This is a genomic window from Citrobacter sp. Cf132, from assembly GCF_030333885.1.
Taxonomy (GTDB): domain Bacteria; phylum Pseudomonadota; class Gammaproteobacteria; order Enterobacterales; family Enterobacteriaceae; genus Citrobacter; species Citrobacter freundii.
In genome coordinates this window covers 115,343-230,685 of the sequence record NZ_JAOWFA010000071.1, presented here as the reverse complement: position 1 = coordinate 230,685, position 115,343 = coordinate 115,343, and the positions used below count along the sequence as shown (strand labels likewise).

At 51.9% G+C, this 115,343-nt stretch carries 99 protein-coding genes, 1 tRNA gene and 1 pseudogene (2 of these 101 running past the window's edge); 53 read left to right on the top strand and 48 right to left on the bottom strand.

Going from position 1 to position 115,343, the window contains the following annotated elements; genetic code table 11:
- The 3 genes in view from OGV85_RS21670 to cecR are tightly spaced (each overlapping or abutting the next) and all read right to left on the bottom strand, a layout consistent with a single transcriptional unit that may run on beyond the window.
- Positions 1 to 1,719, bottom strand: partial view of an ATP-binding cassette domain-containing protein gene (locus tag OGV85_RS21670; RefSeq protein WP_003845404.1) — the 5' portion only. Its footprint begins 18 nt before the window's first position; the window shows 1,719 of its 1,737 coding nt (coding positions 1-1,719); it begins with the start codon at positions 1,717 to 1,719; its stop codon lies off the left edge, out of view.
- Positions 1,712 to 2,707: a secretion protein HlyD gene (gene hlyD / locus OGV85_RS21665; RefSeq protein ID WP_003837029.1), complete on the bottom strand. Its 996-nt coding sequence runs from the start codon at positions 2,705 to 2,707 to the stop codon at positions 1,712 to 1,714. The genes OGV85_RS21670 and hlyD overlap by 8 nt, the downstream gene beginning before the upstream one ends.
- Positions 2,704 to 3,381 carry a transcriptional regulator CecR gene (gene cecR, locus OGV85_RS21660; protein WP_003035216.1) on the bottom strand — a complete coding sequence of 226 codons (678 nt, stop codon included), beginning with the start codon at positions 3,379 to 3,381 and terminating at the stop codon, positions 2,704 to 2,706. Before cecR ends, hlyD begins: the two co-directional genes overlap by 4 nt.
- 221 nt (positions 3,382 to 3,602) lie before the next feature.
- On the opposite strand from cecR, the gene rhlE reads away from it, so the two are divergent.
- The 4 genes from rhlE (at position 3,603) to OGV85_RS21640 (ending at position 9,442) form a co-directional block, all read left to right on the top strand.
- The gene (rhlE, locus tag OGV85_RS21655) at positions 3,603 to 4,949 is read left to right on the top strand and encodes an ATP-dependent RNA helicase RhlE (protein ID WP_048233307.1); all 1,347 of its coding nucleotides are present in this window, start codon (positions 3,603 to 3,605) and stop codon (positions 4,947 to 4,949) included.
- Between the two features lie 96 nt (positions 4,950 to 5,045).
- Positions 5,046 to 7,196 carry an ATP-dependent DNA helicase DinG gene (dinG, locus tag OGV85_RS21650; protein WP_003035224.1) on the top strand — a complete coding sequence of 717 codons (2,151 nt, stop codon included), beginning with the start codon at positions 5,046 to 5,048 and terminating at the stop codon, positions 7,194 to 7,196.
- Between the two features lie 29 nt (positions 7,197 to 7,225).
- The gene (gene ybiB / locus OGV85_RS21645) at positions 7,226 to 8,194 is read left to right on the top strand and encodes a DNA-binding protein YbiB (RefSeq protein ID WP_003035227.1); all 969 of its coding nucleotides are present in this window, start codon (positions 7,226 to 7,228) and stop codon (positions 8,192 to 8,194) included.
- Positions 8,195 to 8,356: 162 nt separating this feature from the next.
- Complete coding sequence (locus OGV85_RS21640) at positions 8,357 to 9,442, top strand: malate/lactate/ureidoglycolate dehydrogenase (RefSeq protein ID WP_061548093.1); 1,086 nt, start codon at positions 8,357 to 8,359, stop codon at positions 9,440 to 9,442.
- Between the two features lie 97 nt (positions 9,443 to 9,539).
- Here OGV85_RS21640 and ybiJ read toward each other — a convergent pair whose 3' ends face one another.
- The 5 genes from ybiJ to mcbA form a co-directional block, all read right to left on the bottom strand.
- On the bottom strand, positions 9,540 to 9,800 hold the full coding sequence (gene ybiJ / locus OGV85_RS21635; RefSeq protein ID WP_061548094.1) for a DUF1471 family protein YbiJ: 261 nt from the start codon (positions 9,798 to 9,800) through the stop codon (positions 9,540 to 9,542).
- A 303-nt stretch (positions 9,801 to 10,103) separates the two neighbouring features.
- Positions 10,104 to 10,370: a DksA/TraR family C4-type zinc finger protein gene (locus OGV85_RS21630; RefSeq protein ID WP_003035233.1), complete on the bottom strand. Its 267-nt coding sequence runs from the start codon at positions 10,368 to 10,370 to the stop codon at positions 10,104 to 10,106.
- A gap of 78 nt (positions 10,371 to 10,448) precedes the next feature.
- Positions 10,449 to 11,126, bottom strand: a complete 678-nt coding sequence (gene ybiX / locus OGV85_RS21625) for a PKHD-type hydroxylase YbiX (protein ID WP_061548095.1) — start codon at positions 11,124 to 11,126, stop codon at positions 10,449 to 10,451.
- Positions 11,127 to 11,169: 43 nt separating this feature from the next.
- Positions 11,170 to 13,455: a catecholate siderophore receptor Fiu gene (locus tag OGV85_RS21620; protein WP_286554004.1), complete on the bottom strand. Its 2,286-nt coding sequence runs from the start codon at positions 13,453 to 13,455 to the stop codon at positions 11,170 to 11,172.
- A gap of 291 nt (positions 13,456 to 13,746) precedes the next feature.
- Complete coding sequence (gene mcbA, locus OGV85_RS21615) at positions 13,747 to 14,007, bottom strand: DUF1471 family periplasmic protein McbA (RefSeq protein WP_003035239.1); 261 nt, start codon at positions 14,005 to 14,007, stop codon at positions 13,747 to 13,749.
- Between the two features lie 210 nt (positions 14,008 to 14,217).
- On the opposite strand from mcbA, the gene rlmF reads away from it, so the two are divergent.
- Entirely contained in the window at positions 14,218 to 15,144 is a 927-nt protein-coding gene (gene rlmF / locus OGV85_RS21610) for a 23S rRNA (adenine(1618)-N(6))-methyltransferase RlmF (protein ID WP_003035241.1), read from the top strand.
- Here rlmF and ybiO read toward each other — a convergent pair.
- The 6 genes from ybiO to rhtA all read right to left on the bottom strand — a co-directional run bounded on the left by ybiO (position 15,141) and on the right by rhtA (position 21,816).
- A complete protein-coding gene (gene ybiO / locus OGV85_RS21605; protein WP_032948900.1) occupies positions 15,141 to 17,378 on the bottom strand; it encodes a mechanosensitive channel protein in 2,238 nt (745 codons plus the stop codon). The genes rlmF and ybiO overlap by 4 nt on opposite strands.
- Before the next feature lie 118 nt (positions 17,379 to 17,496).
- Positions 17,497 to 18,219, bottom strand: coding sequence for a glutamine ABC transporter ATP-binding protein GlnQ (gene glnQ, locus OGV85_RS21600; RefSeq protein WP_003035246.1), 723 nt, complete (start codon positions 18,217 to 18,219; stop codon positions 17,497 to 17,499).
- A complete protein-coding gene (gene glnP, locus OGV85_RS21595) occupies positions 18,216 to 18,875 on the bottom strand; it encodes a glutamine ABC transporter permease GlnP (protein ID WP_003035248.1) in 660 nt (219 codons plus the stop codon). Before glnP ends, glnQ begins: the two co-directional genes overlap by 4 nt.
- A gap of 137 nt (positions 18,876 to 19,012) precedes the next feature.
- Entirely contained in the window at positions 19,013 to 19,759 is a 747-nt protein-coding gene (gene glnH, locus OGV85_RS21590) for a glutamine ABC transporter substrate-binding protein GlnH (protein ID WP_003035251.1), read from the bottom strand.
- A 365-nt stretch (positions 19,760 to 20,124) separates the two neighbouring features.
- A complete protein-coding gene (dps, locus tag OGV85_RS21585) occupies positions 20,125 to 20,628 on the bottom strand; it encodes a DNA starvation/stationary phase protection protein Dps (protein WP_032936399.1) in 504 nt (167 codons plus the stop codon).
- 300 nt (positions 20,629 to 20,928) lie between these two features.
- Positions 20,929 to 21,816: a threonine/homoserine exporter RhtA gene (gene rhtA / locus OGV85_RS21580; protein WP_003035255.1), complete on the bottom strand. Its 888-nt coding sequence runs from the start codon at positions 21,814 to 21,816 to the stop codon at positions 20,929 to 20,931.
- Positions 21,817 to 22,169: 353 nt separating this feature from the next.
- On the opposite strand from rhtA, the gene ompX reads away from it, so the two are divergent.
- Positions 22,170 to 22,685, top strand: coding sequence for an outer membrane protein OmpX (ompX, locus tag OGV85_RS21575; RefSeq protein WP_003035257.1), 516 nt, complete (start codon positions 22,170 to 22,172; stop codon positions 22,683 to 22,685).
- 64 nt (positions 22,686 to 22,749) lie between these two features.
- Here the strand turns inward: ompX and OGV85_RS21570 are convergent, their stop codons facing one another.
- Both OGV85_RS21570 and mntS read right to left on the bottom strand, forming a co-directional pair.
- Complete coding sequence (locus OGV85_RS21570) at positions 22,750 to 24,336, bottom strand: phosphoethanolamine transferase (RefSeq protein WP_061548096.1); 1,587 nt, start codon at positions 24,334 to 24,336, stop codon at positions 22,750 to 22,752.
- Between the two features lie 276 nt (positions 24,337 to 24,612).
- Entirely contained in the window at positions 24,613 to 24,741 is a 129-nt protein-coding gene (gene mntS, locus OGV85_RS21565) for a manganase accumulation protein MntS (protein WP_003836996.1), read from the bottom strand.
- A 186-nt stretch (positions 24,742 to 24,927) separates the two neighbouring features.
- On the opposite strand from mntS, the gene mntR reads away from it, so the two are divergent.
- Both mntR and OGV85_RS21555 read left to right on the top strand, forming a co-directional pair.
- Entirely contained in the window at positions 24,928 to 25,401 is a 474-nt protein-coding gene (mntR, locus tag OGV85_RS21560) for a manganese-binding transcriptional regulator MntR (protein WP_003035264.1), read from the top strand.
- Positions 25,398 to 26,507: an anion transporter gene (locus OGV85_RS21555; RefSeq protein WP_061548097.1), complete on the top strand. Its 1,110-nt coding sequence runs from the start codon at positions 25,398 to 25,400 to the stop codon at positions 26,505 to 26,507. The genes mntR and OGV85_RS21555 overlap by 4 nt, the downstream gene beginning before the upstream one ends.
- 94 nt (positions 26,508 to 26,601) lie before the next feature.
- Here OGV85_RS21555 and ldtB read toward each other — a convergent pair whose 3' ends face one another.
- The gene (gene ldtB / locus OGV85_RS21550) at positions 26,602 to 27,522 is read right to left on the bottom strand and encodes a L,D-transpeptidase (RefSeq protein WP_008784213.1); all 921 of its coding nucleotides are present in this window, start codon (positions 27,520 to 27,522) and stop codon (positions 26,602 to 26,604) included.
- Between the two features lie 232 nt (positions 27,523 to 27,754).
- Between ldtB and OGV85_RS21545 the strand changes: the two genes are divergently transcribed.
- Positions 27,755 to 29,350, top strand: coding sequence for an ABC-F family ATPase (locus OGV85_RS21545; RefSeq protein WP_003035269.1), 1,596 nt, complete (start codon positions 27,755 to 27,757; stop codon positions 29,348 to 29,350).
- A 143-nt stretch (positions 29,351 to 29,493) separates the two neighbouring features.
- On the opposite strand, the gene OGV85_RS21540 is transcribed toward OGV85_RS21545, so the two are convergent.
- The 4 genes from OGV85_RS21540 to OGV85_RS21525 all read right to left on the bottom strand — a co-directional run bounded on the left by OGV85_RS21540 (position 29,494) and on the right by OGV85_RS21525 (position 35,229).
- Positions 29,494 to 30,756: a DUF1479 domain-containing protein gene (locus tag OGV85_RS21540; RefSeq protein ID WP_048219222.1), complete on the bottom strand. Its 1,263-nt coding sequence runs from the start codon at positions 30,754 to 30,756 to the stop codon at positions 29,494 to 29,496.
- A 153-nt stretch (positions 30,757 to 30,909) separates the two neighbouring features.
- Entirely contained in the window at positions 30,910 to 31,725 is an 816-nt protein-coding gene (locus OGV85_RS21535) for a Cof-type HAD-IIB family hydrolase (protein WP_061548098.1), read from the bottom strand.
- A gap of 166 nt (positions 31,726 to 31,891) precedes the next feature.
- The gene (locus OGV85_RS21530) at positions 31,892 to 34,324 is read right to left on the bottom strand and encodes a glycyl radical protein (RefSeq protein ID WP_286554001.1); all 2,433 of its coding nucleotides are present in this window, start codon (positions 34,322 to 34,324) and stop codon (positions 31,892 to 31,894) included.
- Between the two features lie 5 nt (positions 34,325 to 34,329).
- Positions 34,330 to 35,229, bottom strand: coding sequence for a glycyl-radical enzyme activating protein (locus OGV85_RS21525; protein ID WP_061548100.1), 900 nt, complete (start codon positions 35,227 to 35,229; stop codon positions 34,330 to 34,332).
- Positions 35,230 to 35,361: 132 nt separating this feature from the next.
- Here OGV85_RS21525 and fsa point away from each other — a divergent pair, with 132 nt between their 5' ends.
- Positions 35,362 to 36,024, top strand: a complete 663-nt coding sequence (gene fsa, locus OGV85_RS21520) for a fructose-6-phosphate aldolase (RefSeq protein ID WP_061548101.1) — start codon at positions 35,362 to 35,364, stop codon at positions 36,022 to 36,024.
- 179 nt (positions 36,025 to 36,203) lie between these two features.
- Positions 36,204 to 37,133, top strand: a complete 930-nt coding sequence (locus OGV85_RS21515; RefSeq protein ID WP_032948910.1) for an Rpn family recombination-promoting nuclease/putative transposase — start codon at positions 36,204 to 36,206, stop codon at positions 37,131 to 37,133.
- 48 nt (positions 37,134 to 37,181) lie between these two features.
- Here OGV85_RS21515 and moeB read toward each other — a convergent pair whose 3' ends face one another.
- Both moeB and moeA read right to left on the bottom strand, forming a co-directional pair.
- A complete protein-coding gene (moeB, locus tag OGV85_RS21510; RefSeq protein WP_003035283.1) occupies positions 37,182 to 37,931 on the bottom strand; it encodes a molybdopterin-synthase adenylyltransferase MoeB in 750 nt (249 codons plus the stop codon).
- Positions 37,931 to 39,166 (bottom strand): molybdopterin molybdotransferase MoeA, encoded by a 1,236-nt coding sequence (gene moeA, locus OGV85_RS21505; RefSeq protein WP_061548102.1) that lies wholly within the window; start codon positions 39,164 to 39,166, stop codon positions 37,931 to 37,933. The genes moeB and moeA overlap by 1 nt, the downstream gene beginning before the upstream one ends.
- Positions 39,167 to 39,341: 175 nt before the next feature.
- On the opposite strand from moeA, the gene OGV85_RS21500 reads away from it, so the two are divergent.
- The 6 genes from OGV85_RS21500 (at position 39,342) to gsiD (ending at position 46,167) form a co-directional block, all read left to right on the top strand.
- Complete coding sequence (locus OGV85_RS21500) at positions 39,342 to 39,704, top strand: aminoglycoside adenylyltransferase domain-containing protein (protein WP_061548103.1); 363 nt, start codon at positions 39,342 to 39,344, stop codon at positions 39,702 to 39,704.
- Between the two features lie 191 nt (positions 39,705 to 39,895).
- Complete coding sequence (gene iaaA, locus OGV85_RS21495; RefSeq protein WP_003836974.1) at positions 39,896 to 40,861, top strand: beta-aspartyl-peptidase; 966 nt, start codon at positions 39,896 to 39,898, stop codon at positions 40,859 to 40,861.
- Positions 40,848 to 42,719, top strand: a complete 1,872-nt coding sequence (gene gsiA, locus OGV85_RS21490; protein WP_061548104.1) for a glutathione ABC transporter ATP-binding protein GsiA — start codon at positions 40,848 to 40,850, stop codon at positions 42,717 to 42,719. Before iaaA ends, gsiA begins: the two co-directional genes overlap by 14 nt.
- Before the next feature lie 28 nt (positions 42,720 to 42,747).
- A complete protein-coding gene (gene gsiB, locus OGV85_RS21485) occupies positions 42,748 to 44,286 on the top strand; it encodes a glutathione ABC transporter substrate-binding protein GsiB (RefSeq protein WP_061548105.1) in 1,539 nt (512 codons plus the stop codon).
- Between the two features lie 46 nt (positions 44,287 to 44,332).
- Positions 44,333 to 45,253, top strand: a complete 921-nt coding sequence (gsiC, locus tag OGV85_RS21480; protein WP_003836970.1) for a glutathione ABC transporter permease GsiC — start codon at positions 44,333 to 44,335, stop codon at positions 45,251 to 45,253.
- A 2-nt stretch (positions 45,254 to 45,255) separates the two neighbouring features.
- Positions 45,256 to 46,167: a glutathione ABC transporter permease GsiD gene (gene gsiD / locus OGV85_RS21475; protein ID WP_003035302.1), complete on the top strand. Its 912-nt coding sequence runs from the start codon at positions 45,256 to 45,258 to the stop codon at positions 46,165 to 46,167.
- A gap of 57 nt (positions 46,168 to 46,224) precedes the next feature.
- Here the strand turns inward: gsiD and rimO are convergent, their stop codons facing one another.
- Positions 46,225 to 47,550: a 30S ribosomal protein S12 methylthiotransferase RimO gene (rimO, locus tag OGV85_RS21470; RefSeq protein ID WP_003035305.1), complete on the bottom strand. Its 1,326-nt coding sequence runs from the start codon at positions 47,548 to 47,550 to the stop codon at positions 46,225 to 46,227.
- 229 nt (positions 47,551 to 47,779) lie between these two features.
- On the opposite strand from rimO, the gene bssR reads away from it, so the two are divergent.
- Entirely contained in the window at positions 47,780 to 48,163 is a 384-nt protein-coding gene (bssR, locus tag OGV85_RS21465) for a biofilm formation regulator BssR (protein ID WP_048216665.1), read from the top strand.
- A 102-nt stretch (positions 48,164 to 48,265) separates the two neighbouring features.
- Entirely contained in the window at positions 48,266 to 49,363 is a 1,098-nt protein-coding gene (locus OGV85_RS21460) for a PQQ-dependent sugar dehydrogenase (RefSeq protein WP_061548106.1), read from the top strand.
- A gap of 5 nt (positions 49,364 to 49,368) precedes the next feature.
- Here the strand turns inward: OGV85_RS21460 and OGV85_RS21455 are convergent, their stop codons facing one another.
- Positions 49,369 to 49,995 carry a glutathione S-transferase family protein gene (locus tag OGV85_RS21455; protein WP_003035313.1) on the bottom strand — a complete coding sequence of 209 codons (627 nt, stop codon included), beginning with the start codon at positions 49,993 to 49,995 and terminating at the stop codon, positions 49,369 to 49,371.
- A 328-nt stretch (positions 49,996 to 50,323) separates the two neighbouring features.
- Between OGV85_RS21455 and dacC the strand changes: the two genes are divergently transcribed.
- Positions 50,324 to 51,526: a serine-type D-Ala-D-Ala carboxypeptidase gene (dacC, locus tag OGV85_RS21450; RefSeq protein ID WP_003035316.1), complete on the top strand. Its 1,203-nt coding sequence runs from the start codon at positions 50,324 to 50,326 to the stop codon at positions 51,524 to 51,526.
- A gap of 44 nt (positions 51,527 to 51,570) precedes the next feature.
- On the opposite strand, the gene deoR is transcribed toward dacC, so the two are convergent.
- On the bottom strand, positions 51,571 to 52,329 hold the full coding sequence (gene deoR, locus OGV85_RS21445) for a DNA-binding transcriptional repressor DeoR (RefSeq protein ID WP_003836960.1): 759 nt from the start codon (positions 52,327 to 52,329) through the stop codon (positions 51,571 to 51,573).
- A 64-nt stretch (positions 52,330 to 52,393) separates the two neighbouring features.
- Complete coding sequence (gene ybjG / locus OGV85_RS21440; protein ID WP_003836958.1) at positions 52,394 to 53,002, bottom strand: undecaprenyl-diphosphate phosphatase; 609 nt, start codon at positions 53,000 to 53,002, stop codon at positions 52,394 to 52,396.
- 298 nt (positions 53,003 to 53,300) lie between these two features.
- Between ybjG and OGV85_RS21435 the strand changes: the two genes are divergently transcribed.
- On the top strand, positions 53,301 to 54,533 hold the full coding sequence (locus tag OGV85_RS21435) for an MFS transporter (protein WP_061548429.1): 1,233 nt from the start codon (positions 53,301 to 53,303) through the stop codon (positions 54,531 to 54,533).
- A gap of 28 nt (positions 54,534 to 54,561) precedes the next feature.
- On the opposite strand, the gene OGV85_RS21430 is transcribed toward OGV85_RS21435, so the two are convergent.
- The 3 genes from OGV85_RS21430 to OGV85_RS21420 form a co-directional block, all read right to left on the bottom strand.
- Positions 54,562 to 54,843 (bottom strand): hypothetical protein, encoded by a 282-nt coding sequence (locus OGV85_RS21430; protein WP_003035330.1) that lies wholly within the window; start codon positions 54,841 to 54,843, stop codon positions 54,562 to 54,564.
- Between the two features lie 107 nt (positions 54,844 to 54,950).
- Entirely contained in the window at positions 54,951 to 55,766 is an 816-nt protein-coding gene (locus tag OGV85_RS21425; RefSeq protein ID WP_003035335.1) for a Cof-type HAD-IIB family hydrolase, read from the bottom strand.
- Positions 55,766 to 56,974: an MFS transporter gene (locus tag OGV85_RS21420; RefSeq protein WP_003035338.1), complete on the bottom strand. Its 1,209-nt coding sequence runs from the start codon at positions 56,972 to 56,974 to the stop codon at positions 55,766 to 55,768. The genes OGV85_RS21425 and OGV85_RS21420 overlap by 1 nt, the downstream gene beginning before the upstream one ends.
- Before the next feature lie 85 nt (positions 56,975 to 57,059).
- Between OGV85_RS21420 and OGV85_RS21415 the strand changes: the two genes are divergently transcribed.
- Positions 57,060 to 57,608, top strand: coding sequence for a TetR/AcrR family transcriptional regulator (locus OGV85_RS21415; RefSeq protein WP_003035341.1), 549 nt, complete (start codon positions 57,060 to 57,062; stop codon positions 57,606 to 57,608).
- 5 nt (positions 57,609 to 57,613) lie between these two features.
- On the opposite strand, the gene OGV85_RS21410 is transcribed toward OGV85_RS21415, so the two are convergent.
- The gene (locus tag OGV85_RS21410) at positions 57,614 to 58,528 is read right to left on the bottom strand and encodes a LysR family transcriptional regulator (RefSeq protein WP_061548430.1); all 915 of its coding nucleotides are present in this window, start codon (positions 58,526 to 58,528) and stop codon (positions 57,614 to 57,616) included.
- Between the two features lie 102 nt (positions 58,529 to 58,630).
- On the opposite strand from OGV85_RS21410, the gene OGV85_RS21405 reads away from it, so the two are divergent.
- Entirely contained in the window at positions 58,631 to 59,545 is a 915-nt protein-coding gene (locus OGV85_RS21405) for a DMT family transporter (protein WP_054528223.1), read from the top strand.
- 12 nt (positions 59,546 to 59,557) lie between these two features.
- Here the strand turns inward: OGV85_RS21405 and OGV85_RS21400 are convergent, their stop codons facing one another.
- From OGV85_RS21400 to OGV85_RS21390, 3 genes are all read right to left on the bottom strand, one after another.
- Positions 59,558 to 60,355, bottom strand: a complete 798-nt coding sequence (locus OGV85_RS21400; RefSeq protein WP_061548550.1) for an SDR family NAD(P)-dependent oxidoreductase — start codon at positions 60,353 to 60,355, stop codon at positions 59,558 to 59,560.
- Positions 60,356 to 60,519: 164 nt separating this feature from the next.
- A complete protein-coding gene (locus OGV85_RS21395; protein WP_110249269.1) occupies positions 60,520 to 61,731 on the bottom strand; it encodes a multidrug effflux MFS transporter in 1,212 nt (403 codons plus the stop codon).
- Positions 61,732 to 62,251: 520 nt separating this feature from the next.
- Positions 62,252 to 63,937, bottom strand: coding sequence for an aspartate:alanine antiporter (locus tag OGV85_RS21390; RefSeq protein ID WP_003035354.1), 1,686 nt, complete (start codon positions 63,935 to 63,937; stop codon positions 62,252 to 62,254).
- Positions 63,938 to 64,206: 269 nt separating this feature from the next.
- Here OGV85_RS21390 and OGV85_RS21385 point away from each other — a divergent pair, with 269 nt between their 5' ends.
- Positions 64,207 to 64,587 (top strand): inner membrane protein YbjM, encoded by a 381-nt coding sequence (locus OGV85_RS21385; protein WP_003035356.1) that lies wholly within the window; start codon positions 64,207 to 64,209, stop codon positions 64,585 to 64,587.
- Between the two features lie 34 nt (positions 64,588 to 64,621).
- On the opposite strand, the gene OGV85_RS21380 is transcribed toward OGV85_RS21385, so the two are convergent.
- Positions 64,622 to 64,885 (bottom strand): GrxA family glutaredoxin, encoded by a 264-nt coding sequence (locus OGV85_RS21380; protein WP_003035358.1) that lies wholly within the window; start codon positions 64,883 to 64,885, stop codon positions 64,622 to 64,624.
- A gap of 172 nt (positions 64,886 to 65,057) precedes the next feature.
- On the opposite strand from OGV85_RS21380, the gene OGV85_RS21375 reads away from it, so the two are divergent.
- The 10 genes from OGV85_RS21375 (at position 65,058) to rlmC (ending at position 73,923) form a co-directional block, all read left to right on the top strand.
- Positions 65,058 to 65,348, top strand: coding sequence for a YbjC family protein (locus OGV85_RS21375; RefSeq protein ID WP_003035362.1), 291 nt, complete (start codon positions 65,058 to 65,060; stop codon positions 65,346 to 65,348).
- Positions 65,332 to 66,054, top strand: coding sequence for a nitroreductase NfsA (gene nfsA, locus OGV85_RS21370; RefSeq protein WP_003836934.1), 723 nt, complete (start codon positions 65,332 to 65,334; stop codon positions 66,052 to 66,054). The genes OGV85_RS21375 and nfsA overlap by 17 nt, the downstream gene beginning before the upstream one ends.
- A gap of 59 nt (positions 66,055 to 66,113) precedes the next feature.
- Positions 66,114 to 67,016 carry a 30S ribosomal protein S6--L-glutamate ligase gene (gene rimK, locus OGV85_RS21365; protein ID WP_003836932.1) on the top strand — a complete coding sequence of 301 codons (903 nt, stop codon included), beginning with the start codon at positions 66,114 to 66,116 and terminating at the stop codon, positions 67,014 to 67,016.
- 90 nt (positions 67,017 to 67,106) lie between these two features.
- Positions 67,107 to 67,583: a type III secretion system chaperone family protein gene (locus tag OGV85_RS21360; RefSeq protein ID WP_003035368.1), complete on the top strand. Its 477-nt coding sequence runs from the start codon at positions 67,107 to 67,109 to the stop codon at positions 67,581 to 67,583.
- 433 nt (positions 67,584 to 68,016) lie between these two features.
- Positions 68,017 to 69,129, top strand: a complete 1,113-nt coding sequence (gene potF / locus OGV85_RS21355) for a spermidine/putrescine ABC transporter substrate-binding protein PotF (protein ID WP_003035370.1) — start codon at positions 68,017 to 68,019, stop codon at positions 69,127 to 69,129.
- Positions 69,130 to 69,267: 138 nt separating this feature from the next.
- Complete coding sequence (gene potG / locus OGV85_RS21350) at positions 69,268 to 70,401, top strand: putrescine ABC transporter ATP-binding subunit PotG (RefSeq protein ID WP_003035373.1); 1,134 nt, start codon at positions 69,268 to 69,270, stop codon at positions 70,399 to 70,401.
- 9 nt (positions 70,402 to 70,410) lie between these two features.
- On the top strand, positions 70,411 to 71,364 hold the full coding sequence (gene potH / locus OGV85_RS21345) for a putrescine ABC transporter permease PotH (RefSeq protein WP_003035374.1): 954 nt from the start codon (positions 70,411 to 70,413) through the stop codon (positions 71,362 to 71,364).
- A complete protein-coding gene (potI, locus tag OGV85_RS21340; protein ID WP_003035376.1) occupies positions 71,361 to 72,206 on the top strand; it encodes a putrescine ABC transporter permease PotI in 846 nt (281 codons plus the stop codon). The genes potH and potI overlap by 4 nt, the downstream gene beginning before the upstream one ends.
- 59 nt (positions 72,207 to 72,265) lie before the next feature.
- On the top strand, positions 72,266 to 72,754 hold the full coding sequence (locus OGV85_RS21335; RefSeq protein ID WP_003035378.1) for a YbjO family protein: 489 nt from the start codon (positions 72,266 to 72,268) through the stop codon (positions 72,752 to 72,754).
- Between the two features lie 41 nt (positions 72,755 to 72,795).
- Positions 72,796 to 73,923: a 23S rRNA (uracil(747)-C(5))-methyltransferase RlmC gene (gene rlmC / locus OGV85_RS21330; protein WP_061547815.1), complete on the top strand. Its 1,128-nt coding sequence runs from the start codon at positions 72,796 to 72,798 to the stop codon at positions 73,921 to 73,923.
- A 323-nt stretch (positions 73,924 to 74,246) separates the two neighbouring features.
- Here rlmC and OGV85_RS21325 read toward each other — a convergent pair.
- The 3 genes from OGV85_RS21325 to OGV85_RS21315 all read right to left on the bottom strand — a co-directional run bounded on the left by OGV85_RS21325 (position 74,247) and on the right by OGV85_RS21315 (position 76,038).
- A tRNA-Ser gene (locus tag OGV85_RS21325) sits at positions 74,247 to 74,334 on the bottom strand.
- A gap of 149 nt (positions 74,335 to 74,483) precedes the next feature.
- Entirely contained in the window at positions 74,484 to 75,161 is a 678-nt protein-coding gene (locus OGV85_RS21320; RefSeq protein ID WP_003035382.1) for an isochorismatase family protein, read from the bottom strand.
- Between the two features lie 16 nt (positions 75,162 to 75,177).
- Positions 75,178 to 76,038 carry a pirin family protein gene (locus OGV85_RS21315; protein WP_061547816.1) on the bottom strand — a complete coding sequence of 287 codons (861 nt, stop codon included), beginning with the start codon at positions 76,036 to 76,038 and terminating at the stop codon, positions 75,178 to 75,180.
- A 108-nt stretch (positions 76,039 to 76,146) separates the two neighbouring features.
- On the opposite strand from OGV85_RS21315, the gene OGV85_RS21310 reads away from it, so the two are divergent.
- Complete coding sequence (locus OGV85_RS21310) at positions 76,147 to 77,058, top strand: LysR family transcriptional regulator (protein WP_286553983.1); 912 nt, start codon at positions 76,147 to 76,149, stop codon at positions 77,056 to 77,058.
- 79 nt (positions 77,059 to 77,137) lie between these two features.
- Here OGV85_RS21310 and infA read toward each other — a convergent pair whose 3' ends face one another.
- The 5 genes from infA to trxB form a co-directional block, all read right to left on the bottom strand.
- Entirely contained in the window at positions 77,138 to 77,356 is a 219-nt protein-coding gene (gene infA / locus OGV85_RS21305) for a translation initiation factor IF-1 (protein ID WP_002211347.1), read from the bottom strand.
- Positions 77,357 to 77,641: 285 nt separating this feature from the next.
- Positions 77,642 to 78,346, bottom strand: a complete 705-nt coding sequence (aat, locus tag OGV85_RS21295) for a leucyl/phenylalanyl-tRNA--protein transferase (RefSeq protein WP_286553980.1) — start codon at positions 78,344 to 78,346, stop codon at positions 77,642 to 77,644.
- Between the two features lie 44 nt (positions 78,347 to 78,390).
- Positions 78,391 to 80,112 (bottom strand): heme ABC transporter ATP-binding protein/permease CydC, encoded by a 1,722-nt coding sequence (cydC, locus tag OGV85_RS21290; RefSeq protein WP_003035722.1) that lies wholly within the window; start codon positions 80,110 to 80,112, stop codon positions 78,391 to 78,393.
- Complete coding sequence (gene cydD, locus OGV85_RS21285; protein ID WP_061547817.1) at positions 80,113 to 81,879, bottom strand: heme ABC transporter permease/ATP-binding protein CydD; 1,767 nt, start codon at positions 81,877 to 81,879, stop codon at positions 80,113 to 80,115.
- 114 nt (positions 81,880 to 81,993) lie between these two features.
- The gene (gene trxB, locus OGV85_RS21280) at positions 81,994 to 82,962 is read right to left on the bottom strand and encodes a thioredoxin-disulfide reductase (protein WP_061547818.1); all 969 of its coding nucleotides are present in this window, start codon (positions 82,960 to 82,962) and stop codon (positions 81,994 to 81,996) included.
- Between the two features lie 547 nt (positions 82,963 to 83,509).
- On the opposite strand from trxB, the gene lrp reads away from it, so the two are divergent.
- The 8 genes and pseudogenes from lrp to OGV85_RS21240 all read left to right on the top strand — a co-directional run bounded on the left by lrp (position 83,510) and on the right by OGV85_RS21240 (position 95,760).
- Positions 83,510 to 84,004, top strand: a complete 495-nt coding sequence (lrp, locus tag OGV85_RS21275) for a leucine-responsive transcriptional regulator Lrp (RefSeq protein WP_002439523.1) — start codon at positions 83,510 to 83,512, stop codon at positions 84,002 to 84,004.
- Positions 84,005 to 84,138: 134 nt separating this feature from the next.
- Positions 84,139 to 88,125 carry a DNA translocase FtsK gene (gene ftsK, locus OGV85_RS21270; protein ID WP_061547819.1) on the top strand — a complete coding sequence of 1,329 codons (3,987 nt, stop codon included), beginning with the start codon at positions 84,139 to 84,141 and terminating at the stop codon, positions 88,123 to 88,125.
- A gap of 111 nt (positions 88,126 to 88,236) precedes the next feature.
- Positions 88,237 to 88,848: an outer membrane lipoprotein periplasmic chaperone LolA gene (gene lolA / locus OGV85_RS21265; RefSeq protein WP_003831898.1), complete on the top strand. Its 612-nt coding sequence runs from the start codon at positions 88,237 to 88,239 to the stop codon at positions 88,846 to 88,848.
- 10 nt (positions 88,849 to 88,858) lie between these two features.
- Positions 88,859 to 90,202, top strand: a complete 1,344-nt coding sequence (gene rarA / locus OGV85_RS21260; RefSeq protein WP_003836910.1) for a replication-associated recombination protein RarA — start codon at positions 88,859 to 88,861, stop codon at positions 90,200 to 90,202.
- Between the two features lie 92 nt (positions 90,203 to 90,294).
- Positions 90,295 to 91,587: a serine--tRNA ligase gene (serS, locus tag OGV85_RS21255; RefSeq protein WP_003836908.1), complete on the top strand. Its 1,293-nt coding sequence runs from the start codon at positions 90,295 to 90,297 to the stop codon at positions 91,585 to 91,587.
- Positions 91,588 to 91,823: 236 nt separating this feature from the next.
- Positions 91,824 to 94,267: pseudogene (dmsA, locus tag OGV85_RS21250) on the top strand (dimethylsulfoxide reductase subunit A).
- Between the two features lie 10 nt (positions 94,268 to 94,277).
- Positions 94,278 to 94,895: a DMSO/selenate family reductase complex B subunit gene (locus tag OGV85_RS21245; RefSeq protein ID WP_003035741.1), complete on the top strand. Its 618-nt coding sequence runs from the start codon at positions 94,278 to 94,280 to the stop codon at positions 94,893 to 94,895.
- A 1-nt stretch (position 94,896) separates the two neighbouring features.
- On the top strand, positions 94,897 to 95,760 hold the full coding sequence (locus tag OGV85_RS21240; RefSeq protein WP_003035744.1) for a dimethyl sulfoxide reductase anchor subunit family protein: 864 nt from the start codon (positions 94,897 to 94,899) through the stop codon (positions 95,758 to 95,760).
- A gap of 109 nt (positions 95,761 to 95,869) precedes the next feature.
- Here the strand turns inward: OGV85_RS21240 and ycaC are convergent, their stop codons facing one another.
- Positions 95,870 to 96,496, bottom strand: a complete 627-nt coding sequence (gene ycaC / locus OGV85_RS21235; protein ID WP_003035746.1) for an isochorismate family cysteine hydrolase YcaC — start codon at positions 96,494 to 96,496, stop codon at positions 95,870 to 95,872.
- A 385-nt stretch (positions 96,497 to 96,881) separates the two neighbouring features.
- Between ycaC and OGV85_RS21230 the strand changes: the two genes are divergently transcribed.
- Both OGV85_RS21230 and OGV85_RS21225 read left to right on the top strand, forming a co-directional pair.
- The gene (locus tag OGV85_RS21230; RefSeq protein WP_003035748.1) at positions 96,882 to 98,030 is read left to right on the top strand and encodes an MFS transporter; all 1,149 of its coding nucleotides are present in this window, start codon (positions 96,882 to 96,884) and stop codon (positions 98,028 to 98,030) included.
- Positions 98,031 to 98,243: 213 nt separating this feature from the next.
- A complete protein-coding gene (locus OGV85_RS21225; protein WP_003035749.1) occupies positions 98,244 to 99,665 on the top strand; it encodes an amino acid permease in 1,422 nt (473 codons plus the stop codon).
- 43 nt (positions 99,666 to 99,708) lie between these two features.
- Here OGV85_RS21225 and pflA read toward each other — a convergent pair whose 3' ends face one another.
- From pflA to ycaO, 4 genes are all read right to left on the bottom strand, one after another.
- Entirely contained in the window at positions 99,709 to 100,449 is a 741-nt protein-coding gene (gene pflA, locus OGV85_RS21220; protein ID WP_003035751.1) for a pyruvate formate lyase 1-activating protein, read from the bottom strand.
- A 185-nt stretch (positions 100,450 to 100,634) separates the two neighbouring features.
- The gene (pflB, locus tag OGV85_RS21215; RefSeq protein ID WP_061547821.1) at positions 100,635 to 102,917 is read right to left on the bottom strand and encodes a formate C-acetyltransferase; all 2,283 of its coding nucleotides are present in this window, start codon (positions 102,915 to 102,917) and stop codon (positions 100,635 to 100,637) included.
- A 59-nt stretch (positions 102,918 to 102,976) separates the two neighbouring features.
- Positions 102,977 to 103,834: a formate transporter FocA gene (gene focA, locus OGV85_RS21210; protein WP_003035756.1), complete on the bottom strand. Its 858-nt coding sequence runs from the start codon at positions 103,832 to 103,834 to the stop codon at positions 102,977 to 102,979.
- A 404-nt stretch (positions 103,835 to 104,238) separates the two neighbouring features.
- Positions 104,239 to 105,999 carry a 30S ribosomal protein S12 methylthiotransferase accessory factor YcaO gene (ycaO, locus tag OGV85_RS21205; protein WP_003035758.1) on the bottom strand — a complete coding sequence of 587 codons (1,761 nt, stop codon included), beginning with the start codon at positions 105,997 to 105,999 and terminating at the stop codon, positions 104,239 to 104,241.
- Positions 106,000 to 106,135: 136 nt separating this feature from the next.
- On the opposite strand from ycaO, the gene OGV85_RS21200 reads away from it, so the two are divergent.
- From OGV85_RS21200 to msbA, 8 genes are all read left to right on the top strand, one after another.
- Positions 106,136 to 106,828 (top strand): DUF421 domain-containing protein, encoded by a 693-nt coding sequence (locus tag OGV85_RS21200; protein ID WP_003847009.1) that lies wholly within the window; start codon positions 106,136 to 106,138, stop codon positions 106,826 to 106,828.
- 212 nt (positions 106,829 to 107,040) lie between these two features.
- Positions 107,041 to 108,129, top strand: a complete 1,089-nt coding sequence (serC, locus tag OGV85_RS21195) for a 3-phosphoserine/phosphohydroxythreonine transaminase (RefSeq protein WP_003847007.1) — start codon at positions 107,041 to 107,043, stop codon at positions 108,127 to 108,129.
- Positions 108,130 to 108,198: 69 nt separating this feature from the next.
- Positions 108,199 to 109,482: a 3-phosphoshikimate 1-carboxyvinyltransferase gene (gene aroA, locus OGV85_RS21190; RefSeq protein ID WP_061547822.1), complete on the top strand. Its 1,284-nt coding sequence runs from the start codon at positions 108,199 to 108,201 to the stop codon at positions 109,480 to 109,482.
- Positions 109,483 to 109,653: 171 nt separating this feature from the next.
- Positions 109,654 to 110,337 (top strand): (d)CMP kinase, encoded by a 684-nt coding sequence (gene cmk, locus OGV85_RS21185; RefSeq protein ID WP_003035772.1) that lies wholly within the window; start codon positions 109,654 to 109,656, stop codon positions 110,335 to 110,337.
- A gap of 113 nt (positions 110,338 to 110,450) precedes the next feature.
- On the top strand, positions 110,451 to 112,124 hold the full coding sequence (gene rpsA, locus OGV85_RS21180) for a 30S ribosomal protein S1 (RefSeq protein ID WP_003035776.1): 1,674 nt from the start codon (positions 110,451 to 110,453) through the stop codon (positions 112,122 to 112,124).
- Between the two features lie 159 nt (positions 112,125 to 112,283).
- Complete coding sequence (ihfB, locus tag OGV85_RS21175; protein WP_003035780.1) at positions 112,284 to 112,568, top strand: integration host factor subunit beta; 285 nt, start codon at positions 112,284 to 112,286, stop codon at positions 112,566 to 112,568.
- Positions 112,569 to 112,774: 206 nt separating this feature from the next.
- Positions 112,775 to 115,039 (top strand): ComEC family protein, encoded by a 2,265-nt coding sequence (locus OGV85_RS21170; RefSeq protein ID WP_048233388.1) that lies wholly within the window; start codon positions 112,775 to 112,777, stop codon positions 115,037 to 115,039.
- Positions 115,040 to 115,075: 36 nt separating this feature from the next.
- Positions 115,076 to 115,343 carry the 5' portion of a lipid A ABC transporter ATP-binding protein/permease MsbA gene (msbA, locus tag OGV85_RS21165; RefSeq protein ID WP_003035784.1) on the top strand. The gene runs 1,481 nt beyond the window's last position, so the window shows 268 of its 1,749 coding nt (coding positions 1-268); its start codon is at positions 115,076 to 115,078; the stop codon falls past the right edge of the window.

Genomic DNA, 115,343 nt, shown 5'->3' with positions numbered 1-115,343 from the left:
CTTATCCCAGTCATTGATTAGCGTAATGAACGCCTGCTCCATGGTCGGGTCCGGAGTGTCGCTGTCGGCAGCCTGAGCTTTCAGGTCGTCCGGTGTTCCGCTGGCAATCAGTTTGCCGCGATACACCAACCCGATGCGATCGCAGTATTCCGCCTCGTCCATAAAGTGGGTGGTCACCATCACCGTGACGCCTTTTTCCACCATGCTGTTGATATGCAACCAGAACTCACGACGGGTGAGGGGATCGACCCCGGAAGTGGGTTCATCAAGGAACAGAATGTCGGGTTCATGCATCAGCGAGCAGGCCAGCGCCAGACGCTGCTTAAACCCCAGCGGCAGTTCGTCGGTGGCGTGGGAAGCGATACTCTTCAGGCCAAATGCCTCGCTCATACGATCGATTTTCTCCTTCTGTGCCCGACCACGCAGGCCGTAGACGCCGGAGAAAAAGCGCAGATTTTGTTCAACCGTCAGGTTACCGTACAGGGAGAATTTCTGCGCCATATAGCCCAGATGCTGACGCGCTTTGCCGGAGCTGACTTTCAGGTCCATATCCAGCACCAGCGCTTTGCCGGAAGTGGGGACCAGCAGGCCGCACATCATTTTAAAGGTGGTGGATTTGCCGGCACCGTTGGGTCCTAACAAACCAAAAATCTCGCCGCGCTGTACGGAAAAGTCTACGTGGTCGGTCGCGGCAAAATCGCCAAACTTCTTGGTCAGCGCTTTGGCTTCGATCACCGTTTCGCCAGGCGTGCCTTCTACGGTATGCAGGATAGCGCCCAGTGGGGATTCCGATGTTCCGGCTCCGCCGAGTAAATCGATAAAGGCATCTTCGAAGCGGGGTGCAGTTTCATTGATGGTTATCTGCGGCATGCCGTCAGCGTTTTGGATCTGCTGAGCTGTCGCCTCTTTTTTCAGGATTAAACGGACGGATTTCCCCTGAATCATTCCGTCGCTGACCAGTGGTAGTTTTAACGCGCGTTGCAGCAGTCGGCGGTTATTTTCCTGCGGACTGCTCATCAGGAAGCTGCGACCAGCCATGGTTTGCGTAAGCTGAGTAGGATCGCCCTGGTATAACAATTCGCCTTCGTTCATCAGCAGCACATCACGGCATTGCTCTGCTTCATCCAGATACGACGTACTCCAGAGGATCAGCATGCCGTCTCCTGCCAGTTCGTGGACCATTTGCCACAGTTCGCGACGGGAAATTGGGTCGACACCCACACCTGGCTCATCCAGCAGCAACACTTTGGGTTCGCCGACCAGCGTACAGGCTAGCCCGAGCTTCTGCTTCATGCCGCCGGAAAGTTTGCCGGCCAGTCGTCCGGTAAATGGGCCCAGCGAAGTAAACTCCAGTAGTCGGGCAAAGGTTTTTTCTCGCGCCTCACCGGTGACGCTGCGCAAATCGGCATAGAGATTGAGGTTCTCCATGACGGTCAAATCTTCATACAGACCAAATTTCTGCGGCATATAGCCCAGCACCGCGTGCAGCGCGCTGTCGTCTTTGATGGGGTCAAAACCAATTACCGCAGCACTTCCGGCATCAGGTTTTAATAATCCCGCCAGCATGCGCATCAGCGTGGTTTTGCCCGCGCCGTCCGGCCCGACAAGCCCGGTCACGTAGCCCGCATGCACGATACAGTCGAGCGGGGCGACGGCCGGTTTTTCCATTCCAGCAAAGTTTTTCGTCAGCCCTTTAAGCGTAATGACGGCGTCATTCATGCCGTGCCTCATCGCCAAATTTTATCGTTACCGGCATTCCCTGACGTAGCGCATCGTCCGCGTCGGTTACGACAATTCGCAGGCGATACACCAGATCGGTGCGCAGATCAGGAGTCTCGACCGTTTTCGGCGTAAATTCGGCGGTTGGTGACACAAAGCCGATTTTGCCGTGATACGGTTTGTCCGGGCGACCGTCGGTATAGAGCAGGATCTCACGTCCTGGCTGCGCCTGGCTCAGATTGCGTTCGTCAACGTAGGCGCGGACCCATACCGGACGCGTGAGCGACAGCGTCAGTACCGTGCTCCCTTCGTTCAGCATGCTGCCGGGTTCAACCGCGCGGGTGAGAAGCGTGCCGTCAGATGGCGAGGTCAGCGTGGTATCATGCAAATTAAGCTCTGCCTGTGCCAGTTCGGCCTGAGCTTGTTCGAGCGTGGCTTTTGCCTGCTCGATGTCCTGCACACGATTACCGCTGCGATATTGCGTGAGTTTATCCTGCGCGGATTTCAGTGAAGCTAACGCCTGATCGCGAGATGAACGCGCGTTTTCCAGATCGTTGGCAGAAATGGTACGGCTTTTCCACAATCCTACCTGCCGATTGTAAAAATTCTGCGCGTAATCATAGGCGGCCTGCGCCTGTTTGACTGCCGCCGCGGTTTGCGCGATCTCTTCTTCGCGATACCCTGCCAGCATCAGATCGTATTGCGCCTGCGCGGCGGCAACGTTGGCTTTTGCCTGCATCAATGCGTTTTCATACGGTGCGCGGTCCAGTTCGCCCAGCACCTGACCGGCTGTAATCGCATCGCCTTCATCAACCGTCAGCGAGGCCAGTCTGCCGCCGACGCGAAAACTCAGGTTGACGCTACGTATATCGACATTGCCGTATAGCGTCAGGCTGTTATCTTGCCGACTCTGATACCACCACGTTCCACCGGCAATCACGGCAACGAGGGCCGCGATAACCAGCCCGAGAACGACAGGTTTTTTCATGACTCCAGACTCCTTTGCGTTAAACCTTGCAGAATAAGATCGATGTGACAGGTGATCGTTTGGTCAATCAGCGCGGTTTTATCCTCATCAAATTGTGACCAGCCCGTACGCAACAGAATGGTTTCTTTCCCCAGACGAAAAGCCAGCACCTCGCCGAGTATGGCGTGGGTATGCAGAATCATTTGGGTATCGTTGGCATCGCCGCCGGTATAGGCGGCAATCAGGCGCGTCAGGTGTGTATGCAGCGGATTGATAACCTGGTCGTGCACCAGTTGATAAGCCGCAGTGGGGGAAAGCTGTTCACGCGAGATAAATTTGCTCAGGTTAACGGTGTCGTCCTGGGTTAACAGCATGATCATATTTTTGCAGGCGCGCAGGATCAGTTCACGCATCGCGCCACGATCCGGTTCTGGCTGAGCGAATAAACGCTCGGCCTCTTCAGCGTGCGGACGAAACTGTGAGCCGATAAAATCTGCAATCCACTGGGCGCAGGCGAGATATAAATCCTCTTTTGAGCCAAAATAGTAGGTGATAGCCGCAATGTTTTGCCCGGCCTGTGCAGCGATATCGCGCGTCGTGGCGTGCAGACCATACTCGCCGAATTGTGCCAATGCGGCGGCAATGAGCTGGTTCTTCGCCTGTTCACCTTTGGTTGTCATGGTGGGTGTATTCATGGCACGACTCTGATCTTAATCAATCGATTGATTAAGATTATGACTGATGTGCAGCCTTGTCCAGTCCGGACGGTTATTTTCCAGTGAAGGGATAATTTATGCGGCACATCACAAAAACTGCTACACTCCGCCCCTTCATGACATTGTGGTTTTTGTCATCTCTATTGTATGTATCTCCCTGAAAACGACACCGGTAACGGTCAGGGCGGTTCGGAGTTGTTATGTCTTTTGATTCCCTTGGTTTAAACCCTGAAATTTTACGTGCCGTTGCCGAGCAGGGTTACCGTGAACCTACCCCTATTCAGCAGCAGGCTATTCCTGCCGTGCTGGAAGGCCGCGATCTGATGGCCAGCGCCCAGACCGGTACGGGGAAAACGGCAGGTTTTACCCTGCCGCTGTTGCAGCACCTGATTACCAATCAGCCGCATGGTAAAAGCCGTCGTCCGGTTCGTGCGCTGATCCTCACGCCAACCCGTGAACTGGCGGCCCAGATTGGCGAAAACGTCCGTGATTACAGTAAGTATCTGAATATTCGCTCGCTGGTGGTCTTCGGCGGCGTCAGCATTAACCCGCAGATGATGAAGCTGCGTGGCGGTGTGGATGTACTGATTGCCACCCCGGGTCGTTTGCTCGATCTGGAGCATCAGAATGCGGTAAAACTGGATCAGGTGGAGATCCTGGTACTGGATGAAGCTGACCGCATGCTGGATATGGGCTTTATTCACGATATTCGTCGCGTTCTGGCAAAACTGCCGGCAAAACGTCAGAACCTGCTGTTCTCGGCAACGTTCTCTGATGACATTAAGTCGCTGGCCGAAAAACTGCTGCATAACCCGCTGGAAATCGAAGTGGCACGTCGTAATACCGCGTCCGAGCAGGTAACTCAGCACGTTCATTTCGTCGATAAAAAACGTAAACGCGAACTGTTGTCACAGATGATTGGTCAGGGCAACTGGCAGCAGGTGCTGGTGTTTACCCGTACCAAACATGGCGCGAACCATCTGGCAGAACAGCTGAATAAAGACGGCATCCGCAGTGCGGCAATCCACGGCAATAAATCTCAGGGGGCACGTACACGTGCGCTGGCTGATTTTAAATCCGGTGATATACGCGTGCTGGTAGCGACCGATATTGCCGCGCGTGGTCTGGACATTGAAGAGTTACCGCACGTGGTGAACTACGAGCTGCCAAACGTCCCAGAAGATTATGTGCACCGTATTGGTCGTACCGGGCGTGCCGCCGCTACTGGCGAAGCGTTGTCCCTGGTGTGCGTCGATGAACACAAGCTGCTGCGTGACATCGAGAAGCTGCTGAAAAAAGAGATCCCGCGTATTGCAACGCCAGGCTATGAGCCAGATCCCTCCATTAAAGCTGAGCCGATCCAGAATGGTCGCCAGCAGCGTGGCGGCGGTGGTGGTCGCGGGCAGGGCGGAGCAGGGCGTGGCCAGCAGCCGCGTCGTCAGGATGGCGGTGCACCAAAAGCGAAACCGCGTAGTGGCGAAGGCAAACCGGCAGGTGATAAACCTCGTCCACCGCGCCGTCCGCGCAAACCGTCCTCAGCGCAGTAATTGCGAGCCCGGCCGAAAGGTCGGGCTTTTCTTTTTGCGACACGGGATAGAAAGTGCCACAATAGTGGCTGTTTATACAGTATTTCAGGTTTTCTCATGGCACTTACGGCTGCGTTAAAAGCGCAAATCGCCGCCTGGTATAAGGCGCTTCAGGAACAGATCCCCGACTTTATCCCCCGTGCGCCGCAGCGGCAGATGATTGCTGACGTCGCGAAAACGCTGGCAGGTGAAGAAGGGCGGCATCTGGCGATTGAAGCGCCGACAGGAGTGGGGAAAACCCTGTCGTATCTGATTCCCGGTATTGCCATCGCGCGTGAAGAGCAAAAAACGCTGGTGGTCAGCACCGCCAACGTCGCTTTGCAGGATCAGATCTACAGCAAAGATTTACCGCTGCTGCGCAAAATTATCCCTGACCTTCGTTTTACCGCCGCGTTTGGTCGCGGACGCTATGTCTGCCCGCGTAACTTAGCGGCGCTGGCCAGTACTGAACCCAATCAGCAGGATCTGCTGGCTTTTCTCGACGATGACCTAACGCCCAACAACCAGGAAGAACAAAAGCGCTGCGCCAGGTTAAAAGGCGATCTCGACAGCTACAAGTGGGACGGGCTGCGCGATCACACCGATATCGCCATTGACGACGGACTCTGGCAGCGTCTGAGCACCGATAAAGCTAGCTGTCTGAATCGCAACTGTCACTATTATCGTGAATGCCCTTTTTTTGTCGCCCGCCGGGAGATTCAGGAAGCTGAAGTGGTGGTGGCTAATCATGCGCTGGTGATGGCGGCGATGGAAAGCGAAGCCGTTTTGCCGGAGCCGAAAAACCTGTTGCTGGTACTTGATGAAGGCCACCATTTGCCGGATGTCGCGCGCGATGCGCTGGAGATGAGCGCGGAAATCAGCGCCCCCTGGTATCGGCTCCAGTTGGATCTGTTTTGCAAATTAGTGGCGACCTGTCTGGAACAGTTTCGCCCGAAAACCACGCCGCCGCTGGCGAATGCCGAGCGTCTGAACGGTCACTGTGAAGAGCTGTATGAACTGATTTCATCGCTCAATAACATTCTTAATCTGTATATGCCTGCTACTCAGGAGGCGGAACACCGCTTTGCGATGGGCGAACTGCCTGCAGAAGTGATGGAGATTTGTCAGCGTCTGGCAAAGCTTACGGAAATGCTACGCGGGCTGGCGGAACTGTTCCTCAACGATCTCAGCGAAAAAACCGGCACTCACGATATTGTGCGTCTGCATCGGGTTATTTTGCAGATGAACCGGGCGCTGGGCATGTTTGAGGCGCAAAGCAAACTGTGGCGGCTGGCATCGCTCGCGCAGTCGTCAGGCGCGCCGGTGAGTAAATGGGCGACGCGCGAGGTGCGTGACGGGCAGATCCACGTCTGGTTCCACTGCGTGGGGATCCGTGTGAGCGATCAGCTCGAACGACTGCTGTGGCGTAGCGTCCCGCATATTATTGTCACTTCCGCAACGCTGCGCTCGCTCAACAGCTTCTCGCGTTTGCAGGAGATGAGTGGTCTGAAGGAAAAAGCAGGGGATCGGTTTGTTGCGCTGGATTCACCGTTTAATCACGTTGAACAGGGCAAAATCGTCATTCCGCAGATGCGCTACGAACCGTTAATTGATAACGAAGAGCAGCATATCGCGGAAATGGCCGCCTATTTTCGCGAACAACTGGAAAGCAAAAAGCATCAGGGGATGCTGGTACTCTTTGCCAGCGGTCGGGCGATGCAGCGTTTTCTTGAGCATGTTACCGATCTGCGCCTGCTGTTGTTGGTGCAGGGTGATCAGCCGCGCTATCGTCTGGTAGAGTTGCACCGCAAACGGGTGACCAACGGCGAGCGCAGCGTGCTGGTTGGGCTGCAATCTTTCGCTGAAGGTCTGGACTTGAAAGGCGACCTGCTGACCCAGGTGCATATTCACAAAATTGCTTTCCCACCGATCGACAGCCCGGTGGTGATCACCGAGGGCGAGTGGTTGAAAAGCCTGAACCGCTACCCCTTCGAGGTGCAGAGCCTGCCCGCGGCGTCGTTCAATTTGATCCAGCAGGTTGGGCGACTCATCCGTAGCCATGGCTGCTGGGGAGAAGTGGTTATTTATGACAAACGTTTATTGACCAAAAACTATGGCAAGCGTTTACTGAACGCGTTACCCATATTTCCGATAGAGCAACCTGCTGTGCCAGACGTTATAGTAAAACCAAAAGAAAAAGCGAAACCCACGCGCCGCCGTCGGCGTTAACGATGCGAGCAACAGGCAAGGAGTTATCGATGGATTACCGCAAAATCATTAAAGAGATTGGGCGAGGAAAAAATCACGCGCGTGACCTGGACAAGGATACTGCTCGCGGACTGTATACCCATATGATGAACGGCGACGTACCTGACCTTGAGATGGGCGGGGTGCTGATTGCGCTACGTATTAAAGGCGAAGGCGAAGCGGAGATGCTGGGCTTTTACGAAGCGATGCAAAACCACACCATTCGCCTGACTCCGCCAGTAGCCAAACCCATGCCGATTGTCATTCCCAGCTACAATGGTGCACGCAAGCAGGCGAATTTGACGCCGCTGCTGGCGATTTTACTGCATAAGCTCGGTTTCCCGGTAGTAGTGCACGGTGTCAGCGAGGATCCAACCCGCGTGCTGACAGAAACCATTTTTGAACTGATGGGGATTACGCCAACGCTGCATGCCGGGCAGGCGCAGGCAAAGCTGGATGGTCATCAGCCGGTGTTTATCCCGGTGAGTGCGCTGTGCCCTCCGCTGGAGAAACAGCTGGCGATGCGCTGGCGCATGGGCGTGCGTAACAGTGCGCACACGCTGGCTAAATTAGCCACGCCGTTTGCTGAAGATGCGGCGCTGCGTCTTTCCAGCGTGTCCCACCCGGAATACGTCTCGCGTGTGGCGAAGTTCTTCGGCGATATTGGTGGGCGCGGCCTGTTGATGCATGGTACCGAGGGCGAAGTGTATGCCAACCCGCAGCGCTGCCCGCAGATAAGCCTGATAGATTCATCCGGTGTGCGAGTGTTACAGGATCGACAGAGCGAGATGCCTGACGAGCCAGTACCGCTGCCGGTGGCAAAAGATCCGGAAACCACCGCGCGCTGGATTGAGCGTTGTCTGGCTGGCAGTGAGCCGGTCCCGGCATCGTTGAAAATTCAGATGGCCTGCTGCCTGGTGGCAACCGGTGAATCCGCCTCGCTGGCCGAAGGACTTGCCCGCGTCGAGCAAAGCTTCTGATTCATTTGTTATCCCGACGGGCCTTTTACCTGGTCTGTCGGTTTTCTCTTTTCGGCAACGTGAAATTTCTGCACGTTTATTGACCTCCTGAGCGCCGTGGCGCAGCATAGTTTGTTGAAAAATAAGAAACACAACAAACACGCGACACAACAGGAGATAACAATGAACAGTGGACATCGCTTCCATGTGCCAACGCTGCACGCCTTTATCCAGGCCGTTTTTCATCAGATGGGAAGCAATGATCAGGAGGCGCGGCTGGTGGCCGATCATCTGATAGCCTCTAACCTCGCCGGTCACGACTCCCACGGCATCGGTATGATCCCAAGCTATATTCGTTCATTCTCGCTGGGGCATCTACAAATCAACCGTCATGCCAAAGTGGTAAAAGATGCAGGGGCGGTGATTACGCTTGATGGCGATTGTGCCTTTGGTCAGGTGGCGGCTCACGAAGCCATCACGCTGGGGATTGAAAAAGCTCGCCATCACGGTATCGCCGCCGTGGCATTACATAATTCGCATCATATCGGACGTATTGGCTACTGGGCGGAGCAATGTGCGGCGGCAGGTTTTGTCTCAGTGCATTTTGTGAGCGTGGTCGGGATCCCGATGGTTGCACCGTTTCATGGCCGCGATAGTCGTTTTGGCACTAACCCCTTCTGCGTTGTTTTTCCGCGTAAAAATACCTTCCCGCTATTGCTGGACTATGCAACCAGCGCCATCGCGTTTGGCAAAACCCGTGTGGCATGGCATAAGGGCGAGCCGGTAGCTCCTGGATGTCTGATTGATGTGGAGGGGATGCCTACAACCGATCCTGCGGTAATGCAGGTTTCTCCGCTGGGATCGTTGCTAACCTTTGCCGAGCACAAGGGGTATGCGCTGGCGGCGATGTGCGAAATTATGGGGGGTGCGCTTTCAGGGGGTAAAACCACACATGAAGAGAGCCTGCAGACCAGCCCGGACGCCATCATCAACTGTATGACCACTATTATTATGAATCCGGAACTGTTCGGCGCGCCGGACTGCGACAACCAGGTCGCAGCATTTGCTGAGTGGGTGAAAGCGTCCCCGCATGCTGAAGATGTCCCGATCCTGTTGCCAGGTGAGTGGGAAGTGAATACTCGCGAGGAACGGCTGGAACACGGTATTCCGCTGGATGCCGGAAGCTGGCAGGCGATTTGCGAGGCGGCGCTGCAAATAGGCATGCCGGACACCGTGTTGCAGGAATTCCGTCAACGACTGGAACACTAAGCAAAAAAAAGCCCGTCCAGTGGCGGACGGGCAAACAAAGGGTAACAAACAGGGTCAATGAGGGTTGGAGCATTGGGTCGTACAGGTAATCTTTCGGTTATTTATAGATAACCGCGGTGCCGCTCATTTTGTCTTTACCGACAGCGGAAGTGATGCTGTAACCAGTTGCGCCAGCAACAGCCGCTTTCTCAGCCAGTTTGGCTTCCAGGCCATCCAGTGTGGTGGCGCCATCAGCAGAAACTACACCAATTTTATTCATGCTTTGTGCCTGAGTGGAGGAAACCGGCTCGGCAGCGAAAACGCCAAATGACAGGGTAGACAGGGCGATGGCAGCAACAGCAAATTTGATATTTTTCATGATTAATCTCTCGCAGGGTTGTTCTGTTAGTAGTCAGTGTTCTTTAAGAAGACGTTGTTCCGTCGATGTGATAAGTATCACGTTTTTTTTGGTGAGAGAAAATCGAATAGAATTGACGACATCAATCAAAAAAATTGAATGACAAATAACTTATTGAATATTAATAAATTCAGGCGAGGGATTTACAGTTCTTGTCATTGCGCTTTACAGAGAAACCAACAACGGCACATTTTGCCACACAGAGTGCGAAAAAGCGTGCTCGTAAAGGAAATCGTATGCGCTGAAACTTTTGGTAAAGATGAGTCAACGTAGCTGGCTGTCTTTCGAACCTCTGCGATTATATCCTGAAAATGCCGCGCTATGTGAATCTTTATCCTGTTGGCAAGTGATGCACAAGCGTACCCCTGGCACGGCCTCACGTCTGGCCTGAGGGATAGGATTGCCACATTCTTCGCATTCATACAGACTTTCCCCGGTCGGTAACTCACCGCGGGCGCGGGCAACAGCATCTTCAATAGTATTGTTGATCTGTTCGTTAACTGCGTCGTCATTTGCCCATCCGGATGCCATGTGCACCTCCTGCTGCTGATGTCTACAGACTAAGTATAGCGAAGGTGATGGCTGAAAAACGACCATGCGCCAGCAGTATCAGATTTCAGACCATTCGCGCAGCAGGTTATGGTAGAGATTGAGTAATGACAGGATTTCGTTGCTCTCCCCATGACGAGTCTTCAGGGATTGAATGTTTTTATCCAGTTCAAAAAGCATGGCGCGATTTTTGTCGTCACGGATCATCGACTGGATCCACATAAAGGATGCCACACGAACGCCATGGGTTACTGGCGTTACGCAGTGCAGGCTGCTGGAAGGGTAAAGCACCAGATCGCCTGCCGGAAGCTTCACCGCATGCTGGCCGTAGGTATCATTGACCAGCAGTTCTCCACCTTCATAATCATCCGGGTTACTCAGGAATAAGGTTGCGGAAAGGTCTGTGCGCATCCAGCCGTTTTCCGGATGGCTACGCACCGCACCGTCAACGTGAAAACCATAGGTCTCGTTGTCCTGGTAGCGATTAAACAGCGGTGTGGAGAGCGTTTTCGGTAGTGCTGCGGCGAAGAAAAGCGCGCTGTTATTTACCGCAGTCTGTACCGCCTGTTGTAAAACGCCGTAGCGTTCACTTTGCGTATTTACCTGCTGGTTGTTTTTAACCTGCGCCCCCTGAGCGCCGGTGGTTGCGCGGCCATCAACCCAGTCGGCTGCGTCCAGTTGCTCGTGAAACCAGGCTACATCCTGCGCCGACAGAACGCCGGGAATGTGGTACATCATCAGTGTTTCTCCTGAAAGTGGGGCTTTCGCCCCACGCGATGGATCAGAAATGCATATTGGCTGTGAGCAGGAAAGTTCTTGGCTCGCCTGGATGATAACGGTATCCACTCTTGTTTATGGAGGATACATAATCGGTGTCGAACAGGTTATAGACGTTTAGCTGGAAATCGAGATTGCGATTCACGCGATAGCCCAGTTTGGCGTCGGCGACCCAGTAACCTTCAGTGTAGGATGGCGTACCCACGGCGCCGTCCGAACCGCGATGCATACTGCCCACGTAGCGTGCGCCCGCGCCAACGGAAACATCGTCGGTTGCCTGATACTGGCTCCACAGCGTGAACGCATGTTCCGGCGTATAGGGCAGGGAAGAAGAACCATCCTGAGCAACGTTTTTGCCGCTGTGGATGGTGGCGCGTTGCTGGGTGTAACCCCCAATAACCTGCCATGCGGGGGTGATGTTGCCTGCTACCGAGAGCTCGTAGCCTTCAACGCGTTTCTCCCCGTACTGGGAATAGGTACCGTCGTCGTTCTGCTCAACTTCATTCTCAATATCCGTGCGGAAAATTGCGGCGGTTAACAGCAGGCGCTTATCCAGCACCTCCCATTTGGTGCCAATCTCGCTAGTTTTCGCTTTCTGCGGTTTGAAGTCGGTACGGTTTGCGCTGTTACCGCTTCCGCCCTGAGCAAGGGCAAAGTTGCTGCCGCCCGGCGGTTGCTGAGAAACGGCATAGTTAATGTAGACATTGCCGTTATCGGTCAGGTGATACAGCGCGCCCGCTTTCCAGTTCACCAGATTGCCTGATTTGGCAGTATCCACAGTGGTGACCGGGGAACCTTTGGTGACGCCTGTCGGACATGCCACTGCACCACGGCCAGAAGCGCCGCAAGCGGTGGCGCTGTCATATTCAGTGCGGTAATTGTCGAGGCGAATACCACCGTTCAGCTCAAACTCACGGGTAATTTGTAGCGTATCAAAAGCGTATACGCCAAAGGTATCGGTTTGCCCGTTAGCGTTGGCGCCGTTACGCGATAATCCGCCGATATTCACGTCGCTGTTGGGATGATAAATATTAACCGGCGGCGGGGTAATCGGGGCTACGCCATAGTTGGTTTGTGTTTCGCGCGTCAACTCCACGCCAGTGCTGATGTCGTGACCGATGGATCCCGTGTAAAACTTTGAGGTCAGGTTGGTCTGGTTGGTCAGGATTTTGTTACTGACATCTTTGGTATTTGCCTGGCGTGACCAGGTCCAGGTGTCGACGCTGCTGGTGGGTTGCGTAATATTAGACGCACCGCCCATCACCGCCGTCATCAGATAATCCTGTTTAATGCGCGACCAGCGGGTAGTGTTGCGAATCGTGGTGCTGTCGCTCAGGTCATGTTCAAAACGCATCGTCGCGGTATCGGTCGTCGAATCGTCGTAATCCGAGTTGGTGCCGTAGAAGTTATGCGTATCCACTTTTCCTGAATGATTCAGTGCAGACGTCCCTGCGGAAGGCGCGGAGTAACCCGGCAGGCCGATGGTGGGAATGCCTCCATCCGGTGTGTTGTGTTGAGTAACGTGCAGATAGTTCAGATACAGTCGGTTCTCGGTGCCTAAGCCAAAAGCAAGTGAGGGGGCCACGCCGTAACGTTCATTCTTCACGTTGTCGCGACCGGCATCATGTGTTTTTTCACCCATCAGGTTTAAGCGTGCGGCGGTGGTCTCGCCGATAACCTGGTTAATGTCCAGCGTACCACGGCGGAACCAGGCGCTACCGACGCTGGCCGACGCATCGATTCCTGAGTCGGTACGCGGCTGTTTGCTGATCATATTGATAGAGCCAGTCGGTGCGCTACGTCCATAGTCGGTACCGGAAGGACCTTTAATCACTTCGACCTGTTCGGTATTGAAGGTATCGCGCGTGACGCTGCCGATATCACGAACACCGTCGATATAAATACTGTTCGAAGTATCCGCGCCACGCATATAAACCGCATCACCGGTAGTGGAGTTGCCGTTTTCGCCAGCGAAAAACGCGCCAACGCCCGGTACGTTTTTCAGCGCATCGGTCAGATTTGTTGCGCCTTGATCCTTAATCACCTGCTCAGAAATCACCGTCATGGTGCGGGTGGTATCCGCCACCGGGCGGGAGAATTTAGGGTCGGCAGACTGTGTTGGGGCGTACAGCGAAGGTTTGGCCGCTTCAACGACCAACGTATCTTCTGGTTTTTTGTCCTGATCGCCTGCTGCGAAAGCCTGGGCTACCGGAGACAGGCCAATGCACAGACCGGCAAAAAAAGTCAGTGAATGAAAACTACTGGACGGCAAGTTGCGATTTTTATCCATTTTAATTAATGACTTATTATTTTTTGAGTAGACGGTTTCACTCACGCGAAGGGACATCTCTGTGGATGTTGTACCCTGCAGGTCTCGCGAAAATGAATGTGTAATTGATAATGATTTTAATAATCATTTCTAATCAGTGCGACGTTTTAGCATTCATTAATTCAAAAATAAATACATTTATTTACATTGGATTCAAAATGCCAACACATTGATTACAAATTGAGCCGAAAATGAAGTGAACAGCGCGCAGAAAACTGCATTCGGGCGAATGCAGTTGGGAGAAGGTGGGGGCTACTTATAGATAGTTGCGGTACCGTACATCTGGTTTTTACCGCCTGCAGAATTAACAACAAAGCCTTTTGCCCCTTGTTCTTTCGCTTTCTCTGCCAGCTTGTCCTCAAGGTCGCTCAGGTTAGAGGCGCCGGTAGCGGATACTGTGCCGGAAGCTTGTAGCTGACCGGTAGCTGGGCTGGTGTATGGCTGCGCAGCAAAGGAGGCAAATGTCATGCCGGTAAGTACGGTAGCGGCAAGTAATGTGAGGCATTTCTTCATGGTGATATCCTCTGAAAAACAACAGGTGTGCCTGATAAGTTTAGGTCGTCAGCGGATGACATTTACCGCAAAAAACTGGTGATGAACTGTCTGTTTTTCGAACAATCAGCAAAGCGTCAAACAGGCGTAAAAAATCAAATTTCCTTGTTGTGTGTGTTTACCACGTGGCGTTATGCGGGTATCTTACGCCGCTGTTAAAAGGAGAATGCTATGTCCGCCCAGAAACCGGGATTACACCCACGCAACCGCCACAATGGCCGTTATGATCTTGCGACTTTATGCCAGGTTACCCCAGAGCTGACGCAATTTCTCACCCTCACGCCCGGCGGGGAGCAGAGTGTTGATTTCGCCAATCCGCAGGCAGTAAAGGCGCTCAATAAAGCACTGCTGGCGCATTTTTATGCGGTGAAAAACTGGGATATTCCGGACGGTTTTCTGTGCCCGCCGGTTCCTGGTCGCGCTGACTACATTCACCATCTGGCCGACCTGTTGGGGGAAACCAGCGGAACCATTCCGGCAAATGCGAGCATCCTGGACATAGGCGTAGGGGCAAACTGTATTTATCCGCTGATCGGCGTGCATGAATACGGCTGGCGATTCACGGGCAGTGAGAGCAGTAGCGAAGCGTTTAACAGCGCTCAGGCGATCATAAACGGCAATCCGGGGTTAACCCGTGCTATTCGTCTGCGTCGTCAGAAAGATGCTTCGGCAATCTTCAACGGTATCATTCACAAAAATGAGCAGTATGAAGCCACATTGTGTAACCCGCCATTCCATGATTCTGCGGCCTCAGCCCGTGCAGGAAGCGAGCGTAAACGTCGTAATCTGGGGCAAGATAAAGATGATGCGCTGAACTTTGGCGGACAACAGCAGGAGCTGTGGTGTGAAGGCGGCGAAGTAGCGTTCATCAAAAAAATGATCGTCGAAAGCCAGGCTTTTGGGCGTCAGGTTATGTGGTTTACCACGCTGGTTTCGCGCGGCGAGAACTTACCTCCGCTGTACCACGCATTAACGGATGCGGGCGCGGTGAAAGTGGTCAAGAAAGAGATGGCCCAGGGGCAAAAGCAGAGTCGCTTTATTGCCTGGACCTTTATGGATAACGATCAGCGTCGTCGTTTTATGGCGCGTAAACGCTAAAGCGTTGGCTCGGTTGGCGGCAGCGGTTCGCTTGCCGCAGACGTTGGGCCATTCCCTGGTGCAGGCAACACTTGATAGGTCTGTACCGGGGCGCGTATGTTGGCCAGATCGAAGTATTTCTTCACCTGGCTGTCGAGCGCAAAACGTACCGTCCACTGCTTCAGCGGCAAGGTGGTAAACGAGACCCGTAGTGTGAATGCCGTATTGGTTAATCCTACAATCCCGGCAAACGACGGCTCGCCGATAATCAGCCCGCGAATATCATCTTTTTCCATCACCGCAGCAACCGCATCTTTCAACGCCTGATTCGCTTTATCCGCATCCTCATGGCGGTCTACGTCGTAATTGGCGACGACCGATCCAATTCCCCGCACAAAGTTGGCGAAGGTCGTTATCGATGACCAGGGAATAATATGGTATGCCCCGGTGTCCTGACGCACGCCCACAGAACGGATGGACATCCGTTCAACCGTACCGGTGAGTGGGCCAATGGTCACCAGGTCGCCGGTGTTCATGCCATTTTCAAACTGAATAAAAATCCCGGTAATAATATCTTTTACCAGCGTTTGCGAGCCGAAAGAGATAGCCAGCCCCAGCGCCCCGGCCCCGGCCAGTAAGGGGGCGATATTGACGCCGATTTCCGACAACACAATCATGATGGTGATCGTGCTGATGATCACCGCCAGTGCGTTACGAAACAGTGTCAGTAGGGTGCGGGTACGCGCGCTGGGTAGCGGACGACCGTGGATATCGGAAGCCAGACGATTTTCAATCAGGCTGGCGAGAATCGTCCAGCCGATGGCGGAGAAGAATAAAATCAGCGCGATACGGATCAGGATATCCACTGTTTTTTCTCCTGCGCCGTAATGCAGCCAGTTCCAGAAGTCGAACAGTCCCCAGGCATTCAGTAGCAGCATCACCGCAACGCACACTGTCAGGATCCTGGCTACGCTTAACGCCGTCGACAGCCAGCCATTCAGCCGCTTTTGTAGTTCCGGATAGCTGCGCTGAGTGTGTGGCGAAAGGGTAATAGTTTTGGCAATCCAGCGGGAAAACATGCCGGAAACAAAGGCGGCAATTCCAATGATTACCAGGCTGCGCAGCGTAGCGCCCATCATGAATTTCAGGCTGTTGCCCGGATCAAACAGCGAAAAGAAAAACAGCACAATGAAATAGGCGCTGGCCAGCCAATGCCATACCAACGCAAAAGCACGAATAAACAGACTGAAAAAAGCGAGGGATCTTTCCGCCAGATTCAGCAAATGCTGCGTTATCTCTTTCTTGTTTCTGAAAATCAGGTACAGCGCCCATAGCGTGATACACAACATGATGATGACGTTGGCCATCGCGCCGACCTGCACATTGACCTGATTCGAAATAATGGGCACGGCAACGATAAGCCCATAGCCAATCAGGCTGCTCAATGAACTCAAACGGCGATTCCAGTAGCGTGCGCCAGCATCCTGAATGTTAAACGGGCGCAGCTCGGCCACCGTTGGGCAAAATATCAGGCGCAAAATGGCCTTGAAGAATTCAATCAGGGCGAAGGCATTGAGAAACAGGCTTTGCTGAAAGGCGATCGTGCGACTGCCAGCGTTCATTTTGTCGCTCAGTATCTGCCCGACAAATAATGTCAGCGCCAGCAGAAGCAAATCAATAATGAATGCGCCAACGATCATCGCCGGAAGCTGAAGCCAGTTGCTGCGTTCGCGGTTTTTCCGCCGCGCCCATTGTCCCATTTTGCGATACAACGGTAGCGCGCACAGGCGAACCAGCCAGAAAAAACCGAACACTGACACCGCCAGCATTAAAAAATGCGTCAGAGCATTGGTGAACGTTTGCGGATTAAAGGTCTTATGCGGGGCATCGGTAATATTGCGATAAAGCTGGGCAAAGCGGCTGGAGAGCGCCTCACCGTAGTGGCGGGTGACGTCCGTGACGTTTTCCAGTACCGTTTTTTCTTCCGTTAACGTGGGCGGGACAATGGTCGGCACCGGCTCGGCAGGAGGGGCAGTGGCCACTTTGCGTAACTGACCGATCAGCTCCTTCCGCGAGGCGTCATTTTCCAACACATCGGCCAGTGCACCGTAAGCCGCTTTTTTCTGTTCAATATCCGGCTCTTTCGCCGCTGTGGTTTGCGCGTTGGTTGATGTTGGCGTGGTGACGCCAGGAATTGTCACCGCCTGGGTCGGAAGACTCAACAGACAAACAATGATGAACAGGATCCCGCGCATGACTCCTCCCATGAGAAAATAAATACAAAAGGATAAGTATAGATGTCAGGGCGGGAGAGAATTGAAATGAGAGGATTCTGGTGAAAAACCTCCCTTCGGGCGAAGGGAGGCAGAGCTATCAGGAAACGTGCTGCAAGAATTCCTGTAAGCGTTGGCTGGGCGGATTTTCAATCAGGGCCTGCGGATTACCGTCTTCGGCAATACGACCCTTATCAATGAAAATCAGGCGTGAAGCCACTTTTTCGGCAAAACCGATTTCGTGGGTCACAATCACCATGGTCATCCCTTCTTCCGCCAGATCCTGCATAACTTTCAGAACTTCGTGGCGCAGTTCTGGATCCAGCGCTGAGGTTGGCTCATCAAACAGCATCATTTTCGGCTTCACCGCCAGCGCACGGGCGATAGCCACACGCTGTTGTTGACCGCCGGACAGCTCAGAAGGGTAGTGATGGGCGCGCTCGGCCAGACCCACTTTCGCCAGCAGTTCTTTCGCCAGTTTCTCGGCCTGTTCTTTATTCGCCCCGCGTACGCGCTGCGGCCCGAACATGACGTTTTCCAGCGCCGTCAGATGCGGGAACAGATAGAACTGCTGAAACACCATCCCGGCTTCCTGGCGGATTAACCGTTCGTCTACCTTCGGATCGTTCACTTTCAGACCGTCGACGATCAGATCGCCAGAGGTTATCTCTTCCAGTTTGTTAATGCAGCGTAGCAGGGTAGATTTACCGGATCCTGACGGCCCGATAATCACCACTACTTCACCCTGTTGAATGTTCAGGTCAATATTGTGCAGCACCTGGGTTGGACCAAAGTGCTTAGAAACGTTTTTAAATTCAATCACAGGATTTTCATCCTTCTTTCCAGACGACGCAGAATGAAGCTCAGCACCAGCGTAATGATCAGATAGAACACCGCAACGGCGCTCCAGATTTCCAGTGCGCGGAAGTTACCGGCAATGATTTCCTGGCCCTGACGGGTCAGTTCAGCGACGCCAATGACAATAAACAGCGAGGTATCTTTAATACTGATGATCCACTGGTTGCCCAGCGGCGGCAGCATACGACGCAGCGCGAGAGGCAAAATAACGTGGCGAATAGTCTCTGTGCGTGAAAGCCCAAGGGCCAGTCCGGCTTCGCTGAATCCTTTATGGATTGAGAGCACCGCACCGCGGGTGATTTCCGCAATATAGGCACCGGAGTTGATCATGATGGTGACAACGGCGGCGCTAAAGGGGTCAATGCGTAAATCGTTAAATGCCATTGGTAGAGCGAAGTAAATAAACATTACCTGCACAACGATTGGCGTACCGCGAATGACTTCGATAAACACCAGCGCTACGTGGTTGGCGATCCAACCGCCGAAAGTGCGCGCAAACCCTGCTGCAAGTCCGATTATCAGACCGCCAGCCAGACCGAGGACCGAGATCCACAGGGTCATTTTGGCGCCTTCAATCAAAAGCGGGATGGCGGGCCAGATGGCACTCCAGTCAAACTGCATATGTCGTTCCTGTTACCGTGGTGTAAATATTCAAATGCCCGTTTTGCCGGATGTGCTGTGCTTATCCGGCTTACAGGTCTCAAAAATCCAGGCGTAGGCCCGGTAAGCATCACGCCACCGGGCAACGCTACCGGTTATTATTTAGGTTCAGTACCGAACCATTTTTTGTAGATTTCGTTGTAAGTACCGTTCTCTTTCAGCGTTTTCAGCGCGCCGTTCACTTTCTCACGCAGGTCGTCGCTGCCTTTCGGGAAGGCGATGCCGTACTGCTGGGCTTCCAGTGATTCGCCTACAGCTTTGAACTGACCATTGCCAGCTGTTTTGATGAAGTAAAGAATGTTTGGTGTGTCGTGCAGCACGGCGTCTGCGCGGTTGGTGCCCAGTTCCATATACGCGTTATCGATGTTCGGGAACTGACGCAGGTCTTTAGTTTTGATATTCGCTTTTGCGTAATCAACGGAACCGGTGCCGCTCTTCACTGCGACAACTTTACCATCCAGATCTTTCACGCTTTTCACGTCGTTGTTATTCGCTTTCACCATCACTAACAGACCGCTTTTGTAGTAGCCGTCAGAGAAGTCGATCGCTTTTTTACGCTCATCGGTGATGGTGATACCCGCCAGTGCCAGGTCGATATTTTTGGTTTGCAGAGCCGGGATGATGCCGCTGAAATCCATTGGTTTCAGTTCATAATCCAGCTTCAGTTCTTTGGCGACAGCAGCCCACAGATCCACATCAAATCCAACGTATTTGTCACCCTGTTTGAATTCGAACGGTACAAACGCGGTGTCAGTTGCGACAACCAGTTTCTTATCTGCGGCATGGGAGGACACCGCAAAAGCCAGGGTAAGTGCAGCCAGTGAAACTTTTAATACAGACTTCATAGGATTTCCTTTTATATCCACGGGGCGATCCCCTGCGAGAACATATGGCTTAATGAAAGAATCGTGCCAATTTTGCAACTCATTGTTTTAACAAGAGGGTGTTTCGTTTCTCTGCACAATAAGTAGGGCAAAGCGAGTAATCTGCACTGTTTTGGGGCACTCATTTGGTGCGAACCAGGCACGGTGCAAACGGTATGACTATTTAGCGTAAAAATTGTTGATAAAACAATCTTTCGTTAACGATTGTGTGAGGTGATTATTACAAATAATTTACTTTGGAGTGACGAATGATCAATGTTATGCACCATAGATGTGCAAAACCCCCGCCGGAGCGAGGGTTATATAGGTAATTCTTATGTCTGCGGTTACTCAATGTTGGCTTCGATAAACCACAGGAATTTGTCGAGATCGCGAGAGGCTGCGGTAAAGATATCCGCGGTATCTTCGTCTTTTGCTTCGCTAATAGCCTTACGTACGCTGTTTGCAACTACGGCATAACGTTCGGCCAGCTCTTTTAAGTGGTCCTGTACGTTATGGATATCCAGCGGGTAACTTTTCAGAGGCGTTTTGCTATTAATAACCTGAGTTGTGCCCAGTGCCACACCGCCCAACTGTACGGCGCGTTCAGCCATCGTGTCGAGGTGATCGGTCAGGGCTGTACGGAAGCCATCCAGCATTTCATGTACCGCAATGAAGTTTGCGCCGCGCATGTTCCAGTGAGCCTGTTTGGTGATCAATGACAGGTCAATGAACTGGATTACTTGCTGATTCAGCAGTTCTACGGTCGCTTTCTTTTCGCTATCAGACACATCGTTGCGGGTATAAAGGAGGGCGGATGCTTTTGTTTTTACCAGTTTCGCGGTACTCATATTTTCATATCCTCTTGATATTTATGTCCCAACTCTTCAACGGAATTAAGTATAGCGCTAAATTTGGATTTTTTTTCCGGTGTTGCCTATTACTTTAATAGCGAAGAAGGGGTAAATATAAAATATCTAATAAAATCAATTGGTTGAATTATGTGTTCTTGCGGGATGTTATTTTTATGTTAATTTTGAGATTAAATGAAATATGCGGATGAGAAAATTATATTTTTTAGAATTATTATCACGCAGATTTACAATTGGATATTCTGCATGATTATGCAAACCATGCAGAATATTACGTGGTTAATTCACGTCGACTTGTTTTATTTGTGGCTCTTTACGAATAGTGAGCGTAGAGCCCATTGATGCGACGATAATGGCACCCAGAGCGAGTGTCTGGATAAGCGTCAGCGTTTCACCGAGGAAGATCATTCCGGAAACCGCTGCCAGGGCAGGTTCCATACTCATCAATGTACCGAAAGTACGCGTCGGCAGGCGCGTCAATGCAATCATCTCCAGTGAATAGGGAAGTGCAGTAGAGAGGACTGCAATGGCCAGGCCTAACGGCAGAATGGACCAATGCCACAGGGCATCACCAGCCTGGATCGCGCCGATTGGCACAAATACCAGTGCTGCAATTAATGACCCTACTGCGACGGTTGCCGGACCGTGTTCCGCCCCGGCTCGCTGCCCGGTAAGAATATAGATGGCCCAGCAGGCACCAGCCCCCAGCGCTAGCGCAGCACCGGTTAAATCGACGTGAGAAACGTCCTGACCTAATGGCAGCAGAAACCACAGTCCGAGTACAGCCAGTGCAACCCAAATGAAATCCACCGGGCGCCGGGATGAAAACAGCGCTACCGCCAGCGGGCCGGTAAATTCCAGCGCCACGGCAATTCCCAGTGGCACGGTCTGGATTGACAGATAGAAGAGATAGTTCATCCCGCCCAGAGACAGGCCATAAAACAGAAGGGGCAGGCGCTGTTCTTTGGCGAATCGCAAACGCCAGGGTTTAAAGAAGGCGATAAGGATGAGGGTGCCCAACGCAAGGCGCAACGCGGTAACGCCCGGCGCGCCGACGAGCGGGAACAGCGATTTCGCCAGAGATGCTCCGCTTTGAATGGAGGACATAGCAATTAGCAAAACCAAAATAGGCAACCAGACTGGCGCTTTACGTGACGACCCCGGCATCCTTTCTCCTGTCAAATTATGTCAATAGAAGTAAAACAGCGAGTGTAATGGAAATACACACATGCGGTTGAGTATTCGTTGAAAAAAAAATTGCTCAGTTCCGTACAATGGCATGAAAATGATGGATTAATAATCTGCGTGATTAGGAATAATCTGGATGAATGTGCCATATTGTGCGCGCAATAATGGCATTTTACGTTAGAAAAGTGATGTTAATTGAAAGAGATAGCGGATTTCTGAAATGTTCTGTTACATGAAAGACCCCGTTAGACATCGCTAATCGCAAAGAGTTTCCCATCAATTTTTGGTATATTTAAAACTTAAGATTTACTTGAAGCACATTTGAGGTGGTTATGAAAAAAATTGCATGTCTTTCAGCACTGGCCGCTGTTCTGGCTTTCTCCGCAGGTACTGCTGTAGCTGCTACTTCTACCGTTACCGGTGGTTACGCTCAGAGCGATGCTCAGGGCGCAGCGAACAAAATGAACGGTTTCAACCTGAAGTATCGCTACGAGCAGGACAACAACCCGCTGGGTGTTATCGGTTCCTTCACTTACACTGAAAAAGATCGTACCGATGCTTCTGGCGACTACAACAAAACCCAGTACTACGGCATCACTGCTGGTCCGGCTTACCGTCTGAACGACTGGGCAAGCATCTACGGTGTAGTGGGTGTTGGTTACGGTAAATTCCAGAACGCAGCATCCCCGGCTGACAACCACACCACCAGCGACTACGGTTTCTCTTACGGTGCTGGTCTGCAGTTCAACCCGATCGAAAACGTTGCTCTGGACTTCTCCTACGAGCAGAGCCGTATTCGTAGCGTTGACGTTGGCACCTGGATCGCTGGCGTGGGTTACCGCTTCTAATCACTTCGGTGATATGAAAAATCCGCCTCTCGGGGCGGATTTTTTTTGCCTGCAATATGAGCTGTTAACGAGATTTGGTCTCGAAGATGTCGGTACCAAGGTGGTTGTAGTCCACCTTCTGCAGCTTAAAGTTGGTGATGTACACAGGCCCGGCTTTTTTCTCTGAGATAAAGCGGTAGCTGTTGGTTATTTCTTTTGCGCTAATCCCTGTCCACTGCGAGAAAAAGCTGAGGAAATCATTGGCGGATCGACGGGCCTTAATCACCCGATGCGCTTTATCATCGCTCGACAGCACCATGAAAGGTACCTGGAAATTTTGCTGGAACTGATCATCATGCGCCAGGTACTGCACCTCTTTTCCCCGTTCTTTAAACGCGAGGCCATGATCGGAGAAATAGACCATCGAGAAGCTGCTACCGCTATTACGTAACTGATCGTATAGCTGGCGCAGTAGGTCATCCGTTTGCGTCATGGTGTACAGGTAGCAAGACGTCTCTTTTGACTGGACGAAAGTCTCGTACTTACCCTGCGTACGGTCGCAGGCCTGCGGATGTGAGCCCATTAAATGCAGTACAATAAGCTGCGGCTGAGTGCGCTCGGTTGCCAGCACCTGAGCGGTCATCTTCAACAGCGCTTCGTCACGGGTATTTTTATCCGCTTCGAAGTCACCGTTCTTGAGGAACTGAACTTCATCAGCGCGTTTTGCAATGCTGGCGATGGCCGTGTCGTATTCACCAATTTGTCCCTGATTGGAAAACCACCATGTCTGGAAACCTGCTCGGTTGGCCAGGGTGACAAAGTTATCCTGGAACTGGGGCTTATTGTCGACCACCCGATTCAGCGTCAGGCCGAGTGATTTTTGCGTTGAACCGCTGGCAGCAATGTAATCCGCAAAGATGTAGCCGTTAACGGAGCTGGCAAACGGGGTGTTATCCCAGTGGCCGCCAAACGCGCCTAACGCATCGCGGCGGGCGCTTTCGCCGATCACCACGACGTAGGTGTGATACTTCGGCTTCACGGCGGTTACGGTCCAACTGTCTTTCACGCTCGACAGCTTCGCCATACGCTCTTGTTCGTCGAGCACTTCGTTGTTATTGACGATCACGTCCTTGGCAAACCGGAAAACCGGATAGCCAGTGTCTTTCAGCTTGAACACGCCGCCCCAGGCCAGGTTTTGTACCGGGGTAACAAAGAATGCGACAACGCTGAACAGCAAACAAACGCTGTCGAACTTGTTCCAGCCACGCTTTTGTTCATCTTTTTTACGACGTACGGCGATAACGCCGAGGGCGAAAATAAATACCCCAACCAGATAACTGTACCAGGGGAAGATGGTCAGGATTTCGGTGGACTCTTCCATATTGGTTGAGTGCAGCGCCAGCAAGGTATTGAAGTTCGGTGAGCCGTAAGCCTGGCCGAACGGAAAGTACATTGCCGCAATCAGCGAGCAAAGGCCAATCAGCACTTTCTGCGCGCGCGGCGCGCTGCGCCACAGCAGCATCAATATACAGGTGAAAGCAACGCTATAGAGCAGGCTAAGCGGATAGCCCAGCGCAATGTTGATCAGCAGAGACTGTAAGAAATAGAGGCCAGTCCACGGACTAATCGCCCGGCTACGAGCAATGATTGAATCTTTGAGGGTTAAATTCATATGCCACTGTTACAAAAACGCCATGTGCTTACCCTGGCGCTAAGGGTCATTGCCTGCCTGAGAGAGCGAGAAGAGGGATAGGGTCCGCATCCGCGAGCCGCAATATACGCAGGGCTGCGAAAAGATAGAGTGTGCGCAAGAGAAGGTCAACTACTACAAAGAAATTGTTTTGCGAGGGACGTGGCAAAACTGACAAAAAGAAGGGTTATTGGGACGAAAACCACCACCGTACCCGGATGACGGCAGGAAAAAGAAGCGGCGTACCGCAACGCCGCATTAATTTTCTGAAGGTTTATCCTTCTCAGGTTTGCTGTTAATCATGTCACACAGCATAGAGATCAGCATCAACCGTACTTTAAAGGGAGAGTGGCTAAACACGCGTATACACCTCTTAAATTCATTCATGTAAACCTCCTGACTTCACGATCCCATCAGTCCTTGAGGGATGTCTTTATTATATACAGATATAGCACAGGCTATATTATATAGCTATTGCTAAAACGTTAATTTTTTGTGCCCGCGCAACTCTGGTTTACAATGAGTGCTCTCTAATCAGATGCCGTTAACGCGTCACAGTAACGAGGAAGCAGAATGAGTCGTCGCGCAGGTACGCCAACAACAAAAAAAGTGACGCAATTGGTGAATGTCGAAGAACACGTTGAAGGGTTTCGTCAGGTTCGGGAGGCGCATCGCCGTGAGCTGATTGATGACTACGTAGAGCTGATTTCCGATCTCATTATTGAGGTAGGTGAAGCGCGCCAGGTGGATATGGCCGCACGGCTTGGGGTTTCCCAGCCGACGGTTGCTAAAATGCTTAAGCGTCTTGCTTCAGTCGGATTGATTGAAATGATCCCCTGGCGAGGCGTGTTTTTAACCGCAGAAGGTGAACGACTGGCTCAGGAAAGTCGGGAGCGTCATCAGATTGTGGAGAATTTCCTGTTGATGTTAGGTATCAGTCCGGAAATTGCCCGTCGCGACGCGGAGGGGATGGAGCATCACGTCAGTAAGGAAACGCTGGAGGCTTTTAGCCGGTTTACGCAACAGCAAGGAACAGGCTCTGAATGAGTTTTCCTTTATTACGCGCCTTACAGCGCGATCGTTTTTTCCAGCTGTTAATCATCGTTGGGGTTGTACTGAGCCTGTTCACGCCATTTACCCCCCGGTCGTGGCCGGGAGCGATTGACTGGCACACAATTATCACGCTTAGTGGCCTGATGTTACTGACCAAAGGCGTGGAGCTAAGTGGTTACTTCGATGTGTTAGGGCGCAAGATGACCCGCCGTTTCAAAACAGAGCGCCAGCTGGCGATATTTATGGTGCTGGCGGCGGCGTTGTTGTCGACGTTTCTGACCAACGATGTTGCGCTGTTTATTGTTGTTCCGCTGACCATCACTCTGAAAAAATTGTGCGCTATTCCGGTGAATCGCCTGATTATCTTTGAGGCGCTGGCGGTTAACGCCGGATCGTTGCTAACGCCAATAGGCAATCCACAAAACATTCTGATGTGGGGACGCTCAGGCTTATCGTTTACCGCGTTTACCTGGCAAATGGCGCCGCTTGCGGGGGCCATGATGCTGACGCTGGTGGTGCTGTGCTGGTTCAGTTTCCCGAATAAAGCATTGCATTATCACACCGGTACGCGCGCACCTGACTGGCTACCGCGTCTGGTGTGGGGCTGTCTGGTGTTGTACATCATCTTCCTTGTAGCACTGGAGTTAAAACAAGAGCTGTGGGGTCTGGCGATTGTGGCGGCGGGGTTCATGGTGCTGGCTCGCCGCGTGATCCTCTGCGTAGACTGGACGCTGCTGTTGGTGTTTATGGCGATGTTCATTGATGTGCACTTGCTGACGCAGCTTCCGGCCCTGCAGGGGATAACCCACCAGATTGGCGCGCTTTCAGCGCCGGGGCTTTGGCTGACCGCCATTGGCCTGTCGCAGTTTATCAGTAATGTGCCCAGTACGATTTTGCTGCTGAACTACGTCCCGCCAACGCTGCTTCTGGCCTGGGCGGTCAATGTGGGCGGCTTTGGGCTGTTGCCGGGATCGCTGGCGAATCTCATTGCGTTACGGATGGCGAACGACCGTCGGATCTGGTGGCGTTTTCATTGGTATTCGGTACCGATGCTGATATGGGCGGCGCTGGTGGGTTATGGTTTGTTGCTGATGATGTAATTGATGTGGTGTGCCGGATGGCGGCTGGCGCCTAATCCGGCCTACAGTGTTGGTAGGCCCGATAAGCGTAGCGCCATCGGGCATGTATAGCAGATTAGTTCAGGCGAACCGGCATACCAGAACGGTTCTGTACCGCCTGCTCGACGACGGCCTGATCGACGTCAGACTGACCGGTGATGCTGGTAATACTCTTGGTCAGGGTAATCGGTACAATTTCCCCGCCTTCGAACTGTGCTTCAGTCGTAGACAGCGGGTTATGTACTTCGATGTAACGGCTGCCGTCTGGTTCGGTCGTGGCTTTTACCGGCTCATCAATGAACTGTACACGGGTGCCGACCGGCACATTTTCAAACAAGAATTTGATGTCGTCGTTACGCAGACGTACGCAGCCGTGGCTGACACGTAAGCCGACGCCGAAGTTAGCATTGGTACCGTGGATAGCATACAGGCGACCGATATACAGCGCGTACAGACCCATCGGGTTATCCGGACCTGCCGGAACAACGGCTGGCAGCGGCTCGCCTGCAGCGCGGTATTCCGCATGCATTTTCGCCGTTGGCGTCCAGGTTGGGCCTGCTTTTTTACGTTCTACTTTGGTGGTCCAGTTGATTGGCGTGTCTTTGCCCAACTGGCCGATACCGATCGGCAGAACAATGACGGTGTTGGTGCCTTTCGGGTAGTAGTACAGACGCATTTCAGCGCTGTTGATAACAATACCTTCATGCACGGTATCCGGCAGGATCAACTGCTGAGGAATGTTCAGCACGGTGCCGCCTTTCGGCAGGAAGGTATCCACGCCCGGGTTGGCTTCCAGCATGTTAGACAGACCCATCTGATACTCTGCCGCAAAATACTCCAGCGGTTGGGTGTTGCCTTCAGGAATAGTAATGACCTGGTTTTGGCCAATCAAACGGCTACCATCGGTCGGCAGCGGGTACGTGACGGCTGAAGCGGTATTACAAAAACCAACTATTGCGAGTGCCGCCGCGAAAAGCGTTGTTAATTTCATATTCATATTCATGTATGCGAGATTCAGTGCCAGGCAGGCTAGTGGGTTGAGATTTATGTAGTGTTGGGCACGCATTATATGTGCAATCTGAGCAACAAGGAATTCGGATGTGTACTAAATCACATTTTTTTCCTTTTGGTTTCACTTTATCCCTTCCGCATGAAGACGCGATCTTCTTGCAGACTTATGGCATAATAAGCGGTTTGTCACATATTTCTTTCTCTTTCAGGATACGCCAGTGTTAGTTTCCAGCAACGTCACTATGCAGTTCGGCAGTAAGCCGCTGTTTGAAAATATTTCCGTCAAATTTGGCGGCGGCAACCGTTACGGCCTGATTGGCGCGAACGGTAGCGGTAAATCCACTTTTATGAAAATTCTCGGCGGCGACCTCGAACCGACGCTGGGCAACGTTTCCCTCGATCCGAATGAACGCATCGGTAAGCTGCGTCAGGATCAATTCGCCTTTGAAGAATTCACCGTGCTTGACACCGTGATCATGGGTCACGCTGAACTGTGGGAAGTGAAGCAGGAGCGCGATCGCATTTACGCCCTGGCTGAGATGAGCGAAGAAGACGGCTATAAAGTTGCTGATCTCGAAGTTCAGTATGGCGAAATGGACGGCTACTCTGCGGAAGCGCGTGCGGGTGAACTGCTGCTGGGCGTAGGTATTCCGGTAGAACAGCATTACGGCCCGATGAGCGAAGTCGCGCCCGGCTGGAAGCTGCGTGTGCTTCTGGCGCAGGCGCTGTTCTCTAACCCGGACATTCTGCTGCTCGACGAACCAACGAACAACCTGGATATCGACACCATTCGCTGGCTGGAGCAGACGCTGAACGAGCGTGACAGCACCATGATCATCATTTCGCACGACCGTCACTTCCTGAACATGGTCTGTACGCACATGGCGGATCTGGACTATGGCGAACTGCGTGTTTATCCGGGTAACTACGACGAATACATGACGGCGGCAACCCAGGCGCGTGAACGTCTGCTGGCCGATAACGCCAAGAAGAAAGCACAGATTGCCGATCTGCAATCCTTCGTCAGCCGCTTTAGCGCCAACGCGTCTAAATCTCGACAGGCGACCTCTCGTGCGCGTCAGATTGATAAGATCAAGCTCGACGAAGTGAAAGCGTCCAGCCGTCAGAACCCGTTCATCCGCTTCGAACAGGATAAGAAACTGTTCCGTAACGCGCTGGAAGTGGAAGCGCTGGCGAAAGGTTTTGATGAAGGTCCGCTGTTTAAAAACTTCAACCTGCTGCTGGAAGTAGGGGAGAAGGTTGCCATCATTGGTGCCAACGGCGTGGGTAAATCCACCATGCTGAAAACGTTGGTTGGCGATTTGCAGCCGGACAACGGTACCGTTAAGTGGTCTGAAAACGCCCAGGTGGGTTACTACGCGCAGGATCATGAATACGAGTTTGAAAACGATCTAACCGTCTTCGAATGGATGAGCCAGTGGAAACAAGAGGGCGATGATGAGCAGGTTGTGCGCAGCTTCCTTGGCCGTCTGCTGTTCAGCCAGGACGATATCAAGAAACCTGCCAAAGTGCTCTCCGGTGGTGAAAAAGGACGCATGCTTTTCGGTAAGCTGATGATGCAGAAACCGAATATCCTGGTCATGGATGAACCGACCAACCACCTGGATATGGAATCTATCGAGTCGCTGAACATGGCGCTGGAAATGTATCAGGGCACGTTGATCTTTGTTTCTCACGACCGTGAGTTCGTCAGTTCCCTGGCGACCCGCGTGATTGAGATTACGCCGGAACGCGTGATCGACTTTACCGGCAACTACGAAGATTACCTGCGTAGTAAAGGTATTGACGGTTAATTTACCCGTCGTCTTTCGTGTTACAGGTGTGTTGGCTGCACCTGTTCACCCCGGTCACTTACTTATGTAAGCTCCCGGGGATTTACAGGCTGGTCGCCTTACTGTAACGCGAAATATTTAGGGAAAATTGCGTAAGCTACATATTAAATAATCCCCAGCGCGCGTTTACCGTGGATATTCAAATCCTCCAGCGTGAAGCGTCCTTCCCAGTTAGTTTCATAATCCTCTCGCGGGAAATCACCCGGCGATGCGCCTTTTTCCAGCGCAGCTTTCACTTTGTGGGCGTAGGCCAGATTTTTTTCGCACATCGGGGCGGCAGGGATATACATAACGTTACCCCAGCCCTGCTGATTTTCTACAGGCGCGACGGAGTGAATCACATCGCAATGCCACCACACGGAGTCTCCGGCGTCCAGTTGTGGAATGCTGGTTAACGCTTCAATCAGCAACGGATGCCATTGCGCAGAAATCGGCAGGACTCTGCCGGGCGCTACGCCGCAAAGCTCATCTTCCGGCACATCGCCAAGCAATGGGCGTAACAGCACATACGCCATCGCTTCAGGAATCGGAACCACGTGCAACAATCCCTGTCCTGGCAGCATATCGGACAACGCAGTCCAGCCCTGGAAGGTACGGAACACTGAACATTTGGTGGTGTTATCCACCGTGTACTCTTCTACTTCGGTGCGATGCGCAGCCTGCCACGGATCGTAATCTGCCAGCTTGCCATTGAAAACATGAGCAAATACCTGCTGATACGCAGGCAGCAGCCAGCGTTCCAGCGCGCCGGAATCCGTATGCGCGCCCAGCCCTTTGGAGGTGGTTCCCGGCGGACGGCGGCGTATACGGTCAGGGTAGATAACGCTGACATCCGGGTTAAACCATTGTTTACCTTCGCTTGAAAATGTCCAAAGACGATTGAGGAACGACTGGGCATTGGCCATTTCTTCACTTTGGCGGGCCTGCATCTGCGCCTGGGACCAGTAAATGGGGTAGATTTCAGGTCGCGATGCGCTCAGGGTGCCGAAGAAGTTATCGCCTGGCCCTTTGTAGACGTCATCAAAATGGTTGCGATCCAGGTAATCAAGCATCGACTGATCCCATGCCAGCGCCTGTTCGCGGGGGAAATGCCCTTTAATGACTGCGCATCCGCGACGCTTAATTTCTTCACGCTGCTCTGCACTCACGCGACCCGCTTTGATATCCGCATAGGACAACACAGGCCATACCGGGGAGCCTTGCGCTTTGAGAGCGTTGATTTCCGCCACGCGGGTGGCAATGGCATCGCTCAGCTGATTGAAGATCAACTGAACATCCCCAAGCTGTGCCCGCAGTTGCTGTTTCATCTGACGGATTGCCGCTTTGTGATCGGCGGGCAACGTGTCGCTGGTAAAAGTAAAAGCCATAACCACCTCGCATTAACTTTCATTCGAAACTAAATTTAATTACAAGTGACAATATAAGTTAAAAGTTAGTTAATGCAAGTTTAAAAACCTGCTGGTGTGAGCAAAATAGAAAAAGAGTGAAAACCGGGATGAGGGATACCCCGGTTGGCAGGATCAGGCGTTAAAAGGTGAAGTGTTATCCAGCACTGCCTGAATTACGTTCAGCGCGCCTTGATGGTTATTGTCATCGGTCTGATAGCGGGCAATCACTTTGATGCTCTCTGCCGCATTGTCCATGGCGAAAGAGTAGTGCGCCATCTTCAGCATTTCCGCGTCATTGCCACTGTCGCCAATGGCGACCACGTTTTGCGGTGACAGGTTCCAGCGTTTTAGCAGACGGCTGATTCCGTTAGCTTTATGTAAGCCTGGAATGATCAGGTCGATAAACCCAAAGCCGCTGGTGACGGGCTTCATAATGCCATCAAGCGCGGTGTGCAGGTGATCGATAACCAGAGGGATCTGTTGGTCCGGTAAATTCAGCGAGAACTTAAACAGCACATCGTCGATATCCTGATAATCCTTGACGGGTTTCAGGCGGTGGTAGTGTTTTGCCATCAACGCGACAAAGGACTCTGGGGCATTTTCGCTCACGTAGGCGCTTTGCAGTCCACAGGCCACAAAGTTGAGTTGCTTATCTTTGAGCAGTTCGCCAATGACAATGCGTGATTCGTGGCGCGTAAGCTCGCCGTGAAACAGCTGTTTGCCATGTTCAAACACCAGCGCCCCGTTCTCGGCGACAAAAGAGATCTCATCTTTGAGCTGCGGGAAAAAGGAGATCAACTGGTAATACTGGTTGCCGCTTGCCACGACAAATTCAATATCTCGTTTCTTCAGTTCCTGATACTGCGCCATAAAGCGTGCACGATCGTATTGCTTGGCGTCGTCGAGAAAAGTTCCGTCCATGTCTGTGACGATAACTTTGATGGTCATATATGCTCCTGGCTCATAACTGCGACCAGAAACATTTTAATAACAATGTGAGCTAAAGCACAAATTTAATTTCGAATGAAAGTAAAACGCCAGGTGGCAACTTCGCCTTACCCGGCTAAAGGGGAGTATGTAAGCCCGGTAAGCGCAGCGCCACCGGGCGGGAGGGTTACAGCATATGTTCAGTGCGCGCGATGATATCGTCCTGTGCATCCGGTGAGAGAGCGGCGAAGAAGGCGGAATAACCTGCTACACGCACCACCAGGTCACGGTACTGATCCGGGTGTTTTTTGGCTTCCAGCAGCGTTTCACGAGAAACGATGTTGTACTGAATATGCCAACCTTTGTGCTCTTCAAAGAAGGTACGCAGCAGAATCATCAGCTTTTGTTTGTCAGACTCATTTTCCAGCGTGGCCGGGTTCAGCTTCTGATTTAATAGCACGCCACCGAGAATCGAACCGGTCGGCAGTTTACCCACCGAGCCAATTACCGCAGTTGGGCCGAGATGGTCCGTACCGGAAGCCGGGCTTGCGCCTTCTGCCAGTGGAGTGTGTGCTTTACGGCCATCCGGCGTTGCCATTGTTGCTGCGCCAAACGGCACGTTTGCAGAAATAGACGAGGTCCCGGCGTAGTAATTGCCGCCAACCGGGCCACGCCCGTAACGCGGATTATGATACTGTTTCAGTTCATCGATATAAGTCTGATAAGCGCGGGCCAGCAGCGTATCAACGCTATCGTCATCGTTGCCATATTTCGGTGCGCCGTTGATTAGTCGTTGGCGTAACTGCTCATGGGTCAGACCGTCAAAATCATCGGCCAGCGCGGCGGCCAGTTGTTGTTGACCGATAGCGCCCTGTTCAAAGACCAGTTTCTTCACTGCTGCCAGGCTGTTGCCGAGGTTGGCGATACCCACCTGCAAACCTGATACCCAGTCATACTTCGCGCCGCCTTGCTTAATGCTTTTCGCGCGTTCGATACAGTCGTCTACCAGCGCGGAGCACAGAATATCGTGTACGTTCTCTTCCAGCATGGTGTCAACGACATACTCGATTTCAATGGATTTACGCGTGTAGTAGCGAATCTGTGTATCCCAGGCATCCATCACTTCATCGAAATTGTTGAAGTTGCCAGCTGAGAGCGCTTTTTCCTGCGGCAGGAAGACTTTGCCGCTGGTGGCATCGCGTCCGCCTTCCAGCGCCGCCAGCATCACGCGGGCAAAGTTAATAAAGCTCATGCCGGTGCAGCGGTAGCCCCATTTGCCGCCAACGGCGGTTTCGATGCAACCAATCGCTGCATAGTCATAGGCGTCTTGCGGTTCAATGCCCAGCTTAATGAATTCCGGAATGACGATTTCATCGTTGTTAAAGGCTGGCATCCCGAAGCCGCAGCGGATCACCTGCACGCAGGCATCAAGGAAGTCATTACTCATCCCCGCGTGATAACGCACGCTCAGGTTCGGCTGAGTAGAACGCAGGCGGCCACAGGACTCCAGAATGGCGTAGGAGAGCGGGTTGACGGCATCCATCGCCTGACCGCTAACCAGGTTCTGGCCACCTATGGTTACGTTCTGATACAGCGGGCTGCCCGCTGAGGCTTTCGAATGGGAGCCAGAACGGATTTTGTTCACTTCCAGCAGTTTCAGCCAGCAGCTGTGCAACAGCTCAATGGCGTGCTCACGATCGAGGCTCTGATTCAGTTCTACGTCACGACGGTAGAACGGGTAGAGGTACTGATCCATACGGCCAAACGATACTGAGTGACCGTTAGATTCAATTTGCAGAATCAACTGGATGAAATAGCACAACTGCAACGCCTGCCAGAATGTTTTTGGTGGCTCATGGGCAATCACATCACAGTTTTCCGCCATGGTCAGCAGTTCATCACGACGGCCGGTGCGCGTTTCTGTGGATGCCATTTTACGCGCCAGCGCGGCAAAGCGCTCAATGTGTAAAGTGACGGCTTCCAGCACGATATCAATCGCTTTCAGGAACTGATCGCCGTGGAGATCGTCCAGACACGTCAGATTGATGCGGGAGCGACGTTCATCGACTTTGTGGCGCAGGCCGTCGAGACCTTTTTCCAGTAGTAGCGGGAAGTTCACCGCCAGGTGTGCGTCGCCGGAGGTCATATTACCTTCGGCTTTGATAATGCCGGTTTCCAGCAACCCTTTCTGCTCGTCAGTGAACATCCCGTAGCAGCGATCCTGCACGGTCTGACCACGCCACCACGGACACACCTCGTGTAATACGCGTTTATTCTCTTCGCTTACCGCAAAACCTGCGCCCGGTCTGTCGGCGAGGTCGTCGATCTCTTTTTCAATCCAGGAGACGGTGTATTCCGGGAAGATCGGCGCGGCGCGCACTTCGCTTGCCTGGTTACCGATAATCAGTTCGTCATGCTTGATCCAGATGGTGCGTTCCGCCAGATGATGGGCCAGCGCCAGCGCGCGGCGTACCGGGATCGGTTTATCCAGGTGTTGCTGATACATCTCGGTATAGTGCTGGGCGCGCTCGGTACAAACCGGCGGTTTCACGATATGGATCAGGGCTGTTTTATGCGCTTTGATACGATCGCTGAGTGTGTCCAGTTTCAGAGTGGTCATGGCGATTATCCTCGTAGGGTCACGGTTAAACCTTTAAGGCTGGCATACTGCTGGGCAAATTCGAGCAGTGCAGGCGCATCAAGCGGTTTATCCGGTGCGTTGTAGGGTTGACTGAGTAAGTGGTATTTGTTGATACCAAGGGTGTGGTAGGGCAAAAAATGAATCTCCCCGACGTGAAGCTCGTCGGCAGCAAAATCGGTAATAGCCTGGATGGCGGCTTCGTCAGCGTTGAATCCCTGGATCAGCGGTACGCGGATAATCATTTTTTTACCAGCTGCGGCCAGTTTTTTTAGATTTTCCAGCACACGAGAGGCGCTGCCATCGGTCCACTGTTTAAACGGCGCATCCGCCACGTGTTTTAGATCGGCCAGAAACAGATCGACGTCAGGTAATGAGGGTTCAATATACTTCCACGGGACATGCAGGCAGGTTTCCACTGCGGTATGAATGCCTGCGTCGTGGCTGGTTTTGAGCAAAGAAGCCGCCAGCTCTGGTTGCATAAACGGTTCGCCACCGGACAGGGTTAGGCCCCCTCCGCTGCGATCGTAAAACGGTTTATCACGCAATACGGTCGCCATGATTTCGTCCACGCTTTTTACCTCTCCACAGACGGTTAGCGCCTGCGTTGGACAGCAGTGGGTCAGCGCTGCGAGAACGTCATCGGTTAGTTTTTCGCGATGAATCAGCAACCCGCTTAGTGCCCGCTCAATTACCGCGGGTGCGGCCTGAGCACAGAGATCGCAACCGTCAAGGCACAGACGTGCGTCATAGAGCAGATCCTGCGTACGGGCGCGACTTTCCGGATTCTGGCACCACCGACAGCCCAGGGAGCATCCCTTAAGGAACACCACAGTACGGATCCCGGGACCATCATGCGTGGAATAGCGCTGGATATTGAAAATCATAAGCGACCTCTTTTCTTTCGTATAAAGATTAAATTACTTTCGAATGAAAGTTATATTGACGTGCGTCAACTAACCGTGAGGTTTCGCCGTGCTACCTTTTATTCATGCTAATTATTCGTTTGAGGAAAGGTTATGGAACTCTATTTAGATACGTCTGACGTTGATGCGGTAAAAGCTCTGGCGCGCATTTTCCCGCTGGCAGGGGTGACCACTAACCCGAGTATTGTGGCGGCGGGGAATCAGACGCTGGAAGTACTACTGCCGCAACTGCAGGAAGCGATGGGAGGACAAGGCCGTCTGTTTGCTCAGGTGATGGCGACCACCGCCGAAGGGGTGGTTAGCGATGCGCGTAAGCTGCGGGCAATCATTGCTGATATCGTGGTCAAAGTGCCGGTAACAGCAGAAGGTCTGGCGGCTATAAAATTGCTGAAAGAAGAAGGGATCCCGACGTTGGGTACTGCGGTATACGGTGCAGCTCAAGGGTTATTGGCTGCACTGGCAGGTGCGGAATATGTTGCGCCATACGTTAACCGCGTGGATGCGCAAGGAGGGGATGGCATTCAGACGGTGACCGACCTGCAGACGTTACTGAAAATGCATGCCCCGCACGCCAAAGTACTGGCAGCCAGTTTTAAAACGCCGCGTCAGGCGCTGGATTGCCTGCTGGCAGGCTGCGAGTCCATCACGCTACCGCTGGACGTTGCTCAGCAGATGATTAGCTCCCCGGCAGTTGATGCTGCCGTCGCGAAGTTTGAGCACGACTGGCAGAGCGCATTCGGTCGCACGTCTATTTAAACGAGAGTGCCGGGATGTAGTCCCGGCATTATTGCGTACATGTTTCCGTCAAAATGAATGTGTTGCAGTTGTACGCTTTTATCTGCGAATCCCTCTCGTAAAACCGACAAAGTCGGCATGCGACCCGTCATCATGGCAGGTACAGTCGTGTCATCATGTTAATCAGGTGACGGACCGCCATGAAAAAATCACCCACATCCACGCCGCACGATGCGCTATTTAAAACGTTTTTAAAATACCCGGAAACGGCGCGCGATTTCATTGAAATCCATCTTCCCTCCACGCTACGAACGCTGTGCGATTTTTCGACATTAAAGCTGCAACCGACCAGTTTTATCGAGGATAACTTACGTGCATATTATTCCGATGTACTTTGGTCGATGAAAACCAGTGAAGGGCACGGCTATATTTATGTCGTAATCGAACATCAAAGCCGCCCGGATGTTCATATGGCATTTCGCCTGATGCGTTATGCGATAGCGGCAATGCAAAGTCACCTCGACGCCGGGCATAATACGTTACCTTTAGTTGTGCCGATGCTGTTTTATCACGGAATCGATACACCTTATCCCTTCTCTCTATGCTGGCTGGATGAGTTTGATAATCCAACACTTGCACGTCAGCTCTACCTGTCAGCTTTTCCGCTGGTAGATATTACCGTTGTTCCAGATGAAGAAATTATGCAGCACCGACGCATTGCTCTTCTGGAACTGATTCAAAAGCATATTCGTCAGCGCGATTTGATGGGGTTGGTGGACAAGCTGGCCGCGCTGTTGGTTACAGGAAGCGCTAATGACAGCCAGCTAAAAGCGCTGTTTAATTACCTGCTAATCCAGCACGGTCACAAACCGCGCTTTGGACGATTTATGCGCAAGCTGGCGCAGCGGGTACCCGAACACAAGGAGAGTACAATGAATATTGTGGAAAAAATACGTAGGGCAGGACAGCGAAAGGGGATGCGGGAAGGCATGCAAAAAGGCTTGGTTGAAGGCCGCCGCGAGGAAGCGTTACGCATTGCTCATTCAATGCTGGACGATGGTCTCCCACGGGCGGTCATCGTGAGGATTACTGGGCTTTCTGAAGATGACGTTAAATCACTGACGTATTGAACGTATATTAATTCAGTCCCGGATAACAAACGCCGCCGGGGCTTTCGTTTATTGCCCGCAGACCTCGCACCCCGGATTACGCATCAGCTTCATTTCGCGAAACTGGCAGGTCATGGCATCGTACATGACGATTTTTCCGGATGCCGGTTTACCGTAGTTTGCCAGCAGCTTAATGGCTTCCATTGCCTGTAACGAGCCGATCACGCCGATCAGCGGGGCCATCACTCCGGCTTCTACGCAGGTCAGGGCGTTTTCACCGAATAGACGGCTCAGGCAACGGTAGCAGGGCTCGCCTTCCTGATACGTAAAGACGGTAATTTGCCCTTCCATGCGAATTGCTGCACCGGAAACCAGCGGAACTCTGGCGGCATAGCATCCGGCATTCAGCTGATTGCGGATGCTGACGTTATCCGTACAGTCCAGCACCAAATCATGTTCGGCAATAAGCGCGTGAATCTCGCTATCGTCCAGCAGCGCATTCACCGGCGTAATGACGATATAAGGGTTAATCCGCGTTAGCGCGTCACGGGCGGATATCACTTTTGGTTGCCCTACGGTTGCATCGCTGTGCAGCGTCTGGCGTTGGAGGTTTGACACGGATACCGTGTCAAAGTCGAGCAGGGTTAAATGCCCGACGCCAGCACCAGCAAGGTACTGGGTTGCAGCACATCCCAGTCCCCCCAGACCAACGACCAGTACCCGCGCATCTTTGAGCGCTTCCTGACCTTCGAAATCGAAGCCGCGCAGAATGATTTGCCGGTTATAGCGCATCATCTCCTGGTCGCTGAGTTCTGCCATTACAGGCCTCCAAACAGTGCGTTAAATGGCTCAACTTCAACCCATTCTCCGGCCTCAACGTTACCGCGATCGCGCTCCAGCACAATAAAGCAGTTGCCCTGGCTAAAGGAGCTAAAAATATGCGAGCCCTGGTGCCCGGTGGTAGTGACTTCCAGTTCGCCTTCCGCGGTACGCTGCAATACACCACGCTGAAAATCCAGACGCCCTGGCGTTTTCTTCAGGCGTGAAGCGGTGCGCACGCGCTGGCGTGGAGGCAGCCCACAGGCGGTGTTGCCGCTGAGTTTCGCCAGCAGCGGTTGTACCAGTTGATAAAAGGTGAGGGCAGCAGACACCGGGTTACCCGGCAGGCCGCAAAACCAGCTGTTGCTCAGTTTGCCAAAGGCGAACGGTTTACCGGGTTTGATGGCCAGCTTCCAGAAGGCAATTTCTCCCAGCTCTTCCAGAATGGTTTTGGTGTAATCCGCTTCGCCTACAGAAACGCCACCAGAGCTGATGACGACGTCGGCCTGGCTGTCGGCTTCGGTAAATGCGGCCCGCAGCGCGTTGGGATCGTCGCGAATAATTCCTAAGTTGATCACCTCGCAGCCCAACTGCTGCAGCATCAGGTGAACGGTCAGACGGTTTGTGTCATAAATCTGCCCGTCACCCAGCGGCTGACCCGGCAATTGCAGTTCATCACCGGTGGAGAACAACGCCACGCGGACTTTACGCACAACGGGGACCTCGGCAATACCGAGCGAAGCAAGCACGGGAAGCTCGGCGGTTGTCAGACGAGTTCCTGTGGGGAATACCACCGCGCCGTTTGCAATATCTTCACCGCGCAAACGAATATTTTGTCCGCTGCGGACGTCGGCGGTAAAACGCACACCGTCGTCAGTTTGTTCCGTTTGCTCCTGCATTACCACGGCTTCACAACCGGCAGGCACCGGGGCTCCGGTCATAATACGGATGCAGGTTCCCGCAGGCCACTCGCCGTGGAATGGCTGTCCAGCAAAGGCTTTGCCAGCCACCGCAAGAGGCTTGTCTGATTGTAAATCGGCTAATCGCACCGCATAGCCATCCATTGCCGAGTTATCGAATCCCGGCACATCAATCGGGGAGACGACGTCGGTGGCCAGAATGCGGCCAAAGCATTGAACCAGCGGCAGCGTTTCGACGGCGGTGAGTGGGGTAATACGCGAAAGCATCTGAGAAAGAGCCGTTTCAAGCGGCATCAGTCCGGCGGTAAATTCCATGAGAAGACTCCTGCGGGGCAAAATCGAATCCGCTCATTATGTCAGAAAATGGACGCGGACAGTATGCTACCTCAGGCTTAGGATCAGATCTGATACAGGTTTTCTGCCAGAGATTAGCGCTACAGGAAAGATGCAGTATAGACTCATGATTTCTGCTTTTTCTCCAGGAGGCTAAATGTCTGCGACTATCCCGGATTCAATTCGACGACAGGTGAATGCCGCCAGTGCACTGATTGAGCGGATTATCGAGGGCGATCTGGTTGCTGTTCATTTGTATGGCTATGCTGTTGAAGGTGGCTTAAAGCCCCAAAGCGATATCGATTTACTGGTTACCATTAGGCAGCCACTTAATACCCGGCAAAGAAATGAAGCCGCCTCCTGGCTTATACCGCAATTACCCGTTGAGTATGCTGACACGCTGCAAGCCGCGCGTGCAGAATACCTGGGGTTAACCAAAAAGAACTGGGCTGAGTCTATGCAGTCTGTTGAACGCTTTGTGTTTTATGCAAAAAAACAGATTGCCGTTCGGCTTGAATAATATATTCAACGATGTTGGAAGCTCCCCTTTCTGATTAACTCATCTAAATAACCTGATGGGATGGGGTGTGAGGTACGGGCCTTAACCTTTACATGACGTCTGCATCTTTCTATATTCAAAAATCGAATCAATAAGTCACAGAAATTCTGATATTTATAACCCCGGTACCTGCCACCTAATGGACGAAAAAAATGGGTAAAGCAGTCATTGCAATTCACGGCGGCGCAGGGGCTATTACCCGTTCGCAGCTGAGCCAGGAGCAAGAGTTGCGTTATATACAGGCGCTGTCGGATATCGTTGAAACCGGCCAGCGGATGCTTGAAGACGGTCGTAGCGCACTGGATGTCGTTACCGAGGCCGTGCGCCTGCTGGAAGAGTGTCCATTGTTTAATGCCGGAATTGGCGCGGTGTATACCCGTGATGAAACCCATGAGCTGGACGCCTGTGTGATGGACGGTAATACGCTGAACGCAGGCGCCGTCGCCGGGGTAAGCCATCTGCGAAACCCGATTCTCGCGGCACGCCTGGTAATGGAACACAGCCCACACGTCATGATGATAGGTGAAGGGGCTGAAAACTTTGCTATTGCGCAGGGTATGGAGCGCGTATCAGCGGATATTTTCTCGACGCCAGAACGCTACGCTCAACTTCTGGCGGCGCGAACAGCGGGTGAAACGGTGCTGGACCATAGCGCGAGCCCGCTGGATGAAAACAACAAAATGGGTACCGTGGGTGCGGTCGCGTTAGATATGTTTGGCAATCTGGCGGCAGCAACATCCACCGGTGGGATGACCAATAAATTACCGGGGCGGGTGGGTGACAGTCCGTTGGTTGGCGCAGGCTGTTATGCCAATAATGCAAGTGTGGCAGTCTCCTGCACCGGAACCGGAGAAGTCTTTATTCGTGCTTTGGCGGCCTATGACATTGCGGCGTTGATGGACTACGGCGGTCTGAGTTTATCCGAAGCGTGTGAACGCGTAGTGATGGAAAAATTACCGGCGCTTGGCGGCAGCGGCGGTTTAATTGCTATCGATCATGAGGGCAATGTCGCTTTGCCGTTTAACAGCGAAGGCATGTACCGCGCCTGGGGATACGCAGGTGATACGCCAACCACCGGTATTTATCGGGAAAAAGGAGATAGCGTTGCCACACAGTGATGAGCTTGATGCCAGCGATGTGCTGGCAGTCAGCAATCTGAATATTGCCTTTGAACAGGAGCAGCAGCGTGTCAGCGCAGTGCGCAATCTGTCATTTCGCCTGAAGCGTGGCGAAACGCTGGCGATAGTCGGTGAGTCTGGTTCTGGTAAGTCGGTGACCGCCTTGTCGCTGATGCGTCTGATTGAACAGTCCGGCGGCGAGGTGAGCTGCGATGAAATGCTCCTCCGACGCCGTAATCGACAGGTTATTGAGCTGGGTGAACAGAGCGCATCACAAATGCGTCACGTGCGCGGTGCGGATATCGCGATGATCTTCCAGGAGCCTATGACATCGCTTAATCCGGTGTTTACCGTGGGCGAGCAAATTGCCGAGTCTATCCGCTTGCACCAGGGGGCCAGTCACGAAGAGGCGATGGTAGAAGCGAAGCGAATGCTCGATCAGGTGCGTATCCCCGAGGCGAAGGCGATTTTATCGCGTTATCCACACCAGCTTTCCGGCGGTATGCGCCAGCGGGTGATGATCGCCATGGCACTGTCGTGTCGCCCTGCGGTTTTAATTGCTGATGAGCCGACAACCGCGCTGGATGTCACCATTCAGGCGCAGATCCTTCAACTGATAAAAGTGTTGCAGCAGGATATGTCGATGGGAGTGATCTTTATTACCCACGATATGGGCGTTGTGGCGGATATTGCCGACCGCGTGCTGGTGATGTATCAGGGCGAGGCGGTAGAAACCGGCAGCGTTGAGCAGATTTTTCACGCTCCCCAGCATCCTTATACTAAAGCGCTGCTGGCAGCCGTGCCGCAGCTTGGGGCAATGAACGGGCATGAACTTCCGCGCCGTTTTCCGCTTATTTCATTACACGATCCCAGTCATGTAGAGCCGCAGACCGAACAGAATACCGTGGTTGAAGGCGAGCCAATTTTGCAGGTACATAACCTGGTGACGCGTTTTCCTCTGCGTAGCGGCATTCTAAATCGCGTAACTCGCGAGGTGCATGCAGTGGAAAACGTCAGCTTTGACCTGTGGCCGGGAGAAACGCTCTCGCTGGTGGGGGAGTCGGGCTGCGGGAAATCCACCACCGGGCGGGCGCTGTTGCGCCTGGTTGAGTCTCAGCGTGGGGAAATCATTTTCAACGGACAGCGTATTGATACCCTTGCTGCTAGCAAGTTGCAGCCGCTGCGTAGGGATATTCAGTTTATCTTCCAGGATCCGTATGCCTCGCTCGATCCACGTCAGACGGTGGGATATTCCATTCTGGAGCCGCTACGGGTGCATGGGTTATTGCAGGGTGATGCGGGGTCAAAACGGGTTGCATGGCTGCTGGAACGCGTAGGATTGTTGCCTGAGCATGCCTGGCGCTATCCGCACGAGTTTTCCGGCGGTCAGCGTCAGCGTATCTGTATTGCACGGGCATTGGCACTCAATCCCAAAGTGATTATTGCCGATGAATCTGTCTCGGCGCTGGATGTTTCAATTCGTGGGCAAATCATCAACCTGATGCTCGACCTGCAGCGAGAATTGGGTATTGCATATCTGTTTATTTCTCACGATATGGCGGTGGTGGAACGGATCAGTCACCGTGTGGCGGTAATGTATCTCGGGCAAATCGTTGAGATTGGCCCCCGACGCGCGGTGTTTGAAAATCCGCAACATCCGTATACGCGCAAACTGATGGCGGCAGTACCGGTTGCCGATCCATCGCATCACCGACCACAGCGTGTGCTGTTGTCGGATGATATCCCCAGCAATATCCGCAAACGCGGCGAAGAGATTTCCCTCGTGTCGTTACAGTTAGTTGGCCCGGGGCATTATGTTGCGCGTGGGCAACCAGAAAATGCGCTTTCGCGTTTATAACAGGCAGGCAGGGTTTAAGGAGAATAACATGACAAAAATTGTTGCTCGGAAATGGCTGGTTGCTGTGGGAGTGGCCTCTGCGCTGGCCGCATCGCCTGGCTGGGCCGCCAAAGACGTGGTGGTGGCGGTAGGATCCAATTTCACCACACTTGACCCCTATGACGCGAATGACACGTTGTCGCAGGCGGTAGCGAAGTCGTTTTATCAGGGACTGTTTGGTCTTGATAAAGAGATGAAGCTGAAAAATGTGCTGGCAGAGAGCTATACGGTTTCTGATGACGGTCTGACTTACACTCTTAAGCTGCGTCAGGGGGTGAAATTTCAGGATGGCACCGACTTCAACGCCGATGCGGTTAAAGCCAACCTCGACCGCGCCAGCAATCCGGAAAACCGTCTGAAACGCTACAACCTGTATAAGAATATCGATAAAACCGAAGTCGTCGATCCGTCGACGGTGAAGATTACGCTGAAACAGCCGTTCTCTGCCTTTATCAATATTCTGGCGCATCCGGCAACGGCAATGATTTCTCCCGCCGCGCTGGAGAAATACGGTAAGGAGATCGGTTTCCACCCTGTGGGGACCGGGCCGTACCAGCTTGATACCTGGAATCAGACAGATTTTGTGAAGGTTAAGAAGTTCGCGGGTTACTGGCAGCAAGGGCTGCCAAAGCTGGATACGATTACCTGGCGTCCGGTGACCGACAACAACACGCGTGCGGCCATGCTGCAGACCGGGGAAGCGCAGTTTGCCTTCCCGATCCCTTACGAGCAGGCTGCGTTACTGGTGAAGAATAAAAACCTGGAGCTGGTGGCCAGTCCGTCTATTATGCAGCGTTACATCAGCATGAACGTCACACAAAAACCGTTCGATAATCCGAAGGTGCGCGAGGCGTTGAATTATGCCATCAACCGTCAGGCGCTGGTGAAAGTGGCGTTTGCGGGTTATGCCACGCCAGCAACGGGCGTTCTTCCTCCGTCGATAGCCTATGCGCAAAGCTATACGCCATGGCCATACGACCCGGCGAAAGCGCGCGAACTTCTGAAAGAAGCAGGTTATCCGAACGGTTTTACCACCACGCTATGGTCTTCACATAATCACAGTACCGCGCAGAAAGTGCTGCAATTTACCCAGCAGCAGCTGGCGCAGGTGGGAGTTAAGGCTCAGGTAACAGCGATGGATGCCGGCCAGCGCGCGGCGGAAGTCGAGGGTAAAGCGCAGAAAGAGAGCGGGGTGCGGATGTTCTACACCGGCTGGTCTGCCTCTACGGGGGAAGCGGACTGGGCGCTGTCACCGCTGTTTGCATCACAAAACTGGCCGCCAACGCTGTTTAATACGGCGTTCTATAGCAATAAGCAGGTGGACAGTGATTTAGCGGCGGCCTTGCAAACTAACGATCCAGCGCAGAAAGCGAAGCTGTACAAGGATGCGCAGGATATTATCTGGAAAGAGTCGCCGTGGATCCCACTGGTAGTGGAAAAACTGATTTCGGCGCACAGCACCAGATTGACCGGATTCTGGATTATGCCGGACACCGGATTTAGCTTTGATGATGCGGATTTAAAATAAGCTATTCATTCGGCCCCGCTAACCAGGGGCCGGCGAAGGGAGCGTGATGCTTAACTATGTTTTCAAGCGCCTGCTGGGGTTGATCCCAACGCTATTGATTGTTGCGGTGCTGGTGTTTTTATTTGTTCACCTGCTACCCGGCGATCCGGCCCGGCTGATTGCCGGACCGGAAGCTGACGCCGAGGTGATTGAACTGGTACGCAAGCAGTTGGGTCTGGACCAACCGCTGCATATTCAGTTCTGGCATTACATGACCAACGTGTTGCAAGGCGATTTTGGCACGTCGATGGTTTCTCGTCGCCCGGTTTCCGAAGAGATAGCCAGCCGTTTTATGCCGTCGTTATGGCTGACAATTGCGAGTATGGCATGGGCTGTGTTATTTGGTATGACGGCGGGGATCATTGCAGCCGTATGGCGCAATCGCTGGCCGGACAGGTTGAGTATGACGCTGGCGGTCACCGGGATCTCGTTCCCGGCGTTTGCGCTTGGCATGCTGCTCATGCAGATATTCTCCGTTGAACTTGGCTGGTTGCCAACCGTTGGCGCTGACACCTGGCTGCACTATATCCTCCCGTCTATTACTCTGGGCGCGGCGGTGGCTGCGGTGCTGGCCCGGTTTACCCGCGCCTCGTTCGTCGATGTGCTCAGCGAAGACTATATGCGTACCGCGCGGGCTAAAGGGGTGAGTGAGACCTGGGTGGTGTTAAAACATGGTCTGCGTAACGCGATGATCCCGGTGGTCACCATGATGGGACTACAGTTTGGCTTTTTGCTTGGTGGATCAATCGTGGTTGAGAAGGTGTTCAACTGGCCTGGGCTTGGGCGACTGCTGGTGGACTCCGTCGAAATGCGCGACTACCCGGTGATTCAGGCCGAGGTACTGTTGTTTTCTCTGGAGTTTATTCTTATCAACTTAGTGGTGGATGTGCTTTACGCCGCCATTAATCCGGCTATCAGGTACAAGTAAGGATGCGATTTTTTAACTGGCGCCGACAGGCGATTTTGAATGCAATGCCCCTTGTTAAGCCAGAGCAGATACGCACACCGTGGCATGAGTTCTGGCGTCGTTTCCGTCGACAGCACATGGCGATGTTTGCTGGGCTGTTTGTATTGCTCCTGATCATGGTCGCGATTTTTGCCCGCTGGCTGACGCCATTTGATGCCGAAAATTACTTCGATTATGACCGTTTGAATGATGGGCCGTCGATGCTGCACTGGTTTGGTGTCGATTCTCTGGGACGAGATATCTTTAGCCGCGTGCTGGTTGGCGCCCAAATCTCGCTGGCGGCAGGAGTCTTTGCCGTGTTTATTGGCGCGGCGATTGGCACAGTGCTGGGTCTGCTGGCGGGATACTACGAAGGTTGGTGGGATCGGCTGATTATGCGCATCTGCGATGTGCTGTTCGCCTTTCCCGGCATTCTGCTGGCGATAGCCGTGGTCGCCGTGCTGGGCAGCGGCATTGCGAACGTGATTATCGCCGTGGCCATTTTCTCCATTCCTGCTTTCGCGCGCCTGGTGCGCGGAAATACACTGGTGCTGAAGCAACAGACGTTTATTGAGTCTGCGCGCAGTATTGGTGCCAGCGATACGACCATCATTTTTAACCATATCCTGCCGGGTACGGTTTCATCGATCGTGGTCTTTTTTACCATGCGAATCGGCACGTCGATCATCTCTGCCGCGAGCCTGTCATTTCTGGGATTAGGCGCACAGCCGCCGACGCCGGAGTGGGGGGCAATGCTTAATGAAGCGCGTGCTGACATGGTGATCGCGCCGCACGTGGCGATTTTCCCGGCGGTAGCGATATTCCTGACGGTGCTGGCGTTTAACTTACTGGGAGATGGTCTGCGCGACGCGCTGGACCCGAAGATAAAAGGATAAATCACAGGCCGGATAAGACGTAATGCCTTATCCGGCCTACGGTTGAGTTACGCTTAATTAAACGCGTGAACCCCACAGATCGTATTCATCTGCGTTTTCGACCTTCACGCGGATGATATCACCAGGTTTCACCTTGGTTTCACCATTCAGGTATACCGCGCCGTCGATTTCCGGAGCATCAGCCATGCTACGACCAATTGCGCCTTCTTCGTCAACTTCATCAACGATAACCAGAATCTCGCGGCCCACTTTCTCTTGCAAACGTTCAGCAGAGATCTGCTGTTGCAATTGCATAAAGCGGTTCCAGCGTTCTTCTTTCACCTCTTCCGGGATTTGATCCGGCAGGTCATTAGCGCCAGCGCCTTCTACCGGGCTGTATTTAAAGCAGCCCACGCGATCCAGACGTGCTTCCTTCAGGAAGTCGAGCAACATTTGGAAGTCTTCTTCCGTTTCACCCGGGAAACCAACAATGAAGGTAGAGCGCAGCGTCAGTTCAGGGCAGATTTCACGCCACTGTTTGATGCGCGCCAGCTGTCTGTCTACGGAGCCTGGGCGTTTCATCAGTTTAAGAATACGCGGGCTGGCATGCTGTAACGGGATGTCCAGATACGGCAGGATTTTCCCTTCTGCCATCAGCGGGATCACGTCATCAACGTGCGGGTAGGGGTAGACGTAATGCAGGCGCGTCCAGATCCCCAGTTTTGATAACTGTTCGCACAGATCAACCATGCTGGTTTTGACCGGCTCGCCGTTATGGAAACCTGTCCGGTGTTTCACATCCACACCGTACGCAGAGGTATCCTGAGAGATTACCAGAATCTCTTTCACGCCCGCATCGACCAGACGCTTGGCTTCGCTGAGGACGTCGCCAATCGGACGGCTCACCAGATCGCCGCGCATGGATGGAATAATGCAGAACGTACAGCGGTGATTACAGCCTTCAGAAATCTTCAGATAGGCGTAATGGCGCGGAGTCAGCTTGACACCCTGCTCAGGAACCAGGCTCAGGAACGGATTATGCTTTGGTTTGGGTACGTAATGGTGAACGTGCTCCAGAACCTGCTCGTAGCTATGCGGCCCGGTGATTTCCAGCACCTTCGGGTGGACTTCACGGATCTGATCGACTTTCGCGCCCAGACAACCGGTGACGATCACCTTGCCGTTTTCGTTAAGCGCTTCGCCGATTGCTTCCAGGGATTCCTGAACCGCACTGTCGATAAAGCCGCAGGTATTAACGATAACCATATCCGCGTCGTCGTAGCTTGGCACGACATCATAGCCTTCGGTACGAAGTTCGGTCAGGATGCGCTCAGAATCGACGAGGTTTTTCGGGCAGCCGAGGGAGACAAAGCCGATTTTCGGCTGGTGGGTTACATTGCTCATAGCGTAAAAAGTGTTCAGTTATTGGAATATTCAGGGCAGGGATTCTACAGAGTTCTGAACAAAAATTGTATCGCAATCTCATACCATCAGCGGCCTGCTGGGCGCGGAATTAAAGATTATTTGTAAATTATGTTAATTTTAGGTGATGGATTGATCCTGGACACGACTTTGTTCAAAAAATAACCATACTATTAAGTTGCACCATAGTTGGAAAGAGGAGGAACAAAGTATGGTTGTTGACAGACTGAGAACCGATCTTCTCAACAAATTGATAAACGCCCGTATCGAACTTGCCGCTTATCTGCAGTTGAGAAAAGCGAAAGGCTACATGTCAGTCAGCGAGAGCGATCGTCTGCGTGATAATTTTTTTGCACTGAATCGCGAATTGCACGAACAATCACAGCTTCACGGTATGCATCTTGATCAGGAAGAGTGGAATGCCCTTCATCGTGCTGAAGGGGCGTTAGCCGCCGCCGCTGTTTGTCTTATGAGTGGACACCATGATTGTCCAACGTTTATCGCCGTTAACGCAGAGAAACTGGAAAACTGCCTGACAACGCTGATGCTGAGTATCCAGAGTTTGCAATCTTACCCAACGCTGGAACACGTCTGAATCAGGGGGAGGGCACTCCCCCTTTTCGTTAAGATTATGTAAATATGACGGGGTGATTCCCCTTGCTGGCTACGCTTTATGCAGAGCCATTAAGGAGGTGTTATGCGTCGACTCTTTCTCTGTGCTATCCCACTTGCGCTATTTTCCTCTTATGCCGTCGCGGTAAAAGTGGAAGTGCTGCAAACCAAACTCGATCATCCATGGTCACTGGCTTTTTTACCCGATAACCGCGGTATGCTCATTACGCTCAAAGGTGGACAGCTTCGACTCTGGCAGCCTGATAAAGGGCTTTCCGACCCGCTGACCGGCGTACCAAAAGTCTGGGCGAATGGTCAGGGCGGATTGCTTGATGTGGTGTTAGCTCCGGACTTTGAACGATCCCGCCGGGTGTGGCTAAGCTTCGCTGAAGCCGACCGCGAAGGCAAAGCGGGCACCGCGGTAGGCTACGGGCGATTGAGTGACGATCTCAAACACCTGCAAGGATTTCAGACCGTTTTTCGCCAACAGCCAAAGCTATCCACCGGAAACCATTTTGGTGGACGTCTGGTGTTTGATGGCAACGGCTATCTGTTTATCGGCCTTGGTGAGAATAACCAACGTTCAACTGCTCAGGATCTGGATAAGCTGCAGGGCAAGGTCGTACGGCTTACCGATGAGGGCAAAATTCCACCGGATAATCCGTTTGTGAACATGGCGGGAGCGCGGGCAGAGATTTGGTCGTATGGCATCCGCAACCCGCAGGGTATGGCGATGAATCCGTGGAGTGATGTGTTGTGGCTCAATGAGCATGGTCCACGCGGAGGCGATGAAATCAATATCCCCGAGAAAGGGAAAAACTACGGTTGGCCTATCGCGACCTGGGGTGTTAACTACAGTGGTTTGAAAATTCCCGAAGCAAAAGGTCAAATTGTTGCTGGCACGGAACAACCCATCTTTTACTGGGAAAAGTCGCCAGCGGTCAGCGGAATGGCTTTTTATAATAGCGATACCTTTCCACAGTGGCGGCAGAAGTTGTTCATCGGCGCGTTGAAAGATAAAGAAGTGATCATACTGAGCGTTAAAGGGAATACGGTCACTGAGGATGGTCGTCTGTTGCAGGAAAGGGGGCAACGGATCCGTGATGTGCGCGTCGGACCAGATGGTTATATGTACGTGTTAACCGACGAGTCCGACGGGGAATTACTAAAAGTGAGTCCCTGATTTGTTTAGCTGACCGGGATCATCACGATTTTTTGAAACGCCGGGCGCTCGGTCAGTTGTTGATACCAGCGTTCCAGATGCGGGCGCGAGGTCCAGCTCAGGCCAACGTTGAACAGGTTATAGATAAACGGTGCCACAGCGATATCCGCCGTGCCAAATTCAGCCCCGGAGAACCATGACTGGTCTGCCAACGCGTTATCCAGAATGGCAAACAGGTTATCGCAAACTTGCTTACTGGCCTCAATGGCCGCTAGATCGCGCTGATCGGCAGGTGTTCTGACCAGGCCAAATAAGATAACCCGATGCGCAGGGCTTAGCGTCTGATTTGCCCAGTCCATCCATTTTTCGCCGACGGCGCGCGCGGCCGGTGCGTCAATCCACAAACGTTTTTGTCCGTACTGAGCGGCCAGATAGCGGACAATGGTATTGGATTCCCACAGCACAACGTCCGTTTCATCATCGCGTAGCAACGGGACCAGTCCGTTCGGGTTTAGTGCCAGATAGTCGGCATCGCGGTTACCGCCATGCTGTCCGCCCGCCAGAATTTGGTTATACGGCAGTTCCAGTTCCTCGAGCGTCCACAATACTTTTTTTACGTTGGTCGAGTTATTGCGACCCCACAGTGTAATCATAGTAACCCCGCAAATTAATTGAGCAGCTTTATGGCTGCAGATGCCATCTGACTAGCTCACATGGTGGGGTAAACCTAATATTTACGCAACAAAGTCTAAAAAAATCGTGCCAGGAGCAGCGCAGCGCGGCGTTATTGCATAAACTTTAAAAACTTTACCAACTTACGGTTTCTTTAAGCTCGTTAGTGCGTTATTACTCACCGCACTTATTTTACACGTCATCCATCAGACTTTTTCTGCATGGGTTGGTCGAGGTCGCTTGGCCGGTTTTGTGTAAACACGGTGTGGTATGACGTGGTTTTTTGGAATGGATACTCGGGTGGCATTTATGACGCAATACTTCTCTTCACTTCGCAGCTTTGCTGCAGGTTCTGCACTCTTAATCCTTTTGGCGCCGACCGTACAGGCGGCGGAGCAACCGACGGCCCCGCCGAGCGTGGACGCGCGCGCGTGGATTCTGATGGATTACGCCAGTGGCAAGGTGCTGGCGGAAGGTAATGCTGATGAGAAACTGGATCCTGCTAGTCTGACCAAAATCATGACCAGCTATGTGGTTGGGCAGGCGCTGAAGGCCGGAAAAATTAACCTCAACGACATGGTCACCGTGGGCAAAGACGCCTGGGCGACCGGTAACCCAGCCCTGCGCGGTTCGTCGGTCATGTTCCTCAAGCCCGGCGATCAGGTTGCGGTGTCAGATCTGAATAAAGGCGTTATCATTCAGTCAGGTAACGATGCCTGTATTGCACTCGCTGATTACGTTGCCGGCAGCCAGGAATCCTTTATTGGTCTGATGAACGGCTATGCGAAAAAACTGGGGCTGACCAACACTACTTTCCAGACGGTGCACGGTCTGGATGCGGCAGGACAGTTCAGTACCGCACGTGATATGGCGCTGCTCGGGAAGGCGTTAATTCACGATGTGCCGGAAGAGTATGCTATTCACAAAGAGAAAGAATTTACCTTCAATAAAATTCGTCAACCGAACCGCAACCGTCTGTTGTGGAGCACCAACCTGAACGTGGATGGTATGAAAACCGGGACCACTGCCGGGGCGGGATACAACTTGGTGGCTTCCGCGACCCAGGGCGATATGCGCCTGATCTCCGTGGTGCTGGGGGCGAAAACCGATCGCATTCGTTTTAATGAGTCAGAAAAGCTGCTGACCTGGGGCTTCCGCTTCTTTGAAACCGTTACGCCGATCAAGCCGGATGCGACTTTCGTTACTCAGCGCGTATGGTTTGGCGATAAGAGTGAAGTGAATTTGGGTGCCGGAGAAGGTGGTTCTGTGACCATCCCGCGTGGCCAGCTCAAAAACCTGAAGGCCAGCTTTACCCTGACTGAACCACAGCTAACTGCACCGCTGAAGAAAGGTCAGGTTGTGGGCACTATCGACTTTCAGTTGAACGGAAAATCCATTGAGCAACGTCCGTTGATGGTGATGGAAGATGTGCAAGAGGGTGGTTTCTTTAGCCGCATGTGGGACTTTGTGATGATGAAATTCCACCAGTGGTTTGGTGGTTGGTTCTCTTAATCTTACCTATGCCGGATGGCGCAATCGCCGTCCGGCAGTATCTCTTAATACTTCAGCGTGATACGTTGCGCTTTAGCGTACTCAACAAACTCATCGTCAGGGCGGTTATCACTGATAATGGTATCAAAGCGTTTTAATTCCCCCATCCTCGCAGGTCGCACCTTGCCAAACTTGCTGTGATCGACCACCAAAACGTGATGCTGCGCCATCGACATTGCCCAGTGCTTCACTGGCAGTTCTTCCAGATTAAAACAGGTCGCGCCTTTCTCGATATGAACGCCTGCCGCGGAATAAAAGGCGATATCCGGACAGAGATTGTTCAGCGTTTCCTGGAAGTCGAGCGGTTTAAAAATCGCGTTACTGGCATGGAATTCGCCACCACACAGAATGACGCGGCACTGCGGTTTTTCCTGCAGCACCAGAAACGTATTCAACGAGTAGCAGATTGCGGTGAAGGGCAGTTCATTGTCGATCGCTTCAATGATCCACGGCGTGGTAGTACCGCAATCGAAAAAGATGGTCTGATGTGCTTGCACGAGACTCGCCGCCAACTGGGCGGCGCGACGTTTTTCATCAACCAGACGGGATTTTTGATCGCTGATTAAATAATGGTTAGCGCTGCGGGGTTCCAGAACAATATAGCCCCCGAGCAGCACGACGGGAGCATCATGATTATTCAGGTCGCGACGAATGGTCATCTCAGATACGCCCAGCAACGTTGCGGCTTCTTTGAGGTGTAATTTATCGCTGCGTTTCAGCGCCTGCAGTAATTGACCAATACGCTCGTCGCGTCGAGTTTCCATAGTTCCCCTGGAGAATAGAATAAGTGCTCAGTTTCGCGCTTAATACTACTCTTTTTACCGTGGGTTAGTCACGTACCCAACCTTTACGGATGGGGAGGGCGAAGCAGGCGCGATAGCAAGTTTGCAAGCCGAGGTACAGGGTCGCGCCAAAGCGCTGCCAGATCATCTGGGCGCTCAGACAGCCGATCAACCCAGCCAGTAATCCGCCCAGCATATCCAGCGGCCAGTGTACTCCAAGGTAAACCCGCGACCAGGCAATCGCCACGGCAACGACCATCAGCAGAGCGCCCGTCCACAGGCGATGCCAGAACAGGAAGGCCAGTGCAAAGGTAAAGATAACCGTACCGTGGTCACTCGGGAAAGAGTCATCTGCCGCATGATGCAGGAAGTTGTAACCAATGTGGTTTACAAACGGGCGATCGTGAGGGAACAGATGTCCCATCAGCCAGGAAATCGTCAGACCAACTATCAACGCAATGGCCATTTTGATGACCAACTGGCGCTGGAGCGTAACCTGACCGCGAGGTCCCCATAGCCAGAGCACAACGGCTAACAGCGGCACAATGCTGATCAGATCTTTGGCAATGAAAATGGCGAGCGAAATTGCCCATTGCGCAGAGTCGGGTGTTGCATTGATCAGGTAAAAAAGTGAGTTGTTCAGATTTTCCAGCATAACGTCCAGACTCAGTGTAATCGTTGAAAAGGCCCATGGGAGCGAGAGCATAAAATTGCTTTCACGGGATAAAAAGCGGTCTTGTCTTATTTGTCTGCTAAATGACTATTTTTAAGACAATTAATGAGACTTATTGAGCATGATAGCGGTCTCAACTTAAATTAACCTTAAAGCAAAATCTTCTTGAGCAAATGAATGTAAAAATGTGCGCATTTTGCTTTCAAATCACATAATTCACTATCACCAGTACGGCGCATTTATTACACTTTGCGCGATTTTTCTATAGCTAAGAGACTGCATGCAGAACCGTTTATCTTCAGGCGCCCGTTTGGGGCGTCAGGCATTACTTTTCCCTCTCTGTCTGGTGCTTTACGAATTCTCTACTTATATCGGCAACGATATGATCCAGCCTGGAATGTTGGCGGTGGTGGAGCAATACAATGCCGGAATAGATTGGGTACCCACATCCATGACCGCCTATCTGGCTGGCGGCATGTTTTTACAGTGGTTATTAGGACCGCTATCGGATCGTGTTGGGCGTCGTCCGGTGATGTTAACCGGCGTGCTCTGGTTCATCGTGACCTGCCTTGCGACCCTGCTTGCACAGAATATTGAGCAATTTACTTTCCTGCGTTTTTTGCAGGGGATAAGCCTGTGCTTTATTGGTGCGGTGGGTTACGCCGCCATTCAGGAGTCCTTTGAAGAAGCGGTCTGCATAAAAATTACCGCGCTGATGGCAAACGTGGCGCTGATTGCGCCGTTGCTGGGTCCGTTGGTAGGCGCAGCTTGGGTACATGTTCTGCCGTGGGAAGGGATGTTTATCCTGTTTGCTGCTCTGGCGGCCATCTCCTTTTTTGGTCTGCAACGCGCGATGCCGGAAACGGCAACCCGGCTGGGTGAAAAGCTGTCCATTAAAGAGCTGGGCAAGGATTATAAGTTGGTGCTAAGGAACGTGCGTTTCGTTGCAGGCGCACTGGCGTTGGGTTTTGTCAGCCTGCCGTTACTGGCGTGGATTGCGCAATCTCCGATTATTATCATCAGCGGAGAACATCTTAGTAGTTACGAATATGGCCTGTTGCAGGTGCCGATTTTTGGTGCGCTGATTGCCGGTAACCTGGTGCTGGCGCGTCTGACTTCGCGAAAAACCGTGCGTTCGCTGATTATCATGGGCGGCTGGCCAATTGCCGTTGGCCTGATTATTGCCGCTGCGGCCACGGTGGTGTCATCTCATGCATATCTATGGATGACGGCGGGTTTGAGTATCTATGCGTTTGGTATTGGCGTGGCGAATGCGGGGCTGGTGCGCCTGACGCTGTTTGCCAGTGAAATGAGTAAAGGTACGGTTTCTGCCGCAATGGGTATGTTGCAGATGCTGATTTTTACCGTTGGTATCGAGCTGAGTAAACACGCTTATCTGCTGGGAGGCAACGGCTTGTTCAGCTTGTTCAATCTGGCCAGCGGCGTGCTGTGGCTGATTCTGATGGTGATCTTCCTGAAAGATAAACGGGTAGGGGATTCCCGGGAAGGCTAAAGCCCGGTTGCCCGGGCCTGGCAGAAACTTAGTGGTGATCGTCAATCTGATGTTCGATGATCATGCCTTCACCGACGCTGGCAACATGTCGCGCATAAGGATGTGCGCGATAAACAGGAGCCGGGGCAGGTGCCGGGGCAACATACACCGTTTGTGGCGCAGTAGTCACGTTGACCGCCTGCGGCACGCTGACGGAAGAGGGCACGATCACCACTTTATAACCGCTTGGTACATCAACGGTAACGCTTTGTGCAAATACTGACCCTGCAAAACCCAGCAACAATGTCGCCATCAGTACACTTTTCTTCATAATCCGCTCACCTGAAATATTCACTGGAAGTAATAATCCAGTGGGTTAATTTGAGGCGGATTATGAATAGATCATGCCATCATTTTGTTGCCGTCTGTGCTGAGGCGTTAATGCGTAAACGGTGCTTCATTCTTTAACACGCGGTCGATAATATCCAGGACGCCCTCTTCGTTGTTCGATCCCGCGCGATATTTCGCCGCCTTGATAACCGGCTCATGGGCGTTGGCCATTGCAAAACTAAATCCCGCCTGGCGCAGCATCTCAATATCATTTCCGCCATCGCCAAACACAACAACCTCATCGTCGTTAATATTCCAGCGTTGTTGCAGCAGCCGCAGACCATTTGCCTTATGCACGCCGGGAATAATTAAATCGATGCTGCCGTAGCCGGTATGCACCGGCACCATAATGTCGCCAATCGCCTCGTGGAGATCGGCCTGCACCTGTGGGATTCTGTCGTCGGAAATATTCAGCCCGAACTTGAAGAAAACGTCGTTAAGATTATCAAAATTATCTACAAATTCGAGACGATGATAATACATGGCGGAAACAGCTTTATGTTCATCGCTGTACTGCTTCAGCGTGTAGGCGCTGCTTTTACCACAGGCAATAATATCAATGTCCGTACGGGTGAGCAGATGTTCAACGATGGCCTGGAAATCATCCTTTGCCAGTTCGCCGTTAAAAACATCTTCACCTTCACTGACTACCCAACCGCCGTTTTCGGCAACAAATGAGATCTCACTGGCCAGTTCGGGGAAAAAGGAAATCAACTGATAATATTGATTGCCGCTGGCGACCACAAAGCGGATCCCTTGTTCTTTCATCTGGCGGTATTGCGCCATAAAGCGCTCACGGTTATAGGTTTTTTGGTCACTTAAAAATGTGCCATCCATGTCGACCGCAATTAATTTGATACTCATTAGCTGTTCTCCATCACCGTGGTATTTTTGAGATCCGGTTTCGCCACCGCTTTCGCGACGATGGCGGCAACGAGCACCAGCGCCAGCACCACCAGCATAGCGCTGCGCAGGCCGTAGTGTTCACCCAGGTAGCCCAGCAGCGGCGGTCCAACCAGGAACGCCAGATAGCCGGTTGTTGCGACAACGCTGACGCGGGTTGGTGCATCGGGGCCGGTGTCGCTGGCGGCTGAAATGGTCAGCGGGAAGCCGAGTGATGCACCGAGTCCCCACAAAATAACGGAAACACCCGCCACCCAAGAGCTGTCGACAAAAATAATCAGGCTAATCCCGAGAGCGCCCATCAGCGCACTGGCGCGCACCACCGTGACGCGGCTGTAGCGGTCGATGAACCAGCCGCCAGTAAAGCGGCCAACGGTCATGCCCAGCGTAAATCCGGCATAAATCAGAGAGCCTGATGTTGGGCTAAACCCATGACCGTCCACCATCAGCAGCGGAAGCCAGTCGTTGGCGGAACCTTCAGCAAATGCCATTGCGAGCACCACGACGCCAATTAGCAATAACTGGATATCGCGATAAAAAGGCAGTCCTTTTTCACCGGAGGGAGAACCATCAGCGGCATTTTTACCCGTACCCTCAGGAATTGCTTTGATGGCGATAAAGATAGGCGTGATAGCTACCAGCGCCGCTAGCAGAATATGCGCGTTTGCTGGGACGCTGAAGGCGGTAAGCATCATCCCGACTCCTGCGCCCGCCAGCGTTCCCAGGCTGTAAAAACCATGCATCATCGGCAGCACGGTTTTATTCATTTCGCGTTCAACCGCCGCGCCTTCGACGTTGATGGCCACTTCTGCTGCGCCAAAGCTGGCGCCAAACACGGCCAGACCAAATGCGAAAAGCCAGGCGGAATGCAGCCAGAGCGCCACGCTGAGGATAGCCATCCCAATGACCGCACATGACATGGTAGTGCGGATCACTTTGCGCGTGCCAAATCGTTTCACCAGCCAGGCCGAACAAAGAATGCCACTCATCGAACCAATAGAGAGTCCAAACAGTACCGCGCCCATTTCGGCGGTAGAGATTGAGAGGATATCTCTGATGGCAGGGGTACGCGTTGCCCAGGAGGCCATTAATAATCCTGGTAAAAAGAAGAACGTGAACAGCGCCCAGGTGCGACGTCTTAAGGCTTTGCGTGATGAGATGCCAGTCATGAATTCGAGCCAAAGAAAAGAGGAAAGAAGACAACATTAGCAAGGTTGTGTACATTTGTACACAAATGCAAGAAGAGGAAATGCAGTGCGACGTGCAAACGATCCGCAGCGGCGGGAAAAAATAGTTCAGGCCACCCTTAAGGCGATAGTAATCCATGGTATTCATGGGGTTACACACCGTAAAATCGCTATGATTGCCGAGGTGCCACTGGGCTCAATGACCTATTATTTTGCAGGAATAGATGATCTGCTGTTGGAGGCATTCAGCTGTTTTACGCATACTATGTCTCAGCAGTACCAGGATTTTTTTGCCGACGTTGCTGATGCGCAGGCGGCCTGCCATGCGATTACCGATATGATTTACGGCTCCCAGGTCACAACGCCTGATAATATGGAGCTTATGTATCAGCTGTATGCTTTCGCCAGCCGTAAACCAGCGTTGAAAACGGTGATGCAGAACTGGATGCTACGCAGCCAACAAACGTTAGAGCAGTGGTTTGATCCGGTTACGGCGCGGGCGCTGGATGCGTTTATTGAAGGAATGACGCTGCATTTTGTCACGGATAAAAAACCGCTGCAGCGAGAAGATATTCTGATGATGGTGGAGCGTATTGCCGAATTGCCGCAGAGATAAAATCCTCAAAATGGTTTGTCGAGTCGGGTAACGGCCTGACGTAAAAAATCAATGACTTTTACCGCCTCTGGCGTCAACGTTCGGGCGGCTTTTTTTACCGTCCCGACATCCATATAAGTAATAAAATCATCAATCGTTCTGTGCATGACGCGCAGACCATCCAGTGACCACGGGCGATACACCAGGTCGGATAAAATGGTTATCCCTCTGCCTTTTGCAACCAGACTTCTTATTGCTTCAAAAGAGTTGCTGCGAAAACTGATATTGGGCGTATAGCCACGCTGCTGCCAGTAATCGATGATTACGTCAGGGTACTTATCGGTTTCCAGCAGTAAAAATGGTAGTTTCTCGACGTCTATTAAACGGATCGATTCCTGGCTCTGTAGCGGATGCCCAATAGACGTCCACAGGCGGCGCTGCGAACGAATGAATGTTTCGATCTCCAGGTCGTTATCATGGTTGATATTTGAGGTCAGAAGCAGGCAAAAATCGACCTTTTGTTCCCGTAGCGCCTGTACCAGTTCCGGTGCAGTGGCTTCATAAAACACGATCTCCAGCAAAGGGAAACGTCGTTCAATATCGTTGAGTATATCCGGAATAAGATAGGCAGAGAGCGTTTCGGCAATGCCTATGCGCACTGTGCCGGTGAGAATTTCGCTCCTGTCATGCAGGGCGTCAATAGCCGAGTGGCTACTGTTGATGATGTTGCAGGCATGTGCCAGAAAGCGCTCGCCCTCAGCGGTGAGCTTCACACCTTTGGGATAACGTACAAATAGCTGCACGTCTAATGCTTCTTCCAGGTTCCGCATGGCAATGGTCATTGATGACTGAGAAATATGACAGCGTGCAGCAGCTTTGGAAATTTGTAATGTTTCTGCAAGCGCGATGTAAAACTCAAGTTGCCTTAGCGTAAATTTCATAGTTTTAATCTATGCAGATGGATAAAAACGTTATATTAGCATTCATTCTCACGCCGCCGTAGCCTTGTGGTCATACCGTACAACTGACAATAAGGCGCAAATATGCCCTATCTTTTACTCAGTCTGGCTGCCTGTTTTTGGGGTGGAAATTATGTGATTGGTCATCTCTTGGTTGCTGAAGTTAATCCCATCGTTTTATCAGCGGCACGCTGGGTATTTACCGCGTTATTATTGATGACGCTCTATTTTCGTCAGGTCACAGAGCAATGGCCGGTGATGAAAAAATCCTTTGGTACTATCGTCTTCCTTGCGCTTTGTGGTCAGGTTCTTTTCCCCTTAACGTTGTATATCGGCTTGCAATATACAACCTCGCTTAATGCCGCGATTTATATGTCCACCACCCCGGCGCTCGTACTGTTAATCAATAAGTTCTTTTTTAAAGAGCGGATTTCTGCGCGAAATATAGCTGGTGTGATCCTGAGTACTGTTGGTGTTATATGGCTGGTGTCGCAGGGTGATGTGATAAATGCGCGGGTATTTGCACATCTGAATCAGGGCGATTTCTGGACCATGGGGTCAGCGTTAAGTTGGGCCGTCTATTGTGCCTTTTTACGCATTAAACCGCGTGAGGTAAAGGGAAACGCCTTTGTCGCAGTGAGCGCGCTGTTAGGTGCGATTGTACTTATTCCGGTACTGGCTCTGGAGTTGATACGCAATGGTATGCCGGGATGGAATAGCTATGCCAATACAGGCGTTGTAACTGGGCTGGCATACCTTGTTATTTTTCCTTCCTGGCTGTCATATCTATTATGGAACAAAGGGATTAGCGCCATTGGCGCAACGCGTGGAGAGATCTATTCACACTTGATCCCATTGAGTGGCGGATTATTTAGCGTGATGTTTTTGCACGTCACTCTGCATTCATATCATCTGGTGAGCGCGTTGGTTATTATGTGCGGTATAGCATTGTGTTCCCGTCCGAGTGCAAAAAAAGGCTCGCAGCAGCACATGGCGTGAAAAGCGGGTAAATTAGCTTACGGTGGCACCCCCGGTAATATTTACCACTGTGGCGGTCATAGCGCTGGCATGGTCTGAAGCGAGAAAGGTTGTAACCTCAGCGATTTGTGCAAGCGTAGGCAGGCGCGCGAGCATGGTACTTTGCGCCGCCCCCTCTAACCATTGATCGACGGTTAAACCCATTGACAGTGCTTTAGCGGTGAAAATTTCTCCGGTATAGGAGCCAGCCGCTACAGCATCCACAATCGCATGCGACCGCACGCCGACGACACGAATGTTTATTGGTCCCGTCTCGCTGGCGAGCGCTTTAATAAAAGCCTCTGTTCCTGCACAGCCGACGATATGGCCGAGATGCCCGGGCATCGCCATCGGGGCTGCGGGCGCAACGATGGTGAGAATAACGCCCGGTCGATTGCCGCCCATGTGCGGCGTTACGGCTTTTGCGATATTGAACTGCGCCGCAAGAAAAGGGGTGATACCGCTCATAAACTCAGAGAGGGATAATGCATCGATGCGTTTGCCCTGTTCGTGCATAAATCCCGTTGCGTTTACCACCACATCTATTCCACCGGTTTGCTGTACAAGGCGGGTAACTTCCTTCGATGCGTTGTGCTCGTCAAGTACATCGGTGATAAAGGTTTCGACTGTACCACCCGCCGTTCGGATGCCACTTGCGGTCCAATCCAGCTTTTCCTGACGGCGCGCGCCCAGATACACATGGGCTCCTTCGCGCGCCATAGTATGCGCAACTGCACTACCAATAGCGCCGCTGCCACCGAAGATCATTGCGACTTTGCCTGAGAGTAACATAGCAACCCCATCACCATTTAGCACCGAGTAAAGTATGTGCCATAACGGGCATGCTGCAAATTTGAGAAAGCGTTTCCGGGGAACCTCACTCAGCGATGAAAATCAGGTTATGTCGGGGACATTGCTGCTATAGGTCTTATAGCAGCAATGTCTATCAGCTCATTTTAACGCCGATCAGTTACTGTAAGTGTTTGATATTTCTTTAACATGTATATCATTATCAAAATTATCAAAAGCAAGTACATCATCCAGATGCTGGTATTTAGCTCAATTAAAAAACTACCGACACCTCCGATAACTGACGGAATAACCAGCGAGGCGGCTCCCATCAACGCAGAGGTCGCTCCCAGGTTGGTGCGCTGGCTGGACATGGTCAGGTAGGTATAGAGTGATTCGAACATCCCTCCAGCAAACATCAGGATAATAAAGAAGAATATAAAAATATTGACGTGATAACTAAGTATTATTAATGGAATACACAGTACAATAAATGAGGCGATGATTTTCAGCCACGAATTCAAAATTTGCGGCGCAGACCGTTTCTTAAGAAGTTTACCTGATAATGCAGCCCCCAGCAGTAGGAAGCCTCCAATAATTGATGAAAGCACACCAAATTGCGTTGATGAGTATCCAAACGTAACCATAAAAATAAATGGGGAGGCTGTGACATAGCAATAAATCAGCGAAAATGACAGACCAAGAGACAGACAAGGTAGATAAAATCGAGGTTGTTTGCTGATCTCTTTATACGTATTAAATGATGATTTTAATGAATAGGCAACCCTTCTCTCATGACTGAGTGTTTCAGGGAAGTTAAAATAAACGTATATTAACGTTATAATAGCATAGCCACATATCATTAAAAAAATTGCGCGCCATCCCCATAAGTCATTAATTATCCCTCCCAGCAGGGGCGAAGCAATGGGAACGACACCTTCGATAGTGATGATGATGGCATACAGCGTCGCGGCCACTGAACCACGAGTTACATCTCGAACTGCGCTGATTGCTGTAACCAGCGTTATTGATATAGAAAGACCTTGTATGACACGGATCGCCAGAAACATAACCAGATCGGTTGAGAGCGTGAGACAATATGTTGTCACGCCATAAATAACCGCACCTGTAAGCATAATTTTTCGCCGGCCAATAGCATCAGATAATGGCCCAAAAATTAGCTGTCCAAAACCAATGCATAGGGTATAAACCATAATCGACAACTGCGTGGTTGAGACATTTTTTTCAAATTCTTTTGCGATGTCGGGAATTGAAGGTAAATAAGTGTCCACTCCCAGAATCCCCATTATCGTCAACATGGCCAGGCCGACAGTAAAGTAAATTATGTTCTTTCTATGAATAACAGTTTGCAGCTTCATTACTTATCACCATGAGTAAATTAAAAGCATGAAAAAGTTCACTATTTAAATAGAGATGTTGTGGATAATTATCGTGTAGGCAATAAAACAGAGTTGAAATGAACTGTCAAACTTTTGACTCAAAAAATTGAGATATGAGTCACAGGTATATAGCCATAATTTTCGATGGTAGGGTTCCTGTTAAATTTAATTGTGTTTGATTGCCAGGCAGCACGAGGAACCATAAGTACACTGACTTCGAATACGGGCATACTGTTGGTGTTGGTGTTGGTGTTGGTGTTGGTGTTGGTGTTGGTGTTGGTGTTGGTGTTGGTGTCGGTGTCGGTGTACGTGATTGATTTTTTCAGTAGTAAATTTCAGGCAACAAAAAACCCATCAACCTTGAACCAAAACGGCGGGGTTGATGGGCTCCACAAATTGGGGACATCAAAGAAAAGCAGTGGCAATAGTTATGACTGACGCCTTGAAGAAAAGTTCTGCTTACCTGCAAAAAATTTTCGTTTAAGGGTAAATTTCAGCGCTAACCAAGGCCAGGCCAGACAATGACGATGAGTGTCCCCGCTAATGTCAGCAGAACGTTAGCTATCGCGTAGGTCCCAGCATAGCCTAACGCAGGGATGTTGCTGCGTGCGGTGTCGCTGATGATTTCCATTGCCGGAGCACAGGTACGTGCGCCCATCATGGCACCAAACAGCAGGGCGCGGTTCATGCGCAATACGTAAGCACCAAACAAGAAACAGATAACAACCGGAACCAGGCTGACTACCAGACCGGCAATCAACATTTGACCACCGACGGCCCCCAGGCCATTACCAATGCCACTGCCTGCGCTTAAACCGACACCAGCCATGAATACCATCAGGCCAAACTCTTTCACCATGTTCAGCGCACCCTGTGGGATGTAGCCAAACGTTGGATGGTTGGCTCGCAGGAAGCCCAGCATGATACCGGCGAACAGCAGTCCAGCCGCATTCCCGATGCCGAAGCTGAAATTACTGAACTGGAAGGTGATCATTCCGATCATCAGACCGATGATAAAGAAGGCGCAGAAGGCCAGCAGATCGGTCACCTGACTGTGAATCGAAATGAAGCCGATACGATCGGCAATAGTTTTCACGCGACGAGCATCACCGCTGACCTGCAATACGTCACCTTTGTTGAGCACGACGTTGTCATCAATAGGCATTTCAATCTGGCTGCGGATCACGCGGTTCAGGAAACAACCGTGGTCGGTCAGTTTCAACTGGGCCAGGCGACGACCAACGGCATTGTGGTTTTTCACTACAATTTCTTCAGTGACGATGCGCATATCGAGCAGATCGCGATCGAACACTTCTTTACCGTTACGGAAGCTGGGATCGAGGCGGGCATGGGCGTCCGGATAACCCACCAGGGCTATCTCATCGCCCATTTGCAGCACCGCGTCACCATCCGGGTTGGCAAGAATGCCGTTGCGACGGATGCGTTCAATGTAACAACCGGTCTGACGATAAATACCCAGTTCACGCAGATTTTTACCATCGGCCCATGCCACCAGCTCCGGGCCAACGCGATAGGCGCGAATCACCGGGAGGTAAACTTTACGATTGGCATCAGTATCCAGGCCCCGTTCACGCGCGATTTGTTGGGCGCTGGTTTGCAGGTCCTGATGCTGAAGTTTCGGCAAATAGCGCGCACCAACAATCAGACTGACCAGACCAATCAAATAGGTGAGGGCGTAACCCAAGCTCAGGTTATCGAGAGCGCTTGAAAGTTGTGTTCCTGACATTCCTGAATGGCGCAAGGTGTCACCTGCGCCGACCAGCACCGGCGTTGAGGTCATCGAGCCAGCCAGCATACCCGCCGTCAGGCCGATGTCCCAGCCAAATAGCTTACCCAGCCCCAGGGCGATCAGCATTGCGCTACCGACCATCACCAGGGCAAGCATTAGATAATTTTTCCCATCGCGAAAAAAAATCGAAAAAAAGTTGGGGCCGGCTTCGACGCCGACGCAAAAAATAAACAGCATAAAGCCGAGATTTAATGCATCGGTGTTAATACTAAAGTGCTGCTGACCTAATAATAGGGAGACCACTAAAACGCCAATGGAATTACCGAGTTGGACTGAACCCAGACGTAATTTGCCCAGACACAGGCCCAGAGCCAGGACCACAAATAATAACAGGATGTAATTCCCATTTAACAAATCTGCGACGTTTATATTCACGGAGACTAACTTCTTGTTTACTAGTAAGCTATTGAAAGAAATGGCAATTTACGCTAATGTTTTTGCCAGAAATTAAGGGGCGATAGCATCGTACACAGCCCCGAATAATGCAGCATAACAATATATGCGGCTAGTTTAATCTCATTACGTATCAACGGCTATAAGAATCGTGTGGGTGTGTTTTTGGCATGGAATGCCGAGTTACTTTATCTGACTGGACGCCTGCGGGCGAAAAGAGTGTTCGATAGAGAATGTGTCAGGAGGAACGATTGAAACATAAGCAAAGTTGGGCGAGTGCGGTCTGCTGCTTTGTGCTCTTTATTGTGGTGTGTCTTTCATTAACGCTGAACGTGAAAGGGGCATTCAGAGCAGCAGGGCATCCTGAGGTCGGATTGTTGTTTTTTATCTTACCTGGTGCTGCAGCAAGCTTTTTTTCCCATCGTCGGGAAGTACTCAAACCCCTTCTTGGTGCAATGTTGGCGGCGCCGTGCTGCCTGTTACTGATGCGGTTCGTTTTTATGCCGACGCGTTCATTGTGGCAAGAGCTGGCGTGGTTGTTTAGTGCGGTGTTTTGGTGCGCGCTTGGCGCATTATGTTTTTTATTTATCAGTAGCTTATTCAATCAGCATCAACGGCGGAAAAAGAACTGATGACGCCCTCAAGCTGAGGGCGTAGAAACAGCTATCAGGCGAACAGATTCATATTCTCTTTTGCCCATGCTTCAAAATCCGTGCAGCCGCCGATGTGTTTTTGATCGACGAAAATCTGCGGAACGGTTTCAACTGGCTTACCTACTGTTTTTTCCAGATCTGCTTTAGTAATTCCTTCAGCATGGATATCAATGTAGCGGAAGTTAAAATCGTCATGCTCACTGCTTAATTTTTCTGCTAATTCTTTTGCGCGCACGCAATACGGGCACCCTGGGCGACCAAAAATAACGGCAAACATCTCTTTCTCCTCGAACTTATCAGGCCGGATGGCAATACTTGTTATGATGCCGCGATTTGTGACGGATGGAAAGCAGGTTCAGCCTGTTGCTTTGATATCCTCAAGCTATATCTGTTAAACACGGCAAGCCGGAACGTTTTATAATGAAAGCCATTTCACCGGGAGGCCGCGTATGCGCACAATTGGTGTATTACCCAAAAGCGTATTGATGCTGGAAATAGTTGGGATGGTTTTGTTATCGCTGGCGCTGCTATCGCTTAACGATTACCTCACCTTGCCCGCACCGCTTAACAGCCCGTTAGCCTGCGTGGTGATGATATTTCTGGGCGTACTGCTGATGCTCCCTGCTGCGGTGGCGTTGATGTGGCGTATTGCTCAACTGCTGGCACCGCAACTTATGTCACGCGCACCCGGTGATTCAACTGATTTAGACAGAGACAAAAGAGATGACACCAACCATTGATTTACTCCGCAGCCACCGTTCCATTCGCCATTTTACCGATGATGCTATTTCGGATGCACAGCGTGAGGCGATTATTGCCGCAGCTCAGGGAACGTCAAGCTCCAGTTTTCTACAGTGCACGACGATCGTTCGTATAACGGATAAATCTCTGCGTGAATCGCTGGCTACCTTATCTGGCGGCCAAAAGCATGTGGCGCAGGCTGCTGAGTTCTGGGTGTTTTGCGCTGATTTTAATCGTCATTTGCAGATTTGCCCTGATGCGCAACTTGGGCTGGCGGAACAGCTGCTGCTGGGCGTGGTTGATACTGCAATGATGGCGCAAAATGCGTTGACGGCGGCAGAGTCGCTGGGACTTGGCGGCGTATTCATTGGCGGTCTGCGTAACAATATTGAGCCGGTCACCGAACTGCTGAAGCTGCCGCAGCACGTTCTGCCGCTGTTTGGTTTGTGCCTTGGCTGGCCTGCGGATAACCCGGATATCAAGCCGCGCCTGCCTGCGTCGCTTGTTGTGCACGAAAACCAGTATCAGCCGCTCGATACAGACGTTTTGTCGCAGTATGACGAACAGCTTGCACAGTACTATCTGACCCGCGGCAGCAATACGCGTCGTGACACCTGGAGCGATCACATTCGCCGTACCATCATTAAAGAAAGTCGCCCCTTTATCCTGGAATATTTGCATAAACAGGGATGGGCCACGCGCTAAAGATTTTAACCCAGTGTATGATACGCCAGCTTTTACCAGGTCATTCAGAGAGGTGCAGGGTGAAAATTGCCATTTTGTCCCGGGACGGAACGCTCTATTCTTGTAAACGCCTGCGTGAAGCGGCGATGCAGCGCGGTCACCTGGTTGAAGTTATCGATCCCCTTTCTTGCTATATGAACATCAGTCCGGCGGCATCTTCTATTCATTACAAGGGCCGTCAGCTTCCCCATTTCGACGCGGTGATCCCGCGGATTGGTTCCGCGATTACCTTTTATGGGACGGCGGCGCTGCGCCAGTTTGAGATGCTGGGTAGCTATCCGTTGAATGAGTCGGTAGCGATTACACGAGCGCGCGATAAGCTGCGTTCGCTACAGCTGCTGGCGCGTCAGGGAATTGATTTACCCATCACCGGGATAGCCCACTCTCCCGACGATACCAGCGACATGATTGACATGGTTGGCGGTGCGCCGTTAGTGGTGAAACTGGTTGAAGGCACCCAGGGTATTGGCGTGGTGTTGGCGGAAACGCGGCAGGCTGCAGAAAGCGTGGTAGATGCCTTTCGTGGGCTGAATGCCCATATCCTGGTTCAGGAATATATCAAAGAAGCGAAGGGGCGCGATATCCGCTGTTTCGTGGTGGGCGACGAAGTAGTGGCCGCCATTGAACGACGGGCTAAAGAGGGCGATTTTCGTTCTAATCTCCATCGCGGTGGTGTGGCGACTATTGCGAGTATTACGCCGCGCGAAAGAGAAATTGCGCTCAAAGCCGCCCGGACTATGGGCCTGGACGTTGCAGGCGTTGATATTCTGCGCGCTGATCGAGGGCCACTGGTCATGGAGGTCAACGCGTCTCCGGGGCTAGAAGGCGTGGAGAAAACTACCGGGATAGACATAGCTGGCAAGATGATCCAGTGGATCGAACGTCACGCTACACCTGAATTTTGCCTTAAAATCGGCGGCTAAGCGCAATATCGATTGCGATCGTGGTATGACACGCTCTTTTTGCGTAAGCTGTGCCGGTATTTTTTTCATCAATAGAGGTCGCACATTATTATGACATCACTGGTCGTTCCCACTCTGGATACGTTGCGTCAATGGCTCGACGACCTGGGCATGAGTTTTTTTGAATGCGATACCTGTCAGGCGCTGCATTTGCCGCACATGCAGAATTTTGACGGCATCTTTGATGCAAAAGTTGATTTGGTCGATAACGTCATTCTGTTTTCCGCGATGGCAGAAGTCAGACCTTCTGCACTGCTGCCGCTGGCCGCCGATCTGTCCGCGATCAATGCCAGCTCACTGACGGTGAAAGCTTTTCTGGATATGCAGGATGATAATCTGCCAAAACTGGTGGTTTGCCAGTCTTTATCCGTTATGCCGGGCGTGACGTTTGAGCAGTTTGAATGTTTTGTTCGCCAGAGCGAAGAGCAGATATCGATGGTGATCCTTGAAGCCGGTGCGCATCAGCTGTTATTTAATGCTGAAGAAGATGCGCAGAATAGCACCGCTGAAATTCATTTCCTCCATTAATTCTTCCTGAATCTGGACATATATTGCGCAGCCGCTGCCAGAGCGGTTGCGTATTGCCCGTTTTTATTCTGTATTTAACCTTTCATTAAAGAATTATTCACCTCTATTCAGCGCCTTCCGCTTTACGTCATAGACAATTCCTGCATAAAAAATTGATAAAAGACGTTTTTTAATCTGGGCTATATCCACAATTCCTGGCTAAAGTTATTCTTGCGAAGCTTACCAACGTCATCATTTAAACAGCCCCTTGTGACCTGTTCTACGGCCACAATGTATGTTGAATGCCTGGACGGATGCCAGCGAGCAATAGCGGCGTGAGGAGAGGTCTCTCTTTACATCGGTGCCGCATGAAAGAATATGCACGTTTCTTGCATATCATTAGAGTGTGACATTTTTGTTCGTTTGTTAACGAACTTTCAGAAGGAAAGAGATTATGACCGCCTTAAATAAAAAATGGTTATCAGGCCTGGTTGCGGGTGCTCTGATGGCCGTCTCTGCCGGCACGCTCGCTGCTGAACAAAAAACGCTGCATATATATAACTGGTCTGATTATATTGCCCCGGACACGGTGGCTAATTTTGAAAAAGAGACCGGAATTAAAGTCATCTATGACGTATTTGATTCCAATGAAGTGCTGGAAGGTAAGCTCATGGCTGGCAGTACCGGCTTTGACCTTGTCGTTCCATCCGCCAGCTTCCTTGAGCGTCAACTGACCGCGGGCGTATTCCAGCCGCTGGATAAGAGCAAATTGCCGGGCTGGAAAAACCTTGATCCTGAACTGCTGAAGCTGGTGGGCAAACACGATCCGGACAACAAGTTTGCGATGCCGTATATGTGGGCTACGACCGGTATTGGTTACAACGTGGATAAAGTTAAAGCTGTGCTGGGGCCGGATGCGCCGGTTGACAGCTGGGATTTGATCCTCAAGCCAGAAAATCTGGAAAAACTCAAAAGCTGCGGTGTCTCTTTCCTTGATGCCCCCGAAGAGGTGTTCGCCACGGTGCTGAACTATTTGGGTAAAGATCCAAACAGTACCAAAGCGGATGATTACACCGGGCCGGCAACGGATCTGTTGTTGAAACTGCGACCGAATATTCGCTATTTCCACTCTTCGCAGTACATCAACGACCTGGCAAACGGTGATACCTGCGTCGCAATCGGCTGGGCTGGGGACGTATGGCAGGCCGCAAACCGTGCGAAAGAAGCGAAAAATGGCGTCAATATCTCCTTCTCAATTCCTAAAGAAGGTGCAATGGCGTTCTTTGACGTATTCGCGATGCCTGCCGATGCGAAAAACAAAGACGAAGCCTATCAGTTCCTCAACTACCTGCTGCGCCCTGATGTGATTGCGCATATCTCCGACCACGTGTTTTATGCCAATGCCAACAAAGAAGCGACGGCTCTGGTCAGCCCTGAAGTTCGTGACAACCCGGGTATTTACCCGCCTGCGGATGTGCGAGCTAAGTTGTTCACACTGAAAGTACAGGATCCGAAGATCGATCGTGTACGTACCCGCGCATGGACGAAGGTAAAAAGCGGGAAATAAACCGATGTTTGGGACATGACCCGGCAGGGTTTGTGCCTGCCGGGCAGCGTTGAGCCCGGACACATATAACCCGGCAATACGCACCGTTATGGTGCGTTATTTGCACCGTTTCTTTGTTTTATGCCGGAGAGCACCTGAGTGAATGATGCAACCCCACGCCCACAAGCGAAAATCCGCAAGGCGCTGACCCCGCTGCTTGAAATTCGCAATCTGACCAAGTCATTTGACGGTCAGCACGCCGTTGATGACGTCAATCTTACTATCTACAAAGGTGAAATATTTGCTCTGCTCGGCGCGTCCGGCTGTGGCAAATCGACACTGCTGCGGATGCTGGCGGGATTTGAACTGCCGACTACCGGGCAAATCATGCTTGATGGCGTCGATTTAGCGCATGTCCCGCCTTATCTGCGTCCAATTAATATGATGTTTCAGTCCTACGCCTTGTTTCCGCATATGACTGTTGAGCAGAACATTGCCTTTGGTCTCAAGCAGGACAAACTGCCGAAGGCTGAAATCGCCAGTCGGGTGAATGAGATGCTGGGACTCGTGCATATGCAGGAGTTCGCTAAACGCAAACCACATCAGCTTTCTGGCGGCCAGCGTCAGCGCGTGGCATTGGCGCGCAGCCTGGCAAAACGTCCAAAACTGCTGCTGCTGGATGAACCAATGGGGGCGCTGGATAAAAAACTCCGAGACCGCATGCAACTGGAGGTAGTGGATATCCTGGAACGCGTCGGTGTGACCTGCGTGATGGTGACGCACGATCAGGAAGAAGCCATGACGATGGCGGGTCGTATTGCGATCATGAATCGTGGAAAATTTGTCCAGATTGGTGAGCCAGAAGAGATCTACGAGCATCCGACCACGCGTTACAGCGCAGAGTTTATCGGTTCGGTAAACGTTTTTGAGGGACTGCTGAAAGAACGTCGGGAAGATGGTCTGGTGATTGAGTCTCCAGGACTGGTACATCCGCTGAAAGTGGACGCCGATGCTTCTGTTGTCGATAACGTCCCGGTGTATGTTGCGCTACGTCCGGAAAAAATCATGCTCTGCGAAGCGCCTCCGCCAGAGGGTTATAACTTCGCGGTAGGCGAAGTGGTGCACATTGCCTATCTGGGTGATTTGTCGGTGTACCACGTACGTTTGAAAAGCGGTCAGATGTTGAGCGCCCAGCTACAAAATGAGCATCGTTATCGTAAAGGGTTACCAACCTGGGGTGACGAAGTCCGTTTATGTTGGGATGCGGACAGCTGTGTGGTGTTGACGGTTTAAGGAGCGAAGATGAGTACACTTGAACCTGCGGCACGCGTGGATAACGCGGGGCGATTCAGGCTGTTTATGTCGCGGCTACAAATGAAGCACGGGCGCAAGCTGGTGATCGCACTGCCGTATGTGTGGCTGCTGCTCCTGTTTCTGCTGCCTTTTCTGATCGTCTTCAAAATCAGTTTGGCTGAAATGGCGCGCGCTATTCCACCCTATACCGACCTCGTTTCATGGGCTGACGATCAGTTATCCATCACGCTCAACTTAGGCAACTTCCTGCAACTGACGGACGATCCGCTCTATTTCGATGCCTACCTGCAATCGTTACAGGTGGCGGGAATTTCGACAATCTGTTGTCTGCTGCTGGGATACCCGCTGGCATGGGCCGTCGCGCACAGTAAACCCTCAACGCGTAATATTCTGCTGTTGCTGGTGATCCTACCGTCCTGGACCTCGTTTTTAATTCGCGTGTATGCCTGGATGGGGATCCTGAAAAACAACGGCGTCCTGAACAACTTTCTAATGTGGCTGGGCGTCATCGACCAACCGTTGACTATTTTGCACACCAATCTGGCGGTCTATATCGGCATTGTTTACGCCTATTTGCCCTTTATGGTGCTGCCGATTTATACCGCGCTGACCCGTATTGATTACTCGCTGGTGGAAGCGGCGCTGGATTTAGGTGCCCGACCGCTGAAGACTTTCTTTAGCGTGATTGTGCCGTTGACCAAGGGCGGGATTATTGCCGGGTCAATGCTGGTGTTTATTCCGGCTGTTGGCGAGTTTGTGATCCCTGAGCTGCTGGGTGGCCCGGACAGCATCATGATTGGCCGTGTGCTTTGGCAGGAGTTTTTCAATAACCGCGACTGGCCGGTGGCTTCTGCGGTCGCCATTATTATGTTGCTGTTACTGATTGTGCCGATCATGTGGTTCCACAAATATCAGCAAAAAAGCGTGGGGGAACACGGATGAATAACTTACCGGTCGTTCGCTCGCCGTGGCGTATTTTTATCCTGGTAGTTGGCTTTACCTTCCTGTACGCGCCGATGCTGATGTTGGTTATCTATTCGTTTAACAGCTCGAAGCTGGTGACGGTTTGGGCAGGGTGGTCAACGCGTTGGTATGGCGAGCTTTTTCACGATACCGCGATGATAAGTGCCGTAGGCATGAGCCTAACGATTGCCGCGGGCGCTGCGACGATGGCGGCAATCCTTGGCACCATCGCCGCCGTGGTAATGGTGCGCTTTGGTCGTTTTCGTGGTTCGAATGGTTTCGCCTTTATGATCACCGCGCCGCTGGTTATGCCAGATGTCATTACCGGTTTGTCGCTGCTGCTGCTGTTTGTAGCGTTGGCTCACGCCATCGGCTGGCCGGCTGATCGTGGAATGCTGACCATCTGGCTGGCGCACGTCACCTTCTGTACAGCGTACGTAGCGGTGGTGATTTCTTCACGTTTGCGCGAACTGGATCATTCCATTGAGGAAGCAGCGATGGATCTTGGCGCCACGCCGCTGAAGGTCTTTTTCGTCATCACGCTGCCGATGATTATGCCGGCGGTGATTTCCGGTTGGCTATTAGCCTTCACGCTGTCACTCGATGATCTGGTTATTGCCAGCTTTGTCTCTGGTCCTGGTGCCACAACGTTACCGATGCTGGTGTTCTCCAGCGTACGTATGGGGGTGAACCCGGAGATCAACGCGCTGGCGACGCTGATTCTTGGTGTGGTAGGAATTATCGGATTTATCGCGTGGTATCTGATGGCGCGAACAGAAAAACAACGGATCCGCGATATCCAACGTGCAAGACGCGGCTGAAAAAACTAAAATCTGCCAACCTGTCTATACGGCGCAGCTGTGGTGGTTGCGCCGTTTTCATGGAAGACGACGCGTTGGGATTTTTTAAGAAATCATCCACATCACATGCTCGCTTAAACGTCCCTGCTTTGGTGCAGGTGGCGGCGCTGGCTATTATTATGATCCGCTGTCTCGATCTGTTGATGATTTTTAATACGCTTGGGTTTCGTGGAACCAGTGAGTTTATTCATCGCAGTGTGCAGACCTGGAATTTGACGCTGGTGTTTCTGGGCAGTCTGGTGCTGCTATTTATCGAAATTTACTGTGCATTTTCGCTGGTAAAAGGACGGAACTGGGCACGCTGGATCTATCTGTTGACCCAGATTATCGCCAGCGTCTATCTGTGGGCAGCTTCGCTGGGCTACGGATATCCCGAACTGTTCAGTATTGCGGGGGAGTCCAGACGCGAAATCCTGCATACGCTGGTGATGCAAAAACTGCCGGATATGCTGGTATTGCTGCTACTGTTTGTTCCTGCGTCCAGCAGGCGGTTCTTCCGTTTGCAATAACGTGTATAATCTTGGCCCCCGGTTAATTTGTAGGTCTTTGTATGCAGTGCGCACTTTATGACGCCGAACGCTGTCGCTCCTGTCAGTGGATAACACAGCCTGTCGCCGATCAACTCTTCGCTAAAACAGCCGATCTACAGAATCTGCTGGCCGATTATCCGGTCGGAGAATGGTGCGCGCCGGTCAGTGGTCCGGAAAGCGCGTTTCGCAATAAAGCCAAAATGGTGGTCAGCGGCAGCGTGGAAAAACCGTTACTGGGGATGTTGCATCGTGACGGTACGCCGGAAGATTTGTGCGACTGTCCGCTCTACCCTGAGTCTTTTGCGTCCGTATTTTCCGCGCTTAAGCCGTTTATCGCCCGAGCAGGGTTAACGCCCTATAACGTTGCGCGTAAACGCGGGGAACTGAAATATTTGCTGTTAACGGAAAGCCGGTTCGATGGTGGCATGATGCTGCGTTTTGTCCTGCGTTCTGAAGCAAAACTGGCACAGTTGCGCGCGGCGCTGCCCTGGCTGCAGGCACAGTTCCCACAGTTAAAAGTGATCACTGCCAATATTCAGCCGGTGCATATGGCGATTATGGAAGGGGAGACAGAGATCTTCCTGACGGAACAACAGGCGCTGGCGGAACGCTTTAACGATGTACCGTTGTGGATCCGCCCACAGAGCTTTTTCCAGACTAACCCGGTGGTGGCGGGGCAGTTGTATGCCACGGCGCGCGACTGGGTGCGACAGCTTCCGGTTAATCACATGTGGGATCTGTTTTGCGGCGTTGGGGGTTTTGGTCTGCACTGCGCTACACCGCAAATGAAACTGACGGGGATTGAAATCGCGCCAGAGGCGATTACCTGCGCGAAGCAGTCGGCGCAGGAACTTGGGTTGCAGAATCTGCATTTTCAGGCGTTGGATTCAACTCAGTTTGCTACCGCTCAGGACGAAGTTCCGGATCTGGTGCTGGTGAATCCGCCGCGTCGCGGGATTGGGAAACCGCTGTGCGATTTTCTTTCCCGCATGGCACCGCGTTTTATTGTTTATTCCAGCTGTAATGCGCAAACCATGGCGAAGGATATTCGTGAGTTGCCTGGGTATCGCATTGAACGCGTTCAGCTTTTCGATATGTTCCCGCACACCTCGCATTATGAAGTGTTAACGCTGCTCAGCCGACAATAACTGCTATGCCTGATGGCGCTTCGCTAATCAGGCCTACAGGTTGTTCGTCATTCGTAGGCCGGATAAGGTGCTTGCACCGCATCCGGCAAATGCAATATGCGAAAAAAAAGCCCGTACTTGCGTACGAGCTCTTCTTAAAATATGGCGGTGAGGCGGGGATTGACTCGCTTCACTCGCCCTGCGGGCAGCCTGTTCGCTGCGCTCTCAGTCTGTCCAACTGGCTGCGCCAGTAGTCGAACCCCGGTCCGGGCTTCTCATCCCCACCAGGCTGTGCAACATGCGAAAAAAAAGCCCGTACTTGCGTACGAGCTCTTCTTAAAATATGGCGGTGAGGCGGGGATTCGAACCCCGGATACGTTGCCGTATACACACTTTCCAGGCGTGCTCCTTCAGCCACTCGGACACCTCACCATATTGTATTGCTGCCTGACCGCTTGGGGGGCAACGGGGCGCTACTATAGGGAGTTGCGCTAAAACGGTCAAGCAGAATTTACGTGTTAACTCTCGTTTGGTTACGCAATATACATATTCCTCCGCCCAGGCAGGCGCGGAGGATAGGATTAGCGCTGAGAGTCCAGTTTTTCGCCGTTGGTCACGACTTCCTGGGCTTTACTGTAGCTCTCGATCAGCAACTGATAAGCCGGGAAGACTTTGGTATACACTTCCGCCCATTCGGCGGCGTCTTCACGGTTCCATGTGCCCTGAATTTCAGACGCGACGGCGGCGGTATCCATCGGCACGACGCCAGCCTGAACAACGCGAGCCAGGGTGATTTCCTGCGCCATTTTGCTGTAAGTACCGGAAGCGTCGATCACTGCGAAGACCTTATAGCCTTCCGCAACCGCGCTGATAGCCGGGAAAGCCATGCACACGCTGGTAATCGTACCGGCGATAATCAGCGTCTTGCGACCTGTTGCTTTTACCGCTTTCACGAAGTCTTCGTTATCCCAGGCGTTGATTTCGCCTTTACGCGCCACGTATTGGGCATGTGGCGCATTAGCGTGGATCTCCGGGATCAGCGGGCCGTTAGGTCCCTGCGGTACGGATGCCGTGGTAATCACCGGTATCTTCGCCAGGGTCGCCATTTTAGCCAGCGCGGCGGCACGCGCACGCAGTTCTGGCATTGGCATGTCGCCGACGGTCTGGAACAACCCGCTCTGATGATCGATAAGCAGCATGACGGAATCATTTACATCGATGACGGGACGTGAACCATTAAAGTTTGCAGGACTGGACATATTCTTCTCCTTCGATTCAGATTTGGCCAAAGCGGCCGGAGTTAAAATCGCGTACGGCTTCAGCGATTTCTTGTTTCGTGTTCATTACAAACGGACCGTAACCTACAATCGGCTCGTTCAACGGTTCTCCAGAAAGCAGCAGCACGCTGGCGTTGCTGGAGGCTTCAATATGCAGCGTTTTCCCTTGCTGGCTCAGCACCACCAGTTGCGCTTCGCTGGCAGACGTAGTGCCGTTTACAGTGATATTCCCTTTCAATACCACCAGCGCAGTGCTCCATCCTTCCGGCTGGGACAACGTGAGCTGATGATTACGTTGTAAACGCATATCCCAAACGTTCAGCGGCGAGAAGGTATGTGCCGGGCCTTTTGTATCCTGATAGCTGCCCGCAATCACCCGAACGCTTCCTGCTTCATCAGGCAGGGCGACAGAGGGGATCACATCGCTGCTGATGCCCTGGTAACCCGGAACGGCCATTTTGTCTTTTGCTGGCAGATTGACCCACAGCTGTACCATTTCCAGTTCGCCGCCCTGACGGGTAAATTCTGGTGAATGGAACTCTTCGTGTAATATTCCTGCACCCGCAGTCATCCACTGCACGTCGCCGGGGCCGATAATGCCGCCGCGACCGGTTGAATCACGGTGTTCAACTTCGCCGCTGTAAACGATGGTCACCGTCTCAAAACCACGGTGAGGGTGCTCGCCTACGCCGCGTTTTTCGTTACCCGGCGTAAACGTATGTGGACCGGCGTAATCCAGCAGCAGGAACGGACTTAGTTGCTCAGCATGAGACTGGTAAGAAAACATCGAGCGAACCGGAAATCCATCGCCAACCCAGTGCGGGCGAGGTGCGGTGTAGACGCCTGTTACGTGTTTCATTTGTGTCTCCTCAGTGGCGTTATCTTGATGTGAATAAGCTTAGATTCATGACAGCGAGCTGAGTAGTAGCTAAAATAGTTCTCACTGTCTCATAAATAGGACAATTAGATGACGAAGCCAGATCTCAATGATTTTGCATGGTTTGTGCATGTTGTAGAGGAAGGAGGATTCGCGGCGGCGGGTCGGGCGCTTGATGAACCGAAATCAAAACTAAGCCGACGGATAGCGCAACTGGAAGAGAGGCTGGGAGTTCGACTGATTCAGCGAACCACCCGCCAGTTTAACGTGACGGAAGTGGGGCAAACCTTTTACGAACACTGTAAGGCGATGCTGGTTGAAGCGCAGGCGGCGCAGGATGCCATTGCCGCGTTACAGGTTGAACCGCGTGGCGTGGTGAAGTTGACGTGCCCGGTCACGTTGCTGCATGTGCATATCGGGCCAATGCTTGCTCGTTTTATGGCGCGTTATCCTGACGTATCAGTGCAACTGGAGGCGACAAATCTCCGTGTTGACGTCGTTGGAGAAGGTCTGGACGTGGCGATTCGTGTCAGGCCTCGACCATTTGAGGATAGCGACCTGGTGATGCGTGTGCTGGCGGACAGGGGGCATCGTTTGTATGCCAGCCCGCAGTTAATCGAGCAAATGGGGGCATTACACTCTCCGGCGGAGCTGACACGCTGGCCTGGTTTGAGTCTCGCCTCGGGCAAACATGTACATCGTTGGGAGTTATTTGGCCCGCAGGGCGCGCGGGCAGAGGTGCATTTCACGCCGCGAATGATTACCACCGATATGCTGGCGCTACGTGAAGCCGCAGTTGCCGGTGTGGGGGTAGTGCAACTTCCGCAACTGATGGTAAAAGATCAATTAGCCGCGGGTGAACTGGTGGCGTTGCTCGACGGTTGGGAACCGAAGCGAGAAATTATTCACGCAGTCTTTCCATCACGCAGGGGATTATTGCCTTCAGTGCGCGCTTTAGTAGATTTCTTAACGGAAGAATATGCGCGGATGATTGAGGATTAAATACATATCCTCAGCCCACAAAAAAGGCCGGTTAAACCGACCTTTTATTATCTGGACGCCATTCGGGCGTTAAAAACAATCAGCGACTACGGAAGACAATGCGGCCTTTGCTCAGGTCGTACGGGGTCAGCTCAACAGTCACTTTGTCGCCCGTCAGGATGCGGATATAGTTTTTGCGCATTTTACCGGAGATGTGTGCAGTAACCACGTGACCGTTTTCTAACTCTACGCGGAACATGGTATTAGGTAACGTATCGAGAACGGTACCCTGCATTTCAATATTGTCTTCTTTGGCCATCTAATCCTCTGGGGTATCACTACCGTAATTTGAACCGGCAAGATAATGCCGAAGTTCTTTTAATAAGTAAAGATTTGTGCGTTTAAAACACAGCAAATCGGGTTTGGCGCATTACTCTAACCACACACGGCAAAGCCGCACTTAAAGCGCAACGTGTAAGGGAACGAGGAGATAAACGATAGGCGTTGCCTGACGCGAACTGTTCCTTAACGGCGGCGGGGTAATGGGCTAAACCAACTCTGCGCGACAATTATAACACCCCGACAAAAAATGTGCCGAAAACATTCACCCCTGAGGCGAAAATAACGTCCTGGGAACCCAGAAATGGCTCGGTAGCCGCTGCTGGCGCAGTCTGCTCAGGTGTTCAAGGTACTCCCGACGAGGGGTTTCGACGGCGCCCAGCGAAGCTGTGTGGCTATTTAATACCTGGCAGTCGATTAATTTTCCGCCCTGACGGATAAATTCAGCGCAAAAAACAAGCAGTGCGGTTTTGGACGCATTTTCCTGACGGCTGAACATTGATTCGCCACAAAATAGTGTACCTTGCGCCACGCCATACATACCGCCCACTAATTCATTTTTTCGCCACACTTCAATGGAGTGCGCATGGCCCAGTTCGTGCAGGCGATGGTAGGCGTCCACTACATCATGCGTTATCCAGGTGCCTTCTTCCCGGTCGTTCGTGCAGCCTTCAATCACCTGACCGAACGCGTAATTGAGCGTCACGCGATAAGGCGAGTTTTTATGAAAGCGTTTCATACTGCGGCTGAGATGAAATTTCTCGGGCCAAAGAATGGCGCGTGGATCGGGCGACCACCAAAGGATGGGGTCGCCAGGCGAAAACCACGGGAAAATTCCGCGCTGATAGGCCATTAATAGTCGGGCTGGACTGAGATCGCCGCCAAGCGCCAACAAACCGTTAGGCTCGCGTAAAGCGCCTTCCGGTGAAGGGAAGGCTATAGAATGACGGGACAATTGCACCAGGCGCATGACTGCGAAACTCCACTACGCGAGTTTGATCGTTCAATAATAGCTTACAGACGTTGCTTAAACTGGTAATAACGTCCCTGCCGGGCTAACAAATCTGCGTGATTACCTTGCTCAATAATGTGTCCGTTGTCCATCACTATTATTTGATCAAAACGTGACAAGCCGCGCAGACGATGTGTCACCATCAGTACGGTTTTATCACGCATGGCATCGCCAATTAATTCAAGCATTTGGCTTTCTGTTGTTGCATCAAGTCCTTCGGTCGGTTCGTCCAGCAGCATCAGTGGGGCATCGTGCAATAAGGCACGGGCGATAGCCAGACGACGAAGTTCGCCACCAGAAAGCTGTCGACCCCCTTCGCCTAACCAGGCGTTGAGTCCATCACCCTCAAGCAGTTTGTCCAGACCGACGCGGCACAGCATTGCGGATAATGTGTCATCACTGGCGTGCGGTGCCGCCAGCAGAAGATTGTCGCGAAGCGTCGCGCTGAACAGGTGCACGCGCTGTGGCACGACGCTGATGCTCTGGCGCAGCGTGGTTTCACTGAGGGCTGAAATCGGCTGCTCATTAATCAGAATTTCGCCGTGCTGCGGATCCCATGCACGGGTAAGCAATTGCAGTAACGTTGACTTACCGCATCCGGTGCGGCCGAGAATCGCAATATGCTCACCGGGCTGAGCCTTCAGGGAAAGGGTGTCGAGCGCTTTTTGTGCTTGTCCCGGATAACTGAATGATACATCGCGTAGCGTGAGAGTGACCTGCTCAGAAACCGGGGAACCGGCATCCGGGAAGGTGACTTCTGGCTGCTGTTCAGTCAGTTCGGTGATGCGCAGCGCAGAGGCAATAACCTGTCCGAGATGCTGAAACGCGCCGGTGACGGGTGCTAATGCTTCAAATGCGGCCAGCGCACAGAAGACAAACAGCGCGATCAGCGCACCAGGCTGGGTATTGCCACCTACGCCACCTGAGGCCATCCATAACATCACAACCACTGCCAGTGCGCCGACTAACAGCATGACCGCCTGTGATAGCGCCGTTAATTCAGACTGACGTCGTTGGGCTTCATGCCACTGCAACTCAGTGGCTTCCATTTGAGCGCGGTAACGTTCACTGGCACCAAAGATGGTCAGTTCAGCCTGGCCCTGCAGCCAGGATGTTAGCTGCTGACGATACTGCCCACGTAAATGCGTCAAGCTTTGCCCGGTGCTTTTACCTGCCTGATAAAAGAGTGGGGGCAAGATAAATAAGGTCAGCAGCATAATACCGCCGAGAGTAATAGCTAGCGTGAAATCGAGAACGCTTAGCCCCAGCGTGACCACCATGATGACGACAAAAGCGCCTACAAGCGGGGAGAGCACGCGTAAATAGAGATGATCGAGCGTGTCGACATCCGCCACCACGCGATTAAGCAATTCACCTTGTCCATAACGGGACAGGCCAGCAGGAGAGAGCGGCAGCAGTTTGCTGAAGGTATATATACGCAAATGTTGCAGTACGCGGAACGTCGCGTCGTGGCTGACCAATCGCTCGAAATAGCGGCCCGCGGTGCGGGTGATTGCCGCACCGCGTACCCCGGCGGCAGGGAGCATATAGTTAAAACTGTAAATCCCGGTGACACCCACCACAGCAGAAGCCGACAGGAACCAACCGGAAAGCGTCAGCAAACCAATACTTGCCAACAGTGTGACGATCGCCAGAACGATCCCCAGGGTTAACATCCATTTGTGACGTTTATACAGTGTCAGATAAGGTAGCAAAGCGCGCATTTAGATGTCCTCCTGACGATGAGCCAGTAATGTCGCAAACGCCCCGTTGGCTGCGCTAAGTTCTGCATAAGTGCCTTGTTCAACGATCTGTCCGTCCTGCATCACCCAGATAGCGTCCCAGTCGGCAAGGTCTTCAAGTTGGTGTGTCACCATCAGCGTAGTCTGGCGGCGTGACGCTGCGTTCAACGCTTGCATCACGCGTTGTTCGCTGTGTGCATCCAGACTGGCGGCGGGTTCATCCAGCAGCAGCAACTGACACGGATTGAGTAAGGCGCGAGCCACGGCAACGCGCTGCGCTTGTCCGACAGAAAGTCGAGCCGCCTGATCGCCTACTGGTGTATCTACACCCTGCGGTAGTAGCGGTAAAAACTCACTGACCCAGGCGCTGTCGAGTGCGGCCTGCAGCTGTTCTTCGCTGGCATCGGGGCGAGCGAGCAGCACGTTATCGCGTAACGTGGCGGCAGGGAGTTGCGGATTTTGTCCAACCCAGGACAGCTGTTTGCGCCAGCAATCAGGCGACAGGTCACGTAGTTCAAAGCCGTTAATTCGCAGCGATCCCTGATAAGAGAGAAATCCGGACAGGACATTGAGCAACGAACTTTTTCCGGAGCCGCTGCGGCCAACCAGCACCGCGCGTTGGCCCGCTGGCAGGGTAAAGTTGAGCGGGCCTGCAAGCACTTTACCTTCCGGCGAGGTGATGACCAGATCTTGTGCTTCAATTGAAACAGCGTCTTTTGTTGTCAGCTCAATGTCGCCACGCTCAGGATGTGCAAGCGGGGTTTCCATGAAGGTTTTCAGACTGTCTGCTGCACCAACGGCTTGTGCTTTGGCGTGATAAAACGTGCCCAGATCGCGCAGGGGTTGGAAAAATTCCGGCGCCAGAATGAGCGCGAGGAAGCCGGCAGCCAATGTGACACCTGTGCCGTAGTGTCCAAAATCGAGTTCGCCAAGGTAGGAAAAACCGAAGTAAACCGCGACCAGTGCGATGGACAGGGAGGTAAAGAACTCAAGGACACCGGATGACAGGAAAGCCAGGCGCAGGACTTCCATAGTGCGCTGGCGGAAATCCTGTGACGCAGCGCGGATGCTTTCCGTTTCGGCTTCACCGCGACCAAAGATTCTTAGCGTCTCCATGCCCCGCAGGCGGTCGAGGAAATGGCCGCTGAGGCGAGCAAGAGCCTGAAAATTGCGGCGGTTAGCGTCGGCAGCACCCATACCAACCATCGCCATAAACAACGGGATCAGCGGGGCAGTTCCAAGCAGAATAAGGGCGGCCACCCAGTTTGACGGGAATACCGCCGCCACGATCAATAAGGGGACGCATACGGCCAACGCCATTTGCGGCAGATAACGTGCATAGTAATCATGCATATCGTCAATCTGCTCCAGGATCAACGTGGCCCAACTCCCGGCCGGTTTGCCTTGTATCCAGGCCGGACCTGCCTGTTGCAGACGGTCAAGCACCTGGCGGCGAATTTCAAAGCGAATATGCTGCCCTGCGTGAAACCCGACCCGTTCGCGTAACCAGACGACCCATGCCCGCAGGATGAAAATCAATACCAGCACGATGAAAGGAAGCAGAAGCGCCTCTCGGGGAATATTGGCCATGATCATATGGTCCAGAATTCGGGCCATGAGCCAGGCCTGAGCGACAATTAACAGGCCGCTCACGAACCCCAACAGGCGCGAAATGTTCAGCCATCGTTGGGAAATTACACTTTGCTGTTTTAACCAGCGGGTCAGCTCTTTTTGACGGGTTTTATTCATTGCACGCTTAGCAGGTGAGTTATTGGAATTTTTGGGCAGGGCAATGTTACAACGAGGCAAAAATAAAGGCGACTTATAGTCGCCTTTTTTACTTTTGTTACTGATTTGTAAAACTTATTTGCAAGCGTCCGCCAGACCGTCGAGATAACGTTCTGCATCAAGCGCGGCCATACAGCCCGTGCCCGCAGAGGTAATCGCCTGGCGATAAATATGGTCCATCACGTCACCGGCTGCGAAGACACCCGGAATGCTGGTTTGAGTGGCATTGCCGTGAATACCGGACTGAACTTTGATGTAGCCGTTTTCCAGTTCAAGCTGACCGTCGAAAATAGCGGTATTCGGGCTGTGACCGATAGCGACAAATAACCCGGCAACGTCAAGTGATTCCACGTTGTCAGTGTTTTGCGTATCGCGCAGACGCACTCCGGTTACGCCCATTTGATCGCCGGTCACTTCTTCCAGCGTGCGGTGGGTGTGAAGCACGATGTTGCCGTTTTCAACTTTATCCATCAAACGTTTGATGAGAATTTTCTCCGCGCGGAAGCTGTCGCGACGGTGAATCAAATGCACTTCAGATGCGATATTCGCCAGATATAGCGCTTCTTCAACAGCGGTGTTGCCGCCGCCGATCACCGCAACTTTTTGGTTACGGTAGAAGAAACCGTCGCAGGTCGCGCAGGCGGAAACGCCACGGCCTTTGAATGCTTCTTCTGAAGGCAGACCCAGGTAACGTGCTGAAGCGCCGGTGGCGATGATCAGTGCGTCACAGGTGTATTCACCGCTGTCGCCGGTCAGACGGAAAGGACGGTTTTGCAGATCAACTTTGCTGATGTGATCAAAAATGATTTCAGTGTCAAATTTGGACGCATGTTCGTGCATACGTTCCATCAGCAGCGGGCCAGTAAGATCGTGCGGATCGCCAGGCCAGTTTTCCACTTCTGTTGTTGTGGTCAACTGACCACCTTTTTCCATACCGGTAATCAGTACCGGTTGCAGGTTCGCGCGTGCAGCGTAGACCGCAGCGGTATATCCCGCAGGGCCAGAGCCCAGAATAAGAAGTTTACTGTGTTTGGTTGCGCCCATGAGATCCCCATAGTTGTTGGCAGGCAATGAGCAGGATTGTAGGGAATTTACAGACGTAAAAAAAGAGTATGGCGATTTTGTTAACAATATGTGTAATAGCAGAAACCGATGAACGGGGTGATCAGCCGTAATACTATAACGATTTCTACTTAAAATCGGTCAGTTATAAGGTGATAAAATGACGATTTTCCATCACTGCGAATGAATAACTGGCATGTTGTACTAAAAATCGATGTTTTGCTTTGACAATCCCCTGCTGTTTTGCGAAAACATTCAAGGAAGAAAAAAACTGTGTCATGTATGTGCTGCATAATCATGCATGTAGATACCATGTTTACCGTGTTAGCGAAATCTACGCATGGTGTGGACAGATGCCATTCGTGATGTCGATAGCCGCCGACAGGCAACGGTCTTCTCACCATAAACCCAGACATTGCGAACCGAAAATCCCTCTGGGTTGCGGTTTATTTTGATGGGTAGCGACTCTGAACAGTGATGTTGGTAGAGTCAGGCAGGAGTAGGGAAGGAATACAGAGAGACAATAATAATGGTAGATAGTAAGAAGCGCCCTGGCAAAGATCTCGACCGTATCGATCGTAACATTCTTAATGAGCTGCAAAAGGATGGGCGTATTTCTAACGTCGAGCTTTCTAAACGTGTGGGACTTTCACCAACGCCCTGCCTTGAGCGTGTGCGTCGGTTGGAAAGACAGGGTTTTATTCAGGGCTATACAGCGCTGTTAAACCCGCATTATCTGGATGCATCACTTCTGGTTTTTGTTGAGATTACTCTGAATCGTGGCGCCCCGGATGTGTTTGAACAATTCAACTCTGCAGTACAAAAACTTGAAGAAATTCAAGAGTGTCATTTGGTTTCCGGTGATTTCGACTATTTGCTGAAAACACGCGTACCGGATATGTCGGCATACCGTAAGCTGTTGGGGGAAACCCTGCTGCGTCTGCCTGGCGTGAATGACACACGTACTTATGTAGTCATGGAAGAAGTCAAACAGAGCAATCGTCTGGTAATTAAGACGCGCTAACACGGAACAGGTGCAAAATCGACGCAGTTTGATTACACTCCTGTTAATCCATACAGCAACAGTGCCGGGGTAACCCGGTGCTGTTGTCCGTTTTAGCATCGGGCAGGAAAAGCCTGAAACCTGGAGAGCCGTTTTTGAGCCAGGAATACACTGAAGACAAAGACGTCACATTGACGAAGTTAAGCAGCGGGCGCCGACTTCTGGAAGCGCTACTGATCCTTATTGCCCTTTTTGCCGTCTGGTTGATGGCTGCCTTACTCAGCTTTAACCCTTCGGATCCCAGTTGGTCACAAACCGCATGGCATGAACCTATCCATAATCTGGGGGGAATACCCGGAGCATGGTTGGCGGACACGCTATTCTTTATTTTTGGCGTTATGGCCTACACCATTCCCGTCATCATTGTTGGCGGTTGTTGGTTTGCCTGGCGACACCAGGCCAGCGACGAATACGTCGATTATTTTGCCGTCTCGCTGCGCATTATTGGCGTTCTGGCGCTGATTCTCACTTCCTGCGGGCTGGCCGCAATTAACGCCGATGACATCTGGTATTTCGCCTCTGGCGGCGTGATCGGCAGTCTGCTCAGCACTACGCTACAACCCTTACTGCACAGCAGCGGCGGCACGCTGACGTTGTTGTGCATTTGGGCGGCGGGATTAACGCTGTTCACCGGTTGGTCATGGGTGAGCATTGCGGAAAAACTGGGCGGCTGGTTACTCAATATCCTGACGTTTGCCAGCAACCGTACCCGCCGCGACGATACCTGGGTCGATGACGAAGAATATGAAGATGAAGAAGAGTCTGTCGATGCCGCTGATGGCAAACCCCATGAATCGCGTCGGGCTCGTATTCTGCGCGGTGCGTTAGCGCGCCGTAAGCGTCTGGCAGAGAAATTTACCAACCCGCTTGGTCGTCATACCGATGCGGCGCTGTTCTCCGGCAAACGCATGGATGATGAAGACGAAATTGAATACAGCGCCCGTGGCGTGGTTGCCGATCCTAACGATGTGCTGTTTTCCGGCAATCGCGCGACGCTGCCTGAATATGACGAGCTTGACCCACTGCTTAACGGCCACTCGGTGACCGAGCCTGTGGCTGCAGCAGCTGCAGCTACAACGGCCGCTCAGGCCTGGAGCGCGCCGGTAGATCCGTTGCTGCAAACCTCGCCCGTGACCAACACTGTTATGGAGCAACCGGCCCCAGCCGTAGCCTGGCAATCCGTACCAGGCCCGCAAACCGGTGATGCCGCGATTGCACCAACGCCTGAAGGTTATCCGCAACCAGCCCAGTACGCGCAACCTCCGGTGCAGCAGCCGTATGAGCCATGGCAACAGCCGGTTGTGGAGGAGAGTCCGCAGCCGCAATATTACGCACCGCAGCCGGAACCTGTTTATCAGCCAGAGCCTGTGCTGCAGCCTGTCTATCAACAGGATCCGACCTCTCAACAGAACGCCACATTCCAGCAGCCTGCTTATCAGCCGGAGCCTGCGCCGCAACCTGTTTATCAGCAGGAATCAATCCCTCAACAGAGCACTACGTTCCAGCAGCCTGTGGTTGAACAACCGCTTGTGGTGGAACCTGAGCCCGTGGTTGAAGAAGTTAAACCGACTCGTCCGCCGCTCTATTACTTTGAAGAAGTCGAAGAGAAACGTGCGCGTGAGCGTGAGCAACTGGCCGCATGGTATCAGCCGATTCCAGAACCTGCTCAGGAGCCTGAGCGTATTAAACCGTCTACGCCATCTATGCCGACGACTGCATCCATACCGCCCGTTGAGTCTGTTGCTGCTGTTGCACCGCTGGCTGCCGGTGTAAAAAGCGCCGCTTTAGGGGCGGGTGCAGCAGCAGCTGCACCTGTCTTTAGCCTTGCGGGCAGCGGTGCGCCGCGTCCGCAGGTGAAAGAGGGGATTGGCCCGCAGTTACCGCGCCCAAATCGTGTGCGCGTGCCTACTCGCCGGGAATTGGCGTCGTATGGCATCAAACTGCCGTCACAGCGTATGGCTGAAGAGAAAGCGCGCGAAGAGCAGCTTGATACAGATGCGTACAATGACGATGAAATGGATGCAATGCAGCAGGACGAGCTGGCACGCCAGTTCGCTCAGTCGCAGCAGCATCGTTATGGCGAAGAGTATCAGGACGATACCCACCAGACTGATGACGAAGATTCAGCCGCAGAAGCGGAACTGGCTCGCCAGTTTGCTTCTTCTCAGCAGCAGCGCTATTCCGGTGAACAGCCTGCCGGAGCGAATCCGTTCTCGCTCGATGACTTTGAATTTTCGCCAATGAAAACGCTGGTAGATGAGGGGCCGCATGAGCCACTGTTTACGCCTGGCGTGATGCCGGAGCCTGCGCCGCAGTACCAGGAACCAGTTGCACCGCAGCAGCATTATCAGCAACCGGTGCAACCTGTTGCACCGCAGCAGCATTATCAGCAACCGGTGCAACCTGTTGCACCGCAGCAGCATTATCAGCAGCCGGCGCAGCCTGTCGCACCGCAGCAGCATTATCAGCAGCCAGCGCAGCCTGTCGCACCGCAGCAGCATTATCAGCAGCCAGCGCAGCCTGTTACGCCGCCGCCGCAGGATAGTCTGATCCATCCGCTGCTGATGCGTAATGGCGACAGCCGTCCGGCGCACCGTCCAAGCACGCCGCTGCCATCGTTAGATCTGCTTACACCGCCGCCGAGCGAGGTTGAGCCGATAGATACGTTCGCGCTGGAGCAAATGGCACGTCTGGTGGAAGCGCGTCTGGCGGATTTCCGCATTAAAGCCGATGTAGTGAACTACTCTCCAGGCCCAGTGATTACCCGCTTTGAGCTTAATCTGGCTCCTGGGGTTAAAGCGGCGCGTATTTCCAACCTGTCGCGCGATCTGGCGCGTTCATTGTCGACCGCAGCGGTACGTGTGGTCGAGGTTATTCCAGGCAAACCGTATGTCGGACTGGAGTTACCGAATAAAAAACGTCAAACCGTTTATCTGCGTGAAGTGCTGGATAACGCTAAATTCCGTGATAATTCATCTCCGCTGACTGTGGTGCTGGGTAAAGATATTGCGGGCGAACCGGTGGTGGCCGATCTGGCAAAAATGCCGCACCTGCTGGTAGCAGGGACAACCGGATCCGGTAAGTCTGTTGGGGTGAACGCCATGATCCTCAGCATGCTCTACAAGGCGCAGCCGGAAGACGTTCGCTTTATCATGATTGACCCGAAAATGCTGGAACTGTCGGTTTATGAAGGCATTCCGCATCTGCTGACCGAAGTCGTGACCGACATGAAAGATGCTGCTAACGCCTTGCGCTGGAGCGTCAATGAAATGGAACGTCGCTACAAGCTGATGTCGGCGCTTGGCGTGCGTAACCTTGCCGGTTATAACGAGAAAATCGCCGAAGCCGCCCGCATGGGACGTCCGATTCCGGACCCTTACTGGAAGCCGGGTGACAGTATGGATGTTCAGCATCCGGTGCTGGAAAAACTGCCGTATATTGTTGTGCTGGTGGATGAATTCGCCGACCTGATGATGACGGTTGGCAAAAAGGTGGAAGAACTGATTGCTCGTCTGGCGCAAAAAGCGCGTGCGGCGGGGATCCACCTGGTGCTGGCAACCCAGCGACCGTCGGTTGACGTTATCACCGGACTGATTAAAGCGAACATTCCAACGCGTATCGCCTTTACCGTGTCCAGTAAAATTGACTCGCGTACCATCCTTGACCAGGGCGGAGCGGAATCGCTGTTAGGTATGGGTGACATGCTCTATTCCGCACCGAACTCGACGATCCCTGTGCGTGTTCACGGCGCCTTTGTCCGCGACGAAGAAGTTCACGCAGTGGTACAGGACTGGAAAGCGCGCGGTCGTCCACAATACGTCGACGGCATTACTTCTGACAGCGAAAGCGAAGGAGGCGGTGGCGGTTTTGATGGTGGCGAAGAGTTGGATCCGCTGTTCGATCAGGCGGTAAACTTTGTGACCCAGAAACGCAAAGCCTCAATCTCCGGCGTCCAGCGTCAGTTCCGCATCGGCTACAACCGAGCGGCGCGCATCATCGAGCAGATGGAAGCGCAGGGTATTGTCAGCGAACAAGGGCATAATGGTAATCGTGAAGTGCTGGCTCCGCCGCCCTTCGAATGATTGCAAAGTTAAGTAATTCAGTATTTTCTACTTTCCTCATGCTGATTTTTGGCCTGAAATGGATAGCAGAGGGATCTCCCCGTTGGGAGTGACGTATTTTGAGGAATAACGATGAAAAGAATCGCAATCACCTGTGCATTACTGTCGAGCTTTGTGGTGAGCAGTGTCTGGGCTGACGCTGCCAGCGACCTGAAAAGCCGTCTGGATAAAGTCAGTAGCTTCCATGCCAGCTTTACTCAGAAGGTCACGGACGGCAGCGGCGCAGCGGTGCAGGAAGGTCAGGGTGATTTATGGGTTAAACGTCCTAATCTGTTTAACTGGCATATGACCCAGCCTGATGAGAGCATCCTGGTTTCCGATGGGAAAACGCTGTGGTTCTTTAACCCGTTTGTTGAACAGGCGACCGCGACCTGGCTGAAAGACGCCACGGGAAATACGCCGTTCATGCTGATCGCGCGTAACCAGGCCAGTGACTGGCAGCAGTACAACATTAAGCAAAACGGCGATGATTTCGTGCTGACGCCAAAAACCAGCAGCGGTAACCTGAAGCAGTTTACGATCAATGTTGGGCGTGACGGAACGATCCATCAGTTTAGCGCCGTTGAGCAAGACGATCAGCGCAGCAGCTATCAGCTGAAATCTCAGCAGAATGGTGCGATTGAACCTTCCAAATTCACCTTTACCCCGCCGCAAGGTGTAACGGTTGACGATCAACGTAAGTAGAGGCGTGTGAGTGAGCAATCTGTCGCTCGACTTTTCTGATAATACCTTTCAGCCACTGGCCGCGCGTATGCGGCCAGAAAATTTAGCGCAGTATATCGGCCAGCAGCATTTGTTGGCTGCGGGTAAACCCTTGCCGCGCGCTATCGAGGCCGGGCACCTGCACTCCATGATTTTATGGGGGCCACCGGGGACGGGGAAAACCACCCTTGCCGAAGTCATTGCCCGTTACGCCAACGCCGATGTCGAACGCATTTCGGCGGTTACGTCTGGTGTAAAAGAGATTCGTGAAGCGATTGAGCGTGCGCGTCAGAATCGTAACGCTGGTCGGCGTACGATCCTGTTTGTCGACGAAGTTCACCGTTTTAATAAAAGCCAGCAGGATGCGTTTTTACCGCATATTGAAGACGGTACCATCACGTTTATTGGCGCCACCACCGAAAACCCCTCGTTTGAACTGAACTCGGCGCTGCTGTCACGCGCACGCGTTTACTTACTGAAATCGTTAACCACCGACGATATTGAACAGGTGCTGGACCAGGCGATGTCAGATAAAGCGCGGGGTTACGGCGGCCAAGATATCGTACTGCCGCCAGAGACGCGTCGGGCTATTGCCGAACTGGTTAATGGTGACGCGCGCCGGGCGCTGAATACGCTGGAAATGATGGCCGATATGGCCGAAGTTGATGATTCTGGCAAGCGCGTATTGAAACCAGAATTGCTCACTGAAATTGCCGGTGAGCGCAGCGCACGCTTCGATAATAAAGGCGATCGCTTTTATGATCTCATCTCCGCATTACATAAATCGGTTCGCGGCAGTGCACCGGATGCCGCGCTTTATTGGTATGCGCGCATCATTAGTGCAGGCGGTGACCCGCTGTATGTTGCTCGTCGCTGCCTGGCAATTGCCTCTGAAGATGTGGGCAATGCCGATCCTCGCGCCATGCAGGTGGCAATTTCCGCATGGGACTGCTTTACCCGTGTGGGACCAGCGGAAGGCGAACGTGCGATTGCTCAGGCGATTGTTTATCTGGCCTGCGCGCCGAAAAGTAATGCAGTTTACACCGCCTTCAAAGCTGCGCTGGCTGATGCACGTGAACGTCCGGATTACGACGTGCCGGTTCACCTGCGCAATGCGCCGACGAAGCTGATGAAGGAGATGGGCTACGGTCAGGAGTATCGTTACGCCCATGATGAGCCAAATGCCTATGCTGCCGGAGAAGAGTACTTCCCGCAGGAAATGGCACAAACGCGCTATTATCACCCCACAAACAGAGGTCTTGAAGGCAAGATTGGCGAAAAGCTCGCCTGGCTCGCCGGACAGGATCAAAATAGCCCTATAAAACGCTACCGTTAGTGTTATCGTTGCGGTAATGTTGTCTCTGTATCCCTGTGACCGCAGGCTGTGGTCACTTTCTCCTATTTTAATTCGATAAGCACAGGATAAGCATGCTCGATCCCAATCTGCTGCGTAATGAGCCAGACGCAGTCGCAGAAAAACTGGCAAGCCGGGGCTTTAAGCTGGATGTAGATAAGCTGCGCGCTCTTGAAGAGCGTCGTAAAGTTCTGCAGGTACAAACTGAAAACCTGCAGGCAGAGCGTAACTCTCGATCGAAATCCATCGGCCAGGCAAAAGCGCGCGGGGAAGATATCGAGTCTTTACGTCTGGAAGTGAACAAACTGGGCGAAGAGCTGGATGCCGCGAAAGCTGAACTTGATACCTTACAGGCCGAGATCCGCGATATTGCGCTGACCATTCCTAACCTTCCAGCGGACGAAGTTCCGGTGGGTAAAGATGAAAATGACAACGTCGAAGTCAGCCGCTGGGGTACACCACGTGAGTTTGATTTCGAAGTGCGCGATCACGTTACTCTGGGTGAAATGCACACGGGTCTTGATTTCGCCGCAGCGGTTAAGCTGACTGGCTCTCGTTTCGTTGTTATGAAAGGCCAGATCGCGCGCATGCACCGTGCGCTGTCTCAGTTCATGCTGGATCTGCATACCGAACAGCATGGTTACAGCGAAAACTACGTTCCGTATCTGGTTAACCATGACACGCTGTACGGAACAGGCCAACTGCCGAAATTTGCTGGCGATCTGTTCCACACCCGTCCGCTGGATGAAGAAGCTGACAGCAGCAACTATGCGCTGATCCCAACTGCAGAAGTGCCGCTGACCAACCTGGTACGTGACGAAATCATTGACGAAGATGCGCTGCCGATCAAAATGACTGCGCATACGCCGTGCTTCCGTTCTGAAGCAGGTTCTTACGGTCGTGATACCCGTGGTCTGATCCGTATGCACCAGTTCGATAAAGTTGAGATGGTGCAGATCGTTCGCCCGGAAGATTCGATGGATGCGCTGGAAGAGATGACCGGTCATGCTGAGAAGGTCCTGCAACTGTTGGGTCTGCCGTATCGCAAGATCATCCTGTGCACTGGCGACATGGGCTTCGGCGCATGCAAAACCTACGATCTGGAAGTGTGGATCCCGGCGCAGAACACCTATCGCGAAATCTCCTCTTGCTCCAACGTGTGGGATTTCCAGGCTCGTCGTATGCAGGCGCGTTGCCGCAGTAAATCCGATAAAAAGACCCGTTTAGTACATACGCTGAACGGTTCTGGTCTGGCGGTAGGACGTACGCTGGTTGCGGTAATGGAAAACTATCAGCAGGCTGATGGTCGCATTCAGGTTCCGGAAGTGTTGCGTCCGTACATGAATGGCCTGGAATTCATCGGCTAAGCTACCTTTCCCTGCTAAAAAAGCGCCTTCGGGCGCTTTTTTTATGCCCGTTTGACGTCGGACAATAACGACTACCTCCATAGGAGTAATACTGCCTTCAAATGAAAGTCAGTATTTATCTCTGTCTTTTCGCAAATTCAGTATCTACCAGTCTGTATATCGATAGTAACGTTATATAAAAATATATACAACGAATATTTGCCTTTTGTTTATTGTGAGCAGCAGAGTGAGCCACTATGAAAACTAAGATCCCCGATGCCATGCTGGCAGCTGAGGTTAGTCGCCGAGGTTTGGTGAAAACGACGGCGATAGGCGGACTGGCGGTGGCCAGTAGCGCGTTTACCCTGCCATTTACCCGTATTGCAAATGCTGCAGAAGCCCTTAATCCAACACAGGCCAGTGAGAAAGTCATCTGGAGCGCGTGTACGGTGAACTGTGGTAGCCGCTGTCCTCTGCGTATGCACGTGGTAGATGGTGAAATAAAGTATGTTGAAACCGACAACACCGGTGATGACAACTACGACGGTTTGCATCAGGTACGCGCCTGTCTGCGAGGTCGCTCCATGCGTCGTCGCGTCTATAATCCCGATCGTCTGAAATACCCGATGAAACGCGTCGGCAAGCGTGGCGAAGGTAAATTTGAGCGTATCAGCTGGGATGAAGCCTACGACATCATTGCCAGCAATATGCAGCGTCTTATCAAAGACTACGGCAACGAGTCTATCTACCTGAACTACGGCACAGGTACGCTGGGCGGCACCCTGACACGCTCCTGGCCACCGGGCAAAACGCTGGTAGCACGATTGATGAACTGCTGTGGTGGCTACCTGAATCACTACGGTGACTACTCTTCAGCGCAAATCGCTGCCGGGTTGAACTACACCTACGGCGGCTGGGCAGACGGTAACAGCCCGTCAGACATTGAAAACAGCAAGCTGGTGGTTCTGTTCGGGAATAACCCAGGTGAAACCCGTATGAGCGGGGGGGGGTAACCTATTACCTTGAACAGGCGCGACAGAAATCCAATGCCCGCATGATCATTATCGATCCTCGCTACACGGATACTGGCGCGGGTCGTGAAGATGAGTGGATCCCCATCCGTCCGGGTACGGATGCCGCGCTGGTAAATGGGCTGGCCTATGTTCTGATCACCGAAAACATGGTTGATCAACCGTTCCTTGACAAATATTGCGTAGGTTACGACGAGAAAACCTTACCGGCCGATGCACCGAAAAACGGTCACTATAAGGCGTATATTCTTGGGCAGGGCAAAGACGGTATTGCCAAGACCCCGGAATGGGCTGCGCAAATTACCGGTATTCCTGCTGAACGAATCGTCAAACTGGCACGTGAAATCGGTAGCGCTAAACCGGCATACATCAGCCAGGGGTGGGGACCGCAGCGTCATGCTAATGGTGAAATAGCGACCCGCGCCATTTCTATGCTGGCTATTCTTACCGGTAACGTTGGGATTAACGGCGGCAACAGTGGGGCGCGTGAGGGCTCATACAGTTTGCCGTTTGAACGTATGCCTACGCTGGAAAACCCTGTAGAAACCAGTATCTCGATGTTTATGTGGACGGACGCCATTGAGCGAGGTCCGGAGATGACGGCGCTGCGTGACGGTGTTCGTGGTAAAGATAAGCTCGATGTTCCGATTAAGATGATCTGGAACTATGCGGGTAACTGCCTGATTAACCAGCACTCCGACATCAACCGCACACACGAAATCCTACAGGATGATAAGAAGTGCGAGATGATCGTTGTCATCGACTGCCATATGACCTCCTCGGCGAAATACGCGGATATTTTGCTGCCGGACTGTACCGCTTCGGAGCAGATGGACTTCGCACTGGATGCCTCCTGCGGGAATATGTCGTATGTGATTTTCACCGATCAGGCGATCAAACCACGCTTCGAATGCAAGACTATCTACCAGATGACCAGCGAGCTTGCGAAACGCCTAGGCGTTGAGCAGCAGTTTACAGAAGGTCGCACTCAGGAAGAGTGGATGCGTCATCTGTACGAGCAGTCGCGCAAAGCGATTCCTGAACTGCCAACGTTTGAAGAATTCCGCAAGCAGGGGATCTTTAAACAGCGTGACCCACAGGGGCATCACGTGGCGTACAAGGCGTTCCGTGAGGATCCTGACGCCAATCCGCTGACTACTCCGTCAGGTAAGATCGAAATTTATTCGCAGCAACTTGCCGAGATCGCGGCGACCTGGGAACTGCCGGAAGGTGATGTGATTGATCCACTGCCGATTTATACCCCAGGATTTGAAAGCATAAACGATCCGCTGGTGGAGAAATTCCCTCTGCAACTGACCGGTTTCCATTACAAGTCTCGTGTCCACTCGACCTATGGCAACGTGGATGTTCTGAAAGCATCCTGCCGTCAGGAAATGTGGATCAACCCGATGGATGCGCAGAGACGCGGCATTAACAACGGCGACAAGGTGCGCATCTTTAACGATCGTGGTGAAGTGCACATCGAGGCGAAAGTAACGCCGCGTATGATGCCTGGCGTGGTGGCACTAGGCGAAGGAGCGTGGTATGACCCGGACGCAAAACGCGTGGACCAGGGCGGTTGTATTAACGTCCTGACGACCCAGCGTCCGTCTCCTCTCGCGAAGGGGAACCCATCACACACGAACCTTGTTCAGGTTGAAAAGGTGTAAGGAGTAACCGATGACAACCCAGTATGGATTTTTTATTGATTCCAGCCGTTGCACCGGTTGCAAAACCTGCGAACTGGCCTGCAAAGATTTTAAAAATTTAACCCCGGAGGTCAGCTTCCGCCGCATTTATGAGTATGCAGGCGGTGACTGGCAGGAGGATAACGGCGTCTGGCATCAGAACGTCTTTGCCTATTACCTCTCCATTGCGTGTAACCACTGCGAAGACCCAGCCTGTACCAAGGTGTGTCCGAGCGGCGCGATGCACAAACGTGAAGATGGCTTTGTCGTTGTCGATGAGGACGTGTGCATTGGCTGTCGGTATTGCCACATGGCCTGTCCTTACGGCGCGCCGCAGTACAATGCTGAAAAAGGGCATATGACTAAATGCGATGGCTGCCATGAGCGCGTCGCTGAAGGTAAAAAACCTATCTGCGTCGAATCCTGCCCACTGCGTGCGCTGGATTTTGGTCCGATTGAAGAGCTGCGCAAAAAGCATGGCACCCTGGCTGCGGTTGCGCCACTGCCGGGTGCGCACTTTACCAAACCGAGTATTGTCATCAAACCTAACGCCAATAGCCGCCCGACCGGGGATACCACAGGTTATCTGGCCAATCCGAAGGAGGTGTAAGATGGGAAGTGGATGGCATGAATGGCCGCTGATGATCTTCACGGTTTTCGGACAGTGTGTGGTTGGTGGCTTTATCGTTCTTGCGCTGGCGTTGATGAAAGGTGACTTGCGTCCAGAATCGCAGCAGCGCGTGATTGCCTGCATGTTTGGACTGTGGGTATTAATGGGCATTGGCTTCATTGCTTCTATGCTCCACCTGGGCTCGCCGATGCGCGCCTTTAACTCGCTCAATCGCGTTGGGTCTTCGGCGTTGAGTAACGAAATTGCCAGCGGTTCAATCTTCTTTGCCGTTGGTGGTATCGGCTGGCTGCTGGCCACGTTGAAAAAAATGTCGCCCGCATTACGCAATCTGTGGTTAGTTGTCACCATGGTGCTGGGTGTGGTTTTTGTCTGGATGATGGTACGCGTTTATAACACCATTGATACTGTGCCGACCTGGTACAGCGTCTGGACTCCGCTGGGCTTCTTCCTGACGATGTTTATGGGCGGTCCGCTGCTGGGGTATCTGTTACTGAGAATTGCTGGCGTGGATGGTTGGGCTATGCGCCTGCTGCCGGCAATTTCAGTGCTTGCTCTGGTCGTAAGCGCCATCATGTCTGTCATGCAGGGGGCTGAACTGGCGACGATCCACAGTTCGATTCAACAGGCTTCTGCGCTGGTTCCGGATTACGGCTCGCTGATGGCGTGGCGGATTGTGGCGCTGGCATTAGCGTTGTGCTGCTGGATTGTACCGCAAGTGAAGGGTTACCAGCCTGCCGTTCCGCTGCTTTCCGTGGCGTTTATTTTGCTGTTAGTCGGCGAGCTGATTGGTCGTGGCGTGTTCTACGGGCTGCATATGACAGTCGGTATGGCGGTGGCGAGTTAATCCAAACTATGCCGGATGGCAGCTTGCGTCTTATCAGGCCTACAGATCCGTAGGCCTTAAAGCTGCGCGTCATCAGGCAATATGTCAGGCCAGGGTTTTCGCCCTGGTTTTACTTCTGCTTAGTTAACGTGTCGTAGCTGGTCATCAGATTGCGGTAGTCCGGAATGTGATTCGAGAACAGCGTTGCCAGACCTTCGATATCGTTGCGCCAGTCGCGGTGCAGCTCGCACGCTACTCCGAACCATGTCATCAACTGAGCGCCTGCTTGAGACATCCGATCCCAAGCTGAATGACGGGTAATTTCATTAAATGTGCCTGAAGCATCGGTTACCACAAAGACGTCAAAGCCTTCTTCAATAGCTGAGAGCGCAGGGAAGGCGACGCAAACTTCCGTCACGACACCGGCGATAATCAGCTGCTTTTTGCCGGTCGCTTTCACTGCCTTCACGAAATCTTCGTTATCCCATGCGTTAATGTTTCCTGGGCGAGCAATATAGGGCGCATCGGGAAATTGCGCTTTCAGTTCCGGTACCAGCGGCCCGTTTGGTCCTGTTTCAAAACTGGTTGTCAGAATGGTTGGGAGGTTGAAGTATTTTGCTAAGTCACCCAGGGCTAGCACGTTGTTTTTAAATTTATCGGGATCGATATCCCGAACCAGAGAGAGCAGGCCAGCCTGATGGTCGACCAGCAGTACTGCCGCATTATCTTTATCAAGTCTTACGTAAGGTTTAGTCATGATATTTCTCCTGTTCAGCATCAGTGGGGGAAATTTGATGAGTTTAAGTCTACGAAAAGAACGATATCTGGAGTAGATGCCTAAATAAGAACTCACTGTTCTATTTTGAAGACAATGCAGCTCAGCATCCCGCATTGAGTTTAGTAAGAAATAAAAGTAAGGGTAATCCATGAAATTTTTCGACTGAACGTAACGCGAGATTTTTGTTTTAGATCAATAAAAACAAGCAGATGTGATTTTGTGTTTTTTATCTATTCACATTAAGAATCAGTAATGCAAATCGATCGACCAGAAAGCGCCTCAGCCCTTTGATTACGCCGATTGACAATGTTTTTAGCAGTGGCATGATGCGCATGAAATTTGAACTTCCTCACGGTTTTTATTCATGTCCACCTATACCCGTCCCGTCATGCTATTGCTGTGCGGGCTACTTCTGTTGACCCTGGCGATCGCCGTGTTAAACACGCTCGTCCCGCTTTGGCTCGCCCATGAAAATCTGCCCACCTGGCAGGTAGGTGTGGTGAGCTCGTCTTACTTTACCGGTAATCTGGTAGGGACGTTGTTGACAGGGTATTTAATAAAACATCTGGGTTTTAACCGCAGCTATTACATCGCCTCGCTTATTTTTGCTGCGGGCTGTGTCGGGCTGGGGATTATGGTGGGATTCTGGAGCTGGATGACCTGGCGTTTTATCGCCGGTGTTGGCTGCGCCATGATTTGGGTGGTGGTGGAAAGCGCGCTGATGTGCAGCGGGACTTCGCGTAATCGCGGACGTTTGCTTGCCGCCTATATGATGATCTATTACGTGGGGACGTTTTTAGGCCAACTGCTGGTGAGTAAAGTATCCACGGAATTGATGAATGTCCTGCCGTGGGTGACGGGTACTATCCTGGCGGGTGTTTTGCCACTGCTGTTTACGCGCATTGCCAATCAGCAGGGTGATGGGCAGCAGTCTACGCCTATTGTCTCCATGCTGAAACTCCGCCAGGCGCGTCTGGGCGTGAATGGCTGTATTATTTCCGGGATTGTGCTGGGGTCTTTGTATGGCCTGATGCCGCTGTATCTCAATCATCAGGGGGTGAGTAACGCCAGCATTGGTTTCTGGATGGCGGTCCTGGTAAGTGCAGGTATTCTGGGGCAATGGCCGATTGGCCGTCTGGCGGACAAGCTGGGACGTCTGTTGGTTTTACGCGTCCAGGTCTTCGTGGTGATCGTCGGGAGTATCGCCATGCTGAATCAGGCGGCGATGGCGCCCGCGTTGTTTATGTTGGGTGCGGCAGGCTTTACCCTCTACCCGGTCGCGATGGCCTGGGCCTGTGAAAAGGTGGAACATCATCAGCTGGTCGCCATGAATCAGGCATTGTTATTGAGCTATACCGTGGGCAGTCTGCTGGGTCCTTCATTTACTGCGATGCTGATGCAGAATTATTCAGATAGCTTGCTGTTTATCATGATCGCCAGCGTATCGTTTATTTATTTACTGATGCTGTTGCGTAAAACGGGCCATACACCCAATTCTATTGCGCACATTTGACCTGATTTAACAGAATATGAACAGGTTCCCATACATACTGTTTATGTATGCTTTATGAGAACCTGCATTATTTAATCACATACTTCTTTCCTAAAAATAAAGTGTGCAGAAGGTTATAGTTTTACATCCTGCCGTTTCCGCTCGCTCATTTTACCGCGCATAATCCCACGCCTCATTTATTGATAATCATAAAGCTTCCACGAAGGATTGCGTATGGCTGGTGTGCAGGAAAAACAATTGCGATGGTACAACATTGCATTGATGTCTTTTATTACCGTTTGGGGTTTTGGCAACGTCGTTAACAACTATGCCAATCAGGGATTGGTTGTTGTCTCCTCTTGGATATTTATTTTCGCGCTCTATTTTATTCCTTATGCGTTGATCGTCGGTCAGCTTGGTTCAACTTTTAAAGAGGGTAAAGGCGGCGTCAGTACCTGGATTAAACATACCATGGGGCCAGGGCTGGCCTATCTTGCTGCATGGACCTATTGGGTTGTGCATATTCCTTATCTGGCGCAAAAACCGCAGGCTATTCTGATTGCGCTGGGATGGGCGCTGAAGGGCGATGGTTCGTTGATTAAAGAGTACACCGTCGTGGCGTTGCAGGGGCTGACGCTGGCGCTGTTTGTCTTTTTCATGTGGGTTGCGTCCCGTGGCATGAAGTCGCTGAAAATTGTTGGGTCAGTTGCAGGCATCGCGATGTTTGTGATGTCCATTTTGTATGTCGTGATGGCGGTAACTGCGCCTGCAATTACGGATGTGCAGATAGCGACAACTAATATCACCTGGGAATCGTTTATCCCGCACATTGATTTTACCTACATTACCACGATCTCCATGCTGGTCTTTGCCGTGGGCGGCGCGGAGAAAATTTCGCCATACGTTAATCAGACACGTAATCCGGGCAAAGAATTTCCGAAAGGGATGCTCGTTCTGGCTGTTATGGTGGCGGTATGTGCGATTCTCGGATCGCTGGCTATGGGAATGATGTTTGACTCCCGGCATATTCCAGATGATCTGATGACGAATGGTCAATATTACGCCTTCCAGAAACTGGGTGAGTATTATGGTATGGGTAATTCGCTGATGGTTATTTACGCGATTGCCAATACGCTGGGACAGATTGCGGCATTGGTATTTTCTATTGATGCACCGCTTAAAGTTCTGCTGGGTGATGCTGATCGTAAATATATTCCCGAGAGCCTGTGTAAAACCAACGCTTCCGGTACGCCGGTAAATGGTTATATTCTGACGCTGGTGCTGGTGGCGATTCTGATTATGTTGCCAACACTGGGAATTGGCGACATGAACAATCTGTATAAATGGCTATTGAATCTTAACTCTGTCGTGATGCCATTGCGTTATTTATGGGTGTTTGTGGCATTCATTGCCGTTATTCGTCTGGCGCAAAAATATAAATCAGAATATGTCTTTATTCGCAACCGATCGCTTGCGATGACCGTGGGGATCTGGTGCTTTGCCTTTACCGCATTTGCCTGTCTGACCGGGATTTTCCCGAAAATGGAAGCCTTCACCCCTGAGTGGACATTCCAGCTCACGCTGAATATTGTGACGCCATTTGTGCTGGTTGGACTGGGATTGATTTTCCCGTTACTGGCGAGAAGAGGGCGTTAAGGCAGAGTCAGGTGGGTAACGTATCTGTTACCCACCATAAAACTCAATACATCACTTTATGTCCATATTGCTCGAGAATACCCTTCACGCGCTCCATGGTCTCTTTCTTCGGCGGCTTAACGCCGTCGAGTTTGTACTCTTCGCCCATTGCCACCCATTTGTGTTTGCCCAGCTCGTGGTAAGGCAGCAGCTCGATTTTTTCAACGTTGCCCATATCGCGGGTAAATTCGCCAAGGCGGTGTGCGGAGTCGTCATCGTCAGACCAGCCAGGTACGACAACATAGCGGATCCACACTTTGATGTCTTTGTTGGACAGGTAACGCGCGAACTCGAGTGTACGATGGTTAGACACACCCACCAGATTCTGATGGATTTCATCGTTCATTTGTTTGAGATCGAGCATGACCAGGTCGGTGACTTCCAGCAACTCATCGATCACCGGATCGTAGCGGCGAACAAAACCGTTAGTATCCAGACAAGTATGAATACCTTCTTTTTTACAGGCCCGGAACCAGTCACGTACGAATTCAGCTTGCAAGATAGCTTCGCCGCCAGACGCTGTCACGCCGCCTCCGGAGGCGTTCATAAAGTGGCGGTAGGTCACCACCTCTTTCATTAATTCGTCAACGGTAACTTCTTTACCGCCGTGCGTATCCCACGTGTCGCGGTTATGGCAATACAGGCAGCGCATCAGGCAGCCCTGAAAGAAGGTAATAAAACGGATGCCCGGGCCATCAACAGTGCCACAGGATTCAAAGGAGTGAATGCGACCAATAACTGACATTGCGGTGTTTCTCCAGGTGTGGCCCATCCGGGGCCAGTGTTAGTGCACAGTTATTAACTGTGTCGAGTCTGTTTTGGCTGCTATCCATAAGTATAGATGGCTGACAAAGCAGGCTATTAAAAAGGCCCCACTTACGTGGAGCCTTTATTGTACGCTTTTTAAAGTACGATTTCAGTCAAAACCAATTACATAGTCTGAGTGAAGGTACGAGTAATAACGTCCTGCTGCTGTTCTTTAGTCAGGGAGTTAAAACGTACTGCGTAGCCAGAAACGCGGATGGTCAGCTGCGGATATTTTTCCGGATGTTCCATCGCATCCAACAGCATTTCACGGTTCATGACGTTCACGTTCAGGTGCTGACCACCTTCGATGGACGCTTCGTGGTGGAAGTAACCATCCATCAGACCTGCCAGGTTGGTCTTACGAACTTCGTCGTCTTTACCCAGAGCGTTCGGAACGATAGAGAAGGTGTAAGAGATACCATCTTTAGCGTAAGCAAACGGCAGTTTAGCAACGGAGGTCAGAGAGGCAACAGCACCTTTCTGGTCACGGCCGTGCATCGGGTTAGCACCCGGTCCGAACGGCGCGCCAGCACGACGACCATCTGGGGTGTTACCAGTTTTCTTACCATAAACCACGTTAGAGGTGATGGTCAGAACAGACTGAGTCGGGATAGCGTTACGATAAGTAGTCAGTTTCTGAATTTTCTTCATGAAACGTTCTACCAGGTCAACCGCCATGTCATCAACGCGAGAGTCGTTGTTACCAAACTGCGGGTATTCGCCTTCGATTTCGAAGTCGATAGCCAGACCGTCTTCGTCACGAATCGGTTTAACTTTCGCATATTTGATTGCAGACAGGGAGTCAGCAGCAACGGACAGACCAGCGATACCACACGCCATGGTGCGGATAACGTCACGGTCGTGCAGCGCCATCAGAGAGGCTTCGTAGCTGTACTTGTCGTGCATGTAGTGGATAACGTTCAGTGCAGTGACGTACTGTTTAGCCAGCCAATCCATGAAGTGATCCATGCGGTCCATAACTTCGTCGAAGTCCAGAACGTCGCCTTTGATCGGTTCAGATTTAGGACCAACCTGCATTTTCAGTTTTTCATCAACGCCACCGTTGATTGCGTACAGCATGGTTTTCGCCAGGTTTGCACGTGCACCGAAGAACTGCATTTGTTTACCAACAACCATCGGGCTTACGCAGCAAGCGATAGCGTAGTCGTCGTTGTTGAAGTCCGGACGCATCAGGTCATCGTTCTCGTACTGCAGAGAAGAGGTGTCGATGGACACTTTAGCGGCGAATTTCTTGAAGTTCAGAGGCAGTTTTTCAGACCACAGAACAGTGATGTTCGGCTCCGGAGAAGGACCCATAGTGTACAGGGTGTTCAGGAAGCGGAAGCTGTTTTTGGTAACCAGAGTACGGCCATCAACGCCCATACCACCGATTGATTCAGTTGCCCAAATCGGGTCACCGGAGAACAGTTCATCATATTCAGGAGTACGCAGGAAGCGAACCATACGCAGTTTCATGACCAGGTGGTCGATCATTTCCTGTGCGTCTTGCTCGGTGATTTTGCCTGCTTTCAGGTCACGTTCGATGTAAGCATCCAGGAAGGTGGATACGCGACCGAAGGACATTGCTGCACCGTTCTGAGATTTAACTGCGGCCAGGTAGCCGAAGTAAGTCCACTGGATAGCTTCCTGAGCGTTGGTAGCCGGACCAGAGATATCGCAGCCATATTTAGCAGCCATTTCTTTGATCTGACCCAGAGCGCGGTGCTGTTCAGCAATTTCTTCACGCAGACGGATAGTTGCTTCCAGGTTTACGCCGTTTTCCAGATCGGACTGCAGAGAGACGAACTGAGCGTATTTGTCTTTCATCAGGTAGTCGATACCGTACAGCGCAACGCGACGGTAGTCACCGATGATACGGCCACGGCCATACGCATCTGGCAGACCAGTCAGAACACCGGATTTACGGCAGTTCAGAATGTCTTTGGTGTAAACATCGAATACGCCCTGGTTGTGGGTTTTGCGATATTCGGTGAAGATTTTTTTCAGCATCGGGTCCAGTTCGCGATTGTACGCTTTGCAGGAACCTTCAACCATTTTGATGCCGCCAAACGGAATGATCGCACGTTTCAGCGGAGCTTCAGTCTGCAGACCAACAATCTTCTCGAGCGCTTTGTTGATGTAGCCTGCGTCGTGAGAAGTGATGGTAGAAGCAACGGAGGTGTCAAAGTCAACAGGCGCGTGAGTGCGGTTTTCCTGTTTAACGCCTTCCATCACGCTGTCCCACAGTGCAGTGGTCGCATCAGTTGCGCCAGCCAGGAAGGACTCGTCACCCTCATATGGAGTGTAGTTTTTCTGAATGAAGTCACGTACGTTTACTTCATTCTGCCAGTCACCTTTGGTAAAACCTTCCCAGGCTGTGGCTAACTTTTCATTAAGCTCGGACATGTAACACCTACCTTCTTAAGTGGATTTTTTATTTACTGCGTGTAATGGGCATCATCAGATTAATGATGATCGTTACCACGCAGATAAATGACCCAGTATGTCAACCCGACCAACAAACCGCCGCCGATAATGTTACCGATCGTAACCGGAATCAGGTTATCGGTGATGAAATTCATCACGGTCAGGTGAGAAAAATTCTCCGGAGAAGACCCAACTGCGGTCCAGAATTCCGGGGTGGCGAAATCGCGTATTACAATACCCATAGGGATCATAAACATGTTTGCGATACTGTGCTCAAAACCGCTGGCAACAAACATTGCGACCGGTAATACCATGATAAACGCTTTGTCCATCAGGCTGCGGCCCGAGTAGCTCATCCATACCGCCAGGCATACCATCAGGTTAGCCAGGATGCCAAGGCTTACTGCCTCAACAAAAGTATGGTGCACTTTGTGGTCGGCTGTTTGTAGGACGTTGAGCCCCCACGCGCCGTTGGCGGTCATGTATTCGCCGGAAAGCCACATCAATAGCACGAAGAGCAAGCAACCCACCAAGTTACCGACATAAACGTTAAGCCAGTTTTTCGCTAACTGACCCCAGGTAATACGACCACTGGCTTTAGCAACGACGATCAGTACGGTTGAAGTGAAGAGGTCTGCACCGCAGACAACACAAAGAATCAGCCCCAGGGAAAAGCAGATACCACCTACTAATTTCGCCATGCCGAAAGGCATAGTACCAGTGCCGGTTGTGGCGGTAATATAGAAAACAAAGGCAATTGAAATGAATACACCGGCAGTAATTGCCAGATAGAACGTCTTAAGCGGATGTTTCGTTGCTTTATAGACGCCTGCTTCTTCGGCAACTTTGGCCATTGCAGCAGGTAGAATAAGATCAAAAGGGTTGTCAGCTTTCACACTAACTCTCTCTTTATTAAGTCGGCGACGAGATACTAACAAAGCATTATAGATGAGAATTTGATATAGATCATATCTCGCCTGGCTTATAGGCCCGTAAGACGCATGGTTTTTATGCGATTACGGTGTAACATGTTGATTATCCATATAAAAATAAATTTTAAAAATTATAAAGTGAGTTGAATTTTTTCTTTCAGCCTCCTATGGGACGGTTAATTAAAATGGAGTAATTGAGATAAAAAACCACATTAATAAGCTAATTTTTTTAATATCAACTACTAATATTTAACCTTGTTTTTACATTTATTTTTTGGTTTGACCAAAATAAAAAACGGGGCGCTTTAAGCGCCCCGTAATATAGCTCAGACAATACATTTAGCCTACTCGAGGCAAGTTGTTTGTCACTATTTTGACCAGTGTGCCGCTTTCGCGCGTTGCAATTTCTCATAGGCTTTCAGCAGAGACTGATGTGCCGGGAATGCCTGCAGATCGCTGTCTACTGGCTGAAGTCCATAAAACGGAGCTTCACCACTCAGTGCCGCACTTGCCGCTTCAACCGCCTCAGCGCCGTACATGCGGACAAATGCGTTCAGATATTGCAGCGGCTGACGGTCCTCTTCCTGAGACAGCAGCAACAATGTTTGCAGGCAGCGATAGTAGTTTGCACGTTCCGCGCTAAAGACGGAGGCGTTAAATTCCATCGTCCATTCTGTCCACACCAGCGCCTGCTCCAGATCGCCACCGGCCAGCGCCAGCATCACTTTAAGCTCGCCAATACGCAGGGTGTACCAACCGTTATCCGCACCGGTCGCCAGACCGAGTAGCTCGCGCACGCGGGTGAAGTCGTCAAAACCTTCTTCATCCAGTTGTTCGATCAGATTGAGGTAGTCTTCTTTATCCCATTCGCTGCCCGGCAGAGAGAGAATGGTGTCACGCAGATGGGCGCCCATAGCGTTGTTGGCTAACCACAGATCTTCTGCCGGATAGATGTCAGACATTCCCGGCACAATAATGCGGCACGCGTAAACGCTCAGGTGCTCATAGTCAGCGATATACACTTCTTTATCTTCAGCATTGAAGATGGCCATCAGGGTGGCGAACTCTTCTTCCGTGGTGCCAGAGAAATTCCAGTCAACGAACGGATAGTCGGCATCCTGCTTGAACAGATCCCATGAGATCAAACCGCTGGAATCGATGAAGTGAGTTTCAAGGTTGGTATGTTCTGCCACTTCCTCATCGTCAAAGGTCGGTGGGGTGAAGACATCAAGATCTTTCAGACCACGACCCTGCAGCAGTTCAGTGACGGTACGCTCCAGCGCCACGCCGAAATCCGGGTGTGCGCCGAAGGAAGCGAAGCAGGTACCGTTGGTCGGGTTGAACAGGACAACACAAATCACCGGATACTTACCGCCCAGCGAGCCATCATAGGCAAAAATTGGGAAACCTTCAGCTTCCAGTGTGGCGATGGACTCCACCACTGCCGGATAGCGCGCCATCACCTCGGCCGGGATTTCCGGCAGGCTGATGCTTTCGGCGATAATACGGTTCTTCACATGACGCTCAAAGACTTCAGACAGGCCCTGAACGCGCGCTTCGTTAGGCGTGTTACCCGCGGACATGCCGTTAGAAACATACAGGTTGCCGATAATATTCATCGGAATATAGACAATCTGGTTATCCGACTGACGGGTAAACGGCAGGCCGCAGACGCCACGTTCTTCATTACCAGACTGCAGATCGATAAGCATGCTGCCAGTCAGTTCGTTATCTGGATCGTAAAATGCTCGCAGACGTGCATCCAGTAAACCTTCTGGTACATCGTCTTCTTCTGTCAGCGGGAACCATTTTTCGTTCGGATAATGCACGAACGGGCCATTGGCGATAGTTTCGCCCAACCAGAAATCCGCAAAGAAATAGTTAGTCGACAGACGCTCAAAGTATTCGCCCAGCGCGGAAGCCAACGCCGCTTTTTTCGTCGCGCCTTTACCGTTGGTGAAGCACAGCGCGCATTCTTTGTCGCGAATATGTACAGACCAGACGTTAGGGACGGGATTCAACCACGAGGCTTCTTCAATTTGAAAACCGAGGTCGAGCAATTTTTGCTGGAAGCGAGCGATGGAGTCTTCCAGAGCGGCATCTTTGCCGGGGATAAATGTTTGCGTCATGAAAATCACTTTTGTCGTACGGAAAGCGCGCAATGATACGGGTTTTCAATGAACGGCGCTATCGCCGCCGGAGCTCAGGCGTAAATAAAAGCATTGGCTATGCTTTCTTACAACCAACCACGTTTAGAGCATATTAATGAAAGCTTTCGATTTGCACCGTATGGCGCTTGATAAGGTGCCCATGGATTTTCTGGGGGAAGTTGCGTTACGCAGTCTCTACACCTTCATATTGGTTTTTCTGTTTTTAAAAATCACCGGACGTCGCGGCGTACGCCAGATGTCGCTTTTTGAAGTGCTGATCATCCTTACGCTGGGTTCTGCAGCGGGAGACGTGGCATTCTATGACGATGTCCCGATGCTGCCGGTGCTGGTGGTTTTTATTACTCTTGCTGTGCTGTATCGGTTGGTAATGTGGCTGATGGCGCATAGTGAAAAAATGGAGGACCTGCTGGAGGGCAAACCCGTCGTGATCATTGAAGATGGCGAGCTGGCATGGTCAAAGCTCAATAGTGCCAATATGACGGAATTTGAATTCTTTATGGAACTGCGTTTGAACGGCGTGGAGCAATTGGGACAGGTAAAACTGGCTATTCTGGAGACGAATGGACAAATCAGCGTCTACTTCTTTGCCGATGAAGACGTAAAGCCGGGGCTCAGTATTTTACCTAAGCACTGTACGCAACGATTTAAAGTAATGCCTGAAGCAGGGGACTATGCCTGTATACGTTGTAGCGAAGTGGTGCAAATGAACGCCGGAGATCATCAATTATGTCCACGCTGTGCAAATCCAGAATGGTCGAAGGCCAGTCGGGCAAAACGGGTTACCTGACAGCAAAAATCTCGGTTTTTACCCGTCAATCCGATAGATTCTGTTGTGTGACCAATGACACATTTTTACCCTGGTCAGTTTTACCCATTGCGGCGCGTGTCACTGAATGATAAAACCGATATCCACAGGAATAACTTATACCAATGTCTGTCACCGGATTATCGTCAATGACAGGATGTTGATTGGACAACAACACAACGTGGTGAGGGGAAATGGCTCAGGTCTTTAATTTTAGTTCAGGTCCGGCAATGCTACCGGCAGAAGTACTTAAACTGGCTCAACAGGATCTTCGCGACTGGAACGGTCTTGGCACGTCGGTGATGGAAATTAGCCACCGTGGCAAAGAATTCATCCAGGTCGCCGAGGAAGCGGAGCAGGATTTTCGCGATCTTCTTAGCATCCCCTCCAACTATAAAGTGTTGTTCTGCCATGGCGGTGGTCGTGGGCAGTTCGCGGGTATCCCGTTAAATATTCTGGGTGATAAAACCACCGCGGATTACGTCGATGCCGGTTATTGGGCCGCCAGTGCAATTAAAGAAGCGAAAAAATACTGCACGCCAAACGTTATTGATGCCAAAGTCACCGTGGACGGCCTGCGTGCTGTTAAGCCGATGAGTGAATGGCAGCTTTCTGATAACGCGGCGTACCTGCACTATTGTCCGAACGAAACTATCGATGGCATTGCGATCGATGAAACGCCGAATTTTGCCAGTAACGTTGTGGTCACGGCGGATCTGTCCTCTACCATTCTTTCCGCACCACTTGACGTTAGCCGTTATGGCGTAATTTATGCCGGGGCACAGAAAAACATCGGCCCGGCCGGCCTGACGATTGTCATCGTCCGTGAAGATTTGCTGGGTAAAGCTCATGTATCATGCCCGTCAATCCTTGACTACACCGTGCTGAATGACAACGATTCCATGTTCAATACGCCGCCAACCTTTGCCTGGTATCTGTCTGGCCTGGTCTTTAAATGGCTGAAAAAGCAGGGCGGTGTTAATGCAATGGATAAAATTAACCAGCAAAAAGCGGAACTGCTGTACGGCGTAATCGATAACAGCGATTTCTACCGTAACGATGTGGCGAAATCCAACCGTTCACGCATGAACGTACCGTTCCAGCTGGCTGACAGCGCACTGGATAAACTGTTCCTGGAAGAGTCTTTTGCTGCGGGCCTGCATGCGCTGAAAGGGCATCGTGTGGTCGGCGGTATGCGTGCGTCCATCTACAATGCAATGCCGCTTGAAGGTGTAAAAGCACTGACCGATTTCATGGTCGATTTTGAACGCCGTCGTGGCTAATCTGCTGTACTTTTCATCCCCACAGCCTGTCTGTGGGGTTTTTATGTCTGTTTTTGAGAGTCGAGTTTCATGGAATCCCTGACGTTACAACCCATTGCGCGGGTGGATGGCACAATCAATCTGCCTGGATCCAAAAGTGTTTCTAACCGCGCTTTGCTGCTGGCCGCATTAGCCAATGGCACCACTGTCCTGACCAACCTGCTGGACAGCGATGATGTTCGCCATATGCTCAATGCTCTGAATGTGTTAGGGATTAGCTATACCCTTTCTGCTGATCGTACCCGCTGCGAGATTATTGGCAATGGTGGTGCATTACATGCGCAAGGCTCAGTGGAACTGTTCCTTGGTAATGCCGGAACCGCAATGCGCCCGCTGGCCGCAGCGCTATGTCTGGGCAGCAATGACATCGTGCTGACGGGCGAACCTCGCATGAAAGAGCGCCCGATAGGCCATCTGGTTGATGCGCTGCGCCAGGGCGGAGCCAAAATTGACTATCTGGAGCAGGAAAACTATCCACCTTTACGTCTGCGCGGTGGCTTTACCGGAGGCCAGGTTGAGGTAGACGGTAGCGTTTCCAGCCAGTTCCTCACTGCGCTGCTGATGACTGCGCCGCTTGCGCCGCAGGATACGACGATTGCAATTAAAGGTGACCTGGTATCCAAACCTTACATTGATATCACACTGAACCTGATGAAAACGTTTGGTGTTGAAATTGAAAATCAACACTACCAGCGCTTTGTCGTGAAGGGGCAGCAGCAGTACCAGTCACCGGGTGCATACCTGGTTGAAGGTGATGCTTCTTCCGCTTCCTATTTCCTCGCGGCGGGTGCCATTAAAGGCGGTACGGTAAAAGTTACCGGGATTGGCCGTAACAGTATGCAGGGTGATATTCGTTTTGCCGATGTACTGGAAAAAATGGGTGCTACCATTACATGGGGCGACGATTTTATTGCCTGTACTCACGGCGAGTTGAACGCAGTGGATATGGATATGAACCATATTCCTGATGCGGCGATGACCATTGCAACGGCGGCGCTGTTTGCGAAAGGCACCACGACATTACGTAATATCTACAACTGGCGCGTCAAAGAGACCGATCGTCTGTTCGCGATGGCGACGGAGTTACGCAAAGTGGGCGCGGAAGTGGAAGAGGGGCATGACTTTATCCGCATCACCCCGCCTGCAACATTGCAATTTGCGGACATCGCGACCTACAACGATCACCGCATGGCGATGTGTTTCTCGCTGGTGGCGCTATCTGACACGCCTGTGACCATTCTTGATCCAAAGTGTACCGCCAAAACTTTCCCGGATTATTTCGAACAGCTGGCGCGTATTAGTACATCTGCCTGATTTCATTGCCGCACTTTCGGGTGCGGCACATTCTGACATCTCCGATTGCCTATTTATTCTACACTCAGCTTCAATGATTCTGCATTTTTCACACAAAGATAACGATCGTTGGCGTTGGCGCGTATAATGCGCGGCGTTCACGTTAATGTACGCCCGTTTAAGGAGAAAAAGATGACGGCAATTGCCCCGGTTATTACCATTGATGGCCCAAGCGGTGCAGGAAAAGGCACCTTGTGCAAGGCAATGGCGGAAGCATTGCAGTGGCATCTGTTAGATTCAGGCGCGATCTACCGCGTACTGGCGCTCGCAGCGTTACATCACCATGTTGATGTAACATCTGAAGATGCTCTGGTACCGCTTGCCTCACACCTTGATGTGCGTTTTATCTCAACAGACGGCAACCTTGAAGTCATTCTTGAAGGTGAGGATGTCAGCGGTGAAATACGCACTCAGGAAGTGGCGAATGCCGCCTCTCAGGTCGCGGCGTTTCCTCGCGTGCGTGAAGCGCTTTTACGTCGTCAACGCGCATTTCGCGAAACCCCAGGTCTGATTGCTGATGGACGTGATATGGGGACCGTGGTGTTCCCGGATGCGCCGGTGAAAATTTTTCTGGACGCCTCCTCGCAAGAACGTGCGCATAGACGTATGCTACAGTTGCAGGAGAAGGGCTTTAGTGTTAACTTTGAACGCCTTTTGGCCGAGATCGAAGAACGCGATTATCGCGATCGTAACCGTGCTGTAGCGCCGCTGGTTCCTGCTGCTGATGCTTTAGTTTTGGATTCAACCCGATTAAGCATTGAGCAAGTGATTGAAAAAGCGTTACAATACGCGCGCCAAAAACTGGCTCTCGCTTAAGTGCGACCGAATTTGCAGTACCCCCGTTGCAATGGATTGACAGCGGGTATGTTAAACAACCCCATCCGGCATGGAGCCAGGTGGACGTTAAATATGAAACCTGAAGATTAAACATGACTGAATCTTTTGCTCAACTGTTTGAAGAATCCTTAAAAGAAATCGAAACCCGTCCGGGTTCCATCGTTCGTGGTGTTGTTGTTGCTATCGACAAAGACGTAGTACTGGTTGACGCTGGTCTGAAATCTGAGTCCGCCATTCCGGCAGAGCAGTTCAAAAACGCCCAGGGCGAGCTGGAAATCCAGGTTGGTGACGAAGTTGACGTTGCTCTGGATGCAGTAGAAGACGGCTTCGGTGAAACCCTGCTGTCCCGTGAAAAAGCTAAACGTCACGAAGCTTGGATCACGCTGGAAAAAGCTTACGAAGAAGCTGCAACCGTTACTGGTGTTATCAATGGCAAAGTCAAGGGTGGCTTCACTGTTGAGCTGAATGGTATTCGCGCGTTCCTGCCGGGTTCCCTGGTAGACGTTCGTCCGGTCCGCGACACGCTGCACCTGGAAGGCAAAGAGCTTGAATTCAAAGTAATCAAGCTGGATCAGAAGCGTAACAACGTTGTTGTTTCCCGTCGTGCCGTTATCGAATCCGAAAACAGCGCAGAACGCGATCAGCTGCTGGAAAACCTGCAGGAAGGCATGGAAGTTAAAGGTATCGTTAAGAACCTCACTGACTACGGTGCATTCGTTGATCTGGGTGGCGTTGACGGCCTGCTGCACATCACCGACATGGCATGGAAACGCGTTAAGCATCCGAGCGAAATCGTAAACGTTGGCGACGAAATCACTGTTAAAGTGCTGAAGTTCGACCGCGAGCGTACTCGTGTATCTCTGGGCCTGAAACAGCTGGGCGAAGATCCATGGGTAGCTATCGCTAAGCGTTATCCAGAAGGTACCAAACTGACTGGTCGCGTGACCAACCTGACCGACTACGGCTGCTTCGTTGAAATCGAAGAAGGCGTTGAAGGCCTGGTTCACGTTTCCGAAATGGATTGGACCAACAAAAACATCCACCCGTCCAAAGTTGTTAACGTTGGCGACGTAGTGGAAGTTATGGTTCTGGATATCGACGAAGAACGTCGTCGTATCTCCCTGGGTCTGAAGCAGTGCAAAAACAACCCATGGCAGCAGTTCGCGGAAACCCACAACAAGGGCGACCGTGTTGAAGGTAAAATCAAGTCTATCACTGACTTCGGTATCTTCATCGGCCTGGACGGCGGCATCGACGGCCTGGTTCACCTGTCTGACATCTCCTGGAACGTTGCAGGCGAAGAAGCAGTTCGTGAATACAAAAAAGGCGACGAAATCGCAGCAGTTGTTCTGCAGGTTGACGCAGAGCGTGAGCGTATCTCTCTGGGCGTTAAACAGCTCGCAGAAGATCCGTTCAACAACTGGGTTGCACTGAACAAGAAAGGCGCAATCGTAAACGGTAAAGTCACTGCAGTTGACGCTAAAGGCGCAACCGTAGAACTGGCTGACGGCGTTGAAGGTTACCTGCGCGCTTCTGAAGCTTCACGTGACCGCGTTGAAGATGCAACTCTGGTTCTGAGCGTAGGCGACGACGTTGAAGCTAAATTCACCGGCGTTGATCGTAAGAACCGTGCAATCAGCCTGTCTGTTCGTGCTAAAGACGAAGCTGATGAGAAAGATGCAATCGCAACTGTTAACAAACAGGAAGATGCTAACTTCTCTAACAACGCAATGGCTGAAGCTTTCAAAGCAGCTAAAGGCGAGTAATATCGAGTGCTCTAAATCCTTTGTGCTGTTAACGGCACAAAGGATGACGAGTAGCTTGACAGATTACAGGATTCGTCCTGTAATCAATGACAAAGGGCGGCTACGGCCGCCCTTAATCAATGCAGCAGCTAATTATGCCTTTAAGGAACCGGAGGAATCATGACCAAGTCAGAATTGATTGAAAGACTTGCAACCCAGCAACCTCATATTCCCGCGAAAGCGGTTGAAGATGCAGTTAAAGAGATGCTGGAACATATGGCCTCGACTCTTGCGCAGGGCGAGCGTATTGAAATCCGCGGTTTCGGCAGCTTCTCTTTGCATTACCGCGCACCACGCACCGGACGTAATCCGAAGACCGGCGATAAAGTGGATCTGGAAGGGAAATACGTTCCGCACTTTAAACCAGGTAAAGAACTGCGCGATCGCGCCAATATTTACGGTTAAGTTTTTAGCGAGACTTAACGCCGAGAAAAGCACCCGCATGGGTGCTTTTTTCATTTCTGTGCGCCTATCCTGGAATCCTCATCCCAGTTAATTTGTACGTTACAACCCCCACTAAATGTCTGCGGAACTCAGGTCGTATAACGATAAATTGATGCCAGACAACCGTCGAAGAGTACTGCACACTCCCTGTAACAGGGAGGTTATTGATGAAAATAACAACGGTGAGTACGTGTGCATTATTCGGCATTCTCCCACTCATGCTATTACCTACGCTGCCAGGCATGTTGTGTATCGGCATTGTATTTTGTCTGGCATGTCTGCTCTGTTTTCTCCCCCACAAATATATACGTTCCGCCGGACTAACCCTGCTGTTTTTTCTTTGGGGAATCCTGGCTGCGAAAGAAGCTCTGTGGGCCGGTAATACGCTGCCTGCGAAAACCCAGCAAGCCATTGTGCGGATAACCGGAACTGACAATATGACAACGCACTACGGCCAAATCACTCACCTTCAGGGGAAACGAATCTTTCCTGCACAAGGAATCGTCTTGTACGGACAGTATTTACCCGGTGATGTTTGTGCGGGTCAGACATGGGCGATGACGTTGAAAGTCCGCGCCGTACACGGTCAATTAAACGAAGGCGGATTTGATAGCCAGCGTTACGCATTGGCGCAGCATCAACCGCTGACGGGGCGATTCTTACAGGCTTCGGTTATCACACCACAATGCAGTTTGCGTTCGCGATTTCTCGACTCGTTGAAAACGGTACTCGCCGACTATCCCTGGCAGCAGGTTATACTGGGTCTGGGAATGGGTGAGCGCTTGTCCGTGTCACAAGAGGTGAAAACGATTATGCGTGATACCGGCACGGCTCATTTGATGGCTATCTCCGGGCTGCATATTGCGTTTGCTGCACTTCTGGCTGCCGGAATAATTCGCGCGGGACAATTTTTTATGCCCGCCAGATGGATTTGTTGGCAGGTTCCATTAGTGGGTGGGATTGTCTGCGCCACATTATATGCCTGGCTGACAGGGCTGCAACCCCCGGCATTACGAACGGTTGTTGCGCTGCTAGTCTGGGGGGCGCTAAGACTTAGCAGCAGGCAGTGGAGCGGATGGTCGGTATGGATCTGCTGTCTGGCAGCCATTCTGGTGGTGGATCCTGTTGCCGTTCTTTCGCAAAGCCTATGGTTGTCTGCATCCGCCGTTGCGGCACTGCTGTTCTGGTACCAATGGGTACCGCTCCCGGACTGGCCGCTGTCGCGTGCTGGTCGTCAATTTCTGGCGCTGGCTCATCTGCAATTGGGTATTACGCTTCTGCTTCTTCCCGTACAAATCGCAATGTTTCACGGTTTTAGTCTGACCTCGTTTCCGGCTAATTTGTTTGCCGTCCCTTTGGTCACGTTTGTTTCCGTACCCTTGATATTAGCAGGCATGATCGTGCATTTAGCCGGACTGGTGATGATTGAATCGAATCTGTGGTATTTAGCGGATCGCTCTCTGGCGCTACTATTTTGGGGGCTCAGGAGCCTGCCTGAAGGGTGGATCAATATTGATGCACGCTGGCAATGGCTCGCATTTTTACCCGGAATGATGATTATCGCATGGCGACTAAATATCTTGCGTACGCTACCGGTGGTCTGTTTCTCTGCGCTACTTTTGCTGAGTGGGCCGCTTTGGCGTGCACCGCGTACAGATGTGTGGCAAGTGCATATGCTGGATGTCGGGCAGGGGCTGGCGATGGTGATTGTGCGTAATGGAAAAGCGCTGCTTTACGATACTGGTCTGGCATGGCCTGAAGGTGATAGCGCGCAACAGCTGATTATTCCCTGGTTGCGTTGGCATAATCTGGAGCCGGAAGGGGTCATTTTAAGCCATGAACATATGGATCACCGGGGAGGGTTGCACTCCTTACAACAAGTCTGGCCATCACTATGGATAAGAAGTCCGCTAGGCTGGAAAGGACACCTCCCGTGTTTTCGCGGAGAACGTTGGCAATGGCAAGGGTTAACCTTCAGTGCGCACTGGCCTGTGCGTGGAAATACAGGGCAGGGGAATAACCACTCCTGCGTGGTTAAAGTTGATGATGGGTATCAGAGTGTTCTGCTGACCGGCGATATTGAGTCTCCCGCTGAACAAAAAATGCTAAGTCACTACTGGCAGCATCTGCAGTCTACGGTGATGCAGGTTCCGCATCATGGCAGCAATACTTCATCATCACTGGCACTCATTCAGCGAGTTGACGGGCAGGCCGCACTAGCCTCTGCATCTCGTTACAACGCCTGGCGTCTGCCATCCTGGAAAGTGAAGCAACGTTATCGGAAACAAAATTATCAATGGCTGGATACACCACATCAGGGGCAGATTACGCTGGATTTTTACCAAAAAAACTGGCGAATACACAGCTTGCGGGATCAGATTTTACCTCGTTGGTATCATCAGTGGTTTGGCGTGTCGGAGGATAACGGGTAGAATATGCGGCTATTCTAACAAATGCTGGTTTTTTGAATGCATAACGATAAAGATCTCTCTACGTGGCAGACGTTTCGCCGACTATGGCCAACCATAGCGCCTTTTAAATCGGGTCTGATCGTGGCGGGTATAGCGTTAGTCCTTAACGCGGCCAGCGATACCTTCATGTTATCGCTCCTTAAACCATTACTGGATGATGGTTTTGGTAAAACGGATCGTTCGGTGCTGCTGTGGATGCCGCTGGTGGTCATTGGGCTGATGATAGTTCGTGGCTTAACCAGTTATGTCTCCAGCTACTGTATCT

Bases quoted from the DNA above. Each gene is read 5' to 3' on its own strand.
- OGV85_RS21530 (WP_286554001.1), bottom strand. From the start codon at position 34,324: ATGACCACTCTGAAACTGGACACACTCAGCGATCGTATCAAAGCGCAT.
- aroA (WP_061547822.1), top strand. From the start codon at position 108,199: ATGGAATCCCTGACGTTACAACCCATTGCGCGGGTGGATGGCACAATC.
- OGV85_RS21630 (WP_003035233.1), bottom strand. From the start codon at position 10,370: ATGGCATCCGGATGGGCAAATGACGACGCAGTTAACGAACAGATCAAC.
- ybjG (WP_003836958.1), bottom strand. From the start codon at position 53,002: ATGCTGGAAAATCTGAACAACTCACTTTTTTACCTGATCAATGCAACA.
- gsiD (WP_003035302.1), top strand. From the start codon at position 45,256: ATGCGATTTTTTAACTGGCGCCGACAGGCGATTTTGAATGCAATGCCC.
- pflB (WP_061547821.1), bottom strand. From the start codon at position 102,917: ATGTCCGAGCTTAATGAAAAGTTAGCCACAGCCTGGGAAGGTTTTACC.
- ycaC (WP_003035746.1), bottom strand. From the start codon at position 96,496: ATGACTAAACCTTACGTAAGACTTGATAAAGATAATGCGGCAGTACTG.
- OGV85_RS21540 (WP_048219222.1), bottom strand. From the start codon at position 30,756: ATGGCTTTTACTTTTACCAGCGACACGTTGCCCGCCGATCACAAAGCG.
- rimO (WP_003035305.1), bottom strand. From the start codon at position 47,550: ATGAGCAATGTAACCCACCAGCCGAAAATCGGCTTTGTCTCCCTCGGC.
- OGV85_RS21420 (WP_003035338.1), bottom strand. From the start codon at position 56,974: ATGACTGGCATCTCATCACGCAAAGCCTTAAGACGTCGCACCTGGGCG.
- OGV85_RS21500 (WP_061548103.1), top strand. From the start codon at position 39,342: ATGTCTGCGACTATCCCGGATTCAATTCGACGACAGGTGAATGCCGCC.
- ycaO (WP_003035758.1), bottom strand. From the start codon at position 105,999: ATGACGCAAACATTTATCCCCGGCAAAGATGCCGCTCTGGAAGACTCC.
- lrp (WP_002439523.1), top strand. From the start codon at position 83,510: ATGGTAGATAGTAAGAAGCGCCCTGGCAAAGATCTCGACCGTATCGAT.
- deoR (WP_003836960.1), bottom strand. From the start codon at position 52,329: ATGGAAACTCGACGCGACGAGCGTATTGGTCAATTACTGCAGGCGCTG.
- rpsA (WP_003035776.1), top strand. From the start codon at position 110,451: ATGACTGAATCTTTTGCTCAACTGTTTGAAGAATCCTTAAAAGAAATC.
- cydD (WP_061547817.1), bottom strand. From the start codon at position 81,879: ATGAATAAAACCCGTCAAAAAGAGCTGACCCGCTGGTTAAAACAGCAA.
- OGV85_RS21435 (WP_061548429.1), top strand. From the start codon at position 53,301: ATGCAGAACCGTTTATCTTCAGGCGCCCGTTTGGGGCGTCAGGCATTA.
- ybiB (WP_003035227.1), top strand. From the start codon at position 7,226: ATGGATTACCGCAAAATCATTAAAGAGATTGGGCGAGGAAAAAATCAC.
- OGV85_RS21400 (WP_061548550.1), bottom strand. From the start codon at position 60,355: ATGTTACTCTCAGGCAAAGTCGCAATGATCTTCGGTGGCAGCGGCGCT.
- OGV85_RS21240 (WP_003035744.1), top strand. From the start codon at position 94,897: ATGGGAAGTGGATGGCATGAATGGCCGCTGATGATCTTCACGGTTTTC.
- OGV85_RS21430 (WP_003035330.1), bottom strand. From the start codon at position 54,843: ATGAAGAAAAGTGTACTGATGGCGACATTGTTGCTGGGTTTTGCAGGG.
- OGV85_RS21515 (WP_032948910.1), top strand. From the start codon at position 36,204: ATGAAAAAATCACCCACATCCACGCCGCACGATGCGCTATTTAAAACG.
- OGV85_RS21200 (WP_003847009.1), top strand. From the start codon at position 106,136: ATGAAAGCTTTCGATTTGCACCGTATGGCGCTTGATAAGGTGCCCATG.
- ybiO (WP_032948900.1), bottom strand. From the start codon at position 17,378: ATGCGCGGGATCCTGTTCATCATTGTTTGTCTGTTGAGTCTTCCGACC.
- moeA (WP_061548102.1), bottom strand. From the start codon at position 39,166: ATGGAATTTACCGCCGGACTGATGCCGCTTGAAACGGCTCTTTCTCAG.
- ybiX (WP_061548095.1), bottom strand. From the start codon at position 11,126: ATGATGTACCACATTCCCGGCGTTCTGTCGGCGCAGGATGTAGCCTGG.
- dinG (WP_003035224.1), top strand. From the start codon at position 5,046: ATGGCACTTACGGCTGCGTTAAAAGCGCAAATCGCCGCCTGGTATAAG.
- rhlE (WP_048233307.1), top strand. From the start codon at position 3,603: ATGTCTTTTGATTCCCTTGGTTTAAACCCTGAAATTTTACGTGCCGTT.
- OGV85_RS21640 (WP_061548093.1), top strand. From the start codon at position 8,357: ATGAACAGTGGACATCGCTTCCATGTGCCAACGCTGCACGCCTTTATC.
- OGV85_RS21245 (WP_003035741.1), top strand. From the start codon at position 94,278: ATGACAACCCAGTATGGATTTTTTATTGATTCCAGCCGTTGCACCGGT.
- OGV85_RS21395 (WP_110249269.1), bottom strand. From the start codon at position 61,731: ATGAAGCTGCAAACTGTTATTCATAGAAAGAACATAATTTACTTTACT.
- OGV85_RS21225 (WP_003035749.1), top strand. From the start codon at position 98,244: ATGGCTGGTGTGCAGGAAAAACAATTGCGATGGTACAACATTGCATTG.
- OGV85_RS21570 (WP_061548096.1), bottom strand. From the start codon at position 24,336: ATGAATTTAACCCTCAAAGATTCAATCATTGCTCGTAGCCGGGCGATT.
- potI (WP_003035376.1), top strand. From the start codon at position 71,361: ATGAATAACTTACCGGTCGTTCGCTCGCCGTGGCGTATTTTTATCCTG.
- ihfB (WP_003035780.1), top strand. From the start codon at position 112,284: ATGACCAAGTCAGAATTGATTGAAAGACTTGCAACCCAGCAACCTCAT.
- OGV85_RS21375 (WP_003035362.1), top strand. From the start codon at position 65,058: ATGCGCACAATTGGTGTATTACCCAAAAGCGTATTGATGCTGGAAATA.
- OGV85_RS21455 (WP_003035313.1), bottom strand. From the start codon at position 49,995: ATGATTACACTGTGGGGTCGCAATAACTCGACCAACGTAAAAAAAGTA.
- infA (WP_002211347.1), bottom strand. From the start codon at position 77,356: ATGGCCAAAGAAGACAATATTGAAATGCAGGGTACCGTTCTCGATACG.
- pflA (WP_003035751.1), bottom strand. From the start codon at position 100,449: ATGTCAGTTATTGGTCGCATTCACTCCTTTGAATCCTGTGGCACTGTT.
- gsiC (WP_003836970.1), top strand. From the start codon at position 44,333: ATGCTTAACTATGTTTTCAAGCGCCTGCTGGGGTTGATCCCAACGCTA.
- OGV85_RS21405 (WP_054528223.1), top strand. From the start codon at position 58,631: ATGCCCTATCTTTTACTCAGTCTGGCTGCCTGTTTTTGGGGTGGAAAT.
- trxB (WP_061547818.1), bottom strand. From the start codon at position 82,962: ATGGGCGCAACCAAACACAGTAAACTTCTTATTCTGGGCTCTGGCCCT.
- potH (WP_003035374.1), top strand. From the start codon at position 70,411: ATGAGTACACTTGAACCTGCGGCACGCGTGGATAACGCGGGGCGATTC.
- cecR (WP_003035216.1), bottom strand. From the start codon at position 3,381: ATGAATACACCCACCATGACAACCAAAGGTGAACAGGCGAAGAACCAG.
- dps (WP_032936399.1), bottom strand. From the start codon at position 20,628: ATGAGTACCGCGAAACTGGTAAAAACAAAAGCATCCGCCCTCCTTTAT.
- OGV85_RS21380 (WP_003035358.1), bottom strand. From the start codon at position 64,885: ATGTTTGCCGTTATTTTTGGTCGCCCAGGGTGCCCGTATTGCGTGCGC.
- moeB (WP_003035283.1), bottom strand. From the start codon at position 37,931: ATGGCAGAACTCAGCGACCAGGAGATGATGCGCTATAACCGGCAAATC.
- OGV85_RS21535 (WP_061548098.1), bottom strand. From the start codon at position 31,725: ATGACCATCAAAGTTATCGTCACAGACATGGACGGAACTTTTCTCGAC.
- mntR (WP_003035264.1), top strand. From the start codon at position 24,928: ATGAGTCGTCGCGCAGGTACGCCAACAACAAAAAAAGTGACGCAATTG.
- mntS (WP_003836996.1), bottom strand. From the start codon at position 24,741: ATGAATGAATTTAAGAGGTGTATACGCGTGTTTAGCCACTCTCCCTTT.
- ybiJ (WP_061548094.1), bottom strand. From the start codon at position 9,800: ATGAAAAATATCAAATTTGCTGTTGCTGCCATCGCCCTGTCTACCCTG.
- potF (WP_003035370.1), top strand. From the start codon at position 68,017: ATGACCGCCTTAAATAAAAAATGGTTATCAGGCCTGGTTGCGGGTGCT.
- mcbA (WP_003035239.1), bottom strand. From the start codon at position 14,007: ATGAAGAAATGCCTCACATTACTTGCCGCTACCGTACTTACCGGCATG.
- gsiB (WP_061548105.1), top strand. From the start codon at position 42,748: ATGACAAAAATTGTTGCTCGGAAATGGCTGGTTGCTGTGGGAGTGGCC.
- OGV85_RS21360 (WP_003035368.1), top strand. From the start codon at position 67,107: ATGACATCACTGGTCGTTCCCACTCTGGATACGTTGCGTCAATGGCTC.
- ldtB (WP_008784213.1), bottom strand. From the start codon at position 27,522: ATGAATATGAAATTAACAACGCTTTTCGCGGCGGCACTCGCAATAGTT.
- OGV85_RS21525 (WP_061548100.1), bottom strand. From the start codon at position 35,229: ATGATTTTCAATATCCAGCGCTATTCCACGCATGATGGTCCCGGGATC.
- OGV85_RS21230 (WP_003035748.1), top strand. From the start codon at position 96,882: ATGTCCACCTATACCCGTCCCGTCATGCTATTGCTGTGCGGGCTACTT.
- OGV85_RS21410 (WP_061548430.1), bottom strand. From the start codon at position 58,528: ATGAAATTTACGCTAAGGCAACTTGAGTTTTACATCGCGCTTGCAGAA.
- glnH (WP_003035251.1), bottom strand. From the start codon at position 19,759: ATGAAGTCTGTATTAAAAGTTTCACTGGCTGCACTTACCCTGGCTTTT.
- serC (WP_003847007.1), top strand. From the start codon at position 107,041: ATGGCTCAGGTCTTTAATTTTAGTTCAGGTCCGGCAATGCTACCGGCA.
- hlyD (WP_003837029.1), bottom strand. From the start codon at position 2,707: ATGAAAAAACCTGTCGTTCTCGGGCTGGTTATCGCGGCCCTCGTTGCC.
- OGV85_RS21170 (WP_048233388.1), top strand. From the start codon at position 112,775: ATGAAAATAACAACGGTGAGTACGTGTGCATTATTCGGCATTCTCCCA.
- dacC (WP_003035316.1), top strand. From the start codon at position 50,324: ATGACGCAATACTTCTCTTCACTTCGCAGCTTTGCTGCAGGTTCTGCA.
- cydC (WP_003035722.1), bottom strand. From the start codon at position 80,112: ATGCGCGCTTTGCTACCTTATCTGACACTGTATAAACGTCACAAATGG.
- serS (WP_003836908.1), top strand. From the start codon at position 90,295: ATGCTCGATCCCAATCTGCTGCGTAATGAGCCAGACGCAGTCGCAGAA.
- fsa (WP_061548101.1), top strand. From the start codon at position 35,362: ATGGAACTCTATTTAGATACGTCTGACGTTGATGCGGTAAAAGCTCTG.
- rlmC (WP_061547815.1), top strand. From the start codon at position 72,796: ATGCAGTGCGCACTTTATGACGCCGAACGCTGTCGCTCCTGTCAGTGG.
- rlmF (WP_003035241.1), top strand. From the start codon at position 14,218: ATGTCCGCCCAGAAACCGGGATTACACCCACGCAACCGCCACAATGGC.
- glnP (WP_003035248.1), bottom strand. From the start codon at position 18,875: ATGCAGTTTGACTGGAGTGCCATCTGGCCCGCCATCCCGCTTTTGATT.
- OGV85_RS21555 (WP_061548097.1), top strand. From the start codon at position 25,398: ATGAGTTTTCCTTTATTACGCGCCTTACAGCGCGATCGTTTTTTCCAG.
- OGV85_RS21425 (WP_003035335.1), bottom strand. From the start codon at position 55,766: ATGAGTATCAAATTAATTGCGGTCGACATGGATGGCACATTTTTAAGT.
- cmk (WP_003035772.1), top strand. From the start codon at position 109,654: ATGACGGCAATTGCCCCGGTTATTACCATTGATGGCCCAAGCGGTGCA.
- rhtA (WP_003035255.1), bottom strand. From the start codon at position 21,816: ATGCCGGGGTCGTCACGTAAAGCGCCAGTCTGGTTGCCTATTTTGGTT.
- OGV85_RS21320 (WP_003035382.1), bottom strand. From the start codon at position 75,161: ATGTCCAGTCCTGCAAACTTTAATGGTTCACGTCCCGTCATCGATGTA.
- ompX (WP_003035257.1), top strand. From the start codon at position 22,170: ATGAAAAAAATTGCATGTCTTTCAGCACTGGCCGCTGTTCTGGCTTTC.
- iaaA (WP_003836974.1), top strand. From the start codon at position 39,896: ATGGGTAAAGCAGTCATTGCAATTCACGGCGGCGCAGGGGCTATTACC.
- aat (WP_286553980.1), bottom strand. From the start codon at position 78,346: ATGCGCCTGGTGCAATTGTCCCGTCATTCTATAGCCTTCCCTTCACCG.
- nfsA (WP_003836934.1), top strand. From the start codon at position 65,332: ATGACACCAACCATTGATTTACTCCGCAGCCACCGTTCCATTCGCCAT.
- lolA (WP_003831898.1), top strand. From the start codon at position 88,237: ATGAAAAGAATCGCAATCACCTGTGCATTACTGTCGAGCTTTGTGGTG.
- OGV85_RS21310 (WP_286553983.1), top strand. From the start codon at position 76,147: ATGACGAAGCCAGATCTCAATGATTTTGCATGGTTTGTGCATGTTGTA.
- OGV85_RS21460 (WP_061548106.1), top strand. From the start codon at position 48,266: ATGCGTCGACTCTTTCTCTGTGCTATCCCACTTGCGCTATTTTCCTCT.
- OGV85_RS21335 (WP_003035378.1), top strand. From the start codon at position 72,266: ATGGAAGACGACGCGTTGGGATTTTTTAAGAAATCATCCACATCACAT.
- bssR (WP_048216665.1), top strand. From the start codon at position 47,780: ATGGTTGTTGACAGACTGAGAACCGATCTTCTCAACAAATTGATAAAC.
- OGV85_RS21620 (WP_286554004.1), bottom strand. From the start codon at position 13,455: ATGGATAAAAATCGCAACTTGCCGTCCAGTAGTTTTCATTCACTGACT.
- OGV85_RS21315 (WP_061547816.1), bottom strand. From the start codon at position 76,038: ATGAAACACGTAACAGGCGTCTACACCGCACCTCGCCCGCACTGGGTT.